This is a genomic window from Ensifer sp. LBL, from assembly GCF_050435225.1.
In the GTDB taxonomy this organism is placed as follows: domain Bacteria; phylum Pseudomonadota; class Alphaproteobacteria; order Rhizobiales; family Rhizobiaceae; genus Ensifer.
Window position 1 is genome coordinate 109,736 of sequence record NZ_JBNDJY010000003.1, and the last position, 112,056, is coordinate 221,791.

Annotated in this window: 110 protein-coding genes, 1 pseudogene and 1 riboswitch; of the genes and pseudogenes, 67 read left to right on the forward strand and 44 right to left on the reverse strand. The window is 63.2% G+C overall.

Annotated elements, in window-relative coordinates; genetic code table 11:
* Positions 1-122 precede the first annotated feature (122 nt).
* Positions 123-1,127: a GlxA family transcriptional regulator gene (locus OKW20_RS12195; RefSeq protein WP_034788530.1), complete on the reverse strand. Its 1,005-nt coding sequence runs from the start codon at positions 1,125-1,127 to the stop codon at positions 123-125.
* A gap of 464 nt (positions 1,128-1,591) precedes the next feature.
* Between OKW20_RS12195 and OKW20_RS12200 the strand changes: the two genes are divergently transcribed.
* On the forward strand, positions 1,592-1,801 hold the full coding sequence (locus OKW20_RS12200) for a hypothetical protein (RefSeq protein ID WP_429172493.1): 210 nt from the start codon (positions 1,592-1,594) through the stop codon (positions 1,799-1,801).
* 113 nt (positions 1,802-1,914) lie between these two features.
* Here the strand turns inward: OKW20_RS12200 and OKW20_RS12205 are convergent, their stop codons facing one another.
* The gene (locus OKW20_RS12205; protein WP_043619754.1) at positions 1,915-2,118 is read right to left on the reverse strand and encodes a hypothetical protein; all 204 of its coding nucleotides are present in this window, start codon (positions 2,116-2,118) and stop codon (positions 1,915-1,917) included.
* Positions 2,119-2,217: 99 nt separating this feature from the next.
* Positions 2,218-2,496, reverse strand: a complete 279-nt coding sequence (locus OKW20_RS12210) for a hypothetical protein (RefSeq protein ID WP_429172495.1) — start codon at positions 2,494-2,496, stop codon at positions 2,218-2,220.
* 112 nt (positions 2,497-2,608) lie between these two features.
* Between OKW20_RS12210 and OKW20_RS12215 the strand changes: the two genes are divergently transcribed.
* The 4 genes and pseudogenes from OKW20_RS12215 to OKW20_RS12230 form a co-directional block, all read left to right on the forward strand.
* The gene (locus tag OKW20_RS12215; RefSeq protein ID WP_043619755.1) at positions 2,609-3,499 is read left to right on the forward strand and encodes a LysR substrate-binding domain-containing protein; all 891 of its coding nucleotides are present in this window, start codon (positions 2,609-2,611) and stop codon (positions 3,497-3,499) included.
* Between the two features lie 83 nt (positions 3,500-3,582).
* Positions 3,583-4,227, forward strand: a complete 645-nt coding sequence (locus tag OKW20_RS12220; RefSeq protein WP_429172497.1) for a VIT1/CCC1 transporter family protein — start codon at positions 3,583-3,585, stop codon at positions 4,225-4,227.
* A 208-nt stretch (positions 4,228-4,435) separates the two neighbouring features.
* Positions 4,436-4,927: a hypothetical protein gene (locus OKW20_RS12225; RefSeq protein ID WP_429172500.1), complete on the forward strand. Its 492-nt coding sequence runs from the start codon at positions 4,436-4,438 to the stop codon at positions 4,925-4,927.
* Positions 4,928-4,952: 25 nt separating this feature from the next.
* Positions 4,953-5,150, forward strand: a pseudogene (locus OKW20_RS12230) (hypothetical protein); the annotation flags it as partial.
* A gap of 133 nt (positions 5,151-5,283) precedes the next feature.
* On the opposite strand, the gene OKW20_RS12235 reads toward OKW20_RS12230, so the two are convergent.
* Together OKW20_RS12235 and OKW20_RS12240 are read right to left on the reverse strand one after the other, a co-directional pair.
* The gene (locus OKW20_RS12235; RefSeq protein ID WP_429172503.1) at positions 5,284-6,615 is read right to left on the reverse strand and encodes a DUF6161 domain-containing protein; all 1,332 of its coding nucleotides are present in this window, start codon (positions 6,613-6,615) and stop codon (positions 5,284-5,286) included.
* 372 nt (positions 6,616-6,987) lie between these two features.
* The gene (locus OKW20_RS12240; protein WP_429172505.1) at positions 6,988-7,644 is read right to left on the reverse strand and encodes a GntR family transcriptional regulator; all 657 of its coding nucleotides are present in this window, start codon (positions 7,642-7,644) and stop codon (positions 6,988-6,990) included.
* 274 nt (positions 7,645-7,918) lie between these two features.
* On the opposite strand from OKW20_RS12240, the gene OKW20_RS12245 reads away from it, so the two are divergent.
* The 5 genes from OKW20_RS12245 to OKW20_RS12265 all read left to right on the forward strand — a co-directional run bounded on the left by OKW20_RS12245 (position 7,919) and on the right by OKW20_RS12265 (position 12,549).
* On the forward strand, positions 7,919-9,373 hold the full coding sequence (locus OKW20_RS12245; protein WP_429172508.1) for a M20 family metallopeptidase: 1,455 nt from the start codon (positions 7,919-7,921) through the stop codon (positions 9,371-9,373).
* Positions 9,374-9,406: 33 nt separating this feature from the next.
* On the forward strand, positions 9,407-10,126 hold the full coding sequence (locus tag OKW20_RS12250) for an ABC transporter permease (protein WP_429172510.1): 720 nt from the start codon (positions 9,407-9,409) through the stop codon (positions 10,124-10,126).
* On the forward strand, positions 10,126-10,848 hold the full coding sequence (locus tag OKW20_RS12255; RefSeq protein ID WP_429172513.1) for an ABC transporter permease: 723 nt from the start codon (positions 10,126-10,128) through the stop codon (positions 10,846-10,848). The genes OKW20_RS12250 and OKW20_RS12255 overlap by 1 nt, the downstream gene beginning before the upstream one ends.
* Before the next feature lie 2 nt (positions 10,849-10,850).
* Complete coding sequence (locus OKW20_RS12260; protein ID WP_429173429.1) at positions 10,851-11,627, forward strand: ABC transporter ATP-binding protein; 777 nt, start codon at positions 10,851-10,853, stop codon at positions 11,625-11,627.
* 64 nt (positions 11,628-11,691) lie between these two features.
* A complete protein-coding gene (locus OKW20_RS12265; RefSeq protein ID WP_429172515.1) occupies positions 11,692-12,549 on the forward strand; it encodes a transporter substrate-binding domain-containing protein in 858 nt (285 codons plus the stop codon).
* Positions 12,550-12,885: 336 nt separating this feature from the next.
* Here the strand turns inward: OKW20_RS12265 and acpP are convergent, their stop codons facing one another.
* Complete coding sequence (gene acpP, locus OKW20_RS12270) at positions 12,886-13,140, reverse strand: acyl carrier protein (RefSeq protein WP_043619769.1); 255 nt, start codon at positions 13,138-13,140, stop codon at positions 12,886-12,888.
* A 242-nt stretch (positions 13,141-13,382) separates the two neighbouring features.
* Here acpP and OKW20_RS12275 point away from each other — a divergent pair, with 242 nt between their 5' ends.
* Positions 13,383-13,823, forward strand: coding sequence for a thioesterase family protein (locus tag OKW20_RS12275; protein WP_043619773.1), 441 nt, complete (start codon positions 13,383-13,385; stop codon positions 13,821-13,823).
* Between the two features lie 71 nt (positions 13,824-13,894).
* On the opposite strand, the gene OKW20_RS12280 is transcribed toward OKW20_RS12275, so the two are convergent.
* Positions 13,895-14,212, reverse strand: coding sequence for a hypothetical protein (locus OKW20_RS12280; RefSeq protein WP_034788160.1), 318 nt, complete (start codon positions 14,210-14,212; stop codon positions 13,895-13,897).
* 378 nt (positions 14,213-14,590) lie between these two features.
* Here OKW20_RS12280 and OKW20_RS12285 point away from each other — a divergent pair, with 378 nt between their 5' ends.
* Positions 14,591-14,977 carry a hypothetical protein gene (locus tag OKW20_RS12285; protein WP_429172517.1) on the forward strand — a complete coding sequence of 129 codons (387 nt, stop codon included), beginning with the start codon at positions 14,591-14,593 and terminating at the stop codon, positions 14,975-14,977.
* A gap of 111 nt (positions 14,978-15,088) precedes the next feature.
* Here OKW20_RS12285 and OKW20_RS12290 read toward each other — a convergent pair whose 3' ends face one another.
* The 12 genes from OKW20_RS12290 to OKW20_RS12345 form a co-directional block, all read right to left on the reverse strand.
* Positions 15,089-17,161, reverse strand: coding sequence for an ASKHA domain-containing protein (locus OKW20_RS12290; RefSeq protein ID WP_429172520.1), 2,073 nt, complete (start codon positions 17,159-17,161; stop codon positions 15,089-15,091).
* 189 nt (positions 17,162-17,350) lie between these two features.
* Positions 17,351-17,689, reverse strand: coding sequence for a hypothetical protein (locus OKW20_RS12295; RefSeq protein WP_043619775.1), 339 nt, complete (start codon positions 17,687-17,689; stop codon positions 17,351-17,353).
* Positions 17,690-17,854: 165 nt separating this feature from the next.
* Positions 17,855-18,820 carry a methyltetrahydrofolate cobalamin methyltransferase gene (locus tag OKW20_RS12300; protein ID WP_192446417.1) on the reverse strand — a complete coding sequence of 322 codons (966 nt, stop codon included), beginning with the start codon at positions 18,818-18,820 and terminating at the stop codon, positions 17,855-17,857.
* Positions 18,821-18,915: 95 nt separating this feature from the next.
* Positions 18,916-20,007 (reverse strand): methylenetetrahydrofolate reductase, encoded by a 1,092-nt coding sequence (locus OKW20_RS12305; RefSeq protein ID WP_043623773.1) that lies wholly within the window; start codon positions 20,005-20,007, stop codon positions 18,916-18,918.
* Entirely contained in the window at positions 20,004-20,606 is a 603-nt protein-coding gene (locus OKW20_RS12310) for a methylenetetrahydrofolate reductase C-terminal domain-containing protein (protein WP_043623771.1), read from the reverse strand. The genes OKW20_RS12305 and OKW20_RS12310 overlap by 4 nt, the downstream gene beginning before the upstream one ends.
* Entirely contained in the window at positions 20,599-20,901 is a 303-nt protein-coding gene (locus OKW20_RS12315; RefSeq protein WP_113539304.1) for a virulence factor, read from the reverse strand. The genes OKW20_RS12310 and OKW20_RS12315 overlap by 8 nt, the downstream gene beginning before the upstream one ends.
* Positions 20,902-21,241: 340 nt before the next feature.
* Complete coding sequence (locus OKW20_RS12320) at positions 21,242-22,045, reverse strand: formyl transferase (protein WP_429172523.1); 804 nt, start codon at positions 22,043-22,045, stop codon at positions 21,242-21,244.
* A 45-nt stretch (positions 22,046-22,090) separates the two neighbouring features.
* Positions 22,091-22,270: a hypothetical protein gene (locus OKW20_RS12325; RefSeq protein WP_429172524.1), complete on the reverse strand. Its 180-nt coding sequence runs from the start codon at positions 22,268-22,270 to the stop codon at positions 22,091-22,093.
* Between the two features lie 376 nt (positions 22,271-22,646).
* Positions 22,647-23,420: a pyrroline-5-carboxylate reductase gene (locus OKW20_RS12330; RefSeq protein ID WP_429172526.1), complete on the reverse strand. Its 774-nt coding sequence runs from the start codon at positions 23,418-23,420 to the stop codon at positions 22,647-22,649.
* A gap of 48 nt (positions 23,421-23,468) precedes the next feature.
* Positions 23,469-23,744 (reverse strand): metal/formaldehyde-sensitive transcriptional repressor, encoded by a 276-nt coding sequence (locus OKW20_RS12335; RefSeq protein WP_043619696.1) that lies wholly within the window; start codon positions 23,742-23,744, stop codon positions 23,469-23,471.
* A 21-nt stretch (positions 23,745-23,765) separates the two neighbouring features.
* Positions 23,766-24,776 (reverse strand): CDF family Co(II)/Ni(II) efflux transporter DmeF, encoded by a 1,011-nt coding sequence (gene dmeF / locus OKW20_RS12340; protein WP_429172529.1) that lies wholly within the window; start codon positions 24,774-24,776, stop codon positions 23,766-23,768.
* 99 nt (positions 24,777-24,875) lie between these two features.
* Positions 24,876-25,496, reverse strand: a complete 621-nt coding sequence (locus OKW20_RS12345) for a DUF1638 domain-containing protein (RefSeq protein ID WP_429172531.1) — start codon at positions 25,494-25,496, stop codon at positions 24,876-24,878.
* A gap of 39 nt (positions 25,497-25,535) precedes the next feature.
* Between OKW20_RS12345 and OKW20_RS12350 the strand changes: the two genes are divergently transcribed.
* On the forward strand, positions 25,536-25,694 hold the full coding sequence (locus OKW20_RS12350) for a hypothetical protein (RefSeq protein WP_043619700.1): 159 nt from the start codon (positions 25,536-25,538) through the stop codon (positions 25,692-25,694).
* A 168-nt stretch (positions 25,695-25,862) separates the two neighbouring features.
* Here OKW20_RS12350 and OKW20_RS12355 read toward each other — a convergent pair whose 3' ends face one another.
* A complete protein-coding gene (locus tag OKW20_RS12355; protein WP_034788208.1) occupies positions 25,863-26,558 on the reverse strand; it encodes a corrinoid protein in 696 nt (231 codons plus the stop codon).
* 334 nt (positions 26,559-26,892) lie between these two features.
* On the opposite strand from OKW20_RS12355, the gene OKW20_RS12360 reads away from it, so the two are divergent.
* The 6 genes from OKW20_RS12360 (at position 26,893) to OKW20_RS12385 (ending at position 33,496) form a co-directional block, all read left to right on the forward strand.
* A complete protein-coding gene (locus OKW20_RS12360) occupies positions 26,893-28,467 on the forward strand; it encodes a trimethylamine methyltransferase family protein (protein WP_429172533.1) in 1,575 nt (524 codons plus the stop codon).
* Between the two features lie 107 nt (positions 28,468-28,574).
* Positions 28,575-29,279, forward strand: a complete 705-nt coding sequence (locus OKW20_RS12365; RefSeq protein WP_429172535.1) for a ferredoxin — start codon at positions 28,575-28,577, stop codon at positions 29,277-29,279.
* 153 nt (positions 29,280-29,432) lie between these two features.
* Positions 29,433-29,960: a hypothetical protein gene (locus tag OKW20_RS12370; RefSeq protein ID WP_429172537.1), complete on the forward strand. Its 528-nt coding sequence runs from the start codon at positions 29,433-29,435 to the stop codon at positions 29,958-29,960.
* 90 nt (positions 29,961-30,050) lie between these two features.
* Complete coding sequence (locus OKW20_RS12375) at positions 30,051-30,800, forward strand: phosphodiester glycosidase family protein (protein WP_429172540.1); 750 nt, start codon at positions 30,051-30,053, stop codon at positions 30,798-30,800.
* Between the two features lie 123 nt (positions 30,801-30,923).
* A complete protein-coding gene (locus OKW20_RS12380; RefSeq protein WP_429172542.1) occupies positions 30,924-31,451 on the forward strand; it encodes an RNA polymerase sigma factor in 528 nt (175 codons plus the stop codon).
* Positions 31,448-33,496, forward strand: a complete 2,049-nt coding sequence (locus OKW20_RS12385; RefSeq protein WP_429172545.1) for a vWA domain-containing protein — start codon at positions 31,448-31,450, stop codon at positions 33,494-33,496. The genes OKW20_RS12380 and OKW20_RS12385 overlap by 4 nt, the downstream gene beginning before the upstream one ends.
* A 357-nt stretch (positions 33,497-33,853) precedes the next feature.
* Here the strand turns inward: OKW20_RS12385 and OKW20_RS12390 are convergent, their stop codons facing one another.
* The gene (locus OKW20_RS12390; RefSeq protein ID WP_429172547.1) at positions 33,854-34,201 is read right to left on the reverse strand and encodes a hypothetical protein; all 348 of its coding nucleotides are present in this window, start codon (positions 34,199-34,201) and stop codon (positions 33,854-33,856) included.
* 229 nt (positions 34,202-34,430) lie between these two features.
* On the opposite strand from OKW20_RS12390, the gene OKW20_RS12395 reads away from it, so the two are divergent.
* From OKW20_RS12395 to OKW20_RS12405, 3 genes are all read left to right on the forward strand, one after another.
* On the forward strand, positions 34,431-35,066 hold the full coding sequence (locus OKW20_RS12395; protein WP_429172549.1) for a helix-turn-helix transcriptional regulator: 636 nt from the start codon (positions 34,431-34,433) through the stop codon (positions 35,064-35,066).
* Between the two features lie 105 nt (positions 35,067-35,171).
* Positions 35,172-36,302, forward strand: a complete 1,131-nt coding sequence (locus OKW20_RS12400; protein WP_429172552.1) for an aminotransferase class I/II-fold pyridoxal phosphate-dependent enzyme — start codon at positions 35,172-35,174, stop codon at positions 36,300-36,302.
* Between the two features lie 167 nt (positions 36,303-36,469).
* Positions 36,470-38,437, forward strand: coding sequence for an acyltransferase family protein (locus OKW20_RS12405; protein ID WP_429172554.1), 1,968 nt, complete (start codon positions 36,470-36,472; stop codon positions 38,435-38,437).
* A 90-nt stretch (positions 38,438-38,527) separates the two neighbouring features.
* Here the strand turns inward: OKW20_RS12405 and bmt are convergent, their stop codons facing one another.
* A complete protein-coding gene (gene bmt / locus OKW20_RS12410) occupies positions 38,528-39,544 on the reverse strand; it encodes a betaine--homocysteine S-methyltransferase (RefSeq protein WP_429172556.1) in 1,017 nt (338 codons plus the stop codon).
* A gap of 139 nt (positions 39,545-39,683) precedes the next feature.
* Positions 39,684-41,042, reverse strand: a complete 1,359-nt coding sequence (locus OKW20_RS12415; RefSeq protein WP_429172558.1) for an O-antigen ligase family protein — start codon at positions 41,040-41,042, stop codon at positions 39,684-39,686.
* A 363-nt stretch (positions 41,043-41,405) separates the two neighbouring features.
* Between OKW20_RS12415 and OKW20_RS12420 the strand changes: the two genes are divergently transcribed.
* Complete coding sequence (locus OKW20_RS12420; protein ID WP_429172561.1) at positions 41,406-42,275, forward strand: D-alanyl-D-alanine carboxypeptidase family protein; 870 nt, start codon at positions 41,406-41,408, stop codon at positions 42,273-42,275.
* A 293-nt stretch (positions 42,276-42,568) separates the two neighbouring features.
* Here OKW20_RS12420 and OKW20_RS12425 read toward each other — a convergent pair whose 3' ends face one another.
* From OKW20_RS12425 to OKW20_RS12440, 4 genes are all read right to left on the reverse strand, one after another.
* Positions 42,569-43,615, reverse strand: a complete 1,047-nt coding sequence (locus tag OKW20_RS12425) for a quaternary amine ABC transporter ATP-binding protein (protein WP_043612800.1) — start codon at positions 43,613-43,615, stop codon at positions 42,569-42,571.
* Positions 43,608-44,519 carry an ABC transporter permease gene (locus tag OKW20_RS12430; RefSeq protein WP_043612801.1) on the reverse strand — a complete coding sequence of 304 codons (912 nt, stop codon included), beginning with the start codon at positions 44,517-44,519 and terminating at the stop codon, positions 43,608-43,610. Before OKW20_RS12430 ends, OKW20_RS12425 begins: the two co-directional genes overlap by 8 nt.
* Before the next feature lie 292 nt (positions 44,520-44,811).
* The gene (locus OKW20_RS12435; protein WP_429172564.1) at positions 44,812-45,810 is read right to left on the reverse strand and encodes an ABC transporter substrate-binding protein; all 999 of its coding nucleotides are present in this window, start codon (positions 45,808-45,810) and stop codon (positions 44,812-44,814) included.
* Positions 45,811-46,595: 785 nt separating this feature from the next.
* Positions 46,596-46,739, reverse strand: a complete 144-nt coding sequence (locus OKW20_RS12440) for a hypothetical protein (RefSeq protein WP_089044242.1) — start codon at positions 46,737-46,739, stop codon at positions 46,596-46,598.
* A gap of 250 nt (positions 46,740-46,989) precedes the next feature.
* Between OKW20_RS12440 and OKW20_RS12445 the strand changes: the two genes are divergently transcribed.
* Both OKW20_RS12445 and OKW20_RS12450 read left to right on the forward strand, forming a co-directional pair.
* Positions 46,990-48,447, forward strand: a complete 1,458-nt coding sequence (locus OKW20_RS12445; protein WP_429172566.1) for a cobyric acid synthase — start codon at positions 46,990-46,992, stop codon at positions 48,445-48,447.
* Between the two features lie 109 nt (positions 48,448-48,556).
* Entirely contained in the window at positions 48,557-49,222 is a 666-nt protein-coding gene (locus OKW20_RS12450) for a class I SAM-dependent methyltransferase (protein ID WP_429172569.1), read from the forward strand.
* A 25-nt stretch (positions 49,223-49,247) separates the two neighbouring features.
* Here the strand turns inward: OKW20_RS12450 and OKW20_RS12455 are convergent, their stop codons facing one another.
* Positions 49,248-49,763 (reverse strand): CGNR zinc finger domain-containing protein, encoded by a 516-nt coding sequence (locus OKW20_RS12455; RefSeq protein ID WP_429172572.1) that lies wholly within the window; start codon positions 49,761-49,763, stop codon positions 49,248-49,250.
* A 116-nt stretch (positions 49,764-49,879) separates the two neighbouring features.
* On the opposite strand from OKW20_RS12455, the gene OKW20_RS12460 reads away from it, so the two are divergent.
* The 8 genes from OKW20_RS12460 (at position 49,880) to OKW20_RS12495 (ending at position 61,857) form a co-directional block, all read left to right on the forward strand.
* Entirely contained in the window at positions 49,880-51,052 is a 1,173-nt protein-coding gene (locus OKW20_RS12460) for an MFS transporter (RefSeq protein ID WP_429172574.1), read from the forward strand.
* Between the two features lie 292 nt (positions 51,053-51,344).
* A riboswitch (cobalamin riboswitch) is annotated at positions 51,345-51,567 on the forward strand.
* Between the two features lie 367 nt (positions 51,568-51,934).
* Entirely contained in the window at positions 51,935-52,459 is a 525-nt protein-coding gene (gene cobU / locus OKW20_RS12465) for a bifunctional adenosylcobinamide kinase/adenosylcobinamide-phosphate guanylyltransferase (RefSeq protein ID WP_429172577.1), read from the forward strand.
* A 3-nt stretch (positions 52,460-52,462) separates the two neighbouring features.
* Positions 52,463-53,527 carry a cobalamin biosynthesis protein CobW gene (cobW, locus tag OKW20_RS12470; protein ID WP_429172579.1) on the forward strand — a complete coding sequence of 355 codons (1,065 nt, stop codon included), beginning with the start codon at positions 52,463-52,465 and terminating at the stop codon, positions 53,525-53,527.
* 103 nt (positions 53,528-53,630) lie between these two features.
* Positions 53,631-57,479 carry a cobaltochelatase subunit CobN gene (gene cobN, locus OKW20_RS12475; RefSeq protein WP_429172582.1) on the forward strand — a complete coding sequence of 1,283 codons (3,849 nt, stop codon included), beginning with the start codon at positions 53,631-53,633 and terminating at the stop codon, positions 57,477-57,479.
* Positions 57,480-57,615: 136 nt separating this feature from the next.
* Positions 57,616-58,260, forward strand: coding sequence for a cob(I)yrinic acid a,c-diamide adenosyltransferase (gene cobO, locus OKW20_RS12480; protein WP_429172584.1), 645 nt, complete (start codon positions 57,616-57,618; stop codon positions 58,258-58,260).
* Positions 58,260-58,685, forward strand: coding sequence for an EamA family transporter (locus OKW20_RS12485; RefSeq protein ID WP_429172587.1), 426 nt, complete (start codon positions 58,260-58,262; stop codon positions 58,683-58,685). Before cobO ends, OKW20_RS12485 begins: the two co-directional genes overlap by 1 nt.
* Positions 58,686-58,785: 100 nt before the next feature.
* On the forward strand, positions 58,786-60,219 hold the full coding sequence (locus tag OKW20_RS12490) for a hypothetical protein (protein WP_429172589.1): 1,434 nt from the start codon (positions 58,786-58,788) through the stop codon (positions 60,217-60,219).
* A 162-nt stretch (positions 60,220-60,381) separates the two neighbouring features.
* Complete coding sequence (locus tag OKW20_RS12495) at positions 60,382-61,857, forward strand: hypothetical protein (protein ID WP_429172592.1); 1,476 nt, start codon at positions 60,382-60,384, stop codon at positions 61,855-61,857.
* An 18-nt stretch (positions 61,858-61,875) separates the two neighbouring features.
* Here OKW20_RS12495 and OKW20_RS12500 read toward each other — a convergent pair whose 3' ends face one another.
* The gene (locus OKW20_RS12500; protein ID WP_429172595.1) at positions 61,876-62,469 is read right to left on the reverse strand and encodes a methyltransferase family protein; all 594 of its coding nucleotides are present in this window, start codon (positions 62,467-62,469) and stop codon (positions 61,876-61,878) included.
* Positions 62,470-62,781: 312 nt separating this feature from the next.
* On the opposite strand from OKW20_RS12500, the gene OKW20_RS12505 reads away from it, so the two are divergent.
* Both OKW20_RS12505 and OKW20_RS12510 read left to right on the forward strand, forming a co-directional pair.
* Entirely contained in the window at positions 62,782-63,114 is a 333-nt protein-coding gene (locus OKW20_RS12505; protein WP_156134093.1) for a hypothetical protein, read from the forward strand.
* Positions 63,115-63,253: 139 nt separating this feature from the next.
* Positions 63,254-63,754 (forward strand): HD domain-containing protein, encoded by a 501-nt coding sequence (locus OKW20_RS12510; protein ID WP_429172598.1) that lies wholly within the window; start codon positions 63,254-63,256, stop codon positions 63,752-63,754.
* 180 nt (positions 63,755-63,934) lie between these two features.
* On the opposite strand, the gene OKW20_RS12515 is transcribed toward OKW20_RS12510, so the two are convergent.
* Positions 63,935-64,720 carry a TSUP family transporter gene (locus OKW20_RS12515; protein ID WP_043617370.1) on the reverse strand — a complete coding sequence of 262 codons (786 nt, stop codon included), beginning with the start codon at positions 64,718-64,720 and terminating at the stop codon, positions 63,935-63,937.
* Between the two features lie 48 nt (positions 64,721-64,768).
* Positions 64,769-65,095 carry a hypothetical protein gene (locus OKW20_RS12520; RefSeq protein WP_156134091.1) on the reverse strand — a complete coding sequence of 109 codons (327 nt, stop codon included), beginning with the start codon at positions 65,093-65,095 and terminating at the stop codon, positions 64,769-64,771.
* An 85-nt stretch (positions 65,096-65,180) separates the two neighbouring features.
* Between OKW20_RS12520 and OKW20_RS12525 the strand changes: the two genes are divergently transcribed.
* The 6 genes from OKW20_RS12525 (at position 65,181) to OKW20_RS12550 (ending at position 70,445) form a co-directional block, all read left to right on the forward strand.
* Positions 65,181-65,645: a cobalamin biosynthesis protein gene (locus tag OKW20_RS12525; RefSeq protein WP_043617367.1), complete on the forward strand. Its 465-nt coding sequence runs from the start codon at positions 65,181-65,183 to the stop codon at positions 65,643-65,645.
* A 130-nt stretch (positions 65,646-65,775) separates the two neighbouring features.
* Complete coding sequence (cobA, locus tag OKW20_RS12530) at positions 65,776-66,615, forward strand: uroporphyrinogen-III C-methyltransferase (RefSeq protein WP_429173431.1); 840 nt, start codon at positions 65,776-65,778, stop codon at positions 66,613-66,615.
* A complete protein-coding gene (locus OKW20_RS12535) occupies positions 66,612-67,916 on the forward strand; it encodes a cobyrinate a,c-diamide synthase (RefSeq protein ID WP_429172601.1) in 1,305 nt (434 codons plus the stop codon). The genes cobA and OKW20_RS12535 overlap by 4 nt, the downstream gene beginning before the upstream one ends.
* A complete protein-coding gene (gene cobD, locus OKW20_RS12540; protein WP_429172604.1) occupies positions 67,913-68,914 on the forward strand; it encodes a threonine-phosphate decarboxylase CobD in 1,002 nt (333 codons plus the stop codon). The genes OKW20_RS12535 and cobD overlap by 4 nt, the downstream gene beginning before the upstream one ends.
* Before the next feature lies 1 nt (position 68,915).
* Entirely contained in the window at positions 68,916-69,887 is a 972-nt protein-coding gene (cbiB, locus tag OKW20_RS12545) for an adenosylcobinamide-phosphate synthase CbiB (RefSeq protein ID WP_429172606.1), read from the forward strand.
* A 129-nt stretch (positions 69,888-70,016) separates the two neighbouring features.
* The gene (locus OKW20_RS12550; protein ID WP_043617351.1) at positions 70,017-70,445 is read left to right on the forward strand and encodes a L,D-transpeptidase; all 429 of its coding nucleotides are present in this window, start codon (positions 70,017-70,019) and stop codon (positions 70,443-70,445) included.
* A 277-nt stretch (positions 70,446-70,722) separates the two neighbouring features.
* Here OKW20_RS12550 and OKW20_RS12555 read toward each other — a convergent pair whose 3' ends face one another.
* Positions 70,723-71,460, reverse strand: a complete 738-nt coding sequence (locus OKW20_RS12555) for a Crp/Fnr family transcriptional regulator (protein ID WP_052201805.1) — start codon at positions 71,458-71,460, stop codon at positions 70,723-70,725.
* A 216-nt stretch (positions 71,461-71,676) separates the two neighbouring features.
* Between OKW20_RS12555 and hemN the strand changes: the two genes are divergently transcribed.
* From hemN to OKW20_RS12595, 8 genes are all read left to right on the forward strand, one after another.
* Entirely contained in the window at positions 71,677-73,026 is a 1,350-nt protein-coding gene (gene hemN, locus OKW20_RS12560) for an oxygen-independent coproporphyrinogen III oxidase (protein WP_429172609.1), read from the forward strand.
* A gap of 118 nt (positions 73,027-73,144) precedes the next feature.
* On the forward strand, positions 73,145-73,429 hold the full coding sequence (locus OKW20_RS12565) for an acyl carrier protein (protein WP_089044188.1): 285 nt from the start codon (positions 73,145-73,147) through the stop codon (positions 73,427-73,429).
* A gap of 115 nt (positions 73,430-73,544) precedes the next feature.
* Positions 73,545-74,030, forward strand: a complete 486-nt coding sequence (locus OKW20_RS12570; RefSeq protein WP_034788315.1) for a 3-hydroxyacyl-ACP dehydratase FabZ family protein — start codon at positions 73,545-73,547, stop codon at positions 74,028-74,030.
* Between the two features lies 1 nt (position 74,031).
* Complete coding sequence (locus tag OKW20_RS12575) at positions 74,032-75,234, forward strand: beta-ketoacyl-ACP synthase (protein ID WP_429172613.1); 1,203 nt, start codon at positions 74,032-74,034, stop codon at positions 75,232-75,234.
* Between the two features lie 12 nt (positions 75,235-75,246).
* On the forward strand, positions 75,247-76,530 hold the full coding sequence (locus OKW20_RS12580) for a beta-ketoacyl-ACP synthase (protein ID WP_402318000.1): 1,284 nt from the start codon (positions 75,247-75,249) through the stop codon (positions 76,528-76,530).
* Between the two features lie 278 nt (positions 76,531-76,808).
* A complete protein-coding gene (locus OKW20_RS12585) occupies positions 76,809-77,837 on the forward strand; it encodes a zinc-binding dehydrogenase (RefSeq protein ID WP_043617339.1) in 1,029 nt (342 codons plus the stop codon).
* 12 nt (positions 77,838-77,849) lie between these two features.
* Positions 77,850-78,779 (forward strand): lipid A biosynthesis lauroyl acyltransferase, encoded by a 930-nt coding sequence (locus OKW20_RS12590; RefSeq protein ID WP_429113972.1) that lies wholly within the window; start codon positions 77,850-77,852, stop codon positions 78,777-78,779.
* Between the two features lie 371 nt (positions 78,780-79,150).
* Positions 79,151-79,861, forward strand: a complete 711-nt coding sequence (locus tag OKW20_RS12595; RefSeq protein ID WP_429172616.1) for a PAS domain-containing protein — start codon at positions 79,151-79,153, stop codon at positions 79,859-79,861.
* Positions 79,862-79,967: 106 nt separating this feature from the next.
* On the opposite strand, the gene OKW20_RS12600 is transcribed toward OKW20_RS12595, so the two are convergent.
* Complete coding sequence (locus tag OKW20_RS12600; protein WP_371258871.1) at positions 79,968-80,402, reverse strand: hemerythrin domain-containing protein; 435 nt, start codon at positions 80,400-80,402, stop codon at positions 79,968-79,970.
* A gap of 253 nt (positions 80,403-80,655) precedes the next feature.
* Here OKW20_RS12600 and ccoN point away from each other — a divergent pair, with 253 nt between their 5' ends.
* From ccoN to ccoP, 4 genes are read left to right on the forward strand one after another with little or no spacing between them, the layout of a single operon-like run.
* Positions 80,656-82,284, forward strand: a complete 1,629-nt coding sequence (gene ccoN / locus OKW20_RS12605) for a cytochrome-c oxidase, cbb3-type subunit I (protein ID WP_043617330.1) — start codon at positions 80,656-80,658, stop codon at positions 82,282-82,284.
* Positions 82,285-82,297: 13 nt separating this feature from the next.
* Positions 82,298-83,029, forward strand: coding sequence for a cytochrome-c oxidase, cbb3-type subunit II (gene ccoO, locus OKW20_RS12610; RefSeq protein WP_104664286.1), 732 nt, complete (start codon positions 82,298-82,300; stop codon positions 83,027-83,029).
* Positions 83,030-83,042: 13 nt separating this feature from the next.
* Positions 83,043-83,195: a CcoQ/FixQ family Cbb3-type cytochrome c oxidase assembly chaperone gene (locus OKW20_RS12615; RefSeq protein ID WP_034788377.1), complete on the forward strand. Its 153-nt coding sequence runs from the start codon at positions 83,043-83,045 to the stop codon at positions 83,193-83,195.
* A gap of 4 nt (positions 83,196-83,199) precedes the next feature.
* Positions 83,200-84,063 (forward strand): cytochrome-c oxidase, cbb3-type subunit III, encoded by an 864-nt coding sequence (ccoP, locus tag OKW20_RS12620; RefSeq protein ID WP_402317983.1) that lies wholly within the window; start codon positions 83,200-83,202, stop codon positions 84,061-84,063.
* A gap of 370 nt (positions 84,064-84,433) precedes the next feature.
* On the opposite strand, the gene OKW20_RS12625 is transcribed toward ccoP, so the two are convergent.
* Entirely contained in the window at positions 84,434-85,996 is a 1,563-nt protein-coding gene (locus tag OKW20_RS12625) for an MFS transporter (RefSeq protein ID WP_429173434.1), read from the reverse strand.
* Positions 85,997-86,004: 8 nt separating this feature from the next.
* On the opposite strand from OKW20_RS12625, the gene OKW20_RS12630 reads away from it, so the two are divergent.
* Positions 86,005-86,919, forward strand: a complete 915-nt coding sequence (locus OKW20_RS12630; protein ID WP_429172620.1) for a helix-turn-helix transcriptional regulator — start codon at positions 86,005-86,007, stop codon at positions 86,917-86,919.
* Positions 86,920-86,946: 27 nt separating this feature from the next.
* Here OKW20_RS12630 and OKW20_RS12635 read toward each other — a convergent pair whose 3' ends face one another.
* The 5 genes from OKW20_RS12635 to OKW20_RS12655 form a co-directional block, all read right to left on the reverse strand.
* Positions 86,947-87,843 (reverse strand): hypothetical protein, encoded by an 897-nt coding sequence (locus tag OKW20_RS12635; protein WP_429172622.1) that lies wholly within the window; start codon positions 87,841-87,843, stop codon positions 86,947-86,949.
* A gap of 404 nt (positions 87,844-88,247) precedes the next feature.
* The gene (locus OKW20_RS12640; RefSeq protein WP_429113982.1) at positions 88,248-88,601 is read right to left on the reverse strand and encodes a VOC family protein; all 354 of its coding nucleotides are present in this window, start codon (positions 88,599-88,601) and stop codon (positions 88,248-88,250) included.
* Position 88,602: 1 nt separating this feature from the next.
* The gene (locus OKW20_RS12645) at positions 88,603-89,013 is read right to left on the reverse strand and encodes an SRPBCC family protein (protein ID WP_429172624.1); all 411 of its coding nucleotides are present in this window, start codon (positions 89,011-89,013) and stop codon (positions 88,603-88,605) included.
* Positions 89,014-89,077: 64 nt separating this feature from the next.
* Positions 89,078-89,908: a helix-turn-helix domain-containing protein gene (locus OKW20_RS12650; protein ID WP_429172627.1), complete on the reverse strand. Its 831-nt coding sequence runs from the start codon at positions 89,906-89,908 to the stop codon at positions 89,078-89,080.
* Positions 89,884-91,362, reverse strand: a complete 1,479-nt coding sequence (locus OKW20_RS12655) for an alanine/glycine:cation symporter family protein (RefSeq protein ID WP_052201723.1) — start codon at positions 91,360-91,362, stop codon at positions 89,884-89,886. Before OKW20_RS12655 ends, OKW20_RS12650 begins: the two co-directional genes overlap by 25 nt.
* A gap of 225 nt (positions 91,363-91,587) precedes the next feature.
* Between OKW20_RS12655 and ccoG the strand changes: the two genes are divergently transcribed.
* The 5 genes from ccoG to gndA all read left to right on the forward strand — a co-directional run bounded on the left by ccoG (position 91,588) and on the right by gndA (position 97,721).
* Positions 91,588-93,162 (forward strand): cytochrome c oxidase accessory protein CcoG, encoded by a 1,575-nt coding sequence (gene ccoG, locus OKW20_RS12660; protein WP_043615050.1) that lies wholly within the window; start codon positions 91,588-91,590, stop codon positions 93,160-93,162.
* A complete protein-coding gene (locus OKW20_RS12665; protein WP_429172631.1) occupies positions 93,159-93,671 on the forward strand; it encodes a FixH family protein in 513 nt (170 codons plus the stop codon). The genes ccoG and OKW20_RS12665 overlap by 4 nt, the downstream gene beginning before the upstream one ends.
* Positions 93,668-95,956 (forward strand): cation-translocating P-type ATPase, encoded by a 2,289-nt coding sequence (locus OKW20_RS12670; protein ID WP_429172633.1) that lies wholly within the window; start codon positions 93,668-93,670, stop codon positions 95,954-95,956. The genes OKW20_RS12665 and OKW20_RS12670 overlap by 4 nt, the downstream gene beginning before the upstream one ends.
* A complete protein-coding gene (ccoS, locus tag OKW20_RS12675; protein ID WP_043615060.1) occupies positions 95,953-96,111 on the forward strand; it encodes a cbb3-type cytochrome oxidase assembly protein CcoS in 159 nt (52 codons plus the stop codon). Before OKW20_RS12670 ends, ccoS begins: the two co-directional genes overlap by 4 nt.
* Positions 96,112-96,290: 179 nt before the next feature.
* Positions 96,291-97,721: an NADP-dependent phosphogluconate dehydrogenase gene (gndA, locus tag OKW20_RS12680; RefSeq protein WP_429172636.1), complete on the forward strand. Its 1,431-nt coding sequence runs from the start codon at positions 96,291-96,293 to the stop codon at positions 97,719-97,721.
* A gap of 83 nt (positions 97,722-97,804) precedes the next feature.
* On the opposite strand, the gene OKW20_RS12685 is transcribed toward gndA, so the two are convergent.
* From OKW20_RS12685 to OKW20_RS12705, 5 genes are all read right to left on the reverse strand, one after another.
* Complete coding sequence (locus OKW20_RS12685; RefSeq protein WP_429172639.1) at positions 97,805-98,002, reverse strand: hypothetical protein; 198 nt, start codon at positions 98,000-98,002, stop codon at positions 97,805-97,807.
* A gap of 169 nt (positions 98,003-98,171) precedes the next feature.
* The gene (locus OKW20_RS12690) at positions 98,172-98,534 is read right to left on the reverse strand and encodes a hypothetical protein (protein ID WP_429172641.1); all 363 of its coding nucleotides are present in this window, start codon (positions 98,532-98,534) and stop codon (positions 98,172-98,174) included.
* A 330-nt stretch (positions 98,535-98,864) separates the two neighbouring features.
* On the reverse strand, positions 98,865-100,487 hold the full coding sequence (locus tag OKW20_RS12695; RefSeq protein ID WP_429114000.1) for an ABC-F family ATP-binding cassette domain-containing protein: 1,623 nt from the start codon (positions 100,485-100,487) through the stop codon (positions 98,865-98,867).
* A gap of 319 nt (positions 100,488-100,806) precedes the next feature.
* Complete coding sequence (locus OKW20_RS12700) at positions 100,807-101,862, reverse strand: LacI family transcriptional regulator (RefSeq protein WP_429172644.1); 1,056 nt, start codon at positions 101,860-101,862, stop codon at positions 100,807-100,809.
* A 127-nt stretch (positions 101,863-101,989) separates the two neighbouring features.
* Positions 101,990-102,187 carry a hypothetical protein gene (locus tag OKW20_RS12705; protein ID WP_429172647.1) on the reverse strand — a complete coding sequence of 66 codons (198 nt, stop codon included), beginning with the start codon at positions 102,185-102,187 and terminating at the stop codon, positions 101,990-101,992.
* A gap of 188 nt (positions 102,188-102,375) precedes the next feature.
* Between OKW20_RS12705 and OKW20_RS12710 the strand changes: the two genes are divergently transcribed.
* The 8 genes from OKW20_RS12710 (at position 102,376) to OKW20_RS12745 (ending at position 112,042) form a co-directional block, all read left to right on the forward strand.
* Positions 102,376-103,611: an ABC transporter substrate-binding protein gene (locus OKW20_RS12710; RefSeq protein WP_043625122.1), complete on the forward strand. Its 1,236-nt coding sequence runs from the start codon at positions 102,376-102,378 to the stop codon at positions 103,609-103,611.
* A gap of 194 nt (positions 103,612-103,805) precedes the next feature.
* On the forward strand, positions 103,806-104,714 hold the full coding sequence (locus OKW20_RS12715) for a carbohydrate ABC transporter permease (RefSeq protein WP_429172650.1): 909 nt from the start codon (positions 103,806-103,808) through the stop codon (positions 104,712-104,714).
* Positions 104,707-105,657, forward strand: coding sequence for a carbohydrate ABC transporter permease (locus OKW20_RS12720; RefSeq protein ID WP_043625128.1), 951 nt, complete (start codon positions 104,707-104,709; stop codon positions 105,655-105,657). Before OKW20_RS12715 ends, OKW20_RS12720 begins: the two co-directional genes overlap by 8 nt.
* Positions 105,658-105,661: 4 nt before the next feature.
* Positions 105,662-106,756: an ABC transporter ATP-binding protein gene (locus tag OKW20_RS12725; RefSeq protein ID WP_429172654.1), complete on the forward strand. Its 1,095-nt coding sequence runs from the start codon at positions 105,662-105,664 to the stop codon at positions 106,754-106,756.
* An 89-nt stretch (positions 106,757-106,845) separates the two neighbouring features.
* Positions 106,846-109,320 carry a beta-mannosidase gene (locus OKW20_RS12730; RefSeq protein WP_429172656.1) on the forward strand — a complete coding sequence of 825 codons (2,475 nt, stop codon included), beginning with the start codon at positions 106,846-106,848 and terminating at the stop codon, positions 109,318-109,320.
* Positions 109,321-109,325: 5 nt separating this feature from the next.
* Positions 109,326-110,015 (forward strand): D-lyxose/D-mannose family sugar isomerase, encoded by a 690-nt coding sequence (locus tag OKW20_RS12735; protein WP_429172659.1) that lies wholly within the window; start codon positions 109,326-109,328, stop codon positions 110,013-110,015.
* Between the two features lie 71 nt (positions 110,016-110,086).
* Positions 110,087-110,848 (forward strand): sugar phosphate isomerase/epimerase family protein, encoded by a 762-nt coding sequence (locus OKW20_RS12740; RefSeq protein WP_429172662.1) that lies wholly within the window; start codon positions 110,087-110,089, stop codon positions 110,846-110,848.
* Between the two features lie 15 nt (positions 110,849-110,863).
* Positions 110,864-112,042, forward strand: a complete 1,179-nt coding sequence (locus tag OKW20_RS12745; protein ID WP_429172665.1) for a Gfo/Idh/MocA family protein — start codon at positions 110,864-110,866, stop codon at positions 112,040-112,042.
* Positions 112,043-112,056: the final 14 nt, after the last annotated feature.

The following is a 112,056-nucleotide window of genomic DNA, read 5'->3' on the forward strand; positions in this document are numbered from 1 at the left end:
ACGCTGACCATTCAATCCAAAACAACGGCGCGTGCAAGCGCCAGGACGGCACAAGCGGAGAGTGTCACCAACGAAAAAGGGCGGAGAAGCTCCGCCCTTGTCTGGTCCGTCTGATCTGCCGCTTATCGCGCCATCTGCAGCGTCAGCTTACGGTCGGCGCGCTCCTGCTGCGGCGACCGATTGTAGAGTTCGCGATAACACTTGGAGAAGTGCGAGGCGGAGACGAAGCCGCAGGCAACGGCCACTTCGACCACCGGCATCGACGACTGGATCAAGAGGTGCCTTGCGCGATCGAGGCGGATTTCGAGATAGTAGCGGGCAGGCGAGCGGCCCATCTCCTGCCGGAACAGCCGCTCGATCTGGCGGCGCGACAGATCGGCGCCCTCGGCGATTTCGAGCAGCGACAGCGGTTCGGCGAGGTTTGCCTCCATCAGTTCGATGATCGACAGCACCTTGGCGTTCTGCACGCCGAGACGGGCGCGCAGCGGCAGGCGCTGGCGGTCATGCGGCCCGCGCACGCGGTCGGTCAGCGCCTGTTCGCAGACGCGGTTGACGAGGCTTTCGCCGAAGTCCTGGTCGATCAGGTTCAGCATCATGTCGAGCGAGGCGGTACCGCCGGCGCAGGTGTAGATGTTGCTGTCGATCTCGTAGAGGTCGGCATAGACGTCGACCTGCGGGAAGCTTTCGGAAAAGCCCGGCAGGTTTTCCCAGTGGATGGCGCAGCGCTTGCCGGTCAGAAGACCGGCCGAAGCCAGCACATGGGCGCCGGTACAGAGGCTGCCGACGGCCACGCCGCGGTTATAAACCTCGCGAAGCCAGGCATTGACCGACTTGTTGTTGAAGTCCTCGACATAGATGCCGGAACAGACCAGCACCATCGAGGGGCGGTTTTCGCCGCCGAGAAACTTGCGCTCGTCGGCGAGCGACGAATTGACCTCGAGGGCGATGCCGCTCGACGACAGGACCTTCTCGCCGTCCGACGAAGCGAGGCGCCAGGAATAGGCCTCGTAGCCGAGCATGCGGTTGGCGATGCGGAGCGTTTCGATCGCCGCCGAAAAGGGCAGCATGGAAAAGTTCGGCACCAGGAAGAAGACGAGAGAACGCTTTTTGGTCAGTGGCTTGTTCATGAGGCTTCCCATGCTTGGCGATGCGGGTATATTCGTCGCTTGGAAGATACTCTTCGGCTTGTCTGTTTGCGACATTCGCATGGATAGCAGCGACCGCAAAGAGATTTCGCATTGCGACATCGCGCGGTGAAAGGCGGCTCGGCCCCGCTTTCAGGCTTTTGTAAGGAAAGCGACAGTTTTTACAGCGCTGTTGACGCTATCGGACAAGAACTGCCAGAGATACGCAACATCTGCAAAGCGCGCGCAATGGTTGTGTTTGCCGATTGCGACTCTTTTCGCGGATACTGCGGGTGTCGGTAAGAGACAAGTCGCACGGCGATGGCAGAAGATGGCGTGGAGCCGGCAGTGCCGCGATCGGTTGCAGGAAATCTCAGGAGCGGTCTTGCGGGCAGATCACGCCTTTGGGGGAGTGCATTTCTACACTACATGCAAGGTTGCGGGCACATCGGAGAGGGTAATTTTGCATGAGTGACGACAGGGCGACCGCCACCCGCCTATTATCGCTGGCCCAGATCCTGTGGACGGTTTTGATCACTTTGGCGACGATCGCCCTCGGCGCCTATATCGGCTGGCAGGGACACGGCATCGTCGGCGCGCTGGCGCTCGGATTTGTGGGACTGGTCGCCGGTTGGTTCCTCAGTTCGTCATCTCTTCTCTTGCAACTGCTGCCTTAAGCGGTCGTCCTTGTGCGCGAACGGCGGAGCCAAGCCCATAACGAAAAGGGCACCGCCATTCCCGGCGATGCCCCTCTAATCCGTGATGCTCAGAAAGAGAGCTCACACTGCGTTCATTGCTCGGTCTTATGCACCGCATCGTCCACCGACGGGAAGCCGATGTCCTTCAGCGTGTCATAGGACAGGTTTTCGAGAGCCCGTTCCTGGCGATGACGCTTCCACGCTGCCCAGGCACGAACCTGCAGATTGAAGAGACCCGGAAGGGACGAGTGGGAGGATGCCCGTTCCGAGGCCGATGAAAGATGAGTGTTCGACATTTCATGGCTCCTTCTGAGTGTCTCAGCAGGTCGCGACCATGATGATATTTATGGCCTAACCTGACTTATCATTCCAACGAATATGTTTGATGCCTTCCATCAAACATGGTGATTGATTAGCGGGTCCGCAAACATCACGTCGTCACGGACTCTCTGGGGCAGTTTGGCGAGTTCGCGCCGGGCTTCCACCCGATTCCGCGCGATCTGTTTTTCGCGTCGTTGCCGTGCAACACCGTCGAGGACGGCGATCATCTGGTTGAGGGCGTTGAGGACCATGTCGTTGCTCCTGCTACGCTCCTTTTTTACCACTGCCTGCGGCAGGCAGCTGTTACGGAGGGAACTCTTCGAAGCGGCGATAACATGGGCTGCGGTGGACATGCGTTTCTCCTTCCTGCGTCGTCCTTGAGCTTGACTATCGGTCATCGCTGATGTTCAATCAAACGAAATGAAGTGAAGCTTTCTTTCAGTTTTTTTGAATGAGGTTGACGCCATGAACATGCTGATGCGCCATGCGCTTCCGCTTCTCGAAATGGACGTGCTGAAGACTTTCATCGCGATTGCCGAGACCGGCAACTTCACCACTGCCGCCGAAACCGTCTACCGCACGCCGTCGGCTGTCTCGATGCAGATCAAGAAACTCGAGGAAATGCTCGGCTGCACGCTGTTCCTGCGCGACGCGCGCTCGGTCACCTTGACGCCCAAGGGCGAGCTGCTGCTCGGCTTTGCCCGCCGGCTCCTCTCGCTCAACAACGAAACGGTGTCGCGCTTCCTGCTGCCGGACATGAACGGCGTCGTGCGCGTCGGCGCGCCCGAGGACGTGGGTGAGCGCATCCTGCCCGAGGTGCTGAAGCGTTTCGCCGAATCCTACCCGAACGTCACGGTCGACGTGTCGATCGGCATGAGCAACGCCATGCGCAAGAAGGTCGACGAGCACCGGCTCGACATCGCCATCTTCAACAGCCTGACGGAGGGCGTGCCGAGGAACGGTGAAATCCTGATGCAGGAGAAGCTGGTCTGGGCCGGCGCCAAGTGCGGCAGCGCGCACCTGAAGGATCCGCTGCCGGTGTCGATGTGGGAGGACGGCTGCGTCTGGCGTGCCGATGCGGTGGAAAAGCTGGCGCGTGCCGGCCGCAAGTTCCGCATCGCCTTCCTCAGCGCCTATACCACCGGGCAGCGCGCCGCCGTGCTTGCCGGTCTCGCGATCGCGCCGCTGCCGCGTTACCTCGTCCAGGGGGAAATGGTGCAGCTTGGCGAGCGCGACGGCCTGCCGGATCTCGGCCACTACAATATCGGCCTGCAGGTGATCTCGGATGCACCGGCGCCGGTACTGGCGGTCGCCGACCATGTGCGCGACGCCTTCGCCGATCTGCAGGTCCAGTAAGGGGAGGTATCGCGGTTGCGCGCTTCCCGGTCGCTGCCCGCCGCCTCCTTGTCGTCCCGGTCACGTTCAGAGAGTGCCCGGGTATGAGCGAGCGGTCGCGCATTCTCGATCCGATCGATCGCCTGTCGGAGATCATCTTCGGGCTCCTGATGGCGCTGTCCTTCACGGGAACGATGAGTTCGGTTGCGGGCGGCGAGGGCGGGGTCAATGCCGTGCTTGTCGCCGCCCTCGGCTGCAACATCGCCTGGGGCATCGTCGATGGCGTCATGTATGTGCTGACGACGGTGGTGGAGCGCGTGCGACGGCGCGGTTTTCTCGATCGGCTCAGGCATGAGCGGCTCGATCGCGCCCGCGAACTGTTTCTCGAAAGCCTGCCCGACGATGTGCGCCGCGTCTCTTCGTCCAAGGAAACGGAAGCGCTGCTTGTCCGGGTGAGGGCGCTTTCACCCGATCCCAGGCACAGGGTCTTGACCGCGCGCGACCTGAAGGCTGCCGTCGCGATCTTCCTGCTCGTCGTCGCCTCGACCCTGCCGCCAAGCATTCCGTTCCTGCTGACGGACAATGTGGCGCTCGCCATGCGCGCCTCCAACGCCATCGCGCGCGCCATGCTCTTCGTCATCGGCGCGCGCCTTGGCCGTTACATGGGCCGCAGCCCCTGGCCGATGGCCCTCGCGATGGCGGCGATTGGCGCGGTGTTGGTGGCCGTGACGATCGCGCTTGGAGGGTAGCTTCAAGCGGTCCGCAGCCTCGGGCCCAAGAGACCTCGCCGGATCACAGTGGCTCCTTTGCTTTTCTGACCAGCCTGTAGGGTTCCTTCCCATCGGGACTGCCACATGAAGCTTGCTCACATCAACTTGGTCGCCCGTAACGCGGACGCGCTCGCTGCGTTCTACGTGACCGTTCTGAAATGCCAGCCTCTTCGCGATCGGGAGAAAAGTGGGGAAAGGCAACGGGCTTGCGAACTGCGAGATCTATTCGATCTGGCTCAAATTCCCCGCACTCGACCGCCCCTTCCTGGAGATACACCAGCACAAGGTCATGCATGATCGCGGCGAGCCAAGGGTGAACGAGCCCGGCTTTGGGCACCTGTCGTTCCATATGGACGACATTCGCGTGCTGTCGGAGATCATTCACGCCGGCGGAAGCCAGATTGGCGACATCACATACTTCGGGACACAGGATCAGCCGTACCTCATCGCCTACGCACGCAACCCTGAAGGTAATATTCTCGAGCTCGAGCAGGCCGGGGACGGGTTGCGCAGCTGGCTGTCCCAGAAAGAAGCGGCTATGCCGTCTCAGGTGAGTGCGGCCCATGCCCGGCCGCCTCCGACGCCGCATTTTGCAAAGCGGTCGCGACGCTCCTATCCATGCCACCCATTCATGAAGGCGTTTTTCCTCCCAATAGGGTCAGGCCGACGAATGTGGTAAGCGCCAGCCACGCAGCAACGGGAGTATGACCGTGAGCGAACCGACCGTAGCCGAGGCAACAAACCGCATTTATGAATCGCTCAACGCTGCCGACATCGACCTGCATATCGCCAGCCTCAAGGCAGCTCTGGCGCGGGCGAGTCTGAAAGAAGCGGTCTTCGATCGGGCCAAGCTCGTGCAGAACAACCGTTCCGGCCGGAAACTGATGCGGGCCTATTTTCGGCTGAGTAAAAGTCTTCGCATGACGCCAGCCGACGCTAACGTGACGGCTGACTTCATCACTCGCGCTGCTCCGCGTCCGCGAAAGGCTTCTCGACTACCTATCGGACGACGGGTGCCGCGTATCCGCGCTCCATTTACTTGCCAGCCTGTCCAACCGTTTGTCCGTAACGCATGATGTCCGGCAAACTAGGAGGGTCAATGGTCTCCGGTCCATGACCAGGCATACGGCGGAACATCGCTTCCAAAAGCGCGCCTCGGTCTTCCACTTTGGCGACTTCTTGCTTAACCAAAAAAAGATAAGTGTTCAGAATTGCTACTCGATGGTTTGCGTCGTCCATTACAAGCATAGAGCGCATATTGTAGCGAACCAGTAGCTTAACCGCCCAAATGAAGAATGCTATTGGTACAGTCAAAAGAAAAATTCGTCCAATGGCGGCTCCTACGGGAGCGACACCCGCCGAACCCTTCGTTGCAGCTTCGATGTTCGCTTCGATTTGTTGAATATAGGCCAGAAGGTCGGTCTTGAACAATGTGATCGCAAGGATTGGAAGAGCGGCCAGCAGTAATACGAGGCCGCCGAGCGACCAATAGTAGTGCTTGGCGGCCTTATGACCCTCGTTTCGCCATAGTTTATCGGTCTCTTTGAGACGCATCTGCTCCATCATGGCGTCGTGGGCGTTTTGGGCTTTTGCATCGTTTTCGATAATTGTCTGCTGCGTTTGTTCAATGCTGTTAGCAAAATGAGATTGCGCTGCCTCGATCTCATTCTGAATTCCCGTAAGCTTATCTACCATTTCGGCAATGCGGCCACTTACAGCGTTAACTTCCAACTTCTGCGTCGCGATTTCCGTCCTGATTCCTGTTAGGTATCTTTCGGCTGCTGAATACTCCGCTGCCTCTTGCGCGCGCGCTTCCTCCTGGGCTTTGAACAGTTCGCGTTTTGCGCGCATGGCGAAATAGACTTGGCCAAAGTAGCTCGCATCACTAATCTGAACAGGCGGGCCGCTCCAACTCGTTCGCTCTTGGTACTCTTGTATGTAGAATGCCACGCATTCCGCGTAAAAACGCGGCCGGACCCTGTTTACCGGAGTGTTGCCGATGAGCTTCCGAAGAACTTCTTCCACCTCCGAACGCATCAATACGGGAATGCCACTTTCAACGATGAAAGTCCGTTTGTTTTCCTGATCCTCATAACTGAACGGCTTGGCCTGTTCGGCGAGTGGACGGACGTACCCATCTCTGAACGCTATTAGAGTTCCGGACGTCCCAGTCTCGTCGTTGTCGAAGGCGCCGAGGGCGGAGATTTGCTGACACAGCTCTATGTGCAGGTCGAGTTGCTCGCTGGCAATATTTTTCGCGGCCGCTTCTGCATGTTCGCTGCTGAACACGAATTGGTTGAGCCTCAGAACGGACGAGATGGCACGCATCTGCTCCGTCGTGATCCGAGAAACCTCTTCCTGCGTCAATCTGGTCGCCTCCCTGTCTGTGCATACTCTGTTCGTATCGTAGGTTTGCCTCTCAATCGGATACCAATCCCTCGACGGTTGAATCAAGTAGCGCCGCAACTTGAATTTTGCGCCTTCGGATCGGTGTCGCTCGATTAAAGCAATCGTTAAGAGCAAGCCTCAATTCACCATGGCGACCGCCGTGCGCCCCACGCGACGATACCGAACCATGCCCTTGAAGATTTGCGGTTCACCATCGAGGCTTGGCGGCTACTCAGCCGCCTCCTTTCTAAGCTCGACAAATTCTCCGTCTCGAACGGGCTTTCAGTCCTGAGGGAGGCTCCGATTAGTCTTCGGGAACGTCTGGTCGGCGAAGTGCCGGAGGTCAATCGATCATGCCTTCACCGGCGCCTGGCGGATATGGATCTCGATCAGCCGTTTCAGTTCGGGCAGGTCCCGGGCTTCCAGCGCGTCGACCATCAAGTGGTGCTCGCGGGCCGATTGCTCGATGCGGGCGCGGGTGCGCCATTGCGACACCGGGGCCGATACGGTGCGCTGGCGGATTTCGGCGACGACGTCGACGAGTTCGGAATTGCCGGCGAGCGTGAGAAGCGCGCGGTGGAAGGCGAGGTTGGCGTCGTAGTGTTCCATGATGGAGCCGCGAAACGACATCTCGTCGAACTGCCGGGCGAGTTGCCGCAATTCGGCGATGGTGGCGGGCGTTGCATTGGCGACCATGCGGTCGGCGACCCCGGTTTCGAGAATCACGCGGATGTCGCTGATTTCCTGCGTGCGCTGGTCGTCGAGTTCGTAGACCTGGTAGCCGCGGTTGGGGTTGTGCTGCACCAGCCGGCGCTGCGACAGCCGGTCGAGCGCCCGGCGCACCTCCGGCCGCGTGCAGTCGTAGCGGCGCTCCAGGTCGATCTGCTTCAGCCAGGCGCCGGCCGGAAGGGTTCCTGTCAGAATGTCGTGCAGCAGGAGGTCGGTAACGTCCCTCTTGTCCTCGGGCTTCTCCTCGCGCGCCAGCATTTCCGTCAGATCGTCGCTCATACCTGCCTTACACTCTCTTTTCCGCCTGTCGCCGGCTTCCGGCGCATGGTTCTGGTGCATGTCCCAGGCTGCCTGCTGCGGCGGAATTGGCTCCATTTTTGGAGAAACTATGATGCCGTCCCGAACAATTCAATGCGCGAGAGCGGCGTTGCGGGCCTGGCTCTCGCCGTTGTGCACATTGCGCGAAATGTTTCAGGACCCTCTTGTGTATCCAAAAATGTTATCATAAATTGGCGCCAATTCTGGTTACTATTGTTGCGGAAGTCAAGAAACGATGAAAAATGCCTGTGACGTCTGGGACCTGCTCGAAGCCAAGCGCGACCGGTTTTTCGTGCTCAGCGACCGGGTCTGGGATACGCCGGAGACCAATTACGAGGAGTTTTCCTCGTCGGCCGAACACGCCGCGTTGCTGGAGGCCGAAGGTTTCCGCGTGTCGCGCGGCATCGCCGGCATGCCGACGGCTGTCATGGGCGAGGCGGGCGAGGGTGGACCTGTTATCGCCATCCTCGGCGAGTTCGATGCGCTGCCGGGACTCAGCCAGGAAGCAGGCATTGCCGAAGAGCGGCCTCTGGTCGACGGCGGTAACGGTCATGGCTGCGGCCACAACCTGCTTGGCGCCGGCGCGATGATGGCGGCGACCGCCGTCAAGGATTATCTCGCCGCCGAAGGCATCAAGGGGCGGGTGCGCTATTACGGCTGTCCGGCGGAAGAGGGCGGCTCGTCCAAGGGCTTCATGGTGCGCGCCGGCGTGTTCGACGATGTCGATATCGCGATCTCCTGGCATCCGGCACCCTTTGCCGGCGTCAACAATCCGATCTCGCTTGCCTGTAACGAGCTCGACTTCCGCTTCAGCGGCCGGGCGTCGCATGCATCGGCGGCCCCCCATCTTGGCCGCAGCGCGCTCGATGCGCTTGAACTGATGAATGTCGGCGTCAACTATCTGCGCGAACACATGCCATCGTCGGCGCGCATCCACTATGCGGTAACCGATACGGGCGGCAACGCGCCGAACGTGGTGCAGGCCCGCGCCAAGGCGCGCTATCTCGTGCGCGCCCGCAGCTTGCCGGAACTGCTCGATCTCGTGGAACGCGTCCGCAGCGTCGCCAAGGGCGCGGCGATGATGACCGGCACGACCGTCACGGACGAGATCGTCAGCGGCGACGCCAACCTCGTCGGCAACACGCCGCTCGAATCGCTGATGCATCGCCAGCTCGAGCATCTGGGACCGCCTCAGTTCGACGAGGATGACCGGCGGATGGCGGCCAAGTTCCAGGAGACCTTTACCGGCGAGGATATCGCCTCTGCCTTCGAGCGTTTCGGGCTCAAGCTGCGCCGGGGCGTTGCCCTTTGCGATACGATCTTTCCGCCGGAAAACGGCGCCGGCACGCTCGTCGGCTCCACCGATGTCGGAACCGTCAGCTGGGTGGTGCCGACCGTGCAGATGCGCGGCGCGACCTATGCCATCGGTACGCCGGGCCATTCCTGGCAGCTGGTTGCGCAAGGCAAATTGCCGGCGGCGCACAAGGGCATGGAACACGCGGCCAAGGTGATGGCGAGCACCGCGGTCGAACTGATCCTCGATCCCACGCTCATTGCCGCTGCCAAGGCCGACCATGCGGCACGGCTCGAGGGCACGCCCTTCGTCAATCCCATTCCTGACGATGTCGATCCGCCGATCCCCGGGGTCGGCGACGTGAAACTGCCGATCCCCGGGGTGAGCCATGGTTAAGTCATCGATCGATAAGCGAAGGGAGGCGCTGCGATGACTGAGCCCGGTTTCCTTGACATTATCAGCGTCGGGCCGGACGGCTGGGGGCCGGCGCTTGCCGCTGGCGCCTGGATGACGATCCTGATCGCCGTCGCCGGCTTTGCGATCGGCGGCTTCATCGGCACCTTCGGCGCCTGGGCGAAGATCTCCGGCGGGCCGGTCGTCCGTGGCTGCGCCGAGGCCTACACGACTGTCCTTCGCGGCATTCCCGACCTCCTGGTTATCTATCTCTTCTATTTCGGCGGCAGCGCCGTGGTGACGGCCGTCGGCCAATTGTTCGGTGCGGAGGGTTTCGTCAGCTTTCCCGGTTTCATCGCCGGTGCCCTTGCGGTCGGCATCACCTCAGGCGCCCAGCAGACCGAGGTCTATCGCGGCGCCTTCCGCGCCGTGCATCCGGGCGAGTTGGAGGCGGCAACCGCCTGCGGCATGGGCCGGCTCCTCAAGTTCCGCCGCATCACCGCGCCATTGACGCTGCGTTATGCGCTGCCGGGCCTCGGCAACGTCTGGCAGGTGGTGTTGAAGGAATCCGCACTGGTCTCGGTCACCGGCGTCGTCGAACTCTTGCGCCAGGCGCAGATCGGCGCCGGATCGACCAGCCGGCCCTTCGACTTCTTCTTCATCGCAGCGATGATCTATCTCGCGATTTCCACCGTCTCGGGCCTCATCCTTCAGGTCACCGAGCGTCGGTTCTCGCGCGGCGTCAGGAGGGGCTGATGGATATCAAATTTGCCCTCGAAACCTTCTGGAGCCTGGCGGCAGCCCTGCCTCTGACGCTGGAGCTGGCCGCAACGTCGATCGCGCTCGGTTCGGTGCTGGCACTCGGGCTGGCGCTCGCGCGTCTGTCGGGCATCCTCGCGCTCGATCTCTTTGCCCGCATTTATGTGTTCCTGTTCCGCGGCACACCGCTGCTCGTGCAGATCTTCCTGATCTATTACGGCCTCAGCCAGTTTCCGGCGGTGCGTCACAGCATCTTCTGGCCGCTTCTGCGCGAGCCCTACTGGTGTGCGGTGCTGGCACTGATGCTGAACACGGCCGCCTATGCCAGCGAAATCATCCGCGGCGGGCTGCTCTCGGTGCCGCATGGCCAGGTCGAGGCGGCAAGGGCCTGCGGCATGGGTCGACTGATGATCTTCCGCCGCATCGTCATGCCGCAGGCGCTGCGCCAGGCACTGCCGGGCTATGGCAACGAGATGATCTCCATGGTGAAGGCGACCTCGCTCGCCTCGATCATCACGCTGATGGAAATCACCGGCGTCGCCGCCAAGCTGATTTCGGAGAGCTACCGGGTGATCGAGGTCTTCGTCGTCGCCGGTCTCATCTATCTCGCCATCAACTTCGCGCTGACCCGGCTCGTTGCGTTGGCCGAACACCGGTTCAACCCGCAACTGCGCGCGCCGCTGCCGATCGCCGCCGAACTCAAGGGAGAAACCCATTGAACATGTCCGCCGCCGTTACCACGCCGGTCGCGATCCGCGTGCACGACCTTCACAAGAGTTTCGGCCCGGTCGAGGTGCTGAAGGGCGTGTCGCTCGACGCGCGCGAGGGTGAGGTGATCTCCATCCTCGGCTCCTCCGGCTCGGGCAAGTCGACGCTGCTTCGCTGCATCAACATGCTGGAGGTGCCGAATTCCGGCACGATCGAGGTCGCCGGCGAGGCGATCCGGCTGAAGACGTCGAGCGACGGGCGCAGCCGCCCGGCCGACCAGAAGCAGGTGGACCGCATCCGCTCGGAACTCGGCATGGTGTTCCAGAGCTTCAATCTCTGGTCCCACAAGACCGTGCTCGAAAACGTCATCGAAGCGCCGGTGCATGTGCTGAAGCGCCCGCGGGCGGAAGCGATTGAGGAGGCCGAAGCCCTGCTTGCCAAGGTCGGCATTGCCGACAAGCGCAACCACTATCCCTCGCATCTCTCCGGCGGCCAGCAGCAGCGCGCCGCAATCGCCCGCGCGCTGGCCATGCGCCCGAAGGCGATGCTCTTCGACGAGCCGACCTCGGCGCTCGACCCGGAGCTCGTCGGCGAAGTGCTGCGCGTCATGCGCGGCTTGGCGGAGGAGGGGCGCACCATGCTGGTCGTCACCCACGAGATGGGCTTTGCCCGCGACGTCTCCAGCCGCGTCGTTTTCGTGCACAAGGGCACGATCGAGGAGGAGGGGCCGCCGCACGAGGTCTTCACCCATTCGAAGTCGGAGCGCTTCCGCCAGTTCATCAAGAGTTGAAGCCGGCCGTGATCGGCGGGCCGAAAAACAAAGCAACCAACATCCACAAAAGGGGAATGCTGCAATGAAAAAGACCACCGCAATCATGGCATCGGCGCTTGCCGTTGCCGCGGGGCTGATGTCCATGCCGGCGCAGGCCGAAGACAAGAAGTGGACGAAGGTGACCATCGCCACCGAAGGCGCCTTTCCGCCCTATAACCTGACCAAGGCAGACGGCACGCTCGACGGCTACGAGATCGAGCTCAGCAAGATCCTCTGCGACCACATGAAGGTCGAGTGCACCGTCATCGCGCAATCCTTCGATGGCATGATCCCGGCGCTCAACGCCGGCAAGTTCGACGCGATCATGGCCGGCATGTCGGCCACCGAGAAGCGCAAGGAAGTCATCGACTTCTCGATTTCCTATGGCAGCACCGGCCAGGCCTTCGCGACGCTGAAGGGTGGCGACCTCGAAACCCTGCCGATGAAGGGTGAACTCTTCTCGCTCGCCTCCAACGAGGCGGGCGCGCGCAAGGCGGTGGACGAGCTGAAGCCGCTGATCGAAGGCAAGACCATTGGCGTCCAGACCGCCTCGATCGCGGCGCGCTTCATCGACGAATATCTGAAGGACGTCGTCGAGGTGCGCGAGTACAAGACGACCGAGCAGCACGATCTCGATCTCGTCGCCGGCCGCGTCGATTTCGTCATGGCGTCCATGGGCTACCTGAAGACGACTGTCGAAAAGCCCGCCAACAGCGACATGGTCATCACCGGCCCCCGCTTCCAGGGCGGATTCCTCGGCGCCGGCAGCTCCGTCGGCTTGCGCAAGACCGACCCGGAACTGAAGGCGCTGTTCGACGATGCCATTGCCGCCGCCAAGGCCGACGGCACCATCAAGCGGCTGTCGGAGAAGTGGTTCGGATTCGACCTGACGCCGCAATAAGCCGGGTCGGTTCGCCCCCTCAACCGAAGCGCCGCGTGTTCTGCAAACGCGCGGCGCTTTTGGTGTTTGGAGTGTCCGGTGGTCGTGTGCTTGCGAGGCGGCTTGGCTGGGCTGATTTATTTATAGCAACGCGCAGCGCGTGCGGTCATCTTTCGGACACAATCGTTGCGTACAAGCCCATCCGTCGACGTTTGCTTATGAGCGCTGAATGTGTTCGCCGCTCGCAACTGTCGCGTCGCTTTAGACTTTTGACCACGGATGTACTGGCACTGGTGTAAGAGCGATGATGAGGAAGGTCGGTGCGGTTTCGCCCCGGCCTTTTTTATTGCCGGATGATCACTTCAGCGTTTTCGACGCCAGCACGAAGTCGACCAGGTCGCCGACTGTGATGAGCTTTTCGGCCGAGTCGTCGGTCAGGTAGATCTCGAACTCCTCCTCCACCAACATTGCCAATTGAGACACTTCGAGCGAGTCGGCGCCCAGATCGTCTTCGATCTCGGCATCGTCGGTCACTTCGGACGCCTTGACGCCGAGCAACTCGACGAGGATCGCCTTCACGCGTTCGGAAATATCGGATCGTGTGGGTGCCATGGATCTACTCCCTCCCACAAAGCATAACACAAAGGACGGTGAACGACCGTCTAGGCCTATCGGATCATTCGCCGATTTCGCCATGATCCAAATGGGTTAGGCCACTTCGGTCGGGGAGCGTACAACGAGGCCGGGCGCGACGACATTCTCGACACCTTCGTTCGCGACCTCTCGGATATATGGGGCGATCCGACGAAGAAGCGCCCCGTGTCGTGGCCGATCAAGATGCGATTGGGGCGGATATGACTGAGCTCCACCAGCCTCCGGTGCTCACCACCGGTTTGCGGCGTGCCGAAACCCTGGTGGTGGCGCCGCTGCACACGGTGCCGGAAATCGATGACACATGGCCGGGCTTTCGCGACATGCCGCCGGTGTTTGCAACGGCCATGATGGTCGCCTTCATCGAGGAGACCTGCGTGCGGGCCTTGCGCCCCTATCTCGGCCCGCACCAGCGAACCGTCGGCACATCCGTCAATGTTTCGCACGTGGCAGCCACACCGGTCGGCATGGCAGTCACGGCCGAAATCGAGCTTGTCGAGATTTCAGGACGAGTGCTGTCGTTCAAGGCAACCTGCCGCGACGAAGCCGGCCTCATCGGTGAAGGCACCCACCAGCGTACCATCATCGACTATGGCCGGTTCATGGAACGGCTAATGGAAAAGTCTGCCTCGAGCGGGCGGTGAGGAAGGCGCTGCAACCGCAGCGCCAAGTCAAATACAGCGGCAAAGCCGCTCCGGTGCCTTGCGACGATGGCCTATTTCGTCGGAGCAGGCGTCGGCCGCACCAGCGAAACGACGCGGGGCTTCGACGGCGCGTCCAGCCATTCGATCCACTTGTCGCGTTCCTCCGTCGTGTCGAAGAACCGCCAGAGCTTGTAGTCTTCTTCGGTGGTCTGCAGCATCTCGCCGATCGAGACGAGTTCCATCGGCAGTTCCACCTCGTTGCCGTCGTAGCGGATGAAGTAGATGCCTTCGGCAGCAAGCCGGATGATCTGGCCGGTGCCATAGGTGCCATCGGGATCGTCGACGGTGAAGTACATGCCGGTGAGAGTGTCGAGAATCTTGTCGTTCATAGGTTTTGGATGCCAGTTCAAGGAATAGGTTTCATCAGACCGTCGCCCGCCGTCGGAATTAAGGCAAGCTCAAATATCGAGTGTCCACGTCTGGTGAGGGCAGGGTGGCGCTAGGCCGGCCAATTGCATGCGATCCAGCCACTGCTTGTGAATTTTCTGATCGGCGATCAGGTATCCTTTGTCGCGACGTTCCGTCTACGCAACGCGCGTTCGCGTCCGATAAATTTTCTCCGTGTTCCATTAGTAACGTCTAAATTCTTCTTGCGGGTATATGTTGTAACTCATGAACAGACCAAATCTGTTCATCCGCTTTGTAGTGGCGGTCGAGGATAAGTAAAAAAAGTTGCCAACACTATTTGCGATCTAGGGAGAAAAATCATGAACAAGATTATGGTCTCTATGGTAGCTGCGTGTTCTCTTCTTGGAAGCGAAGCTTCCGCTAACTGTTCACCAGGTTTTCTGGCTGACGTTCTGTGCCAGGCGGGCGTCATCAATCAGGACACTGCAAATGGCCTCGATCAGGTTCACCAGGGTCTTGGCAATCCATTGGAGAATGCCGTTCCGAGCGTGCAGGGCGGCTTCGCGCAGCCGGCCGGCGGAGGGCAGTTTCAACCGGCGCCGATGAACAATCGCTTCCCCCAGTTGGCATGGGGCAATTATTGTGTGACGCCGTGGGGTGCGGTCTACGGTCCGCCAAACCCTATAGGCACACCGTGCACCGCCAATTTCAACGGTGTTCCGGTTCAGGGCCTGGTCGCCCGCTAACGCCAAGAGCGCGCAGCGCAGCCCCATGCAGCAACCTGCACGGGGCTGTTTCAGTTTAAGGGGGGTGTGGATCGGGAACCTTTACTCGGTGCGTGTCCCGACCTCTCGAGCCTACTCCCGGCTTCTCCGCCGCCGCCTGCCACCGCCTTCGCCATCATCAGCGCTCACCTTGCGCTCCGGCAACGTCACCACCGTCGAGAGCTTGGGGAAGTTGTCGACCTTGTTGGGCATCGCCATGGCGTTGACGAAATGCTCTTGAAACTTTGATTCAAGCGCCGTCTCTATCTTCTCGATTTTGCTGACGGTTTGCTCGATTTCGCGGCGGTGGCCGCGGTTAAGCAGCGCCATCAGTGCGCCGGTGCCGGCGGCGTTGCCGACGGCTTTCACGTCGTCGAGGTCGCAGTCCGGGATGAGGCCCAGGACCATTGCGTATTTCGGGTCGATGAACGAGCCGAAGGCGCCGGCGAAGCGGATGGTGTCGACATGGTCGACGCCCTGCTTTTCCATCAAGAGCTTGATGCCCGCATAGAGCGCTGCCTTGGCAAGCTGGATGGCGCGGATGTCGTTCTGCGTCACGGTGATGCGCGGCTCGCCGTCATGCAGCAGGTAGGAGAAGGTGCGACCGTTCGGGATGATGCGCGGGCTTTTTGCCGCCATTGCGCCATCGACGACGCCATCCTCGGAGATGATGCCGGAGAGGTACATTTCGGCGACGATCTCGATGATCGCCGAGCCGCAGATGCCGGTGACGCCGACAGAGGCTGCAGCCTCGGCAAAGCCTTCCTCGTCCGACCACTTTTCGACGCCGATCACGCGGAAGCGTGGCTCCAGCGTTGCCGGGTCGATGCGCACGCGCTCGATCGCCCCCGGTGCCGCCCGCTGGCCAGACGAGATTTCCGCACCTTCGAAGGCAGGTCCCGTGGGCGAGGAGGCGGCGACGACGCGGTCTTTGTTGCCGAGCACGATTTCGGCATTGGTGCCGACATCGACGAGCAGCATCATCTTGTCCTGGCGATAGGGGCCTTCAGACAAGGTCGCGCCCGCGGCATCGGCGCCGACATGGCCGGCGATGCAGGGCAGCATGTAGAGACGCGCGCCGCGGTTGACGTCGATATCGATCTCATGCGCCCAGTATTGCAGCGCGCCGGACACGGCGAGCGCGAACGGCGCCTGGCCGAGTTCCGTCGGGTCGATGCCGAGGAACAGGTGGTGCATGATCGGGTTGGCGACAAAAACCATGTCGAGAATGTCGTGGCGGTCGACTTCGCCCTGGGCGCAGACCTTGCCGATCAGGCCGTTGATTGCCTCGCGAACCGCCTTGGTCATCGCCTCCCGCCCATCCGGGTTCATCATCACATAGGAGACGCGGCTCATCAGGTCTTCGCCGAAGCGGATCTGCGGGTTGGACGTGCCCGAGGAGGCGACGATGCGTCCCGACAGCAGCGACACCAGATGCATGGCGATCGTCGTCGAGCCGATGTCGCAGGCAACGCCGTAGGCCTCGTTCTTCAGGCCGGGCCACAGGCCGACGATGAAGGGGCGCGAGCTATCCATGTCGCGGTGGATGGCGGCGGTCACCGCCCAGTTGCCCTTGCGCAGGATGCCCTGCACCTGCGGGATCAGGTGCGGCGCGATCAAGAGATCCTTCCAGCCCCAGTCCTTCTCCAGCATGACCTTCAGGCGGTCGAGATCGCCGAGCGGCTTGTGCATGTCGGGCTCATCGACCTCGACATAGCAGAGCTGGACGGCGGCGTTGCGCTCGATCACCCGGTCGGTCGCGGCCTTGCGCACCACCTGGGCGTTGATGACCGTATCCTGCGGCACGTCGATGACGAGATCGCCAAGGATCTGGGCGGAACAGGACAGGCGCCGCCCATCCGGCAGGCCGCGGATCTTCTCGTAACGCTCTTCCTTGGCGCCTTTTTCCGAGATGTGCTCCAGCGAAGAGACGATCTTGTGCTTGGCGAAGTTGCCTTCCTGCACCTCGATCTGACAGCGCCCGCAGGTGGCGCGGCCGCCGCACACGCTCTCGACATAGACGCCGAGCTTGCGCGCCGCATCGAGAACCGGTGTGCCCACCGGGAAGCGGCCGCGCTTGCCCGAGGGCATGAACAGCACCAGAGGTTCCTTTTGCGCGGCTTCGCTCATGTTGGTCTCGATCTCGGAAGTGCCTTCGATGCGCATGCTCTCAAGTCTTTCATCAGGTCCGCTCTCTCTGGGGTGAAGCACCGCTTTGGTGTTTCAGCCCGCGAGCGAAGCACGGGTAAACGGTTTCAGACTGCACCGGAACCCGGCCCGATAGTTGTCCAATCCCGACATGGAGCGATCTCAAAGCATCATTTCGGGAGGCTGTTGCGATGACGGGGAAATTGCTTACGGCTTCTTGCGCTGCAGACGCCGAGCGTTGCTGCGCACCCGCTTGCCATAGGGCCTCAGGGCCGCCGAAGCAATCGCCGTTCCATGGCCCGATGCCGTGGCGCCGGTCATCATCCGTATCGTGTTGTCGAAGGCGGCTTTCCAGAGCGCGACATTGACGGCAACGACGCTTTCGGCGGTCGCCGCGATCTTCTCGGAGATCATGCGCTGAAGCTCGGTCACATCCTGTGACTTACCCGTCAGCGCCGCCATCTGCATTTCCTGCAGTCGGACGGCGATCACGAAGGGCGCTTCAAACCAGAGGCTGGCGGCATCGAGGCGAAGGCTGCGTGTCATGATGATCTCCACGTTTGCGTTGCCGGATGAATTCTCGAAATCTGTCGGTAGCGTTGCTGAAGGCTGGCTTATCAACGGCTAAAGGGAGAAGGACGGCAATGAGGCATCGCTGCCTTTCAACGTCGTTCTCCCTTCCTTGGTTCAGCTCGATGCTGAAAAAAGAACCTATTCGCTTGCGGCAGCGCCACCCGTGCGGGCCGCGCGACCGCCGCGGCGTCCACCGCCGCTGGCGGCCGCCGGCGCGGCAGCAACCACATGGCCGCCCTCGGCCGGCTTGTGGTCGCGGTAGGTCTTGATCCAGTGGGTGCAGTTCGGGTCGGTGCCGTTCAAGACGTTCGCCGCACGCACGGCTTCCATCTCCTGCGGGCGGCAGGGGTTCATGATCGCCGACGTCATGCCGGCGCCGATGACCATGGGGATGAAGCCGGCATTGATGCCGTGGCGGTGCGGCAGGCCGAAGGAAATGTTGGAGAGGCCGCAGGTGGTGTTGACCTTCAGCTCTTCGCGCAGACGCCTGAGCAGCGCGAAGACCTGCTGGCCGGCCGTGCCCATGGCGCCGATCGGCATGACCAGCGGGTCGACGACGATGTCGTGCGGCTTGATGCCGAAGTCGGCGGCGCGCTCGACGATCTTCTTGGCAACGGCAAAGCGCACGTCCGGATCCTCGGAAATGCCGGTTTCGTCGTTGGAGATGGCAACGACCGGCACGTCGTATTTCTTGCAGAGCGGCAGGATCGCTTCGAGCTTCTCTTCCTCGCCGGTGACGGAGTTGACGAGCGGGCGGCCCTTGGCGACGCGCAGCGCCGCCTCGATCGCGGCGGTCACCGAACTGTCGATCGACAGCGGCACGTCGACGAGGCCCTGGACGATTTCGAGCGTCTTGACGAGCAGCGGCGGCTCGGTCTCGTTCGGGTTGACGGCGGTGACCCCTGCGTTGACGTCGAGCATGGTCGCGCCCGCTGCAACCTGCTCCAGCGCGTCCTTGATAACGGTGTCGAAGTTGCCCTCGATCATCTCGGCGGCGAGCTTCTTGCGGCCGGTCGGGTTGATGCGTTCGCCGATGACGCAGAAGGGCTGGTCAAAGCCGATGATGATCTCGCGGGTGGCGGAGGCGACGATTGTGCGGGTCATTAAGGGTCCTTTGTCCTGGCGGTGGGCTATGTAATCACGCCCTGGAGATCGATGATAGGCGTCGGAGACCGGCGCCGGTTTTGTCTGCTGTCTCTTCAGTGCGGGTGGTGGGCTGCCGCCTCGGCCATCTGCTGCTGGTTTTCTTCCTTGCCTTCGCGGATCTGCTCCAGACGTTCGGCAACGAGCTGATCGGCCGGCAGCGTCTCGCGTTTCCAGGGCTGGCGGCCCTTCAGGACGCCCGATTCATGCACGATTTCTGCGACATATTCTTCCTGGCGGTAGGCCATCACGTGGATGCCGGAGACGCCTTCGATCTCCTTGACCTCGTTGATGATGTCGATGCAGAGCTGCTTGCCTTCCTTCTTCTGGTCCTGCGCGCCTTCGAGACGGGTAATCACGCTGTCGGGAATATGGATGCCCGGCACGTTGGAGCGGATCCAGCGGGCGGTCTTGGCCGACGCCATCGGCCCGACGCCGACGAGGATGTAGCATTTCTCGTGCAGGCCGAGATCGCGCACCTTCTTCATGTATTCGCGGAACATCGGCACGTCGAAGCAGTACTGGCTCTGCACGAATTGCGCGCCGGCCTCGATCTTCTTGGCGAGACGATAGGGGCGGAAATCATAAGGAGGCGCGAAGGGGTTGATGGCGGCGCCCAGAAACACCTGCGGCGGGGTCGTCAGCTTGCGGCCTGAGAGGAACTTCGAATTGTCGCGCATGATGCGCACGGTTTCGAGCAGCGACATGCAGTCGAGGTCGAAGACGGGCTTGGCGCCCGGTTGGTCGCCGGCCTGCACGCCGTCGCCCGTCAGGCACATGATGTTCTGCACGCCCATGGCAGAGGCGCCGAGCACGTCGCCCTGGATGGCGATGCGGTTCTTGTCGCGGCAGGCGATCTGCATGATCGGCGCATAACCCATGCGCGTTAGCAGCGCGCAGATGCCGACCGAGGACATGTGGCAGTTCGCGCCTGACGCGTCGACCGCGTTGATGCCGTCGACCCAGCCGTCGAAGATCGCGGCGCGCTCGTAGACGTCCTGAGGATTGGCGCTGTCGGGCGGGTTGAGCTCGGCGGTGACGGCGAACTCGCCGCGACGCAAGACCCGTTCAAGCCGGCCGCGGGAGGAATGACCGGGCAGCGGATCGAGCGGCGCGCCGGGATCGTGCGGGTTGTAGTCGGGGCTCATGCCTGGCCTTCCTTGGATGCCGCATCGCGGCGCGCTGCTGCTTCCGCCGTCACGCGCAGCCAGGACGAGGTTTCGCGCAGCGACTGGTTGACCGGCTTCTGCACGTTCATGATGGCGTTGCCCTTCTCCATGTTCTGCGAACCCTTCCAGGCTTGCACCCAGACGCAGGGCATGTCCGGCTCGACCTCGCAATTGCCGTTGGCGCGCACGCCGCCGCAGGGGCCGTTGCGCAGCTGCTTCGGACAGTTCATCGGGCACGACATGCCCGTCGACGACAGCGCGCACTGGCCGCACATGCGACAGTCGAAGAGGAAGCCTTTGACGTGGCGCTCGACGAAGGTGACCGGCCGCTCGACGCGGCCGTAGCCGATGGCGTTCCAGAGCGGATGAAGCAGCAGGAACAGGTCGGCGAAGCGGTGGTAGAACCATTCGAGAAAGCGAGAGTTGCGCACCGCCCAGAGGCGCACCGTGTATTTATGGCGCGAGCGGCGGCTCGGCGACACGCCCGACGGCGTAAACGCGCCGGTGGCGGCTTTTGCCGCAGGTGCGGCATTGCCCTTCATGATCTTCGGTCCGCCCTCGGGTTTGGCGTCAGCCATTGTCGCGGCCTCCGGCCTTGACGAGCGCCACCAGACGTTCGCGGTCATAGGCGGCTTCGAGCTCGGCGGCGGCGCTATCGGCTTCCGTTTCCAGATCGTCGGAGACCGGCACCGGATCGGCCTTGCGCCATTCGGCGAGGTAGTCGTCGGTTTCGGCCGCACCGGTGCGCATCGCGCACATGTCGATCGCCTCGGTGAAGCGCAGCGACAGTTCACGCTTCGCCGTCGTGCGGCCCTTCTTGATGATGACCTGGGCCGGAATGTCGCGCCAGTAGACGATAATGCGATCTGCCATCGGGTGTTGTTCTCCTCCCCCTGCATGTTTGCTTTGATCGGTGCCGATCAAAGGCCGAAAACATGCAGCACTCCTAAGCGCTAAAGCGACCTTTGTGCGTCTCATCAGACGCGCGGCGCTGTAGTGCGACAATGCGCATGTCCCGGCGTCCGGGCTCATCTCGCCACGACGTCGGATATGTCCAAAAACGACGCTCGCGCAGATGCCATATCAGACGTCTTGGCGGTGATGCGCAAGTCGCAGTTGAGCCGCTTGTTGTGGGCAGGAGCCGCGGTCGTGGATTGCCCGCAGTATCAGGCTTTTAGGCTGCAGCCGGCTGATGCAAGCGAAGGGATTTCGCCTACCAGATCCGACGCGTCAGGCCGTTCCATACCCAGGTCCAGATCGGCGGGTGATACCATTGCCGTGACGGACCTGCGACATTGACGGTCCGCAGTTTTCCATCGAGCGCATCGGCAACCGCGGCAATCGCGATCTCCGTCGAGGCGGCTGTCTGCAGCAGCGGATAGGTGTGCATCGTATCGTCAGGGGCGGGGTTTTGCCGCGACTGGTAGAGCACGTCGCCTGTGTCGACGCCCGCATCGACCAGATGCACGGTCGCCCCGAAGTTTTCGAGGTCGTTGTTGACCCGCGCCCAGTAGCCGCCCATCAGGCCGCGATAGGCGGGATTGATGCCGGCGTGGAAATTGAGGACCGGGCAGGGCATCGCCGCCAGTGTCGCTGCTTTCAGCATGCGGCAACTGATGAGGAAGACAACGTCGGGTTCGAGCGCGCGGATCTGCGTTATGGCGTCGGCGTCATTCACCGAGGCGACGGCCTTGATCGGGATTGAGGAGTCGGGTTTTCCCGAGACCTCGTAGGTCGCGAGAATCTCTTCGGCGCGTTTTCGGGTGAAGCGCTTGCCGAATCGCGAGGCGACCATGGTCGCAAGCTGCCCCAGCGCCGTCAGCCAGCCGAGCTTGCCGGCGCGGCGGCGCAAAAACAGGCCCTTCGATTCCGGTTGCTCCTCCACGACGGCCACCTCGGCGAAGCGGCTTGCGAGCGCGTTGATCATGATCCATGGGTTTTCGCCGCCCGCCGTCACCACGACGACGCGGCCCGGGCGCTTGCCTGCGGCTTGGTTCTGGCTGGCGATTTCGGTCATGGCGGCCCCGCGGATGAACAGGGCCGAGTTATGAAGGCTTGCCCGTTACCGCCGGCTTAACTGGTTCCAGTACCATTCGGCGACACCGCCGCCGAGCACGACGAGCGCCACGGATTCGACCATCTTCACGTCATCCGAAAGGCTGCAGACCGTGCCGACGACCAGCGAGAGCAGCAGCCCGGCGGCGCAGCCGATGGCGTAGGGCAGGTAGTCTAGCAATTTCACTGGCGCCTCCCGTCCCAGACGCAGCTGTTGCGCACCGGGATGTAACGTAGGGTAGCGCAGATATGGGGATTAGGAAGGGCTTATTTTTCGTTGCAGGAGCGAGCGCTCACGTAAGCCGCTGCGCTTCGCTCAGCATCGGTGGACGAGGTTCGCCGGAGTACTTGCAAACAGGATTGCCCCTCACCCTAACCCTCTCCCCGCAGGCGGGGAGAGGGGACGTGCCCCGACCTTGTTTCGCCAAGCATACCGCAGCCGGGCCGGAAATGGTGGCGCTTATCGTTGGTGGCGTCGGGCCTGCGAATCTCCTTCGCCCCGCTTGCGGGGAGAAGGTGGCCGGCAGGCCGGATGAGGGGCATTTTTCAGGCGATTCGGATCGTCACGACGCCGCGGTGATCCGCCGGTGTATGGCCCCGAGACTTTCCCTGAACTTTTCGAAGGTGCCGTGCTCCGTCAATTCCCGCAGCACCTGTTCGTTGATACCGCCGCGGGTGGCGTAGTCCTCGGCCAGATGGGCGAAGCTTGCGTCCGGCGTCGTTGCCGGTGCTTGGCCGAGTGCGCCAAACAGGCTGGCCACATAGTCGCGGCCCTTCGCGTCGTCGACGCCGTTGTCCTTTAGCCAGCTATGGATCGTTTCCAGGTATTTGAAGTAGCTGGCATAGGTGGCGGTCGCCACACTCAGCGCATCGAACTCGCTTTCGCTTGCAACCTCGATCGCCGTGCCGAGCCGGCCGAAGAAGGCTGCCATATCCGGATCCGGCGGGAAGATGATCGTCGGCCCCTGACGGATCGCGATCATCGGCATCGGCAAGGCTTTGGTCACCCGCTTTGCCGGGCCGACCATGGCGGCGATCTCGTCGCAGGAGAAGGTCGCGATCAGGCTGACGACGTGGTGATCCGGGCGGAAGCGCAGGGCGGGCAGGACATCACGGGCGATCTGCGGCCGGACGCCGAGCATGACCGTGTCGCATTGATCGAGCACCGCCTGGTTGTCATTGGCAATCCGCACATCGGCAAATCGGGCGGCAAGGCCGGAGGCGATCTCTTCGTTGCGGGGCGACAGCACGACCGAGGTAGTGTCGCCCTCAAGCGTCTTGAGGCCGGTGACGATCGCCGAGGAGAGGGCGCCGGTGCCGATGAAGCCGAGTTTCATGGGTAATCCTGTTGCCTGAAATTGCGTTGGTTCGACCAGTCTGTGCGTCTATTTCATATAGGCGCGCACCACGTCCACCAGTTCGGCTGCTGCTTCATCCCGGTCCTTCTGCGACAGGTCGGCTGCGGCCAGATGCATGTGGATATGGTCTTCGACCACTTCCGCCATCAGCCCGTTGACCGCGCCGCGAATGCCGGCAATCACCTGCATGACCTCGGCGCAACCCTTCTCCTCTTCCAGCATCCGCTCGACCGCCTCCATCTGGCCGCGCAGGCGGCGGACCCGGTTGATGAGTTTCTGCTTCTCGCGGATCGTATGGGTCATCGGATACTCCGGTTTCGGGCGCTATGCGGCCCTTGGTTCCACCTCGACGGTCACATGCGACAAATCGTGGATGGCGGCAAGCTTCTCGCGATAATAGGACGGCGCCTGCGGATTGTCGGCGACGATCGAGACGATCGCGCCGTGGTGGCCGGGCCCGAGTTGCCAGATGTGCAGATCGACGATTTCGGCATCTTCCCTGGCAACGATCTCGCCGATCTCGTCCGGCAGGTCTTCGCCTTCAGGAATGTAGTCAAGCAGGGTCGCGCCGGTGTCGCGGATGAGGCCGAAGGACCAGCGGGCAATGACGAGCGCGCCGACGATGCCCATGGCGGGATCGAGCCATAGCCAGCCGTAGATCGCGCCCAAAGCAAGAGCGACGATCGCAAGGACCGAGGTCAGCGCGTCGGCGAGAACGTGCAGATAGGCGGCGCGCAGGTTGCGATCCTGGCCGCCTTGATGCCCCTGGTGCCCATGATGATGCCCATGATGATGCCCATGGTGATCGTGGTGGTGATGGCCGTGGTCGTCCTTCAGCAGCCAGGCGCAGACGAGGTTGACGATGAGGCCGGCAACGGCAACGAGGATCGCCTCGTGGAAATCGATCGTGACTGGAGAACCGAGGCGGCGCAGGCTTTCCCAGCCGATCAGAAGCGCGATCAGCGCCAGCACGATAGCGCTGGAGAAGCCCGCGAGATCACCCAGTTTCCCGGTGCCGAAGGTGAAGCGGCGATTGTTCGCGTGCTTGCGCGCATAGAGATAGGCAAGCGCTGCAATCAGCATCGCGGCCGCGTGGGTGGACATGTGCCAGCCGTCGGCAACCAGCGCCATCGAGCCGAAGACCTGTCCGGCCGCGATCTCGACCACCATCATCGTCGCGGTCACGGCAATGACGATCCAGGTCCGCCGCTCGTTGCGCTCGTGATTGCCGCCAAGGAAGACATGATCATGGCTGGCCGCGAGCACGCGCGCCTCGTCATGCGAATGCCCGTGGTGAGCGTGGTGGTGATGATGGTCGTGCTCGTGATTGCCCATGTCGATGCCTCCAATATGATATAGGGGGGTACCCTATATGGAGGGCAGTGTAAAGTCTCTGTTTCGGGCCTGCGATTTCAAATTGATGATGTCGCTAATTCAAGCCTTCAGCAGCGACGTCGTCAGGTCGCCATAGCCGGTGAAGCGGTATTCGTATTCGAGGCCCAGTCGTTCGGCCGCCTTCTTGGCCTTCTCCTGCAAGCCCGCGTCTTCCTGCTGCGAGAGATAGACCAGCTTGCGGTAATGGCCGAAATACATGTCCCGGAGTTCCGGGTTCCGGTCGAGGCCGAGCGGTTCGATGACGAAGGCTTCGAACTGGCGGGCGAGGAAGTCGGTGAGGAAGAAGGCGGTGATGTCGTCGTCCCAGCGGCGGGCGAAATCGTCGTTGCCGGCAAAGAAGGAATAACAGTGCGGGCCGGGGATACGCTCGACCTGTTCTTCCTCCAGCAGCCGGTCCAGCTGGCCACCGGTGCCGCAGTCGGCATAGGCGACGAATATGCGCTCAAACCCTTGCGCCCGGGCCTTGGCGATGGCGTCACGAATGCCCGGCGTGATCTTGTCGGGGGTGTTGTGCCAGATGGCGGGCAGACAGTTGAGGTCGATATGGGCGAGCCCGTTCGCCTCGCAGATCGCCAGGATTTCGCGGGCGATGGCGCCGCAACCGATCACGTGAACTTTTTTAGGTTGTGCACGTTCTATTGGCGGCGATATTTTTTCCATCTTGATTCCACTTGGCTCTCAACGGGAAGGAACCTGACCATGACAGTAAAGACCCTTGCGATCGTCGGCGCCGTCCTCGTCGCCCTCTCTACGCTCACTGCCTGCGGCAACACCATTCGCGGCATCGGGCAGGATACCGCAAACACGGTGAACGCGACACAGGCGGCCGGCAAGAAGGTCGCACACTCCGTCAATTAACGCTGCCTCGAAGAGCGCCGCTTCCCAGCGCATGTCGGTTCCCGGTTTCGGCGAAACGATGAGCGGATAGGGTGCATTGCGCCCGGGCAGCGGGCCTGCCGGACATTAAAAAGCCGGCCGCGGATGTCACCTCTGCGGCCGGCTTTGTCATTTCGGGCCGTCCGAAGCTCAGCCGGCCAGGCGGTTGTGCTTGCGCTTCATGAAGTCCTTGGCGGTTTCGACGGCGATCGCCGCATCGCGGCAATAGGCGTCGGCGCCGACGGCCTTGCCGAATTCCTCGTTGAGCGGCGCACCGCCGACGAGAACGACGTAATCGTCGCGCAGGCCCTTTTCCTTCAGCGTGTCGATGACGACCTTCATGTAGGGCATGGTGGTGGTCAGAAGCGCCGACATGCCGAGAATGTCCGGCTGCTCGCGCTCGATGGCTTCGAGATAGTTTTCAACCGGGTTGTTGATGCCGAGGTCGACCACGTCGAAGCCCGCACCTTCCATCATCATGCCGACGAGGTTCTTGCCGATGTCGTGAATGTCGCCCTTGACGGTGCCGATCACCATCTTTCCGAGCTTCGGCGCGCCGGTTTCGGCGAGCAGCGGGCGCAGGATGGTCATGCCGGCCTTCATGGCGTTGGCCGACAGCAGCACTTCCGGCACGAACAGGATGCCGTCGCGGAAGTCGATGCCGACGATGCGCATGCCTTCGACCAGCGCCTGCGTCAGGACGTCATAGGGCGTCCAGCCGCGCTTGAGCAGGATGTTGGTCCCGTCCTCGATTTCCTCCTTCAGGCCGTCATAGAGGTCGTCGTGCATCTGCTGCACGAGTTCTTCGTCGGAAAGGTCCTCGAGAATGATTTCATCGTCTGCCATATTGGGGTTCCTCGGTTCCTGGCACGGTCGCGCGAAATTTTCGGACGCGTCCATCAATCCATAGCGGTCGATGTCTAAAAATCTGTTTTCGAAAGCGACGTCGCATATGACAAAAAGCGACGGGAGTGCGGCTTCTTTTGCCGCCTGTATATTCTTAACAAAAACAATATATTCGCGCCACGCGGTTTTTGCGCCCGCTTGTCGCCGCTCGGCAGTGTTCGAGTTGCGCCACGCCTTGGCGCATTGAGACCCGCAAGGCCCCTGATGCTTGGTAGCATTAGGGCAAATTGATGCTTGAAGGCGCAAAAAGTGATGCGCGGGAGAGGAAAAGCGAATGAGCGACGTGACAGATCAGGGCGCGGTTGAAGGCGGCGGTCGCCGCGCACGCGGCGAGGGACGGGGAGCAGCGGCGCGGCGCGCATCGCGCACCGGCGGCGGCCCGGGGCCGTCACTGCCCTATATCCAGCGCAAAATTCGCGAATACGAGGTCCTCGACGAGGAAGGCCTGCAGCTGATCGAGCGCAATGCCGACACCATCCTTGAGGAAATCGGCATCGAATTCCGTGACGACGCCGAGGCGCTCGAACTCTGGAAGCAGGCCGGCGCCGACGTGCGCGGCCAGCGCGTGCATTTTCCGAAAGGTCTTTGCCGCGAACTCCTGAAGACGGCACCTTCCGAATTCACCTGGCATGCCCGCAATCCCGAGCGCAGCGCGAAGGTCGGCGGCAAGGCGACGATCTTCGCGCCGGTCTACGGCCCGCCCTTCGTGCGTGACCTTGAAGGTGTGCGGCGCTATGCGACGATCGAGGACTTCCGCAATTTCGTGAAGCTCGCCTATATGGCGCCGTCGATGCATTCGTCCGGCGGCACGGTCTGCGAGCCGGTCGACATTCCGGTGAACAAGCGTCACCTCGATATGGTCTACAGCCATATCAAGTATTCCGACAAACCCTTCATGGGTTCGGTGACCGCGCCGGAGCGCGCGGAAGACACGATCGCCATGGCGAAGATCGTCTTCGGTGACGACTTCGTCGAAAACAACTGCGTCACGCTCAACCTGATCAACGCCAACTCGCCGATGGTCTTCGACGAGACCATGGTTGGTGCGCTGAAGGTCTATGCCCGCCATAACCAGGCCTGCGTTCTCTCGCCCTTCATCCTCTCCGGCGCCATGAGCCCGGTGACGGTCGCAGGCACCTTGACGCAGATTCTCGCTGAAGTTCTCGCTGGTGCCTCCTTCACCCAGCTCATCCGCAAGGGCGCGCCGGTTCTGTTCGGCACCTTTGCCGCCTCGATCTCGATGCAGTCGGGCGCGCCGACCTTCGGCACGCCGGAGCCGTCGCTGGTCTCCTATGGGGCGGCCCAGCTCGCCCGTCGCCTCAAGCTTCCCTTCCGTACCGGCGGTTCGCTCTGCGGCTCCAAGGTTCCGGACGCGCAGGCGGCGCACGAATCGGCCAACACGCTCAACATGACGCTTCTTGCCGGCACCAATTTCGTGCTGCATGCGGCAGGCTGGCTCGAAGGCGGTCTGATTTCCTCCTACGAGAAGTTCATGATCGACCAGGACCAGCTCGGCATGATGCAGAAGATGGCTGAAGGCGTGGACCTTTCGGAAAACGCCCAGGCGCTGGACGCGATCCGCGAAGTCGGCCCGGGCAGCCACTATCTCGGCTGCGCCCATACCCAGGCCAATTTCCAGACGGCCTTCTACCGTTCGCCGCTCGCCGACAACAACTCCTTCGAGCAGTGGGAAGTGGAAGGCGAAAAGCGCATCGAGCAGCGCGCCAATGCGCTGGCCCGCAGCTGGCTGGAACATTACGAGGCGCCTTACCTCGATCCGGAGATCGACGAAAAGCTCAAGGCCTTCATCGAGAGCCGCAAGAACTCGATGCCCGACGCTTTCACCTGAAAGGGTCCCGAGCGAGCCAGGGAGCAAGGCGGCGCGGCGCAGGTGGCTGACATGATCCAGAAGGAGGTCTGGCGCCCGCATTATGAACATCAGGGGCCGAAACCGAAATGACGGCGCCTTCCGCAAATGCGGACAAGACACTCGAAACGATCCGTGCGGCGCTCGCGCCGCACGGTCTTTTTTTGCGCGGAACCGTGAACTTCGCCTCCGGTGAGGCTGCGCCGCTGCTTTCCGATGGCCGTCCGGCGGCAAGCGTGGTGCTGATCGGCAATATCGGCGGCTCGCTGTGGCAGCCCTTCAGTGCCTGGCGGGATGGTCTCTCCGATCGCGGCGGTGCCGATCCTCTGGACACGTGGTCGAAGGCGGTGATCCAGCCGATCGCCGCAGCCTGCGGTGCGACCGCCTATTTCCCATCCGACCCGCCGTGGCAGCCGTTCCAGCAATGGGCGATGCGGGCCGAGGGTCTGAAGCCGTCGCCATTGGGCATCCTCATCCATACGCGATACGGCCTTTGGCACGGCTATCGCGGCGCGCTCGCCTTCCGTATGCCTCTTGCAGAAACAGGCGAGCGCGCGACAGAGCATCCCTGCGACAACTGCTTAGGAAAGCCCTGCATCTCAGCCTGTCCGGTGGGCGCGGTCGCCGATGAACGCTTCGATGTCGGGCTCTGTCGCAGCCATCTGCGCACGGATGCGGGCAGGGCCGGTTGCCTCACAAGCGGCTGCATCTCCCGGGCGGTCTGTCCCGTCGGCAGCCGGTATCGCTACCCGCCCGAGCAGTTGCGCTTCCATATGTCTGCGCTTGAAGTGTGAGCGCCGGTCTCCACTCTGGCGCGCAAAGATGGTGCAAATCTCCAAAATGACTAAAATTGGAGGTGTCGTGGAAAGGTAATATTATCGAATTTATAACGATCTGGACGGCGTGGCGTTGGAGTCCATCGTATGAGAGGTAGCCCAGTCGTATCCGTGAGCAACTATCCTCCGCACCTGTCGCGCGAGGACGTGCAAGCGCAGATATCTCGGCTTGACAGTATTCACGCTGCCAACAGCCAGGTTCTGGAGGACGCTTTCAAGCGCCTTCTGGCGATCGGCGCCGGCCATGCGGCCGTCATCACCGCCTGCATTGCCGGCTTCGATGCGCTGGTGGACCGATCGGTTCTTACCGGCGATCTTCTGCCCGATGCCATCGACATCCTCAGGAAATTTGCGCTTACCGTCAGCGCGCTCGGCCTGTTCCTCACCTTCCTTGCTATCGGCAACAATTACGGCGAAGTCCAGAAGGAAGCCAGGCGCCATGCGGTGAAGGTGGCAACGACGCTCAGAGAGAAGCGGCTGCTTTTGTCGCTGTCGCAGGATGTGCTGAACCGCGATCCCAAATCCTATCTGCTTGCAGGCGTCGGGGGCTTTGCCTGCCTTTGCGCGATCTTCGGCCTTGCAAGTCTCGCCGGCATCGCCGGTCTCGTCACCACCATGGCGGCGATCGTCGGCGGCTAGTCGCCAAGCGTATGATTTCGCCTGTGCCCGCGCCAGAATAAGCCGCAATCTCAGGCATGCTTGGCGGCTGATTCGATTGGACCTTTCGCCATGCCGCTTTTTCCAAAACCCTTTCTCGTCGGTGCCGTTCTGTCGGCCGGTCTTGCCGGGCCTGCGCTCGGTGCCTGCCGCGATGTCAGCCATCTTGGTCAGGACTATTTCGCCTGCAGCTTCGACCCGGCAACGAGCGATATCCGCCTCTACAACAAGGATCAGGCCGGCGTGCCCTTCCGCTCGTTCCGGGCGCTGTCGCTCGAACTGCGCCATCGCGAAGAATATATGAGCTTCGCCATGAACGGCGGCATGTATCACGACGATCTGTCGCCGGTCGGCCTGCATATCGAAGAGGGGCGCGAGCAGGCGCCGCTGAACACCAATTCCGGGTGGGGCAATTTCCACCTGCTGCCGAACGGGGTGTTTTATGTCGGTGACGGCAGGGCGGGGGTGATGGCGGCGGATGCCTATCGCGATGCCAAGCTGACGCCGCGGTTTGCCACGCAGTCAGGGCCGATGCTGGTCATCGACGGGAAGCTCCATCCGCGCTTCCTGCCCGACAGCACCAGTTACAAGACCCGCAACGGCGTCGGCGTGACGAGCGAAGGCGAGGTGGTTTTCGTCGTCTCGAAGCGGCCGGTGCGCTTCCACGATTTCGCGACGCTGTTTCGCGATACATTGGATTGCCCCAATGCGCTCTTCCTCGACGGCACGATTTCGAGCGTCTATGCGCCTGATATCAACCGCCACGATCGGCTGTTTCCCATGGGCCCGATCATCGCCGTCGTCGGAAAATTTCCACGCTGATCGCCGTTCAAGCGAATGGCGGAGCGGGATTTTTCGCTCGCTCGAAGATTTTTTTGTTTTTGGCCCAAGGAATGATCGACCTCCAACGTCTAAGGTTCAAATGAGGTGAGGGCGGGCACGGATTTGGACGCTGAACTCGTCGAAAAGGCGGTAGGTGGAGACCGGCAGGCTTTCGGCCAGCTGGTCGAGCGACACTATGATTTTGTCCATGCGGTCGCCTGGCGCTGGTCGGGCAATGTCTCGGACGCGGAGGACATCGCCCAGGATGTCTGCCTGCGACTGGGGGCGGCCATTCGCGGCTTTCGCGGTACCAGCCGGTTTCGCACCTGGCTTTATACGCTGACGCTGAACGCCGCGCGCGACCATCGGCGGCGGCAGGTGCGCGATAACAGCCGCATGCAGGCCTATGCCAGCGAGCAGGCGACGGCAGCACGCCTTGAGGATCCCGACGAGGAACAGCGCGAGGCGCTCTGGAACGCGGTCCGGGAGCTGCCGGAGAAGCAGTGCGATGCGGTGCTGCTCGTTTATGCCGAAGGCTTGAGCCATGCGGCAGCGGCCGACGTGCTCGGCTGTTCGGAGGCAACGATTTCCTGGCATGTGCACGAGGCGCGCAAGCGCCTGAAGACATTGCTCGGCAAGGAGGCAGTGTGACGATGAGCGACGATTTCGAAAAGCTTGGCCGGATCAATCCGCCGAAGGCTTCGCCGGAAGCGCGCGCCCGTGCGCTTGCCTTGGCCATGCAGGCCTTCGACGAAGCCGAAGAAAATTCGAATGCCACCCAAGGATCGGTTCGGCCGGTTCGTCAAAGCTCCATCTTCAACCGGATATGGAGCCCTATAATGAACCGGAAACTGCTTGCAGGATCGGCGCTGGCAACCCTTCTCGTCGTGCCCGCCGCCGCCTTCCTGACGCTGGAACTGACACGCGACGGTGCGCCCTTCGGCGAACGCGCGCAGGAAATCGCGCTGAAGGACGAGGCGAAGAAGGAAACGGAGCGCCAGAAGCCGGAGCCGCAGATGGCGGCCAAGAAGGCGGCTGCCGAAGAACGTGCGCGCCAGCAGGAAGCGAAAACCGTGGAGGCGCCCGCGACCGTAGAGGCCGAAAGCGAGGCTGCGGCCCCTGCTGCGCAGGCCGATGCGATGGCCAACAGTGTTGCACGCGACAGCGTCGCTCCGCTCTCGGCCGTCGGCGGTGCGCAGCCGCAGATGACATACCTGCCGGCCCCCGTGGTTCAGGAGGAGCTGATCGCCGCACCCCAGGAAAACCGCGAGCGCTTCGGCAAGGCCGACAGCAATCCGGTGAAAAGCGTCGCGACTGACCCGATCTCGACCTTCTCGGTCGACGTCGACACCGCATCCTACGCCTTCGTGCGCCGCTCGCTGATGGAAGGGCAGATGCCGGAGCGCGATGCCGTGCGCGTCGAGGAGATGGTCAACTACTTCCCCTATGACTGGCCGCGGCCTGCGAGCGCTGCCGAGCCCTTCAAGGCGACTGTGACTTTGACGCCGACGCCCTGGAATGGTGGCACGCGGCTGATGCATTTGGCGATCAAGGGTTACGACGTCGTGCCGGCGGAAGCGCCGAAGGCGAACCTCGTCTTCCTGATCGACGTGTCCGGCTCGATGGACGAGCCCGACAAGCTGCCGCTCCTGAAAGGCGCATTCCGGCTGCTGGTCGAGAAACTGAAGCCCGAGGATACGGTCTCGATCGTCACTTACGCGGGCAACGCCGGGACGGTGCTTGAGCCGACGGCAGTCAAGGACAAGGCGAAGATCCTTGCAGCCATCGATACCTTGCAGCCGGGCGGCTCGACCGCCGGCGCGGAAGGGATCGACGCGGCCTACGGGCTTGCCGAAAAAGCCTTCGTCAAGGGCGGGGTCAACCGCATCATGCTGGCGACGGATGGCGACTTCAATGTCGGCCCGTCGAGCGACGAGGACCTGAAACGGCTGATCGAGGACAAGCGCAAGAGCGGCATCTTCCTCTCGGTGCTTGGCTTCGGCCGTGGCAACTACAACGACGCGCTGATGCAGACGATCGCCCAGAACGGTAACGGCACGGCCGCCTATATCGACACGCTGGCCGAAGCGCAGAAGACGTTGGTGGAGGAGGCGGGGTCCTCGCTCTTCCCGATCGCCAGGGACGTCAAGCTGCAGGTGGAGTTCAATCCAGCGGCGATCGCCGAATACCGGCTGATCGGCTACGAGACACGCGCCTTGAAGCGCGAGGACTTCAACAACGACAAGGTGGACGCCGGCGACATCGGTTCCGGTCACAGCGTGACGGCGATCTACGAGGTGACGCCGAAGGGCAGCCCGGCGGTGCTGAACGACGACCTGCGCTATGCAGAGGCGGAAAAGTCGGCGGCTGAAGCGACAGGAAACAGCGGCGAGCTCGCCTTTCTGAAGATCCGCTACAAGAAGCCGGATGGCGACAAGAGCGAGCTGATCACCACGCCGGTAACCGAGACGAATGCGGTGCCGTCGCTCGCCGAGGCGTCCAATGATGTCCGCTTCTCGGTGGCCGTGGCCGCCTTCGGGCAGAAGCTTGCAGGGGTGACGGCGCTCGCCGACTATTCCTTTGACTCAGTCATCGATCTGGCCGCAGCCGCCAAGGGCGCCGATCCGTTCGGCTATCGCGCCGAGTTCGTCAATCTGGTGCGGCTGGCCAAGGGGCTCAGCGGTTCCGGGAAATGAGCTGAGGAAGCCCCCGCGGCGAGGGCGTGCCCCTCATCCGCCTGCCGGCACCTTCTCCCCGTCATGACGGGGAGAAGGGACAAGCGGCGACCGTTTCGCCCACGTGAAGGCTCAGATTGCTCCTGACGTTGAGGTCTGTCCGTGGAGCGTGCGCCCAGCGGCTCTCTCGCCGCTTGCGGGGAGAGATGTCCGGCAGGACAGTGAGGGGCATGCCTCAGGCGCGAGGGTCGATCGCAGCGAAGATGAATTAACACCTGCGATCTGGCACCCAAGGGGCGCCCAGCGGCTCTCTCCCCGCCTGCGGGGAGAGATGTCCGGCAGGACAGTGAGGAGTGCGCGCCTCGATCCGCTGTTGCCTCAGGCCTTCGGAAAGGCGCGATCCAGCCCACCGGCCTTCGACAGGCCCGCCTTGAACGCCTGGTAGGCTGCATGCTGGCTGGAGCGGCCGGCTTCCATCAGGCGTATCTGCAGGCGTGCCGGTGCATGGCTGCCGAGCCACTGGCCGAGCTTTTCGAGTTTCAGCGAATTCAGGAACTTCGCCTCCGAGGAAATGTCGAGGTGGCGGTAGAGGCCGTCCATCAGACGCTCGTCCTGCTCGGGATTTTCCATCAGCAAACGCAGGAAGGACTGGTCGGCTTCGCTGAAAGTCCCGAATTTTTCGGCGACGGTGTCCCGGTCGGGAAAGGAGGCTGGGCCGGCGTTCATGTCACTGTCTCCCGTCTGCGGCCGCGCGGTGCGTTCTGCGGGACGCAAAGGCGCGGTGTGGCACTTTGAACCGCTGCATGATCTCGTCCTGGGTGGCGAGGGCACAGCGAATCTCTCTTCCATCGGGGATAGGCCAGCGGCCACGGGGGCGCAAGCGGCGGGGAATATGCAGGTATTGAACATATAGTCCAATATTGACAAATGATCCAAGTGTGGGCATATGCGGCCCATGACCATTGCACCCGCCTTCGCCTCCATCCTTGCCACGCACGCGCCGACCGCGGCTGCAATCAGCGCGCTTCTTTACCCGCATGGGGAAGTGGTGCTGCACGACCTGAAGACCGGTACGATCGCGGGGATCTGGAACTGCTTTTCCGGCCGGGCGGTCGGCGAGGACTCGCTGATCGAAGAGGAGTTTTCAGCCCTCGGCAGCACCGACGCGGTGCTTGGTCCCTACGAGAAGACCGGCGGGGATGGCCGGCGCTTCAAGTCGATCTCGGCCGTTTTGCGCAACGGCGCGGGAGAGGCGATCGGTCTGCTCTGCATCAATCTCGACATGTCGATGATCGATCAGGCGGTGAAGCTGCTCTCGGCTTTCGCCGGCGCCGAGCAGCCCAGGCCGCAGGCACTGTTTTCGCGCGACTGGCGCGAGGAGATCAACGCGACGCTGCATGGCTGGCTGAAGGAGCGGGGGCTGGCGCTCTCGGCACTCAAGCGCGGCGATCGCGTGGCGCTGGTGGCAGCGCTCGACGAACGCGGGCTGTTTCAGACGCGCAATGCGGTCGATCACCTTGCCAGCCTCATCGGCGCCTCGCGCGCGTCGATCTACAATTATCTCGCTGCGGCCCGCGGCGAGGCGCCCTGATTGCAAGCCGCACTGTTTCCGCATGGAGAGCGGTTTGCAGCTCTCCGGACTTGCCTGACCCATAACCGTTCGCGTGCGCCTCAGCCGCGCGAGGAGGAACTATCGATGACGACCTTGCCCGATTTCCGGCTCGAAACCCATTTCTCCCGCTGGGAGTTCAGCGCCCGCCACCATATGACCGCGAGCGACAGCCAGACGACCAGCATGCGCGATCTTCTGGCGCTCGCCGACGATGACGACCGCGCCGCCTGGGACAACATCACGCTCGGCTATACCGAGACCTATGGCGCGCCGGCGCTGAGAGCAGCGATCGCTGCGACCTATGAGGGGCTGACGTCTGCCGATATCCTCTGCTTTGCCGGCGCGGAAGAGGGGCTCTACTGCGCCATGCTGGCGCTGCTCGGGCCGGACGACCACGCGATCGTGACGGTGCCGAACTACCAGTCGATGGAGACCCTGCCGGTGACGATCACCGGCGCGGTCACTGGCGTGCCGCTTCGCCCGGAAAACAACTGGCGGCTCGATATCGCCGACGTGCGCGCTGCGCTGAAGCCAAACACGAAGCTGATCTGTGTGAATTTCCCCAACAACCCGACCGGCGCGATTGCCGACCAGGAGACCTTTGCGGCGCTCGCAACGCTCTGCACCGAGCGCGGCATCCATCTCTTCAGCGACGAGGTCTATCGCGGTCTGGAGCGCGACGCCTCGTTGCGCCTGCCGCAGGCGGCGGAACTTTTCGAGCGCGGAATCTCGCTCAACGTCATGTCGAAGGCCTACGGGCTTCCGGGTCTCCGGATCGGCTGGATCGCCTGCCGCGACCGTGCCCTGCTCGAACGCATGGAGAAGATGAAGCACTATCTGTCGATCTGCAATTCGCGGCCGTCGGAAGTGCTGGCGACGATCGCGCTCAAGGGGCGTGCCGTTATCCTTGATCGCAACCGGGCGCTGGTCGCCGCCAATCTCGAAAAGCTCGGCGCCTTCTTTGCCGAGTTCCCCGACCTCTATGAATGGCGTGCGCCGGACGGCGGCTGCGTCGGCTTTGCCCGGTATCTGGGCGCCGACGGCGTCGAGAACCATTGCCGGGGGCTGGTGGAGGAGGCGGGCGTCTTGCTGTTGCCGTCGAGCCTCTTCGTTTCCGACCTGCTGCCGGTCGCGACCGATCGCTTCCGCGTCGGTTTCGGTCGCAAGGATATCGAGATCGGGCTCGAAGCCTGGCGCCGGCATATTCGCCGATAGCCCCAGTGTCGCCATCTTCGGCCTGCCTGTTACCGCAGGTCCCGCTCCGGGGCACATGCCCCGGAGTTTTAGAACGCACGCATGTGGATACGGACCGCGCGACAATGGTTCCATTGTCAAGATTGTGTTAACGAGCGGCCCCCGCCACCCGAGTGTTTCCTCTGCTGATGCGATACAGACCCGAAATCGATGGACTGCGCGCGCTTGCCGTCGTCCCGGTCCTGCTGTTCCATGCCGGCTTCGGCCTTGTCTCTGGCGGCTTTGCCGGCGTCGATGTCTTCTTCGTCATCAGCGGCTATCTCATCACCGCCATCATCCAGCGCGAAATCGGCGACGGAAACTTCAGCATCGCCCGTTTCTACGAGCGCCGCGCCCGCCGCCTGGCGCCGGCGCTGCTGCTGGTCTGCGCCGTCTCGATCCCCTTCGCGCTGATGTGGATGCTGCCGGGAGAGCTCAACAGCTTCGGCAAGAGCCTCTACGCGGTAAACCTGTTCGCCTCGAACTTCTTCTTCTGGGACCAGACCGGCTATTTTGCGCCGAGCACGGCGCTGCTGCCGCTGCTGCACACCTGGTCGCTTGCGGTTGAGGAGCAGTTCTATCTGGTCTTCCCGCTGCTTCTCTTGCTCCTTCACCGCTACTCGCAGGCAACGCTGCTGAAGGTGGTTGCGGCGCTCGTGCTGCTGAGTTTTGCGGCAACGCAGATCTTTGCGAACCTGGACCCGGCCGCGAATTTCTACCTGCTGCCAAGCCGCTTCTGGGAACTTGGCGTCGGCGCGCTGCTTGCGCTCGTCGGCGTCGAAAAGCTCAATCTTTCGAAAGGCAGCCGTGAGCTTCTCTCGGGCCTCGGCCTGCTGGCGATCGTCGCGAGCTACGTCTTCGTGGTGGAATCCGCCTTCTATCCCGGCTGGACGACCGTGCCGGTGGTGCTGGGCGCGGCGCTGGTTCTGGCCTTCGGCCGCAGTGATACCGTCGTCGGTCGATTGCTGTCGCTGAAGCCGCTGGTCGCAATCGGGCTCATCAGCTACAGCCTCTATCTCTGGCACCAGCCGGTCTTTGCCTTCGCGCGTTTGCGGTCGATCGAGGACATTCCGGCCGAAGGCTATGCATTGCTGGTCGCGCTCTGCTTCGTGCTTGCCTATCTCAGCTGGCGTCTCGTCGAGCAGCCTTTCCGCAAGCCGGGCCGTTTCAGCCGTCGCACGGTTTTCGGTGCGACGTTTGCCGCCGGATCGGTCGCGATCGCCTTCGGCTTCACGCTCGACGGTTCGGACGGTCTCGCCGCCCGGAACCGCGAACTTGCGCAGCTTTCGGAACCGAGCGTCGGGCTCGGCAAGAAATGCGATGCTGTCGCCGACCTGCGCTGCGCCTCTAACCCGAAACCCGAGGTCGCGGTCTGGGGCGATTCCTTCGCCCGACACCTCGTCGACGGCATCATCGCGTCGAAGCCGGACGTGCGGCTGGTGCAGCTTGCCAAGAACAATTGCGGGCCGTTTTTGAACCTGTCGCCGATCATGCCGCGGCTCGGCCGCGACTGGTCCGACGATTGCGCCCACTACAACGAAGAGGTCCGCCGCTTTCTGCTTGCGAACCGGTCGATCCGCTACGTCGTGCTGTCCTCGCAGCTCAGCCAGTACCTGAAGGAAGACAAGGTGCTGGTCGACGGCCGCAACGAAGTGACGACCGAGACAAAGCTTCTCATCGACGGCCTGCGGGCAACGTTCGCCTGGCTGCGTTCGAACGGCTTCGAACCCGTCTTCGTCGCGCCGACGCCGCATGACGGCCGCGATACCGGGCTCTGCGTCGCAAGAGCCCGTCTGCTCGGCCTGTCGGACCAGCAATGCGAGCCGGCACTGAAGACCGTTCGCGAATATGACCGCGATGTCCTGAACGTGGTGGCGGATATCGCCGACGAGTATCCCGTCGTTAGCTTCATGGACTACCTCTGCGACGACGACAGCTGCAAGATCGAGGACAAGGGCGTCGCGCTCTTCGAGGATTTTGGGCACTTTTCCAAGGAAGGCTCTCGCCAGATGGGGCGCGCCTTCGATTTCTACCGCGCCTTCATCGAGGCGGCGAAAGGCAGGCCCGTGGCCGCGCGGGCAACGGACGCCAAAGCCTTCGACAACGCCGCCCTTTAGGGACAGCCGCCACATCGACGCATGAACGAAAACGCCCCGGATCTTTCGATGCCGGGGCGTTTGCTTGTCAATCTGTCTTGCCTGGCTTGATCAGGCGCGGCGGCTGCGGCGCTCGCGGGCAGGCGCGGCCGCCGTTTCGTTGGCGGTCTTGTTGCGCAACGGGCCGATCTTTTCGATGATCAGGTCCAGCGTCGGGCGCTCGCGGCGCACATGTTCATCGAGCGCCACGCGCATGGCGGCAAGGTGGCCGCAGGTGGTGCCGCAGCAGCCGCCGATGATCTTGGCGCCGGCATCGGCCGCAAGGCGCACATATTCGGCCATCAGCGGCGGCGTGCCGGAATAGTGGATCTCGGAGCCGCGGAATTCCGGGATGCCGCAATTGCCCTTGACGATCACGGTCGCGCCGGGGGCGGCCTCGGTCATGTCGAGCAGCGAGGAAAGAATGTCGGAAGCACCGACGCCGCAATTGGCGCCGACGGCGACCGGGCCGTCACCGAAGTCGGTCGCAACGCCATGGATGTCCTTCGGATGCAGGCCCATCATCGTCTTGCCGGCGGTGTCGAAAGAGCCGGTATAGACGTAGGGAAGGCCGACCTTGGCGGCCGCTTCGGCGGCCGCACGGATTTCGTCGGGCGACGACATGGTCTCGATCCAGGCGACTTCGGCGCCGCCGGCCTTCAGGCCCTCGATCTGCTCGACAAAGGCTGAAACCGCATCGTCATAGGAGAGCGCACCCAGCGGGATCAGCAGTTCGCCGGTCGGGCCGACGGAGCCGGCGGTGATGACCTTGCGCGATGCCTTGTCGGCAACGGCACGGGCGATCTCGGCGGCGCGCTTGTTCAGCGCATGCACGCGGTCGTCGGCCTGGTGCAGTTTCAGGCGATGGCGGGTGCCGCCGAAGGTGTTGGTGAGGATAATGTCGGCGCCGGCGTCGACGAAATCCTGGTGCAGCTTGGTGATGTTCTCCGGCTTCGTCTCGTTCCAGAGTTCCGGCGCTTCGCCGGCCTCGAGGCCCATGGCAAAGAGCGACGTGCCGGTGGCACCATCGGCGAGAAGCACGCCTTTTTCGGCAAGCAGAGCGGAGAGGGCATTGGATGCTGCGGTCATCGGTTTTTCCCGGCTGGAACGTGATCGGTTCGAATAAGTCCAAGCGGAACGCGGGCGGAAAACCGCACACACTTTTCCTCGTCCCGCTCGGAATAGGTTGCAACAAGATATAAAGATATCTTTATGTCTTGGCAAGCGTTCAGCGATGGGAGGCTCCCAGTTCGGCGCGCATGCTCATGCGGCCGGCGAGCCCAAGGCCGAAGACGGCGAGCGCCGTCAGCAGCCACATCGGATCGGCGCGGTTCAAAAAGAAGCTTTCGAGCATGGCGTTGTAGGTCATGAAGATCACCACCATGACGCAGAAATCGGCAAAGATGCGGCCCTGCGGCCGGCGATAGGCCCGCGCATAGTCGAAGAGCGGTTTGATAAAGAGCAGGGCGGTCATGAGGATGCCGCCGGGCAGGCCGAACATCAGCACCGCGTCGAGATAGCTGTTGTGGCCGGTAACGATGCCGCGCACGTCCCAGCTCGCCTCGAAATTCGCCTCCAGACCCATGATCACCGGCGAGAGCCAGAAGCTCGCATAGCCCTGGCCGAGCCAGGGGCGCTCGGCGATGCTGGCGCTCGCAAATTTCCAGATGTCGTCGCGGCCGGTGAAGGTCGCATCGTCGAGCAGCAGCTTGGTGATTGAAAGCAGCGTGTCGGAATAGATGGTGCCGAGCGTCAGGCCGAATACCAGCACCGACATGGCGAGGTGTGCGAGGATCATCAGCCCCGGGCTGCGCACCGCACGACCGGCAAGGACGAGGCCGATCGCGATCGGCAGGAAACCGATCGTCGTCTTCGACCCCGTGTGCAGCACGAAATTGGCGGCAAGCAGCGTGATCGCCCAGCCGCGAAGCGGCGCGCCGGCGCGCAAGCAATAAATGCCGAACATGCAGAGGATGGAGAAGACCGGCGCCGACACGTTCTTGTGCAGCAGGTGGCCGCGCCAGAAACCGGCGTGCCAGGGCTCGTCGCCGAAGGCCGAATGGATGGCGCGGTCGGGTGCCACGAAGAGAGCGGCATAGTCGATCAGGATCAGAAGCAGGATCGCATTGGCGCCGGCATTGACGAAATCGCGCTCGCTCTTCGGCAGCACCAGCACGCCCGCCACCATGATCATGGCGACGAGGCTGAGCGTCAGGCCGCGGGCCGAAGCCGCCGGATCATAGGACTGCAGGCAGGAGAAATAGGCGATGGCGAAGATCGCGATCCAGGCCGGAGAGACGAGGCGGGCGAGCACCCGCCGATCGACGGTGAGGAGCATGGCGAAGAGATAGACGGCACCGAGCACCAGGTAGCCGACCTGGTTGATGATGTTGCCTTCGTTCGCCGCGTTCGGATCCGTCGTCACCGTGCCCTGAAACGGGATCAGGGTGAAGACGATGAGGAACAGGCCAAGGCCCGAAAGCAGCGCGGCAAGGCCGTTGACGAGTTCCGCCAGCCCGGCATCGAACGCCTCCGGCACGCGCTGGCGCGCGGTGGAGGTATCTGCCGTGGCGGTGTTCGGGTGCATGGCGGCTTTAAAACGAATGACTGGGACGCGGTTCGGCATCGTGGATCATGGCCCCGGGCCGTCCTGCCGTTCGGACAGGGCCGGCCTTGGGAGACCCGCACCTTGGCGCAATCAGGTTAAACCTCGGTGAAACGGCGGGCGGGCCGCCCGGCCGGGATGGGTCGTCGCGGCGTCGCTGGCCCTGTTATTTGCGCGCCGATTGCCGCAGGTGCTTGCCGCCCGGTCGCCGGGCCCTTAAAAGGCTAGGGTATATCGGCCGTGTGGAAAACGCGGCCTTGCCGTATTTCGCGGTCCGTCTTCCATAATTCGATCACGATTTTCGTCCCGAGGTCGTTCGATAGCGTCGAAACGAGAAAACACGATATGCAGTCCCTTATCCGTATGGTCGCGTCCGCCGCGGTCTCCGTGAGCCTGCTGCTTGGCAGCGCATCCTTTGCCGCCGCCGGGCAGGCCCATTTTGTCGTCAACGCCGACACCGGTTCGATCCTCGAGGCAGACAATGCCGACGAGCTGAACTTCCCGGCGTCGCTGACGAAGATGATGACGATCTATCTCGCGTTCGAAGCGCTGCGCAGCGGCACCCTGCAATGGGACCAGAAGCTTACGGTTTCGGAGCACGCAAACAGCCTGGAGCCCTTCAAGCTCGCTGTCGGCGCCGGACGCCAGATCACAGTGCGTGAAGCCGTCATGGGCATGGTCGTGCTTTCGGCCAACGACGCCGCCGTCGTCATCGGCGAACAACTGGCCGGAACGGAAGCGGCCTTCGGCCAGATGATGACGAGCAAGGCCCGGACGCTCGGCATGACCAGCACGGTGTTCAAGAATGCCAACGGCCTTCCGGATCCGGCGCAGGTGACCACGGCGCGCGACATGGCGACGCTCGGCCTTGCGCTCATGCGCGACTTCCCGCAGGAATTCCAGCTCTTCTCCAACAAGACGATCGAGTTTCGCGGCATGAAGCTGCGCGGCCACAACGGCGTGATGAAGCGCTACGAGGGCGTTGACGGCATCAAGACCGGCTACACCGATGCTTCCGGCTACAACCTCGTAACCTCTGCCAAGCGCGGCGACACCCGCCTCGTCGCCGTCGTCATGGGCGGCAAGACGGCGCAGTCGCGCGACGACGACATGATCGCGCTGCTCGACAAGTTCCTGCCGCCGAAGGAAGACGCAAGCGCTGCCAGCATCGCCGAGCCCGCGGCCGCGGCGGCAGCGACGACCACGACGAACTGATCGCACGAACTGTCTTGTCAGGCGGCTAGGCTCTTTTCTCGAGGCGCGGTCGTCTGCCCGTTCCGCTCGCCGATGAGCGTGAAGGTTTGCCCCTCACCCTAACCCTCTCCCCGCAGGCGGGGCGAGGGGACGAGCATTGTTGCGGGCCGCCAGAACCTGGCCTGGCGATTCATAAGATCTTGTTGGAAGGATTGCGGCGGTGCCACTTGTCCCTTCTCCCCGTCAAAACGGGGAGAAGGTGCCGGCAGGCGGATGAGGGGCAAGCGCCGGTCTCAGCTGAATTCGGCCAAGTCTCACGCCGCAGCGCGATCCTCGTGGCTGACCGGCGTGACCATGGCGGCGATGACCGTCGAAAGGTCGAGGGCGCCGATCGGGCGGCCGTTTTCATCGACCACATGGGCAACGCCAACGCGGGCGGCCGTCATGGTGCGGGCTGCCGATTCCAGCACCGTTCCGGTTACAAGCGGTACGCCTTCGGCATTGCCCGAGATCGGCCGCATGATCGTCTCGACATTGATCACCCGGCCGCGGTTCACTTCCTTGACGAAGGCGGTGATGTAGTCGTCGGCCGGCGACAGCACGATTTCCTGGCCGGTGCCCTGCTGCACCACGCGGCCATCGCGCAGGATCGCGATCTTGTCGCCGAGGCGCAGCGCCTCGTCGAGGTCGTGGGTGATGAAGACGACAGTTTTCTTGAGCTCCTTCTGCAGGTCGAGCAGCACCGTCTGCATGTCGACGCGGATCAGCGGATCGAGGGCCGAATAGGCCTCGTCCATCAACAGGATGTCGGCATCGTTGGTGAGTGCGCGGGCGAGGCCGACGCGCTGCTGCATGCCGCCCGACAGCTGGTTCGGGTAGTGGTTCTCGAAGCCCTTGAGACCGACGCGCTCGATCCAGCCGCGGGCGCGCTTCTCGCTCTCCTTGCGATCCACACCCTGGATTTCGAGGCCGTAGACCGTGTTGTCGAGCACGGTGCGGTGGGGCAGGAGTGCGAACTTCTGGAACACCATCGCCGTCTTGTGGCGACGGAATTCGCGCAGGTCGTTGTCGTTCATCTTGCAGACGTCGACGCCGTCATAGAGCACCTCGCCGGCGGTCGGGTCGATCAGCCGGTTGATGTGGCGGATCAGCGTCGACTTGCCGGAGCCCGAGAGACCCATGACCACCATGACGCTGCCGGCGGGCATGGAGATGTTGATGTCCTGCAAGCCGAGCACGTGGCCGTGCTGCTCGTTGAGCTCGGCCTTGCCCATGCCTTTCTTGACGGCATCGACGAAGTCGACGCCGCGGGGGCCGAAGATCTTGTAGAGGTTCTTCACCTCGATCGCGTGACTAGCCATGAATAACCTCCGAGTGCTTTTGCAGCCGCTTGCCGAAGGCCTGGCTGGTACGGTCGAAAATGATGGCGATACCGACAAGGGCAAAGCCGTTGAGGAAGCCGACGGTGAAGAACTGGTTGGCGATCGCCTGCAGCACGTTCTTGCCAAGGCCGCCAACGCCGATCATCGATGCGACGACGACCATCGCCAGCGACATCATGATCGTCTGGTTGATGCCGGCCATGATGGTCGGCAGCGCCAGCGGCATCTGCACGTTCTTCAGTTTCTGCCAGGTCGAGGAGCCAAAGGCGTCGGCCGCTTCCAGCACTTCCTTGTCGACGAGGCGGATGCCGAGATTGGTGAGCCGGATCATCGGCGGCACCGCATAGATGACGACGGCGATCAGGCCCGGCACCTTGCCGATGCCGAAGATCATGACGACCGGGATCAGGTAGACGAAGCTGGGCATCGTCTGCATGACATCGAGGATCGGATTGACGAAGGCCTGGACCCGGTCCGAGCGCGCCATCAGGATGCCGATCGGAATGCCGATGAGGATGGAGATCAGCGTGCAGACGGTGACCATGGCGAGCGTGACCATGGTGTCGTTCCAAAGCCCGACGAGGCCGATGGCGATCATCGACAGCGCCGTGCCGATGGTGACGTTGATGTTGCGGCTGCCGAAATAGACGATCGCGATCATCACGGCCAGGATCACGATCCAGGGCGAACCGACGAACAGGCTTTCGAGGTAGTTCAGGAACCATTGAAGCGGCTGGACCACCGTGTCGATGGCGTTGCCATAGGATCGCACGAAGCCCTTGAAGCTGTCGTCGACAGCCTTGCGGGCGAGCCGGATCGTGCTTTCGTCAATGGCAGGGAACTTGCAAAGCAACGCTGGCAAGACACTGCAGATGGAGGCCATTTGTTTCCCCTTCTTGGCCGGAAGTTTTTTTAAAGCCGGCCGCGTCTCGTCATCGAACGGGTCGATGACGGCGCACACTTGGGTGACCTCTTTGGGTCCCGGCACTTAAACTGTGGCAGCGAAATGTGGCGTCCGCTTACCTGATAGCGACGCGAAGGCCCGTGGTTCGCCGCCTCTGGGACGATGAACGTTCAAACGAAACCCGCAAGGACGCCCCATCGTTCCCTGTCCCGGCATCAAAGCCGGAACGGGCAGGCGGCCGATTCGACGGTCCGCCTGCCGTCACTTTCGATCAGAGCGCTGCCTTGACCTTTTCGGCCACTTCCGGGCTCACCCACTGGGTCCACATGTCAGGGAACTCGGCGAGGAAGTGCTTGGCGCCGTCCTCGTTGGTGCCCTGGTTCTGGTCCATCCAGGCGAGAACCTTGTTGACCGTGCCGTTGTCCCACTTGCGCGCCTTGACGTAATCCATGGCGACGCCGGCCTTTTCGGAGAAGGACTTGGTCACAACGGTGTAAACGTCGGAAACCGGATAGGAGTTGACCTTCGGGTTCGGGCAATCCGGCACGGCGGTGCAGGCGTCCCAATCGGCCTTGTCGTGATCGACGCCGAAGGAGAGGCGGGTCATTTCGTATTTGCCGAGGATGGCGGTCGGTGCCCAATAGTAGCCGAGCCAGCCGGTCTTCTTTTCGAACGCATTGGCGATCGAGCCGTCGAGACCGGCGGCCGAGCCGGTGTCAACCAGCAGGAAGCCGTCCTTCTCCGCGTTCAGCGCGCGATAGAGATTGGCGGTCGAGACCTGGCAGTTCCAGCCCGACGGGCAATTGTGAACGGCGGCCTTCGACGAGTCCTCGGGCGCGGGGAAGAGTTCCGGATGCTTCAGCGCGTCCTGCACCGTCTTGATATCCGGGTGCGCGTCGGCGAGGAATTTGGGGATCCACCAGCCCTCGACGCCGCCTTCGCTCAGGATCTTGGCGGCTTCGATGAGGCGGCCTTCCTTGACCGCGGCGTCGAGCGGCGTGCGCACGGCGTTGACCCAGAGTTCCGGCGCCATGTCCGGCTGAGACTTTTCGTTCATCGAGGCGAAGGTCGGCATGGTGTCGCCGGTGACCAGCGTCACCGTGCAGCCGTAGCCGTTTTCCAGGATGAACTTGTCCACCTGGGCGGCAACGCCGGCGGAAGCCCAGTTCATTTCGGCAATGCTGACTTCACCGCATTCCGCGGCCTGCGCGGCGCCCGCCATGGCGTAAAGGCCAGCGGCGAGAATGGTGGAAGCGAGGAGTTTCTTCATGTTGCAAGACCTCCCAGTCTTATTTTGCAGCCAAGATCCAAACGGGAATCCACGGCGGACGCGACACATCCTCCGTCACCCGAAACAACGATGCAGCCGGGGGTTCGGCATCAATCAAGCCAAGGTTCACCCTTGCTGCGGACGGTGCGGGAGTTCGTTTTCAGCCCTGGCCGCGGAACCCTGTCGCCAGCCAATCTCCTCTTATACCGCAAGCCAAGCCTAAGGTTTCTCGCTGAGAAATCAACCTCTTCAATCGGTTGACCGGGAGGCGCCGGGTCTCGCGCGTTCTGTCTGCGACATCGCGGGAGCGCGCATTTTGTGCGTGAGGGACCCCGAATTTAAGCAATAGCGACAATTCTTGCCGCAAAAAATGGCGCTGGGCGCCACCGACCTCAAAACCCTGTCGAGATCCTGACGTTTCCTGTCGTGATTGCGTCATGCCAAATGGCGCGCATGTCGCGAAAAATTTACAAAAAAGTCCGGAATTCATCTTTGGTTAAATCCTCAATAACCATCCGGTAACGATGTCCAGCTAATTGTTCTTCTCGCGGCGGGGGACTGCCGCCGGTCCGGATCAGGTTTGTGCGTCCCGGACTTTGAGCGAACCTTCGGTGTGTTTTTCCGAAGTGACCAGGCGTATTTTGGCGGCCGCATCCCTCTTGAAGAGGTTGATGCGGCCTTCGCATTTCAGGGCTAATGCTAGGCATAAAAAAACCGCCCCGGAGGGGCGGTGGAGGAGGCTCCGGGAGGAGAGCTCGAAGGGGCATTCGCCCCGATCGCTGGCCTTAGCCGACGTTCGACGTGCGGATGACGCCGAGCGGACCGAAGGGCGCGTCGACGACGAGGTTGCGCACGCGCGACTGGCTGGACGGAACCTTGGAGTTCCAGGCGATCTGAACGAAATTGGGCTTGCTGAAAATATACAGCATGGACGTGAACCTTGAGAGGCCGGAGGCCTATCCTCCGGGGCGTGTTGCTATGCCGTTGATATAGGTGTGCGCTGCAAAAAATTGAATGCCAAACTCGCCACGCCATGTCGCATTCTGGCTACCAGGCGCGACATTTTCGACAAGCCTTGCGAAAGCGCGAAACAATGCGTGAAAGGGCTTTGTCAATTGCGGCGAAATCGTGTCGAAACAGACCTTTGCCGCTCATCGTTTCAGTGTTACCGATGGCCGCATGACACGCAGGATCATGTTGCAGGGAACCGGCTCGGATGTCGGAAAATCGGTATTGGTGGCGGGGCTCTGCCGGCTTGCCGCCAACCAGGGCCTGAAGGTCCGTCCGTTCAAGCCGCAGAACATGTCGAACAACGCCGCCGTTTCCGACGACGGCGGCGAGATCGGCCGGGCGCAATGGCTGCAGGCGCTGGCGGCACGCGTGCCTTCGTCCGTGCACATGAACCCGGTTCTGCTGAAGCCGCAATCGGATGTCGGCAGCCAGATCGTCGTCCAGGGCAAGGTGGCCGGCCAGGCCCGGGGGCGGGAGTATCAGGCGCTGAAACCCAAGCTGCTCGGCGCCGTGATGGACAGTTTCGAACAAATATCGGCCGGTGCCGATCTCGTGGTGGTCGAGGGCGCGGGCTCGCCGGCCGAAATCAACTTGCGTGCCGGCGACATCGCCAACATGGGCTTTGCCACCCGGGCCGACGTGCCGGTCGTGCTTGTCGGCGACATCGACCGTGGCGGGGTGATCGCCTCGCTGGTTGGCACGCATGCGATCCTGTCCGACGAAGACCGGCGCATGGTGACCGGCTATCTCATCAACAAGTTTCGCGGCGACGTGACGTTGTTCGACGACGGCATTGCCGCCGTCAACCGCTTCACCGGCTGGCCCTGCTTTGGCGTCGTGCCCTGGCTGAAGGCGGCGGCGAGGCTTCCGGCCGAAGATTCGGTCGTGCTGGAGAAGCTGGCGCGCGGCGAGGGGCGGGCCCTGAAGGTGGCCGTGCCTGTGCTGTCGCGCATCGCCAATTTCGACGATCTCGATCCGCTCGCGGCCGAGCCGGAGGTCGATCTCGTCTTCGTGCGGCCGGGCAGTCCCATTCCTTCGGATGCGGGCCTCGTCGTCATTCCCGGGTCGAAGTCCACCATCGGCGACCTCATCGATTTCCGCGCTCAAGGGTGGGACGTTGACCTTCAACGCCACGTGCGCCGCGGCGGCCGGGTCATCGGCATCTGCGGCGGCTACCAGATGCTCGGCCGGTGCGTCACCGATCCGCTCGGCATCGAAGGCGGCGAACGCGCGGTCGAGGGCCTCGGGCTGCTCGACGTTGAGACCGAGATGGCGCCGGAAAAGACCGTGCGCAACAGCCGCGCCTGGTCGCTGGAGCATGATGTGGCGCTTGAGGGCTACGAAATTCACCTGGGGAAGACGCAAGGTGCCGACTGTGATCGGCCGTCCGTGCGCATCGACAACCGCGCCGATGGCGCGCTTTCGGCCGATGGTCGGGTGATGGGTACCTACCTGCACGGGCTCTTCACCAGCGACGCCTATCGCGGCGCGCTTCTCACGAGTTTCGGCATCGAGGGCGGCGCCAGTAACTACCGCCAGTCGGTAGATAGCGCACTCGACGATGTCGCGAGCGAACTGGAGGCGGTACTTGACCGGCGCTGGCTGGACGGGCTGCTCGGTCGTTAGCCGAGAGAACGATCGATTGCGATCGGCGGGGGCTTGCCGGTGTCAGCAAAGGCCCTGACGGAAACCGCCCAACGTACCGGGTAATCCGCTGTAAAATGGATTGAGGAAGGTGGGAGCGCCCGTCACGGTCGTGCGTTCCCAGGCAGGCAACACGATGCAGGACGAAAACAGACCAGCCCATTGGGACAAGGCCTATCAGTCGAAGGGCGAGGCGGGCGTCAGCTGGTTTGAGGACACGCCTGCCGTCTCCCTCGATCTCATCCGCCGGCATGCGCCGATGGCTTCGACATCGCTGATCGATATCGGCGCCGGCGCTTCGCGGCTGGTCGATGCGCTCATCGCTGCAGGCATGAGCGATATCACTGTGCTCGATCTGTCGCCGGCCGCCCTGGATGCCGCCAGGGCAAGGCTCGGCACCCGCGCCGATGACGTGCACTGGATCGCGGCCGATGTCACCACGTGGAGGCCGGACCGCCGTTACGACCTCTGGCACGACCGCGCCGCCTTTCATTTTCTCGCCGATGCCAGCGACCGGGCTGCCTATATCGAGCGGCTGACCGGTGCCGTCGTGCCCGGCGGACACGCCATCATCGCCACCTTCGCCCCCGATGGTCCCGAGCGTTGCAGCGGCCTGTCGGTGGTGCGCTACGACCCGGCAGCCCTTGCCGAGGTGGTCGGGCCGTCCTTCCGCCTGGTCTCGCATATCGAGCACCAGCACCGGACGCCGGGGAATACGATCCAATCCTTCCAGTTCAGCGTGTTTGAGCAGGTATAGACCGCGTGGGCTGATCCTGCGCCGTTCAGCCTTTGCGCAAGCGTGAGCGATACTCGGCCATCTTCATACGTGCCGTGCACGCGTCGGAGCAGTACAGCTTCGACCCATTTCGCGTCACGTCGATGTAGGCGCGGTCACATCCGTTCGCATGGCACCGTCCAAAGCGCCGGCTGCCGAACCTGTCCATGAGCAGCGCCAGGGAAACCACGAACTCGGCTGCCAGCGCCTCGATGATCGTTTCGCCATCTCCATGGAAATGCAGATGGTACGGTTGCTCGACATCAGCCACGAGATAGGGACGAGGGGCGTAGCGCTTCATCAGGTGGTTCAGCGTCGCCGCAGCGGTCTCGTCCGTGTCGGCCCCAAACACCGGGCCGAGGTCCGTTGCGACTGACCGCAATCGCGCGCCGCCATCGATGACGGGCAGAACGCGCTTGCTCATCGATGGGTTGAGCTGTTCGGCAAACGCCTGCTTCAGCGCGTCTGCTGTCAAGCCAGCATAGGCGCGGCCGCCCGATTGACCGTCCAGTGCGAGGTTCACCAAAGTCGCGGCCAAGGCGGCCTGGCGTTGTGAGTTACTTGTAAGCTGCATTTGACAGGTAACGGTCCGGTTGTGTACTCGTTACTAACTATTCGGATTACGAAGGTAACGCAAGAATGGTCGGTGAGAGCTATGCTGCGGTGCTGCGCGGGGATGGTGTCGTCCGTCTCGTGATCGCGACATCGATAAGTCGAATGACCACGTCGATGCTGAGCCTATCCCTTCTGATCGCGGTGTCGAAAAGCACGGGCTCAGTCGTGGATGCGGGCGCCGTCCTGTTCGCGCACGCCGTTGCATTGGCTTTGGTCGCCCCCGCTGCCGGCCGCCTCGTCGATCGTTTCGGGTCGCGGCGAACTCTTTTTGTGTTCGTCGGGTTTCACACCCTGTCCTATGTGGCGGTGGTCTTCGCGCTCTTTCATCAGTTGCCGGCCGCCTATCTTCTCTTGGCTTCCGCGGCCCTGGGTGCCACGACGCCGCCATCGGGGTCCGTCGTCCGGGCCAGTTGGCCGCATCTCGTGCCCGAGAGCAATCTATCGAGTGCCTACGCGCTCGATACAGTCATCAACTCGAGCACCTTCATATTCGGGCCCATCCTGGTCGGTGCCTTGCTCTATGTGATGCCGCCAAACATGATCGTGGGGTCGTGCGCTGTCGCAAAGGTCATTGGCGACGTGCTGATCGCCAACAGTCCCGTGGCGAGGAATGCCACCGAGCGTCGTCCGCGAAGGCTGTTCTCCGTTCTGGCGAACGCTCCGCTGGCGCTGCTCTTGGCGATCGTCGCCCTCGACACCTTTACGATTGGTGCCATGCAGATTGGCGCGGTGGCGAGCGTCACGGCCGCCCTGGCAGGCGTTCTTCTCGGTGGATTTGCTGCCGGCGAGGTTTTCGGCGGCATTTTCTATGGCGCGCTGCGCGCGCAACCTTCGGTGAAGCGCGGCATGATTGCCTTTCACCTGGTGACCGCCTGCTTTTTCATCTTGATGAGCATGACCTCAAACCATTGGCTTCTGTTGCTGCTCTATCTCGGTGCCGGGGTTTTCAGCGGAGCCCGGGATGCGCTCGGCCAGCTCGCTGTCGGGCTGAGTGCCCGACCGGAGGATCGAACCGAGGCGTTTGGCTGGCTTACCAGCTTTATGTGGGCCGGCTACGGGCTCGGCACGCTTTTGTCCGGGAGCCTCGGTGAAGGCTGGGGGGCGAGCGCCATTTATCTGGCCGCAGCCGCAGTCTCGACCACAGCGGTGATCGCGACGTGCTGGCTGAAGATCGTCAACCCTCAACCGAAAGCGTAGCGCTCCCGTGGGGCCGATTAGCGCACGGTCCACAGAACCATGCGGTGAATTGATCATCATCCCGGCGAATTTGCCTCGGAACAGAGGTGCGCCAGAGCTTGAGGGCGCATTGGCGCATTCTGATAGCGATTTGGCACAAAATGAGAGTGAGCCACGGGTGGAAGGCAGGCGGATGCATTGCCGTTCTTGGCGGGCCGCGGCCGTCCGTTCACGGCTCGACAAATCGTCGCGTGGCGCAACTCGGCCGGGGAGGCGTCGCATGCGTCGATTGACTTTGCGCGGTCCGGTTCCTAATCATCGGCTGTTGGATGGTTCCTCCTTGTCGTGGCGACACGGGGGAATAATTGGGAATGTGACGGATGGACCCAAATCGGGCATCCTTATCGCAGCCGACCCCGCGACTGTAGAACGGTCAGGGTTCGCCATCGGGTTTGGTGCCGGGCTGTCGGCCGGTTGCATGGGCAGCCGGGGCAGGTCGGGGATCAAGCCGGAAAAGCCACTGGCGTGGCATCGTGATCAGCCGGGTTGGACGCCTCTTCTTCTACGAATCGTCCGCCTTTCACGAAGCCGCCCGCAGCGCCTGCGCGTCGGAGATGACGTGCAAAAGGTTCGCTGTCGGAAAAAAACGCCGGGAAGGTGAGGCGGGCCGCTCGGGTCTGACATCGGAACCTTGCCCGTTAAGGGCGAGGCGATGTTTGGCCCCGTGACGCCGTGAGCCAGGAGACCTGCCATCCGACATGGGCATTCCGCCCGAGGGGACGTTTGTCTCCAACGCCATCACGGAGGTTGTTTTGGCTCGCAGATGTTTTCAAGAACGCGCCCTTGGCGCGCCCGACGGCCGTTGCCGCCTTCCGCTGATCTCGGCGTGTTGAGGCGGCGACGATGAGCAGTCTCAGCGCCGGACCCGTGCTGGTCCTCGGCGGCGCCCGTTCCGGCAAATCGAGCTTCTCCGAGAGGCTCGTCGAAGCTTCCGGCCTTACCCGACATTATGTCGCCACTGGACGCGCCTGGGACGACGAAATGCGCGCGCGCATCGACCATCACCGGATAAGCCGCGGCGAAGGCTGGACGACGCATGAGGAGCCGGTCGATCTCGTCGGCGTGCTGAGAAGCATCGACGATCCTGCCAACGTGGTCCTGATCGACTGCCTGACGCTGTGGGTCACCAATCTCATACTCGAAGAGCGCGACATCGCGGCGGAGTTCGCCGCCCTTGCCGCGTATCTGCCTGAGGCGCAGGCGCGTCTCGTATTCGTTTCCAACGAGGTCGGCCTCGGCATCGTGCCCGAGAACCGCATGGCCCGCGAATTCCGCGACCATGCCGGCCGGCTTCACCAGATCGTTGCGGAGAAATCCGCTGAAGTTTACTTTGTCGCGGCCGGTTTGCCGCTGAAAATGAAGGGTTGAAAAATGACCACTGCGAGAGCCAACCAGGGCAAGATCCCGGCGACCGTCATCACCGGCTTCCTTGGCGCCGGCAAGACCACGATGATCCGCAACCTTTTGCAGAATGCCGACGGCAAGCGCATCGCGCTCATCATCAACGAGTTCGGCGATCTCGGCGTCGATGGCGACGTGCTCAAGGGCTGCGGTGCGGAGGCCTGCACCGAGGACGATATCATCGAGCTCACCAATGGCTGTATCTGCTGCACGGTTGCCGATGATTTCATCCCGACCATGACCAAGCTGCTCGAGCGCGAGAACCGTCCTGATCACATCATCATCGAAACCTCGGGCCTTGCCCTGCCGCAGCCGCTGATCGCCGCCTTCAACTGGCCGGATATCCGCAGCGAAGTGACCGTCGATGGCGTCGTCACCGTGGTCGACAGCGCTGCCGTTGCCGCCGGCCGCTTTGCCGACGACCACGACAAGGTCGATGCGCTGCGCGTCGAGGACGACAATCTCGACCACGAAAGCCCGATCGAGGAACTGTTCGAGGACCAGCTGACCGCTGCCGATCTCATCGTGCTGAACAAGACCGACCTAATCGATGCCTCCGGCCTCAAGGCCGTCCGCGACGAGGTGTCTTCGCGCACCAGCCGCAAGCCTGCGATGATCGAGGCGAAGAACGGCGAAGTTGCCGCCGCCATCCTGCTCGGCCTCGGTGTCGGCACGGAAAGCGATATCGCCAACCGCAAGTCGCATCACGAGATGGAGCATGAGGCTGGCGAAGAGCATGACCACGATGAATTCGACAGCTTCGTCGTCGAGCTTGGCGCGATCGCCGACCCGGCCGCCTTTATTGACCGCCTCAAGGGTGTGATTGCCGAGCATGACGTGCTGCGCCTCAAGGGTTTTGCTGATGTGCCCGGCAAGCCGATGCGCCTCCTGATCCAGGCGGTCGGCGCCCGCATCGACCAGTATTATGATCGTGCCTGGGCTGCCGGCGAAAAGCGCGGCACGCGCCTTGTCGTCATCGGTCTGCACGACATGGACGAGCAGGCGGTGCGCGCCGCGATCACCGCGCTCGTCTAGATCGTTCCTTGAGTGAAATGATCTAACACATTGAAATGATGCAGTTTCGGGCGGGGACCGCTTTCAGCGTTTCCGTCCGGGATTGCCCCAACGGACAAGACGAATGCATCTGCTTCTCGCCCAGAAAGGAACGATCGCCGACGGCAACGAGGCGATCGACCTTGGGCAAACGCCGGCCGATATCCTTTTCCTCTCGGCCGCCGACACCGAGCTCTCCTCGATCGCCGCGGCTCACGGCCGACGCGACGGAGGCTTGAGCCTGCGCATCGCCAGCCTGATGAGCCTGATGCACCCGATGTCGGTCGATACCTATGTCGAGCGCACGGCGCGTCACGCCAAGCTGATCGTCGTCCGGCCACTCGGTGGCGCCAGCTACTTCCGCTATCTGCTCGAAGCCCTGCATGCGGCCGCCGTCACCCACCGTTTCCAGATCGCGGTGCTGCCGGGCGACGACAAGCCGGATCCGGGGCTTGAGCCTTTCTCCACCGTCGCAGCCGACGACCGCCAGCGCCTCTGGGCCTATTTTACCGAAGGCGGCGCCGACAATGCCGGCCTCTTCCTCGACTATGCCGCGGCGCTGGTCACCGGTGCCGAGAAGCCGCAGCCAGCCAAGCCGCTGCTGAAGGCCGGAATCTGGTGGCCGGGTAAGGGCGTGATCGGCGTTTCGGAGTGGTTGGCGTATATTCAGCAAGGTTGCGGGCAAGTGGTAGCGGGGGAGGGATTCGAACCCCCGACAGTCGCAATTTGCTTTTACCGCGCCCTCGTCCAGAGCGGCGAGACACGGCCGGTCGAGGCGCTGATCGACGCGTTGGCGAAACAAGGTGTGCGCGCGCTGCCGGTCTTCGTCTCCAGCCTCAAGGATGCCGTTTCCGTCGGCACGCTGCAGGCGATCTTTGCTGAAGCTGCACCCGACGTGGTGATGAACGCCACCGGTTTTGCCGTCTCGTCGCCCGGTGCCGATCGTCAACCGACCGTGCTGGAATCGACCGGTGCGCCTGTCCTGCAGGTGATCTTCTCCGGCTCGTCGCGGGCACAGTGGGAAACGTCGCCGCAGGGGCTGATGGCGCGCGATCTGGCGATGAACGTCGCGCTGCCGGAAGTCGACGGCCGTATTCTTGCGCGCGCTGTCTCGTTCAAGGCGGCGTCGATCTACGACGCCAAGGTCGAGGCCAATATCGTCGGGCACGAGCCGCTCGAAGACCGGGTGCGCTTTGCCGCTGACCTTGCGGTCAACTGGGCGAAGCTGCGTCGGGCAGAGCCGCCTGAGCGCCGTATCGCCATCGTCATGGCCAACTATCCGAACCGCGACGGTCGCCTCGGCAATGGTGTCGGGCTCGATACCCCGGCCGGTACCGTCGAGGTGCTTGGCGCCATGGCGCGGGAAGGCTATGCGGTCGCCGAGGTTCCCGCCGACGGCGACGCGCTGATGCGGTACCTGATGGCCGGCCCGACCAATTCGGCAAGCCATGATCGCGAAATCCGCGAGTGCATTTCGCTGAACGATTACAAATCGTTCTTCGATTCGCTTCCGAAACAGATTCAGGATCAAGTCGCGGGGCGCTGGGGTGCGCCGGAGGCCGATCCCTTCTTCCTCGACGGTGCCTTCGCGCTGCCGCTCGCCCGCTTCGGCGAAGTGATCGTCGGCATCCAGCCGGCGCGCGGCTACAACATCGATCCGAAGGAAAGCTACCACTCGCCGGACCTCGTGCCGCCGCACGGCTACCTCGCCTTCTACGCCTTCCTGCGCCAGCAATTCGGCGCACAGGCGATCGTGCATATGGGCAAACACGGCAATCTTGAATGGCTGCCGGGCAAGGCCTTGGCGCTGTCGGAGACCTGTTATCCCGAGGCGATCTTCGGGCCACTGCCGCACATCTATCCCTTCATCGTCAACGATCCGGGCGAAGGCACGCAGGCCAAGCGCCGCACCAGCGCCGTCATCATCGATCACCTGACGCCGCCCTTGACGCGCGCCGAGTCCTACGGGCCGCTGAAGGACCTGGAAGCGCTGGTCGACGAATACTACGATGCCGCCGGCGGCGACCCGCGGCGCCTGCGTCTGCTCAGCCGCCAGATCCTCGACCTCGTGCGCGACATCGGGCTCGACAGTGATGCCGGCATCGACAAGGGCGACAGCGACGACAAGGCGCTGGAGAAGCTCGACGCCTATCTCTGCGACCTCAAGGAAATGCAGATCCGCGACGGCCTGCACGTCTTCGGCCTGGCGCCGGAAGGGCGCTTGCTGACAGACCTCACCGTGGCGCTGGCGCGCGTGCCGCGCGGGCTAGGCGAAGGCGGCGACCAGAGCCTGCAACGGGCGATCGCGGCGGATGCGGGGTTGCGTGACGGGGTGCCTTCCGGTCACGCGGCGTCTGAGGGGGGCAGCCCCGCACGCGACGCCCAATCCTTCGACCCGCTCGATTGCGTCATGTCCGACCCATGGACTGGCCCGAAGCCAGCGATCTTCGCCGACCTCTCCGATGCCCCCTGGCGCACCAATGGCGACACGGTCGAACGCATCGAGCTGCTGGCGGCGAAACTGGTGGCGAGCGAGCAGAATTGCCCTGATGGCTGGCTCCACACCCGCGCCGTGCTCTCCGAAATCGACACCCGCCTGAAACCCTCGATCTCAGGCTCGGGCGCCGCCGAAATGACCGGGTTCCTCACCGGCCTCGACGGCCGCTTCGTTGCCCCCGGACCCTCCGGTGCGCCGACGCGCGGGCGGCCGGACGTGCTGCCGACCGGACGCAATTTCTACTCCGTCGACAGTCGCTCGGTGCCGACGCCGGCGGCCTACGAGCTTGGCAAGAAATCGGCCGAGCTTCTGATCCGCCGCTATCTGCAGGATCACGGCGAGTGGCCATCCTCCTTCGGGCTGACGGCCTGGGGCACGGCGAACATGCGCACCGGCGGCGACGACATCGCCCAGGCGCTCGCGCTCATCGGCGCCAAGCCCACCTGGGACATGGTCTCGCGCCGGGTGATGGGCTACGAGATCCTGCCGCTCGCAGTCCTCGGCCGGCCGCGCGTCGATGTGACCTTGCGCATTTCCGGATTCTTCCGCGATGCCTTCCCGGATCAGATCGCGCTCTTCGACAAGGCGATCCGCGCCGTCGGCGCGCTGGAAGAGGACGATGCCGACAACATGATCGCGGCGCGCATGCGGGCGGAAAGCCGGCGGCTGGAGGCCGAAGGCGTCGAGGCGGCCGAGGCAGCACGTCGCGCCTCCTACCGCGTCTTCGGCGCCAAGCCCGGCGCCTATGGCGCCGGCCTGCAGGCATTGATCGACGAGAAGGGCTGGGAAACCAAGGCCGATCTCGCCGAGGCCTATCTCACCTGGGGCGCCTACGCCTATGGCGCCGGCGAAGAGGGCAAGGCCGAGCGCGACCTCTTCGAGGAACGCCTGCGCACGATCGAGGCGGTGGTGCAGAACCAGGACAACCGCGAACACGATCTGCTCGACAGCGACGACTACTACCAGTTCGAAGGCGGCATGAGTGCTGCTGCCGAACAGCTCGGCGGACACCGCCCGGCGATCTACCACAACGACCATTCCCGGCCGGAAAAGCCGGTGATCCGCTCGCTCGAAGAAGAGATCGGCCGGGTGGTCAGGGCGCGCGTCGTCAATCCGAAATGGATCGATGGCGTCATGCGCCACGGCTACAAGGGCGCCTTCGAGATCGCCGCCACGGTCGATTACATGTTCGCCTTTGCGGCGACCACGGGGGCCGTGCGCGACCATCATTTCGAGGCGGCCTATCAGGCCTTCGTCGTCGACGAGCGCGTGGCGGATTTCCTGCGCGACAAGAACCCGGCGGCCTTTGCCGAATTGGCCGAACGTTTCCTTGAGGCGATCGACCGCAATCTCTGGACCCCGCGCTCGAACTCGGCGCGATTTGAACTCGCCGGCATCGGCATGGCCGCAACGCGGCGTCGCGCCGGCAACGAATAGAGCGGTTCCGGGCTGGCGGTTTTCCGTCCGGAATTGCTTGGAAACAAAGACCTGGTTCCGTTTCGCTGTTCAGTGAAGGAGCCGAAGCGGGACGAGGGCAGCTGCCCATCCCGACTTGAGAACCGAGGGAGTGAACATGAGCGACGAGACGACAATGGGCGGCGAAGCCCCGGCCGAGAAGGATGATGCCCGCCACGCCATGAAGATGGCGAAGAAGAAGGCGGCACGCGAAAAGATCATGGCGACCAAGACCGACGAAAAGGGTCTGATCATCGTCAACACCGGCAAGGGCAAGGGCAAGTCGACCGCCGGCTTCGGCATGATCTTCCGCCATATCGCCCATGGCATGCCCTGCGCCGTCGTGCAGTTCATCAAAGGCGCGATGGCAACCGGCGAACGCGAGCTGATCGAGAAGCACTTTGGCGATGTCTGCCAGTTCTATACGCTCGGCGAAGGTTTTACCTGGGAAACGCAGGACCGCGCCCGCGACGTGGCGATGGCGGAAAAGGCCTGGGAGAAGGCGAAGGAACTGATCCGCGACGAGCGCAACTCGATGGTGCTGCTCGACGAGATCAACATCGCGCTGCGCTACGACTATATCGACGTCGCCGAGGTCGTGCGCTTCCTGAAAGAGGAAAAGCCGCATATGACCCACGTGGTGCTCACCGGCCGCAACGCCAAGGAAGACCTGATCGAGATCGCCGACCTCGTCACTGAGATGGAGCTGATCAAGCATCCGTTCCGCTCCGGCATCAAGGCGCAGCAGGGCGTCGAATTCTGATGAGCCAGAGCTGGCAGTTCTGGGCACTGCTTTCGGCGGCCTTTGCTGCGCTCACGGCCGTGTTTGCCAAGGTCGGGGTTGCGCAGATCAACTCCGACTTCGCAACGCTGATCCGCACCGTCGTCATCCTCTGCGTAATCGCCGCCATCGTGGCGGCGACCGGGCAATGGCAGAAGCCGTCCGAAATCCCCGGCCGCACCTGGCTGTTCCTGGCGCTGTCGGGCCTTGCCACCGGCGCCTCCTGGCTTGCCTATTTCCGGGCGCTGAAACTCGGCGACGCCGCCCGTGTCGCCCCCATCGACAAGCTCTCGATCGTGATGGTCGCGATCTTCGGCGTGCTGTTCCTCGGCGAAAAGCTCAACCTGATGAACTGGCTTGGCGTTGCCTTGATTGCGACAGGGGCACTGTTGATCGCAGTTTTCTGAATTTCTACGCGCCTGCCTCGCGCGAATTTGTTCCCTTAATGTTCGCCTCAATCAAGCCGCAATCCTGATACACGAAATGGTTGTGGATTGGGAGAGCTGCATGTGGGATGGTGACGATAGGCGCAAGCGCCTTGATACGGACTATCCTTCCTTTGCAGCGTCAGTGACGGCTGCGCTGGCGGTCACCTGGGCTGCCGTCCACCTTGTGGCATCGGCTTCGCTCTGCCCCTTTAAGCTTATTGTTCCCCTCCTCAGTATCTTTCCGGCAATGGTCGCGGCGCGGTTGACGGTCGCGTTCAGCCGACCGGTTCGCAATAGCTGGCAGTTGCTGGCGCTTTCCTGCATCTGTGGTTTCGGCACGGTTGCCGGGTTTGTCGGCGTCTACACTTTGACCATGTATTTTGCGAGTTGGGACCCCCGTAGATATGCGGTGCCTTATGCGGTGCTGGCGCGTTACGGACCGGCGTCCGATCTGCTGGTGTTCTCGGTCGCCGGTGCGCTCATGGCCGGGGCGACCTTGGGGCTGTGGCTGCTGCGAGACAGGCGGGTGCAACGCAATCGCGCTGATGGCGAACCGGGCGGGACGGCCGCTTCGATGCCTTCGGTGGTTGTCGCGCGCGAGCCGTACATTCGCAGCCGCCAATCGCGGGCAGACGAACGCTACTTCTGGCTATCGATTCTCATCGGCCCCTTGGTCGTTATCCTGCCGCTGATAATTCTGGAGATGATTTTCTGGCCGCAAAACGCGATCAGCGCAGACAAACTGCCGTGGGCGGCGCTGAGATACTATTTCGGTGGCACTTACGCCGTCGCAATCAGCGCGGTGCTGGTTCTTGCGTTCGTATCCAATCGCTCACGCCGCTCGGCCTGGCTTGCGGCCCTGTTTATCGGCTTGCACGTCGGAGCGGTCTTCACGCTTCTGTTTGATTGTGCAGACAATACTACCAGCAATCAGGCGTTTCTGTTGCTTTTCGGCGGCCTTCTCGGTGCTCTTTCGGCTGCCATCTGCGCCGCGATGTGGTTTCCCGATCGGCGTGGCCTTGGTGCGCAGACTGCGGAACAGACAGCCTCAGCGCGGGGTTTGATGCGCGCGCTGGTGATCGCCGGCTTTGCGGCACCCACTGTGGCTGCGCTTGTTTGCTGCCTTTTGGCCGTCGCCGCGCAAATGTTTGGCATCGCGCCGCAGGACCTGTTCAACGGTGGCAGGCAGGTTGGCGCGGCCGAGACGTGGGTCTTGAACTATCGGGTCTGGGCCGTTGTGGCCTTGATGACGATGATGCTCGACCAGTTTCTCAAAGACAGGGCCGCCCGGCCGGGCGTCGCCATCGTCATCCTCTCGCTTGCAGCCTTTCTCCTCGGCGGCGCAATGGCACATAGCCTGAGCGAGGACATTCTTCGGAAGATCGTGCCGATATCGGCGGCCACCTTCCTCGGGCTTGGTCTTACCAGCGTCGTCGCCGGCCTTTCAGCCGTCGTTCTGATCCGCCGCGGTCCTTTGCGCCGTCCGCTCCAAGTTGAGAATGCCGTCGCCTGAGGGTGGAACAGTGGCCGCCGGAAGGGCTACAACTGTTAACTAGCGGGGAGAGTAGAGCGGACAGATATGGCGTGTATACAGGCGCAATGTTCTTGAAATGTTCGTCTCAGTCAAATAGCAATCGTGCTGCACGAAAAAGTTGTGTCTGGTGGGGGTAACAGCATGCAGATAACGGATGATTGGCGCGAACGTCTGGCACGGTCGTACCTTCCTTTCGCGACATGGATTACCGTGGCATTGGTGGCGATTGTTACTGGCGCCCTCTTCCCCCTGACCGGGCAGACTGGCGCATATATGGTCTTGATCGCGTTTCTGTGCGCCTCGCCAGCGATGATCAGCGCCCGGTTGACAATCGCGCTCAGTCGCTTTGTTCGCACGAGCTGGCAGCTTCTTGTCCTGTCGGCGGGGTGTGGTTTCGTAACCGTGATCGGTTTCGTAGCCGCCTATCTCCTGTGTATCGTTGTCGGGAGCTGGAACCCCGCCGAAACGGCTCCCACCGATGTTGCGCAGTCAGCCAAGGCGGGCATTGTTTCCAGAGTCTTCCAGGGATCTCTTTTCTTTCTTATCTCGGCTGCCGCCGGTGGACTGGCGTCCAGCACCAGTGCAGGCCTGTGGTTGTATCGGGAATGGCGCCTGCGCCAGGGCCGTGGCGCGGCCAAAGTGGCGACGGGCAACGCGTTGCCAGCCACCGACGCTGGAATTGGCGACGGCCGTATGCACCGTGGCAGGCGGGCCGCTTCAGACATGCGCTTCTTCTGGTGTACGACCGCCTGTGGCCCCATGATCGTTGCGCTGATGTTGGGGTTATTCCTCAACTCCCTTTCTGGTCCGTCGATGCCTGTCGCGCCTGAGCAAGTGCTGTGGCTCGCGCTTAACGTCTATTACGGCGGTTCGTTTGCGGCGGCCGTGGCTGCGGCCTTGATGCTTACGCTCGTCTATGATCGCGGGCGCCGCTCGGCCTGGCTCGCAGCACTTTGTGTCGGCTTGCACGCCGGCGCCATGCTTCTGGTTCTGTTTGTTCCGGCGAGTACCGATGGCGAAGCCGGCGCCATTGTTTTTCCGATGCTTTTGGGTGGCCTCGTCGGCGCCTTGTCCGCTGCGATATGTACGGCATTCTGGTTTCCCGATCGCCGCGGGCTGGTGCCTTCGGATGTCACAGCCGAGGCGGGAATGAACGGATGGGCGTTGGTGCGGCCATTGATCGTCGCCGGTTTCATTGCCCCGCTTGCCGCCGCGCTTGCCTATGGTCTCTTCGTCGGCCTCGTTCCGTCAGCGGGCACGTCGCCGGACAGCACGTTCATCGGTCGGTTGCGCAGCTTCGATCCGTGGACTTGGGCCATTGCCTACAGGGTCTGGGCCGTCGTGGCGCTGCAAGCGCTGGTGCTGCGCCATTTGTTGCCGATGGCGCATGTCCCAACGTCGCTCGCCATGGGGATCACGGTCGTCCTTGCTTTCCTGTTTTCCGGTGGCGTGGGCCACAGCCTCGACGACTACGTCATGTCGGGGTCTACAGTGGTCTCGTTCTCTTCCTTCCTGGAATTTGCGTTGCCCGGTCTCGTGGCTGCGCTTGCGGCCCTCTATTTTATCGACCTTGAGCGACCACGCCGCGCAGTTGAGGCGGGCAATGCTGCCGCCTGAGGCGGCGGCATTCCGAGGTCACACCCACCGGCGGACACGCCTGCAATAGGCATCGTAGGCGTCGCCGAAGGCGCGGCCGAGGTGGGTTTCCTCCATGCGGATCTGGTAGGAGATCGAGATCCAGGCCGAGAGCGCCAGCGCCACCGAGACGACGTTAGGCACCGCCAGCACCGTGCCGATGAGCGCGGTCACCATCCCGACATAGATCGGGTTGCGCGAGAAGGCATAGAGGCCGGAGGTCACAAGCGGCGTATCCTGCTTTTCAGGGATGCCGATCTTCCAGGAGTGGCGCATCGCCCATTGTGACAGCATCGTCAGCCCGCCGCCGAGCGTCATCAGCGCCAGCCCGGCGGCGTGAAGGAGGGGCGTGTCGAGCGCCGGAATCCGTCCGAGGGCGGCATCGACGGATGCCGGGAGCATGGCGACCGCCAAAAGGTGGATCACCAGCGCCGCGACGATCAGGCGGAAAAGCTTGCCCGCAAACCCCTCGGCATCGTCGCCATAGGTCAGCACGACCGGCGACCGGCCGGATTGTACGCGGCGGAGGATCGCCAGCGCCAGCGTGGATAGTCCGACGACGAGCATCAGCATGGCGGGAAGGGTGGTGGACATGAAACCTCTGGAGCGAGCGGAGTGACAAGACAGGCGCGTTCGCCGGGTAGGCTCTCCCTGTGAGCGTCTGCCTGGCGAAGCATTCTGGATCATCTTGAAATCTCTAGTGACTAGAGGTGCAAGTGCCGGGCTTGTCCGACTTTCGTCATGGTTACCGGATCTTTTGCCGAGTCTGGAGGCTGTCCTCGTCGTCCGCCGTGTCGGAAGGGTGGCAAAATTCGAGCCTTGATGGCTGCTCCTTCCGCCGGGCGATTGTATAGGCAGGAGGCCGCACCCATGTTAGAGCGTCGACAGGCTAAATACGGGTGAACCTTGAAGAATACTCTCAAAGCTGCACTTGGTGTCGCATCGATCTTGCTGTTCTTGTCATCAGGCGTGGCGGGGCAGGCGCAAACCGTGAAGAGCGGTGCGTCACGGGCCCAGGAAACGTCGGCCAGCCAGAAGGCGAAACCGAAAACCAAAACGACGCGCAAGCAAAGGGCCGCGGATGAAGCCAAGGCCAAGGCGCTCGCCGAAGCGCGCCGCCCACGGCTCTGCAAGACCCGGGACAACGAATGCGGCTATGGCGCAGGTCCGGTCGGAGAACAGTGCTCGTGCTGGTCGAAATCTGGTGCGCCGGATCTTGGCATAACTGTCAGACGTTGATCGCCCGCGACATTCGCGCGGGCCGGCAAGCGCGCCGTTCTATGCAACCTGACGCGTTAGAACGCGCAGGTCGCCTGGTTCGTCTCTAAAGGCTTGGAATTGGGTTTGAGTGATGGAAGCCGGCGTTGAACGCAGAAAAATGACCGACCTCGAAAACAGTGCGCTTCAGTTCGCGACCCGAGCACATGGGGAGCAGAAGCGCAAATATGACGGTCGGCCCTATATCGTTCATCCGGTTGCGGTGGCGGAGATCGTTCGAAGCGTTCCCCATACGCCCGAAATGATCGCCGCAGCGCTGCTTCACGATACGGTCGAGGATACCGACGCGACCCTGTTGGAGATCAAGGAGGCGTTCGGCCCCAAGGTCGCAACGCTGGTTGCGTGGCTCACCGATATATCCACCCCGTTCCACGGCAACCGACAGGTGCGTAAGGAACTGGATCGCCAGCACCTTGCACTGGCGCCAGCGGCGGCGAAAACCATCAAGCTCGCCGACCTGATCGACAACGCGACAGCGATCAGAACCGGCGATCCGAATTTCTGGAAAGTGTTCGGCGCCGAGATGAAGCGCCTACTGGAAGTCTTGGGCGACGGCGACGAAACCCTTCTCGCAAAGGCCCGTGCCTTGGCGCCGGAATGAGAGTTCTGCCGTTTATCGGCAAGCCTCTCCGCGCCCTGTCGATCCGGCTCGCCGGTCATCGAGGATTGCAGAACCGACGTGCGCTTGCGGTCTCTGCCCGCCGGTGTGGCCCACGCGCCTCGTAGGCTCGACCCGCGCGCCCATTAGGACGGCGCAGAACTTGCCGACCGCGCCGGCGCCTCAAAGCCCCAGCCAGATCCTCAAGGGATGCATCGGATCGGCGAGCAGCCGGATCGCGAGTGCGATCGAGACGATGACGAGCAGCGGCTTGATGATCTTGGCGCCCTTGGCCATGGCATAGCGCGAGCCGACCTGGGCGCCGAGGAACTGGCCGAGGCCCATCAGTAGGCCGACCTTCCAGAGGACGGCGCCGAAAAAGAGGAAGACGCCGAAGGCGCCGACGTTGGAGCCGAAGTTGAGGAACTTCGTGTGCGCCGTCGCCTTCAACACGCCGAAGCCGGCAAGCGTGACGAAGCCGAGCATGAAGAAGGAGCCGGTGCCAGGGCCGAAGACGCCGTCGTAAAAGCCGATCAACGGCACCAGGGTCAGCGTGAAGACGAAGGGCGTGACGCGGCTGTGCTGGTCGACGTCGCCCATGTTCGGCTTCAGGCCGAAATAAAGCGCAATGGCGATCAACAGGAAGGGCAGGATCGCCTTCAGCACATCGCCGGGAACGATGGTCGCAAGCAGGGCGCCGAGCACGGCGCCGGCCGCCGACATCAGCGCCATCGGCAGTTGCTCTTTCAGGTTCACATGGCCGCGCCGGGCATAGGACAGCGTGGCCGAGCCTGAGCCGAACAATCCCTGCAGCTTGTTGGTGCCGAGCGTCTGCAAGGGCGGGATGCCGGCAATCAACATGGCCGGAATGGTGATCATGCCGCCGCCGCCAGCGATCGAATCGATGAAGCCGGCAATGAAGGCGGCGACGAACAGGAAGGCGAGCAGGTGGAAGGCGAGATCTTGCACGGCGGGGACTCAAAGGGGGAGATGTCAGGCGGGATTTTCCGCCTTGTGTCAGAGCCCGGCGCGATTTGCAAAGCCTTCTGTTGCGGTGTCGCTGTTCACGCAGGCTTCGGAACTGCGAAACCGGCAGAGATTCAAAGCCTTGTCCTGAGTCGCTGGTTTTCTGGATGGAGGCGCTCTTGCGCGCACGGGCGCCCAAGATGGGCTGTCATTGCGATAGGGCGAGCGGATGACGATGTTCCTCAAACGCGACATGGCGATGGCGCAATCCGGTTTGACCGGCCTTTCGCGCTCCGGTAAAAATGAAGGATATGCGACGGCGTCCGCTTCGGCGGACTGAAAGAGCGTCCGGTGCGGCCGACCCAGCCAGGGGGCCATCAGCCGGTGCTGTCCAGATCGGCCGGGACCATTCGTCCCAGCCGGCGCTTCGTTAAGGAGAACCGACGAAGGGAGCCGGCCGCCGATGCCATCGGGCCAACACGCTGCACAGACGACAAAGGCAGGAACCGGGCTGGTGCTCGGGCTCGGCTGCGAGCGTCGCACGCCGGCCGATGAGGTGATCGCCCTTGCCGAGCGCGCGCTTGCCGATGCCGGTGCCGCGTCCAGTGATCTGCGTCTGGTCGCCTCGCTCGATGCCCGCGCCGAGGAGCCGGCGATCCTGGCAGTCGCAAAACATTTCGCGGTTCCGGCCGCGTTCTACGATGCCGCCACGCTCGAAGCCGAAGCTTCGCGACTCGCCAATCCCTCGGAGATCGTCTTTGCCTACACCGGCTGCCATGGTGTCGCCGAAGGGGCAGCGCTCGTCGGCGCCGGCAGCGAAGCCGTTCTGATCGTGCCGAAGATCGTCTCCGCCCATGCGACGGCGGCCCTCGCAGGGCCGGCGACCTTGCGCGCTGAAAAGCGCATTCCGGCGGCGGAGGCTGTCTGATGCGCGCCTATGTTGTTGAATTGAATCAATCTTTTGTCCGGGTTTGCTCAGGAATGGAATCCGGTTCTTTAGAGATCGCGTCAGGCGCGCCGTTGGGCGGCGCCGAAATACAGGTGGGACAGCACGCATGATCGACAACCTCTTTGCCGGATTGCCGGCGCTCGAAAAAGGTTCGGTCTGGCTGGTTGGCGCCGGCCCGGGCGATCCCGGCCTGTTGACGCTGCATGCGGCCAATGCGCTGCGCCAGGCGGATGTGATCGTGCACGATGCGCTGGTCAACGAGGATTGCCTGAAGCTCGCGCGGCCGGGCGCCGTGCTGGAGTTTGCGGGCAAGCGCGGCGGCAAGCCATCGCCGAAGCAGCGCGACATCTCGCTTCGCCTCGTCGAGCTCGCGCGCGCCGGCAACCGGGTGCTGCGCCTCAAAGGCGGCGATCCCTTCGTCTTCGGCCGTGGCGGCGAGGAGGCGCTGACGCTGGTCGAGCATCAGGTGCCGTTTCGCATCGTGCCCGGCATCACCGCCGGCATCGGTGGCCTTGCCTATGCCGGCATTCCGGTGACCCACCGCGAGGTCAACCACGCCGTCACGTTCCTGACTGGCCATGATTCCTCCGGCCTGGTGCCGGACCGCATCAACTGGCAGGGTATCGCCAGCGGATCGCCTGTCATCGTCATGTACATGGCGATGAAACATATAGGCGCGATCGCCGCCAACCTCATTGCCGGCGGCCGCTCGCCGGACGAGCCTGTTGCCTTCGTCTGCAACGCAGCGACGCCGGAGCAGGCGGTGCTGGAAACGACGCTTGCGCGTGCGGAGGCCGATGTCGCGGCGGCAGGGCTGGAGCCGCCGGCGATCGTCGTCGTCGGCGAGGTGGTGCGACTGCGCGCAGCACTCGACTGGATCGGCGCGCTCGACGGGCGCAAGCTCGCCGCCGACCCCTTCGCCAATCGCATTCTCAGGAACCCGGCATGAGCGGATTGCTGATTGCCGCCCCATCGTCCGGCTCCGGCAAGACGACGGTGACGCTCGGGCTGATGCGCGCGCTGAAGAAGCGCGGCGTGGCGATCGCGCCCGGCAAGGCGGGGCCGGACTATATCGATCCCGCCTTCCATGCGGCGGCGACCGGTGAGCCCTGCTTCAACTACGACCCCTGGGCCATGCGCCCGGAACTGCTGCTTGCGAATGCGTCGCATGCGGCTGCCGGCGGGCGCACCTTGATCGTCGAGGCGATGATGGGGCTGCACGACGGGGCTGCCGACGGTTCGGGAACGCCGGCTGATCTCGCCGCGACGCTGAACCTCGCTGTCATTCTGGTGGTCGATTGCGCCCGCATGTCCCAGTCGGTTGCCGCACTGGTGCGCGGTTATGCGGATCACCGCGACGATATCCGGGTGGTCGGCGTCATCCTCAACAAGGTCGGCAGCGACCGGCATGAAATGATGCTGCGCGATGCGCTCGCCAAGGTGCGCATGCCTGTGTTCGGCGTGCTCCGGCAGGACAGCGCGCTGCAACTGCCGGAGCGCCATCTCGGCCTGGTGCAGGCGGGCGAACATTCGGCGCTCGAAGGCTTCATCGAGGCCGCGGCAGCGCGCGTCGAGGCGGCCTGCGATCTCGACGCCATCCGCCTGATCGCGACGATTTTTCCGCCGGTGCCGGCAGCCGCCGATACCAGGCGGTTGCGGCCGTTCGGCCAGCGCATCGCGGTCGCGCGCGATATCGCCTTTGCCTTTTGTTACGAGCACCTGCTTTACGGCTGGCGGCAAGGCGGCGCGGAGATTTCCTTCTTCTCGCCGCTCGCCGACGAGGCGCCGGATGCAGAAGCCGATGCCGTCTATCTGCCCGGCGGCTATCCGGAGCTTCATGCGGGGCGCTTAAGCGCCGCCGCCCGCTTCCGCTCGGGCATGCATTCGGCGGCCGAACGCGACGCCCGGATTTTTGGCGAATGCGGCGGCTACATGGTGCTTGGCGAAGGGCTTGTCGCTGCCGATGGCGCACGCTACGACATGCTCGGCCTGCTGCCACTCGTCACCAGTTTTGCCGAGCGCAGGCGGCACCTCGGCTATCGCCGCGTCGTGCCTGTCGACAACGCCTTCTTCGATGGACCCATGACGGCGCACGAATTCCACTATGCGACCATCGTCGCCGAAGGGGCGGCCGATCGGCTGTTTGCCGTCAGCGACGCCGCCGGCGAGGATCTCGGCCAGGCAGGCCTCCGGCGTGGCCCTGTCGCCGGTTCCTTCATGCATCTGATCGACGTCGCGGGTGCGGCATGAGCGCGCCGATCGTTCATGGTGGCGGCATCACCGAGGCCGCAGCGCGCTATGGCGGCCGGCTCGAAGACTGGCTGGATCTCTCGACCGGCATCAACCCATGCCCCGTCGCCTTGCCTGAAGTGCCCGAGCGCGCCTGGCACCGGCTGCCGGATCGGCAGACGGTGGATGACGCGCGGCGCGCGGCCGCCGACTACTACCGCACCAACGGCGTGCTCCCGTTGCCTGTGCCGGGCACGCAATCGGTGATCCAGCTGCTGCCGCGTCTTGCTCCGGCAGGCAGGCGCGTCGCGATCTTCGGGCCGACCTATGGCGAATATGCCCGCGTGCTCGAGGCGGCCGGCTTTGCCGTCGATCGCGTCGCGGATGCCGACGCGCTGACGGCCGAACATGGCCTTGTCATCGTCGTCAACCCCAACAACCCGACCGGCCGCGCCTTGACGCCGACGGAGCTTTTGGCGATCGCCGCAAGGCAAAAAGCGAGCGGCGGGCTGCTGCTCGTCGACGAAGCATTCGGCGATCTCGAGCCGGAGCTGAGCGTCGCCGGCCATGTGCCGGGGCAGGGCAATCTCATCGTCTTCCGCTCCTTCGGCAAGTTCTTCGGCCTTGCGGGCCTGCGCCTGGGTTTCGTCGTTGCGACCGAGCCGGTGCTTGCGTCCTTTGCCGACTGGCTCGGCCCCTGGGCCGTCTCCGGTCCGGCGCTGACGATCTCGAAAGCGCTGATGCAGGGCGACACGAAGGCGATCGCAGCGGGGATCATCGAGCGTCGCGCCGGCCTCGACGCGGCTCTCGATGGGGCAGGGCTCGCCCGCGTCGGCGGCACAGGGCTTTTCGTGTTGGTCGAGCATCCGCGGGCGGCGCTGCTGCAGGAGCGGCTCTGCAAGGCCCATATCCTCACGCGCAAGTTCGACTATGCGCCGAGCTGGCTCAGGATCGGGTTGGCACCTGACGCGGCGGGCGACCGGCGGCTTGCGGACGCGCTTGCCGGCATGGAGCTCTGAGGTGTCGGAGACCATCCTTTTCATCCTCGCGCTGGCGCTGGTGATCGATCGCGTCGTCGGCGATCCGGACTGGCTCTGGGCGCGCGTGCCGCATCCGGTCGTGTTCTTCGGCAAGGCCATCGGCTTTTTCGACGCCCGGCTGAACCGCGAGGATCTGGAGGATGGCGCCCGCAAATTTCGTGGCGTCGTCGCGATCCTGCTGTTGCTTGGCCTCAGCGCCTGGTTCGGCCATCTGCTGCATCGCCTGTTCGCCGTCTTCGGGCCGCTCGGCTTCCTGCTGGAGGCGGTTCTGGTCGCGGTCTTCTTGGCGCAGAAGAGCCTTGCCGATCACGTGCGTCGCGTGGCCGAGGGCCTGCGACAGGGTGGGCTCGAAGGCGGACGTGCCGCCGTGTCGATGATCGTCGGCCGCGATCCGAAAACGCTCGACGAACCGGCGGTCTGCCGCGCGGCGATCGAGAGCTTGGCCGAGAACTTTTCCGATGGCGTCGTGGCACCGGCCTTCTGGTATGCCGTTGCCGGCCTGCCGGGGCTTCTTGCCTACAAGATGCTGAACACGGCCGATTCGATGATTGGCCACAAGTCGCCGAAATATCTGCACTTCGGCTGGGCTTCGGCCCGGCTCGACGACGTCGCCAACCTGCCGGCTGCCAGGCTCTCGATCCTGTTGATCTCGGCCGGGGGGCTGATCCATCGTGGTGCCAGCGCTGCGAAGGATGCTCTGACCGTGAGCCTTCGCGACCACGGCCTGCACCGCTCGCCGAATTCCGGCTGGCCGGAAGCGGCCATGGCGGGCGCGCTTGACCTGCAGCTTGCGGGCCCGCGCATCTATGGCGGCGTCAAGGTCAGCGAGCCGATGATCAACGGGCCGGGCCGGGCGGTTGCGAAAAGCGAAGACATCGACGCTGGTATTGCTGTCTTTTACGGCGCCTGCACGGTCATGACCGGGCTTGTTCTTGCAATCGCAATGATTTGATCGCGGAAGTTGACCTTCGCATTAAGACTCTGCTTTCCATATGTATTAAGATCGTATCATATTCGATCAGTTATTCTCCTGGAACGTTTGGTTCCACCGGTACGTGTTCGTCTTCCCGGAGAGAGAAGCATGCGCAAAAGCCTTCTGACTGCGCTGATTGCCGCCCTGCTGCAGTTTACCGTTCAACCCGCGAACGCCGCCAATCTGATTGCCGATATCAGCCTGTCGTCGCAGACGATGACCGTCAGCCAGAACGGCATCGTGATGTATCGCTGGAAGGTCTCGACGGCGCGCAAGGGCTATGTGACGCCACGCGGCAGCTGGAGTGCGAAGTGGCTCTCGCGCAACCACCGTTCGCGCAAGTACGACGATGCGCCGATGCCTTACGCCGTGTTCTTCAACGGCGGCTACGCCATCCACGCCACCTACGACATCAAGCGGCTCGGCCGCCCGGCCTCGCACGGATGCGTGCGATTGCATCCGAACAATGCGGCAGAGTTTTTCGCCCTCACGAAGGAGCACGGGCTGGCGAACACGCGGATCGTGATTACGCGGTGACGGCATAGGGCTGCCGGCTCTCGTCAAGACTTGCGCCCCTCATCCGCCTGCCGGCACCTTCTCCCCGTTTTCTACGGGGAGAAGGGATGTTGCAGCACCCGCTCGTTCTCCACAGGCCCGTTTGATTTTCAGCTACGGCGGCGCCGCGGAAGGCGGCGCTGCGGCCGTCCTCGTTCCCTCTCCCCGCTTGCGGGGAGAGGGTTAGGGTGAGGGGCAATCTTGTGCAGATGTTTTGTGCGACGTCGAGCCAGGGCGCCTGAGAGCCGCCGAGCGCCGCTCAGTCGATGCCCGCCACATGCATCAGCCGGTCGAGGCTCGGCACGGTGACGTGGCGGCTGTTTTCGATGCGGATGACGTTCTCCTTGCGGAGCTTGGTGATCTGGCGGCTGACGGTCTCGATGGTGAGGCCGAGATAGTCGGCGATGTCGGCGCGCGACAGCGGCAGGTCGAACTCGTTCGAGGTGCCGTTTTCCGGGTCGATATGGGTGGCGATGATGTAGAGGAAACTCGCGACCTTTTCCTGCGCGGTCTTGCGGCCGAGCGTCAGCATCCAGTCACGCGCCTCGTCGAGCTCCTTCAGCGCCTGCTCGTGCAGCCGGTGCTCGAGGTTGGGCGCTTCGGAGACCAGGCGATCGATGACGGTGCGCGGGAAACAACAGATGTCGGTATCGACGGCTGCTTCCGCCGTCAGGGCGCTTTCGCGGGTAAAGGGCCGGCCCATGAAATCAGGGGCAAACTGCAGGCCGACGATCTGCTGCCGGCCGTCGGCCAGAACCTTGCTGAGCTTGACGACACCGTTGATGATGTTGGCATAGCTCTCGGTCGCTTCGCCCTGGCCGATGACCTCGCGGCCGGGCTCGATGCTGCGGCGAGTCGAATGGCGGCTGAGGTCGAGCAGCTGATCCGGGGTGAGCGTGCCGCAAACGCCGCCATGGCGCGCCTCGCAGGCGGCGCAGACGGCTGGAACCTCCGAATTATGGATATCCTTGCGACGATGTTCGTTCACGATCTGCAATTCTTTCTACCTGCATTCGATTGCTCCCTGGATGACCAAAGAGGATGCGGGTCGTTAAATCAAGAGTTGACAGGTGCTAATTCCGAAAGCGCGAAACAATGTCTCATGCCAGCTTGAGCATTGTCAATTTTAACGTGTTAATTCGGCGACTTGATCAAAATCAAAGGCCGCGTTGCCGATCCGTCCTAAGCCGTCTTCATGACAGCGGAGAGACTTATGGACGACGCGCTCATCCTCAAGCATGCGAGCCCTGTGCCGCGCTACACCAGCTACCCGACCGCACCGCATTTTTCCGAGGCGGTGGGGCCGGTTGACTATCAAGGCTGGCTCGGTGCGATCCGTGCGGGCGAGGCGATCTCGCTCTATGCGCACGTGCCCTATTGCGACAGGCTCTGTTGGTTCTGTGCCTGCCATACGAAGCAGACGCTGCGCTATGATCCGGTGGCAACCTATCTAGCCGGCCTGCATCGCGAGGTTGCAGAAATCGGCAGCCGGGTGAACCGCGAGGCCAGGGTGACGGCGCTGCATTTCGGTGGCGGCTCGCCGATGCTCGTCAGGCCCGACGACATGGTCGCGCTGAAGCGTGCTTTTGCCGAACACTTCACCTTTGCGCCCGATTGCGAGATCAGCGTCGAGATGGACCCGAACGATCTCGACGAAGCGCGCCATGACGCGCTGGCGGAGATCGGCATGACGCGGGCGAGCTTCGGCATCCAGGATTTCGATCCTGTCGTGCAGAAGGCGATCAACCGCATCCAGACCTTCGAGCAGACGCGCGACGCGATCGAGGCGTCCCGGGCACGGGGCGTGCACTCGGTCAATTGCGACGTACTCTATGGTTTGCCCTACCAAAGCCTTCAGTCGCTGGAGCGGACGATGGAGGCGGTGCTTTCGCTCGCGCCTGATCGCGTCGCACTCTTCGGCTACGCCCATGTGCCATGGATGAAGACGCACCAGAAGATGATTCCGGACGAAAGCCTGCCCGTCATCGTCGAGCGTTTCGCGCAGATGAGCCGCGCGGCCGAGATGCTGGTTACTGCCGGCTACGAGGCAATCGGTATCGACCATTTCGCAAAGCCCGACGACAGCCTGGCGCGGGCCAACCGGGAAGGGCGTCTGCGCCGCAATTTCCAGGGCTATACCGACGACGCGGCCGAAACGCTCATTGGTCTCGGCGCCTCGGCGATCGGTCAGTTTCGTCAAGGTTATGTTCAGAACATGCCGGCCACCGGCGAATATCTGCGCCATGTGGAAAACACCGGGCTGGCAGCCGTGCGTGGTTACCGCTTCACACCGGACGACATCTTGAGAGCAAAAGTGATTGCCGACGTCATGTGCCGCTTTGCCTTCTCTTTCGACGAGATCGAGCGGGACTTCCCGGCGCTTGCCGGCGCGGTGATCGAGGAGGCGCGGCTCTTCCGGGCACGCGATGTGGACGGGCTGACGACGATCGAAAGCGGGATTTTCCGCCTGACCGAACGCGGCAGGCCCTTTGCCCGCTCGGTTGCGGCCACCTTCGACGCCTATCTCGGCAATGGCCGCGGCCGGCATTCGGTGGCGGTCTGAGCCATGCTCCGTCGCAACACCGTTTTCCAATTTGAAAGCCTTTGGCATCAAGGCCATTGGCTTTTGCGGCGCATTTACCTATAGGATCGCCGAGACTCGACTTTAAAATATTAGAGGTATGCGCGTGACAGCTACATTCGACAAGGTTGCCGACATCATCGCGGAAACGAGCGAGATCGATCGCGAGACGATCACGCCGGAAAGCCACACGATCGACGATCTCGGCATCGACAGCCTGGACTTCCTCGACATCGTGTTTGCGATCGACAAGGAATTCGGCATCAAGATTCCGCTCGAGCAGTGGACGCAGGAAGTCAACGAAGGCAAGGTTTCGACCGAAGAATACTTCGTTCTGAAGAACCTCTGCGCCAAGATCGACGAACTGCGGGCTGCCAAGGGCTGATCGGGCTTTCGCCCGAGCCTTGCCACTCGATTTCCAATGCCGCCCGTCGCGCCCCGCGCTTGACAGGCGGCATTGGCGTTTTTACTTGAGCCCGAAACCAACGGGGTGAGCCTCAATGCTCCTTGAATACTTCCAGATGATCGATCGTGTCGAAACGGTCGATCTTTCGGCTGGCCGGCTGACGGCGCGGTCCGTCGTGCCGGAGAAGAGCCCGGTGTTCGAAGGCCATTTCCCGGGCTACCCGCTGGTGCCCGGCGTGCTTCTGATCGAGACCATGGCGCAGGCCTCCGGTTTCCTGGTGCTCGCCGCTACCAATTTTGCCGCCATGCCCTTCCTGATGTCGGTCGACGGCGCCAAGATGCGGACCTTCGTCGAGCCCTCGGCCGAACTCGAGATCGAAGCCTTCCTCGAGCATGAAGGTTCGGGCTTTGCCGTCACCAAGGCGAAGATCACCTCTGGCGGCAAGAAAGTCTGCGATGCCCAGCTGAAGCTGCGGACCATGCCGTTCGATCAGGTTCCGCTCGGCGATATCGTGCGCAAGCGGGCTGGAGAAGTGGGTCTGATGGCGGCGCTTTCAGCGGCAGCCGGTTCGGAGAAGTAAGATGAGCAAATCTGCAAACGACGTGGTCATTACCGGCATCGGTATCGTCACCAGCCAGGGCGTCGGCGTCGAGCCGCATCTGGCGATGCTTACCGCCGGCACGTCGCCGGCCGCGCGCGTCGAGACCGAGAAGTTCAGCCCCTATCCGGTGCATCCGCTGCCGGAAATCGACTGGTCGCAGCAGATCGCCAAGCGTGGCGACCAGCGCCAGATGGAAAACTGGCAGCGTCTCGGCGTCTTTTCCGCGGGCCTGGCGCTGGATGACGCCGGTCTCAAGGACAATCTCGAAGCCTGCGGCAGCATGGACATGATCGTCGCTGCCGGCGGCGGCGAGCGTGACATCAACGTCGATTCGCTGATCGTCGACGAGGCGCTGAAGCGCAACGACCGCGAACAGCTCCTCAACGAAAAGCTGACGACCGAACTGCGCCCGACGCTGTTTCTCGCCCAGCTTTCCAACCTGCTCGCCGGCAACATCTCGATCGTGCACAAGGTCACCGGTTCGTCGCGCACCTTCATGGGCGAAGAAGCGGCCGGTATCTCGGCGATCGAAACCGCCTTTGCCCGGATCAAGGCCGGCCAGTCGACGCATACGCTCGTCGGCGGCGCGTTTTCGGCCGAGCGCCTGGACATCATGCTGATGATCGAGGCGATCCAGGGCCAGGCAACCGGTGACTGGCACCCGATCTGGTCGCGCAGCCGTGACAACGGTGGCGGCATGATTCCCGGGTCGGTCGGCGCCTTCCTGGTGCTGGAATCACGCGAGTACGCCGAAGCCCGTGGCGCCCGCATTTATGCGACGATCGACGCGATCGGCAGCGACCGCGGCAGCCGCACGGACGGCAAGCTCGAAGCACGCCTTGCGGACCTTGCGAAACCGGCCGAGAAACTCGACCCAGCAGGCACGGTGGTCTTTTCCGGCACGTCCGGTTTTCATGACCTCGTCGCCAGCGAAAAGGCGTTCCTGCAGGCCAATCTGGCCGGCGCGCCGGTGCGTGCCTATGGCGGCATCGTCGGGCACAGCATCGAGGCGCAGTTTCCGGCGGGCCTAGCGCTTGCAGCGCTTACGCTCGGCCACGGCGCCAAGGTTCCGGCCTTCGACGCCAGCTTCGAAAAGCCGATGGGGGCTGCTGCCCGGTCGGCGGTCGTGACCACCGTCGGTCATTCACGCGGCGAAGGCGTCGCGGTCCTTTCGGCCGAATAAGAGGAACGATTGATGAGCAACGCTTACAAGGATCACCTCGGCCGCCCGATCGTCGCCGTTACCGGCATGGGCGTCATCACCTCGCTCGGCCAGGGCCTGGAAGACAACTGGTCGGCGCTGACCGGCGGCGTCTCCGGCATCCGCAAGATCACCCGTTTCCCGACGGAAGGCCTCAACACCCGCATCTCCGGCATGGTCGATTTCATCGAGGTGCCGGCGGCCAACTCCGTCGAGCGTTCCTATGCCATGGCGCGCGAGACGACGCTGGAAGCGCTGGCGCAGGCCGGGCTTTCCGGCGACTTCAACGGCCCGCTGTTTCTGGCCGCCCCGCCGATCGAGCCGGAATGGAGCGCACGCTTCGAGCTTGCCGATCGTTCGCCGCCTTCCGAACAGCCAGGCGATGCCTATAACCGTTTCCTCGCTGCGATGCGCCAGAAGGCCGATCCGGCGTTCCATGAGGCCGTGCTCTTCGGCTCGATCTCCGAGCGCCTTGCCGATCGCTTCGGCACGCGTGGCCTGCCGGTGACGCTGTCGACCGCCTGCGCTTCCGGCGCAACGGCGATCCAGCTCGGCGTCGAGGCGATCCGCCAGGGCCGCACCGATCGTGCGCTGACGGTTGCGACCGACGGTTCGGTCAGTGCCGAAGCGCTGATCCGCTTTGCGCTGCTTTCCGCGCTCTCCACCCAGAACGACCCGCCGGAGAAGGCCTCCAAACCCTTCACCAAGGACCGTGACGGCTTCGTCATCGCCGAAGGCGCTGCAACGCTGGTGCTGGAATCGCTGGAAGCCGCCGTTGCCCGCGGCGCCCGCGTCTACGGTATCCTCAAGGGTTGCGGCGAGAAAGCCGATCTCTTCCATCGCACGCGCTCCTCGCCGGACGGTGGCCCGGCCATCGCGACGATCCGCGCGGCGCTTGCCGACGCCGGCATCGATGAAACCGGCATCGGCTACATCAACGCGCACGGCACCTCGACGCCCGAGAACGACAAGATGGAATATCTGTCGATGTCGGCCGTCTTCGGCGATCGCCTGCCGTCGATCCCGGTCTCGTCCAACAAGTCGATGATCGGCCACACGCTGACAGCCGCCGGTGCGGTCGAGGCGGTGTTCTCGATCCAGACGATGCTGACCGGCACGCTGCCGCCGACGATCAACTACCAGAACCCCGATCCGGCAATCGTGCTCGACGTCGTGCCGAACGTGAAGCGCAGCCAGCAGGTTTCTGCGGTGCTGTCGAACTCCTTCGGCTTCGGCGGCCAGAACGCCAGCCTGGTGATGACGGCCGAGCCGGCCTGAGCCAACTCGAGGGCAATACGATTTGGCGCTGCCCCCTGTGCCCTGCCGGGCATCTCCCGCACGAGGGGAGATCGGGTGTAGCGCTGTCCTGCTCATCAGGGGTGTCCCGACGCGGAGCCCTCCGTTGAAGCGATAAGCTTGCCGTGGGTCGATCTCCCCTTTTGGGGGAGGTGGCCGGCAGGCTAGAGGGGGGTGCTGCGCCACTCTCCCAAAGTGTATATATGCCAGTCAGCACGGCCCAGCCGCTCGACTATGTAAAGAGATCTAAAGGAAGAACCATGCGCGCCCTGCAACTGCTCGATGACCGCAAGCTCGAAATCACCGACATTCCGGAACCGGAAGCACCCGGCCCGGGCGAGGTGACGCTGCGCGTCAAGGCGGTTGCGCTCAACCACATCGACGTCTGGGGCTGGCGCGGCATGGCGTTCGCCAAGCGCAAGATGCCGCTCGTCATCGGTGCGGAAGCCTCCGGCGTCGTCGATCAGATCGGCCCGGGCGTTTCGAGCGTGCTTCCGGGCCAGCTCGTCTCGGTCTACGGCGCGCGTACCTGCGGCCTCTGCCGTCCGTGCAAGGAAGGCCGCGACAACCTCTGCGAACATGTGGGCGGCGTTCACGGCTTCCACCTCGACGGCTTTGCGCAGGAAAAGATCAACCTGCCGGCGCGCCTGCTGGTACCGGCCCCTCCGGGCGTCGATGCGGTTGCCGCCGCCCTTGCTCCGGTGACCTTCGGTACCGTCGAGCACATGCTCTTCGACAACGCCAAGCTCGAGCCCGGTGAAACCATCCTCGTGCACGCCGGCGGCTCCGGCATCGGCTCGGCGGCGATCCAGCTTGCCAAGAAGATCGGCTGCACCGTGATCACCACCGTCGGCTCGGACGACAAGATCGAGAAGGCCAAGGCGCTCGGCGCCGATCACGTCATCAACTACCGCACCGACCGTTTCGAAGGCGTCGTGCGCAAGCTCACCAAGAAGAAGGGTGTCGACGTCGTGTTCGAACACGTCGGCAAGGACACCTGGGCCGGCTCCATGCTCTGCATGAAGCGCGGCGGACGTCTCGTTACCTGCGGTTCCACCTCGGGCGTCTCCACCGACATGAACCTGATGATGCTCTTCCAGCAACAGCTCAAGCTGCTCGGCTCGTTCGGCTGCCGCATGGAGAACATGGCGAACGCCATGCAGAAGATGGCGCGCGGTCTCGTGCATCCGGTCATCGACACTGAAATCACCCTCGACCAGATCGACCGGGCACTGGAGCGCATGGAGTCGCGCCAGATCTTCGGCAAGATCATCCTGAAGATGGATTGATCGACTGTGCGCATGGTGATCACACGGCTGGTGCTGGCGGCGGATCGTTTCCGCCAATGGCTGATTGCGCAGTTCGTGTTTCTGCTTCTGACGATCCTGAAGATGTTTCCCGCCGACGGCGCGATCAGCTTTATGGATCGCGCCCTGCGGTTCATCGGCCCGAAGACCAGCCGTCAGAAGCTGACGCTGACCAACCTGCGCAACGCATTCCCGGAAAAGAGCGACGCGGAGATCAACGAGATCGCGCTCGAAAGCTGGGGCAACATGGGGCGCATGGCGGCCGAATACGTGTTCCTCGACCGGCTCTTCGATTTCGATCCGGAGCGCACGACGCCGGGCCGGGTCGAGGTCTCGGGCATTCCCTTGTTCCTCGAGCTTCGCGACAATCCGCGCCCTTTCATCGTTTTTACCGCGCACAGCGGCAATTTCGAGATGCTGCCGGTCGCCGGATCCGCCTTCGGGCTCGACGTGACGGTGCTCTTCCGTCCGCCGAACAATCCTTACGTGGCCGAGAAGGTCTTCAACTTCCGCGCCGAACGCATGGGTAAGCTCGTGCCGTCGCATGCGGGCTCGTCCTTTGCGCTCGCCCGCCAGCTGGAGCGCGGCCAGGGCGTCGGCGTCCTCGTCGACCAGAAGTTCCGCAAGGGGCTGAAGACGAAGTTCTTCGGCCAGGACGTGCAGACCAACCCGCTGCTCGCCAAGCTCGTGCGGCAGTTCAACTGCGAGGTCTATCCGGCCCGCTGCATCCGCTTGCCGGGTGGCCGTTTCCGCCTGGAAATCGAACCGGCGATCGCCATTCCCCGCAAGGCCGACGGCAGCGTCGACGTCACCGCCACGGCGCAGGTGCTGAACGACAAGGTGGAGAGCTGGGTCCGGGAATATCCGGGCCAATGGCTCTGGTATCACGACCGCTGGCACATCAAGCGTTACCTGAAAGACTGATTCTCTTTCGCATCTGAACAGCGCCTGATTGCGCCTAGCGCAAGCAGGCTTGACGTTCCTGCAAGCCCGGCACCCCTGGTGTCGGGCTTTGCGTTTTGCCAGCTACGCGGGGACATCGGCGCCGATTCTCCCTCGAAAACGTGCGTAAGCGTTAAGTTTTTCTTTCTGCTGTTGAACGCTATCGCAATGAGTGTAAACTTATGCCTGTCGCGTGAGAAAATGCCTGCAAGCGCTTTGGATGACCCGAGCGGCGCGGTTTTACGCGAAAGGGGTGGGGGAAACGTCAAGAACCAGATCAGTGTCCTGAGCATCTACGCCTGTTTTGTAAGTGCATCGAAGCGGCTTTGCCGTGGGGGAATTGGGGTTTCGAATTGAACGCACTGATTGAGCTGTTCTGGTTCAAGTATTCGCAGCTGCAGTATGCCGTACGTACGGCAGACGAGCATTTGATCGGGATTCTGGATCGCGAATTGGATCCTATTCTGAGGTCCGTCTACGACGAGAAGGCGGTGAGCGTCGAAGACGCCCGGCTTCAGTTCCAGTTCCTGATCGACATTCTGCGCGTCGAAGCCGACGACATTTCCTGCGTGCTGCGTCATTCGCAGTTGCTGCAATCGCTGATCAACCGCTACTTCGCAGCGACCGGCGCGGAGAACCTTGACGACCTGCAGCTGGAGCGCCTGCCGGCGCAACCGAACAAGGGCAGGGCGGACGAAGGATTGCTCAACGAGGCGATCCTCGACAGCTTCCCGGACCGGTTGGCGGTGATCACGCCCGACTACCGCTATCTCTACACTAATCCGCGCAATGCCGAGCATCTGGAAAGCCGCCCGATGGACCTGATCGGCCGGCATATCGTCGAGTTCATCGGCATCCAGCGGTTCGAGCTGCGGGTGAAATCCTATCTCGACCGGTGTTTCGCCGGCGAGGTGGTGGACTACACCTTCGCCAAGACGGTCGATGCGCGCACGGTCGTCGTGCGCTGCCGGCTGACGCCGTGCATGTCGAGCACGGGCAAGCTGATCGGCGCCATCCTGGTGATCCAGGAACATGCCGACCGCCGCCGCGCGATCGCGGCCTGAAGCGCCGGTTCCGGCGGCATCAATCGAAAATGCAGAAGGGAATGCGCGGCCAGGTAACGGCCGCGAGACTTGTCGGCATTTGCGGCGCGCTGCGCGGACGGCCGGTCTATCCGACCGGCGCGGTAATGCTGCGCAGACATTCCTGCTCGAAGCCGACGTGCCGCCTGAGGCTGGTGAAGAAGCCGCGCAGCATGTAGCCGGCGGTCTCGGCATTGACCGTCTCGTCGGCGGCGCCGAGGCGCTCCAGCATTTCGGTCAGTTCCTCGGCGAAGCACTCGTCCTCGCAATGCTCGTATTTCAGCCGCTCCAGCGTCGCGCCAAGCGTCGGGTCCGAGCGGTAGGTGCGCTCGATCCAGGGGAAGACCAGGTTTTCTTCGCCCGAATGCATCTCGCGGATCAGCGGCTCCAGTACCTTGGCGGCATAGACGCATTTCTGTCGGTCGATGTCGGCCGGCAGGCTGTCGGCGATTTCCTCCAGGCAATTGCAGAGCGCCAGCTGCTCCTCGTGGGCGCGGGCAAGCCAGGCAAACGGCTCGGCCACGGGTTCCCGCCGGGGGGCTGGGTCCAGTCGGCTGCGGATTCGTCCGTCTTCAAAAGTCTTTTTCATCGGCTCCAGACGCCAACTCCCACGGCGCTCCCTATTGTTTGCCGAGGATGATCCAAACGAGGTGGCAAAGCCTTGATCTGAATCAAGGCCGGCTTGCCCCGATTCTGACACTTTCCGGCAAGCTGCGGTGACACCCCTCGTTTCGGGGTGTCGTTGCGTGCGTTCGGACCAAGTTGGGGACCCAACCATGAAATACACATTCGAGATGATCCTGCTCGGGGTCGGTGCATTCCTGGCGCTCGTCGGCGCCGGGCTTGCCCAGGACCGGCACTTCGAAGCCCATATGTGGGTGCTGTTCTTCACGCTTCTTGCCGGCACCATCCTTTTGATGCGCCGCATCGAGTTCAGCCCGGCTTCCGCGGGCAGGGCGTCACCGCCGCCACCCCAGTCGGAGTATTTTGACGAGGTGGTCAAATACGGCGTGATCGCCACCGTCTTTTGGGGCGTCGTCGGATTTCTCGTCGGCGTCGTGGTTGCGCTCCAGCTTGCCTTCCCGGACCTCAACATCGAGCCCTGGTTCAATTTCGGCCGCATGCGGCCGCTGCACACCTCGGCGGTCATCTTCGCCTTCGGCGGCAACGCGCTGATCGCAACGTCGTTCTACATCGTCCAACGCACCAGCCGCGCCCGCCTCTTCGGCGGCAATCTCGGCTGGTTCGTGTTCTGGGGCTACCAGCTCTTCATCATCATGGCCGCCACCGGCTATCTGCTGGGCATCACCCAGTCGAAGGAATATGCAGAGCCGGAATGGTATGTGGACCTGTGGCTGACGATCGTCTGGGTCGCCTATCTCGCCGTCTTCCTCGGCACGCTTCTGACCCGCAAGGAGCCGCATATCTATGTGGCCAACTGGTTCTACCTCGCCTTCATCGTCACGATCGCGATGCTGCACATCGTCAACAACCTGGCGGTTCCGGTCTCCTTCCTCGGCTCCAAGAGCTACTCGGCCTTTGCCGGGGTGCAGGACGCGCTGACGCAATGGTGGTACGGGCATAATGCCGTGGGCTTCTTCCTGACGGCCGGCTTCCTCGGCATGATGTATTACTTCATCCCGAAGCAGGCGAACCGCCCCGTTTATTCCTACCGCCTGTCGATCATCCACTTCTGGTCGCTGATCTTCATGTACATCTGGGCAGGCCCGCACCACCTGCACTACACCGCGCTGCCCGACTGGGCGCAGACGCTCGGCATGGTGTTCTCGGTCATGCTCTGGATGCCTTCCTGGGGCGGCATGATCAACGGCCTGATGACGCTGTCTGGCGCCTGGGACAAGATCCGTACCGATCCGATCATCCGCATGATGGTCATGGCCGTTGCCTTCTACGGCATGGCGACCTTCGAAGGTCCGATGATGTCGATCAAGACGGTCAACTCGCTCAGCCACTACACCGACTGGACCATCGGCCACGTGCATTCCGGCGCGCTCGGCTGGAACGGCCTCATCACCTTCGGCGCGATCTACTATCTCGTTCCGAAGCTGTGGAACCGCGAGCGCCTCTACAGCGTGCGCATGGTCAACTGGCACTTCTGGCTCGCCACGCTCGGCATCGTCGTCTACGCGGCGGTCATGTGGGTTGCCGGCATCCAGCAAGGCCTGATGTGGCGCGAGTACGACGACCAGGGCTTCCTCGTCTATTCCTTCGCGGAATCGGTCGCGGCCATGGTTCCCTACTACGTGCTGCGTGCCCTCGGCGGCGCACTCTTCCTCGCCGGAGCTCTGCTCATGGCCTTCAACGTAACCATGACCATCCTCGGCCGCGTGCGCGATGAAGCTCCGATTTTCGGTGCGACGCCCGCGCTCAAGGCTGCGGAATAGGAGGGCATCACCCATGTCCATTCTCGACAAACACGCGACGCTCGAACGCAACGCGACCCTGCTGCTCGTCGGCTCGCTGCTCGTCGTCTCCGTCGGCGGCATCGTGGAAATCGCGCCACTCTTCTATCTCGAAAACACGATCGAGAAGGTGGAGGGCATGCGTCCCTATTCGCCGCTGGAGCTTGCCGGCCGCGACATCTATGTGCGTGAAGGCTGCTATGTCTGTCACAGCCAGATGATCCGCCCGTTCCGCGACGAAGTGGAGCGCTACGGTCACTACTCGCTGGCGGCGGAGTCCATGTACGACCATCCGTTCCAGTGGGGCTCCAAGCGCACTGGGCCGGATCTCGCCCGTGTCGGCGACCGCTACTCCAACGAGTGGCACGTGCAGCACATGATCGAGCCGCGCTCGGTGGTGCCGGAATCGGTCATGCCGAGCTACGCCTTCCTCAAGGCGACGCCGCTCGACGTGAACAACATCGCCGCCAACCTCAAGGCCAACAAGGCGGTCGGCGTACCCTACACGGACGAAATGATCGACAACGCGCTTGCCGACATCAAGGCGCAGGCAGATCCGAACGCCGACACGTCCGGCGTCGAGGGCCGCTATCCGAAGGCCAAGCTTGGCGACTTCGACGGCGATCCGCAGAAGCTGACAGAGATGGACGCGCTCGTCGCCTATCTGCAGATGCTCGGCACGCTGGTCGACTTCTCCACCTACGACGACACCACCGGCTATCGTTAAGGAGACCGCACCCATGGAAACCTACACGGCCATGCGCCAGTTCGCCGATAGCTGGGCGCTCCTTGCCATGACGCTCTTTTTCCTCGGCGTCGTTGCCTTCATCTTCCGGCCCGGCGCCAAGAAGGCCGCCGATGATGCCGCAGCCATCCCCCTGAAGGAGGATTAATAGAATGGCGGACAAACACGTCGACGAAATCAGCGGCGTCGAGACCACCGGCCACGAATGGGACGGTATCCGCGAGCTCAACAACCCGATGCCGCGCTGGTGGGTCTATACCTTCTACGCGACCATCGTCTGGGCTGTCGGCTACATGATCGTCTATCCAGCCGTGCCGCTCCTGACCGACGCCACCAAGGGCGTGCTCGGCTATTCGAGCCGCGCCGAAGTGAGTGCGGAGCTTGCGAGCGCCAAGGCGGCGCAGGCCGGCAACCTCGAGAAGATCGCCTCGAGCTCGCTTGCCGACATCATGGCCGATCCGCAGCTGCAGCACTTTGCCGTGTCCGGCGGTGCCTCGGCCTTCAAGGTCAACTGTGCCCAGTGCCACGGCTCGGGTGCGGCCGGTTCTGCCGGTTTCCCGAACCTCAACGACGACGACTGGCTCTGGGGCGGCAAGCCCGAAGAGATCTACCAGACGATCGCCCACGGCATCCGCTACAACGGCGACGACGAGACCCGCGTCTCGGAGATGCCGTCCTTCGCGGAAATCCTCAAGCCGGACGAGATCAAGCAGACGGCGGCCTATGTCGTCAGCCTCACCGGCACGCCGTCGGATGCATCCATGGTGGAGCCGGGCAAGGCGCTGTTCGAGACCAACTGCGCCTCCTGCCACGGTGCCGACGCCAAGGGCAACCGCGAGTTCGGCGCGCCCAACCTTGCCGACGCGCTGTGGCTGAACGGCTCGAGCGAGCAGGCGATCGTCGCCCAGATGAAGGCGCCCAAGCACGGTGTCATGCCCGCCTGGTTGCCGCGCCTCGGCGACACCACGGTCAAGCAGCTCGCCATCTTCGTGCATTCGCTGGGTGGCGGCGAGTAGTCCGGGTATTCAACAGGCGGCTGCCCCTCATCCGCGCGGTGAGGGGTTTGCCCCTCATCCGGCTGCCGCCACCTTCTCCCCGTCATGACGGGGAGAAGGGACAAGCCGCACCGGCCTTGCGTATCTCGACGTTTCGCCATGCTTTGACATGGCGGCAGGTTGGAACCTCTGGTTTGGGACCAGAGGGTGCGCCCAGCGTCTCTCTCCCCGCCTGGCGGGGAGAGATGTCCGGCAGGGCAGTGAGGGGCAACTGATCCAGACAATCAAGAAGGCCGCGTCGCAGGATGCGGCCTTAGTCGTTGGCGGATCGCGCGCCGCCGGCCAGCGACCCTAAAGCGGGGAGTTCCGTCGAGGGACCGCCGGCGCTCCATCACGATTTCGCAGCCTTGCTGGCGGCAGGCTTCCGCAATGTCACGGCTGCCAGCGTCGCCATGAGAGCGATGGCGAGGGCGCAAATGGCGGCGGCTGCGTTGAAGCCGGTCATGAAGGCGGCCTCGGCTTGCTCCAGCGTGCCCGCCGGCAGCTGGGCTGCGACGGATGCTGCGCCGGCGAGGCTGTCCGACAGCCTGTGGCCGATGTCGCCGGCAAACTCTGTGTGGCCGGCCATTTCGGCGCGGTAGACCGCCGTCGTCAGGCTGCCGAGCGTGGCGATTCCGACGGCAAGGCCGAGTTCCTGCACCACTTCGGAGAGGGCGGAGGCGGAGCCCGCCTTTTCCGTGGGGGCAGCGCTGACGACGAGATCGGTGCCAAGGGCGGCAATGGTGCCGAGGCCGAGATAGACGAGCGCGAATGCGGCCGTCACCAGCCCGACACCGCCTGGGGAGGAATCGAGTAGGGCGAGCAGGAGGTAGCCGACCACGGAGAGCGCCAGCGCCGTTGCGATCACGGGGCCGGGGCCGAAGCGCCGGGCGATGAGCGGTGCGGTGATGCCGGCCAAAAGCATGGCGAGCGCCGAGGGTCCCATTCTCAGGCCTGCCGACAGGGGAGAAAGCCCGACGACGAGCTGCAGATACTGGGTGACGAGCAGCATCGTGCCGCCGACGGCCGTCAGGCCGACCAGTAGGATCAGCAGCGCGGTGCGGAAAGCGCGGTCGGAGAAGAGCTCGAGGTCGATCAGCGGGCTTCGCAACCGGCGTTGCCGCCGGATGAAGAGCAGTGTGGCGACGAGGCCGACGGTCAGACCGAGCATGGCAGCGAGTCCGAAGCCATCCTTGGCGATCTGCTTGATACCGTAGACGATGGGAAGCAGCCCCGCCAGCGACAGCGCCACGCTCGTCATGTCCAGCCGCTCCGCTTGCGGCGCACGGTATTCCGGCAGCAGGAACGGCGCGACGATGAGGAGCAGCCCGACGATCGGCAGTGCCACGAGGAAGGCAGCACCCCACCAGTAGCGTTCGAGCAGGATGCCGCCGACGATCGGCCCCGCCGCCATGCCGAGCGCGAACATGGTCGCCCATACCCCGATCGCAAGCGCCCTCTGGTGCGGGTTTAAAAACATGTTGCTGATCAGCGCCAGCGTCGGCGGCATCAGCGTTGCGCCGGCAACGCCGAGGGCCGCGCGTGCGGCGATCAGCATGGTGGCGCTGGTGGAATAGGCCGAAAGGATCGAGGCGACGCCGAAGGCGGCGGCACCGAGCATCAGCAGCTTGCGCCGACCGATGCGATCGCCGAGCGTTCCCATGGTGATCAGGAAGCCGGCGATCATAAAGCCGTAGGCATCGACGATCCAGAGCGCCTGCGTGCTGGTGGGCTTGAGATCCGCCGCCAGCGCCGGCAAGGCCAGATGCAGCAGCGTCAGGTCGAGCCCGAGCAGGATGGTGGGGAGCGCGAGCAGGGCAAGGCCGGCCCATTCCCGCAGGCCCGCGCGCGGTTCTGCGGGGGCCGCATGGATGGGATGTCCCTCGGTGAGGTGGGATGGTCGGTCGCTGAGCATGGTCAAAAGTGATCTCCGTCTTCGCTTGGGCTGGTTGCGGAAACCACATCTTCAAGGCACACTGGTCCTGTTACAATTTAAGTATTTATCCTATTACTAAGAGCAATAGCGTGAACGAACGAAGCCTTGAGCGAAGCAAGAACGAGCTGTCGGAGTTTCTGACGCGGCACCGGGCGAAGCTGACGCCGGCCGATGCTGGGCTCGCGTTCAACGGGCGGCGGCGCACCCCCGGCCTCAGGCGCGAGGAGGTGGCAGCGCTCGCCGGCGTCGGGCTCACCTGGTACACCTGGTTCGAGCAGGGGCGCGACATCAAGGTGTCGGAGGCGTTCCTGTTGAATGTGGCGCGAGCGCTGAAGCTCGATGACGCCGAATGCAGCCATCTGTTCCTGCTGGCCCACAAGCGGCCGCCGCCGCCGGAGGCGCATCATCGCGTCACAGTTTCGCCTTTGGTCCAGCAGTTGCTGGATGAGTTGACGGCGCGGCCGGCCTATGTGGTCAACCTGCGCTGGGATGTCGTTGCCTGGAATGCGGCGGCGGACGCGCTGTTCGGCTTCAGTGCGCGGAGGCCGGAGCTTGGCAATATTTTGCAGATGGTGTTTGCCGATCCCGAGATGCGGCGGCGTATGCCAGCCTGGCGCGAAGACGCGCCGAAGCTGCTCGCCCAGTTCCGATACGATTTCGCCGTGGCCCCGGATGATCCGTCGATGCTGGCCCTGGTCGAAAGCCTCAAGGACCTTTCGGCCGATTTTAGGCGCTGGTGGGCAGCGCCCGGCGGCGACGAGGCCCGGCGCGGGATCGGATCCCTGATCGATGCTGCAGCCGTGAGCCTGCGTTTCCGCCACGAGACGCTGGTGGCGGACGAACACCGGCATCTGCGCATGGTGGTCTATTTCGCCGAACCGGCGCTCGCCCGGGAGCGATAACCGAAGCTGCCGGCGCTTTGGCTCGTCCTATTCGAGAGCCGCGGCGATGGTGGCGCCGACGACAACGCTTGACAGCGCCGTGCCGAGAAGCAGCGACGTGTTGACCGGCCGCTTCACGACCGTGCCGAAGTTGAAGAGGTTCATCGGCAGGAGGTGAAAACCGCCGCTTTCCGGCTTGCTTGACGGCGCTTCCATGAAACACTCGTCGTCGAACCAGACCCAATCGTCGCGCCAGGTCCAGCAGCCGTGCTTGCGATAGATGTTGGCGACCTGTTCGGCAAAGCCCTTGTCGGCGGGCAGGCGAACGTATTCCTGCGGCTTGCGGCTGAAATACTGCATGGCGAGCGGCATGGAGCGCTCGGTGCAATAGTTGGACATCCAGAGCTTGAAGCCGATCTCGTCGCGCAGGCGGTCGAGGACCCGGAAGACCTGCACGTGATCCTCGTGGCCATACTCGCCCCAGGGATTGTGGGTGAAGACGTTCATGTCGGGCTTCAGCAGCGGCAGCAGCGTGCGGTAGAGCGTCTCGTAATTGTCGCGATAAGCCTGGGCGATCGGCCGGGTCGAGTGGCGGAAGCTGCCGGGCATGATCTGCGACAGCGACTTCTTGACGATGCGCTTGGCTTCGCGGCGCGTGCCTTCGGTGCCGAACTCCATGCCGAAGGGGCCGGGCTTCGGGTTCGTCCAGTCGGCGCAGTCAAACGAGCCGGTTTCCTCCATTTCGAGGAAGCGCACGTTGCCGCGCGGATAGGCCTTGATCGCAGCGGTGCGCGCGTCGCCCATCTGCGGCTCAGACCAGATGTCGCGATAAAGGATGATCACCTCATCGACCTTGTTGAGGATCGAGGTGAACCACAGCAACTCGTCATCGGGATGGGCGCCGATGATGACGGAGTTCTTCAGAAAATCATGCGTATCGGCCATGCTCTTGCGCGCCCTCGTGTTCGTCGCGCGCAATTCTGACGTGTAGAGATTAAACCGGCGTAAAGCGGGAGTGTGCGTCCACAGGTTATGGTGGCGGCGCAGTCCCGGACGTATCGGTCGACTGCCGGTCACCCGACGAGACACGTAGCGCGAATGGCACGCGCGCTGCCGTCTCTTCAACTTCCCTCATTTCTGTGCTTGTCACAGAAATCCAGCCGCGCCGCGTCGGCGGCGCGAGAAAAGCGGCCGGCATGTTTTGGCTTAGCGCCTCTTGCCGTGCGGACGCACGGCCGCTGGATCTCTGTGATAAGCACAGAAATGAGCGTGGAGAGGAGGCGGCCACTGCGCCCGTGTGGCGACACTGCTGCCATCGTCCCCGCTCTACCTCCCTGAGTGTCTCAGCCTTACTGTGCCGACCAGACCGCCAGTTCGTAGCCATCCGGGTCGGCGAAATGGAAGCGTCTTCCGCCGGGGAAGGAAAAGATCGGCTTGACGATCCTGCCGCCGGCCTTTTCGACGCGGGCGAGCATGTCCTCCAGCGTGTCGGCATAGAGGATGATCAGCGGTCCGCCGCTGCCGACGGGGCCGGTGGTGGTGAAGCCGCCGGTCAGTCGGCCGTCCTGGAATTCGCAGTATTCCGGACCGTAATCGGTGAAGGTCCAGCCGAAGGCGCTGCCGTAGAAGGCCTTGGTGGCGGCGATGTCGGAGACGTTGAACTCGACATAGTCGATGCGGCTGTCGTTGCCCTTGTTACCCATTTTATCTGTCTTCTCCGGATTCCATGATTGATTTCAAGGTGGCGAGGTCCTTCGCCACCCAGCCGGCGTCGCCGGCAAACTGTTCCGCGTTCATGCCCGGCTGGCGCAGCAGCGTGAACATCACCTCCGCGCCGTCGCCATTCGGGACCACGCGCAGCGCATTGTGGACCTCCGTGCCGTCTTCCAGCGTGACGAGATGATCAGTGACGCCGAAGGCGTTGTCCGGCGCAAAGCGGACGCGGGCATTGCCGAGAGGGCCCGGCGCCAGCCAATGATCGCCGTCGCGGATTAGGCCCGACGAGAGACCGGACGCCCAGCGCGGCATGTTCTCGGGCTTAGCCATGAAGGCATAGACCGCGCGCCAGTCGCGGTCGATGGTGGTGTGAACGATCTTTGCTTCCAGTGTTGCCATGCTTTGTTCTCCTGAGCGAAGCAGTAGCATGGGTGGTCTCACCGGTCTTGAACGAAACGGCCAGTCAGGCCGCTTGCCGGTCAGCTGCGAGCTGGCGGCGGATTTCGGTGGGTGGGAGCGAGGTGAGTTCCCGGGCCTCGCGCGACAGGTGCGCCTGGTCGGCATAGCCGGCATCGAGCGCGAGCAGGCCGAGTGCCGCTGACGGTTCCCTTTGGCATGCCCCGAGGAAGCGCTGCAGGCGCAGGATACGGTCGAGCGTCTTGGCGCCGTAGCCGAAATGCTCGTGGCAGCGGCGCCTCAGCGTCCTTTCGCTCGTGCCGGTGGCGGCAGCGAGGGCGCGGATCGGGTTGTCGGACGAGCCATGGCTCTGCCGCAGTTGGGCAAGGGTGGCGGCGACATCGCCCGCTGGCGACGAGACGGCCGGCAGGCGTTCAAGCACCGCTTCCGCCAGCATCGCGGCGCGGCTGGCCGCATCAGGTGCATCCTCAATCCTGGTTTCGAGTTCGCGTGCGGCACGGCCCCAGAAGGCGTCGAGCGGGACGACCTCGCCGACGATCTGCGAAAGCGATGTGCGCAGCAAGGACGCTGCGATGCCCGGGCGGAAGCGCAGGCCGATGATGTCGGTGCCGGGCGCAAAGACCGGGAAGGCGGCTACCCGATCGGGCCCGGCAACCGCCAGGCCGTGCCGGGACCAGAGGATATCGACGCAGCCGTCGGGCACGACCGCGATGGGGGCGGCCGTCCCTTCCAGCAACTGGTGGCGCCAGAGGCATTCGACATGGCGGCCAAGTTCGCCGGGCGCGGCATGCTCTTGATAGATGCCGCGCCGCTTGGCCAGCGTCGGTTCTGGCGCAAGCAGCTTCGTCTGTGTCAGCGGCCCGAGGGCGCCGTCCATGCCTTTTCCTCCAAGCTTCGCCCGGTGCCGATCGCCTCTTCGCGCGACCAGATCTCGCCGTCGATCTGGCCCTGCAGTTCCGGATAGTCGGCTGCATGGAAGACCGGATCGAGACCCTGCCGGCGCTGGGCGAAATAGTCCTTCGTCAGTTTGGCAATGGTACCGGAGAGGAGCACGATGGCAATGAGGTTGATCGTCGCCATCAGGCCCATGGAGGCGTCTGCCGCGTCGAACACCGTTGTGATGCTTTCGGACGCGCCCCAGACGACCATGACGAGCACGGCGCAGCGCATGACGAGAACGCCGGCGCGATTGGCGCCGCCGAGATAGGTGAGCGCGTTCTCCGCATAGGAATAGTTGCCGATGATCGAGGTGAAGGCGAAGAAGAAGATCGCGACCGCGATGAAGTAGCTACCGGCCCAGCCGATATGCACGTTCATCGCCGCCTGCGTCAGCTGCGTGCCGGTGACGCCGGAGCCGGGTTCCAAGGTGCCCGACAGCAGGATCATGACCGAGGTCGCGGTGCAGATCAGGATGGTATCGATGAAGACGCCGAGCGACTGCACGAAGCCCTGCGATGCCGGGTGATGCGGCACGGGCGTGGCGACGGCCGCGATGTTCGGGGCCGAGCCCATGCCGGCCTCGTTGGAGAAGAGGCCGCGCTTGACGCCGTTCATCATCGCCGCCGTGACCCCGCCGGCAACGCCGCCTGCCGCCTCCTGCAGGCCGAAGGCGCTGGAGATGATCGTCCACAGCACGCTTGGCACGATCGACGCGTTGACGACGAGCACGTAGATCGCGGTCAAGAGATAGGCGATTGCCATGAAAGGCACGACGATTTCGGCGACGCGGGCAATCTGGCGGATGCCGCCGAAGATGACGATGCCGGAGATGGCCGCAACCGCGATGCCGACGGCGATCTTCGGCACGCCGAAGGCGCCCTGGACGGCATCAGCGATGGAATTGGCCTGAACGGCGTTGAAGACGAGGCCGAAGGAGAGAATCAGGCAGACAGAGAAGATCGTCGCCGCCCAGGGGGCGTTGAGGCCGCGGGCGATATAGAACGCGGGGCCGCCGCGATACTGGCCGTTTTCGTTGCGCACCTTGTAGAGCTGCGCCAGCGCGCTCTCCGCATAGGCCGTTGCCATGCCGACGAGCGCCACCATCCACATCCAGAAGGTCGCACCCGGACCACCGAGATAAAGCGCCACGGCAACGCCGGCGAGGTTGCCGGTGCCGACGCGCGAGGCGAGGCTGACGGTCAGCGCCTGGAACGGGCTGATGCCGGCCGCATCCTTCGAGCCGCCGCTGCTCAAGACCCGGAACATCTCACCGAAATGCACGATCTGCGGAAAGCCGAGGCGCAGCGTAAAATAGATGCCGACGGCGAGCAGGCCGTAGATCAGCACGTAGCCCCAAAAGATCGTGTTCAGAAAGCCGATGATCGCGTCCATGCGGTTCCTCTTTGGTATTGCAAGGTTTGGTGACGTGGCGAACCGCAATGCGGATCGGATGGGAAAGGCCGTTCACTTCGCTTGAGCCAGGCATCTTGCGAATGCCCGGACCTTTCGCCGCATGCTGGCGCTTTAGCCCGCAAACTTGACACAGATCAACGTTTTCGGCGGCCAAATCAGGCAAAACGTGGTGCAATACATGACATATCCGGGGATTTCCCACAAATGAGCCCACAATCCGCCGCAAATCCTGCCTCTGTCGAACGTCACGAGGCCGAACCGGTCAATGCGGCGCATGTGCGCAAGCCGCTCTACGAAAAGCGCAAGAAGATCTTCCCCAAGCGCGCCGAAGGCAGTTTCCGCCGCTTCAAGTGGCTGGTGATGCTGGTCACGCTCGGCATCTATTATCTGACGCCCTGGATCCGTTGGGATCGCGGTGAGCATGCACCGGATCAGGCGGTGCTCGTCGATATCGCCGCGCGGCGCTTCTACTTCTTCTTCATCGAGATCTGGCCGCAGGAGTTCTTCTTCGTCGCGGGCCTGCTCGTCATGGCCGGCTTCGGCCTGTTCCTGGTGACTTCTGCCGTCGGCCGCGCCTGGTGCGGCTATACCTGTCCGCAGACGGTATGGGTCGATCTCTTCCTGGTGGTCGAACGCTACATCGAAGGCGACCGCAATGCTCGCATGAAGCTCGATGCCGGTCCCTGGACGTTCGACAAGATCGTCAAGCGGGTGTCGAAGCATTCGATCTGGATCATGATCGGCATCGCCACGGGCGGCGCCTGGATCTTCTATTTCGCCGATGCGCCGACGCTTTTGAAAAGCTTCGTTTCGCTGGAAGCACCCATGGTCGCCTACATGACCGTCGCTATCCTCACGGCGACGACCTATGTCTTCGGCGGGCTGATGCGCGAGCAGGTCTGCACCTATATGTGCCCGTGGCCGCGCATCCAGGCGGCGATGCTCGACGAGAACTCGCTTGTCGTGACCTACAACGACTGGCGCGGCGAACCGCGTTCGCGTCACCAGAAGAAGGCCGTGGCCGCCGGCGAGGCCGTCGGCGATTGCGTCGATTGCAACGCCTGCGTCGTCGTCTGTCCGATGGGCATCGACATTCGCGACGGCCAGCAACTCGAATGCATCACCTGCGCGCTCTGCATCGATGCCTGTGACGGCGTCATGGACAAGCTCGGCCGCGAACGCGGCCTGATCTCCTATGCGACGCTCAACGATTATGCCGCCAACATGGCGCTTGCCACCAATGGCGGTACGGCGGCGATCGATCCGGGCCGGGTGCGCAACGCCGACGGCGCATTTTCCGACAAGGTGCGCCACTTCAACTGGAAGATCGTCTTCCGCCCGCGCGTGCTCGTCTATCTCGGTGTCTGGACGCTGGTCGGTATCGGTCTGCTCTATGCGCTTCTGTCGCGCGACCGCCTGGAGCTCAACGTGCTGCACGACCGCAATCCGCAATTCGTCGTCGAATCCGACGGTTCGGTACGCAACGGCTACATGGTCAAGCTCTTGAACATGATCCCGGAACAACGCACGATTACGCTCGCCATCGACGGCATGCCCTCGGCGACCATGCGCATCGCCGGCCAGGCGCCGGGCGACGGCCGCACCTTTGCCCTCGGTGTCGATCCGGACAAGGTGACGGCGGTCAAGGTGTTCGTGACACTGCCGAAGGACAAGCTGACCGAAGCGGCTGACGGTTTCAGCCTCATCGTCGAGGATCCGTCGAGCCACGAGCGCGACGTCTACAAGGCCAACTTCAACAGCCCGGGAGCCGCAAAATGACAACAAACCAGGCAGGGGCGAAGCCGGCAAAAGCACCGCGGCCTTTCACCGGCTGGCACATGCTGGGCGTCATGGTGCTGTTCTTCGGCACCATCATCACCGTCAACCTGATCATGGCCTGGAACGCCAGCAACAGCTGGAGCGGGCTGGTGGTGCAGAACACCTACGTCGCGAGCCAGCAGTTCAACGGCAAGGTGAAAGAGGCCAAGGCCTTTGTTGCCGACGGTCTCGATGGCAAGCTCAGCGTCGAAAACGAGGCGCTGCGCTACACGCTGACGCGCCGGGGCAACCCCGAGATGACCGCCGACAAGGTGGTGGCGGTGCTGAAGCGCCCGGTCGAGGAGCATGAGGATGTCACGGTCGAGATGGCGCATCAGGGCGAGGGCGTCTTCGTTGCCGCAACCGCGCTGAAGCGCGGCCAGTGGATCGCCGACATCACCGCGACATCGGGCGACACCGTCGTCTATCGCCAGGCGATCCGCTTCATGGTGCCGGGAGCTGCGAAATGAGCTGCTGCGCCCCCGGAACCGAAATGGCTCTGGAGACAGACAGGGCCGGGCAGGGACTGCCGACAACGGAGGAGCTGTGGCTGACAAGCCGTTCGCTCGGCGGCGGCCTGCGCCAGACGGATCTGAGCGTTCCCGGCGTGCATTGCGGCGCCTGCATCACCACGCTTGAAGGCGCGTTGAAGACACGGCCGGAGGTCGACCGGGCGCGCGTGAACCTTTCGTCGCGGCGCGTGTCGATCGTCTGGAAGGAAGAGGTCAATGGCTCGCGTACCGATCCGCGGGAGCTGGCACGGGCCATCCGTTCGCGCGGCTACGAAACCCATCTTTTCGCGCCGGGCGAGGAAGACGGCGACCAGACGCTGAAGAAGCTGGTGCGTGCTGTTGCCGTCTCGGGCTTTGCCTCGGCCAACATCATGCTGCTTTCGGTCTCCGTCTGGTCGGGGGCGGAGGCGGCAACCCGCGATCTCTTTCATTGGATCTCGGCGCTGATTGCCGCGCCGACGCTGATCTATGCCGGACGCTTCTTCTACGCGTCCGCCTGGAACGCGTTGAAGCACGGCCGCACCAACATGGACGTGCCGATCGCGCTCGCGATCACGCTCTCCTATTCGATCTCTCTCTACGAGACGATCACCCACGGCACCCATGCCTGGTTCGACGGCACGGTGATGCTGCTCTTCTTCCTGCTGATCGGCCGCACGCTCGACCACATGATGCGCGGGCGCGCCCGCTCGGCCATCAGCGGCCTGGCGCGGCTCTCGCCGCGCGGCGCCATGGTTGTGGATGCTGAGGGCGGACGTGAGTATCGCCCCGTCGACGAGATCAAGCCCGGCGAAAAGCTGGCGATCGCTGCCGGCGAGCGCATCCCCGTCGACGGCCGCATTCTCCTCGGCGCCAGCGATCTCGATCGCTCGATCGTCAACGGCGAGAGCGCACCGGCGCCGGTCAAGGTTGGCGACACCGTGGAAGCGGGAACGCTGAACCTTACCGGACCGCTGACGATCGAGGCGACGGCGGCGGCACGCGATTCGCTGCTTGCCGAGATCATGGGGCTGATGGAAGCCGCCGAAGGGGGCAGGGCGCGCTATCGCCGCATCGCCGATCGCGCGGCGCAATATTACTCGCCGGCGGTGCATCTGCTGGCGTTCCTGAGCTTCATCGGCTGGATGTTCGTCAATGGCGATTTCCACCATGCGATGCTGGTCGCCGTCGCGGTGCTCATCATCACCTGCCCCTGCGCACTGGGGCTTGCGGTGCCGGTCGTGCAGGTGATTGCCGCCGGACGGCTCTTCCAGAACGGCGTCATGGTCAAGGACGGCTCGGCGATGGAGCGATTGGCCGAGATCGATACGGTGCTGCTCGACAAGACGGGCACGCTCACGGTTGGCGAGCCGCGCCTCGTCAACGGCCAGGACATTCAGCCTTCGATCCTCGCGACGGCGGCGGGGCTCGCCGTGCATTCGCGCCATCCACTGGCGATGGCCATTCATGATGCGGCGGCGATAGCACCCGTCGTCAATGGCGACATCCGCGAGATTCCCGGTGCCGGCATCGAGGCGCAGACCGACGCCGGTGTCTATCGGCTCGGCAGCCGCGCCTTTGCCTGTGGCGATGCCGGCGAGGCGACGGGGCAGTCGGAAGTGATCCTGTCGCTCGACGGCCGCGAACTCGCCTGCTTCCGCTTCGAAGACAGGCTGAGGCCCTTCGCCCGCGAAAGCATCGAGGAACTCGGAAGCCTCGGCCTGTCGACCGGCATTCTCTCCGGCGACCGCGAGCCTGTCGTCGCGGCGCTCGCCCGTCGGATCGGCATCGAACGCTACAAGGCGGAACTGACGCCGCGCGGCAAGGTCGACGAATGTGCGGCGGCTGCCGAGGGCGGTCACCGGGTGCTGATGGTCGGCGACGGCATCAACGACGCGCCGGCACTCAGGGCGGCTCACGTCTCGATGGCGCCGGCAACGGCGGCCGATGTCGGGCGTCAGGCTGCGGACTTCGTCTTCCTGCACCAGGGGCTCAACGCCGTGCCGATGGCGATCGATACGTCGCGCCGGGCCGGGCGGCTGATCCGCCAGAACTTTGCGCTCGCGATCGGCTACAACGTCATCGCCGTGCCGATCGCGATCCTCGGCTATGCCACGCCGCTGATCGCGGCGGTTGCCATGTCGACCTCGTCGGTGATCGTCGTTGCCAATGCCTTGCGCCTGCGCGCGGCGACCGGCAATGTCGTGGAGGCAGCCGAAAAGAAGGCAGCCGTCACGCTGCGGCCGGTCGGGAGCGCCTCATGAACACGCTGATCTATCTCATTCCCATCGCGCTGTTTCTCGGTGGGATCGGCCTCGTCGCCTTCCTCTGGGCGTTGAAGAGCGGCCAGTACGAAGACCTCGAAGGGGCCTCCTGGCGGGTGCTCGACGATGGCGACGGAAAGCCCGAAAAGAAGTGATTTCGTCAGTAATCACTTGTCCTTAATCGATTTGAATGCCAAAACAACCTCCGCCGTCGCTTCTTGCGCCCGGGCCTTCGACAGAGCCCCGCGCGAGGGGGCGAAGTTCAATTCGAAGAGCCGGCTCTGACGCGCTTATCCCGATCGCGCCCGGCACTTCTGTCCAAGGAGACAATCACGTGTCACAGGCGGAAATCGGCCTAATCGGTCTCGGCGTCATGGGTTCGAACCTGGCGCTCAACATCGCTGAAAAAGGCAACAAGATCGCGGTGTTCAACCGCACCGTCGAGGCCACGCACAAATTCTACGCGGAAGCCGGCGAACTCCAGGGCCAGATCGTGCCCTGCGACACCATTGAAGAATTCGTCGCCGCCATCCGCCCGCCGCGCCCGATCATCATCATGATCAAGGCCGGTGAGCCGGTCGACCAGCAGATGGAAATCCTGAAGCCGTATCTGGCCAAGGGCGACATCATGATCGATGCCGGTAACGCCAACTTCCGCGACACGATGCGTCGCTTCGAGGCGCTGAAGGACTCGGGCCTGACCTTCATCGGCATGGGCGTTTCCGGCGGCGAGGAAGGTGCGCGTCACGGTCCGTCGATCATGGTCGGCGGCAAGGAAGAATCGTGGAAGCGCGTCGAGACCGTGCTGACCTCGATCGCCGCGAAGTACGAAAACGACCCGTGCGTCGCCTGGCTCGGCGAAAACGGCGCCGGCCACTTCGTCAAGACCATCCACAACGGCATCGAATATGCCGACATGCAGATGATCGCCGAAATCTACGGCATTCTGCGCGACGGGCTGAAGATGTCGGCGACCGAGATCGGCGAAGTTTTCGGCGCCTGGAACAAGGGTCGCCTCAATTCCTACCTGATCGAAATCACCGAGAAGGTGCTGAAGGCCGCTGATCCGCTGACGGGCAAGCCGATCGTCGATATGATCCTCGACAAGGCCGGCCAGAAGGGCACCGGAAAGTGGTCGGTGATCGAGGCGCAGAACATGGGCGTTCCGGCAACCGCGATCGAAGCGGCTGTTGCCGCGCGCAGCATTTCCTCGATGAAGGACGAGCGCGAAGCGGCCGAGAAGATCCTCGGACTTCCCGCCGTCGGCGAGTTCAAGGTGGCCGACAAGGCAGCCTTCATCAAGGATCTCGAAAGTGCGCTGCTTGCCGCCAAGATCGGCGCCTATGCGCAAGGCTTCGCCGTGATGTCGGCCGCGTCCAAGGAGTTCGACTGGAACCTGCCGATGCCGACGATCGCCAAGATCTGGCGCGCCGGCTGCATCATCCGTTCGCAGTTCCTGGACGAAATCACCACCGCTTTCACCAAGGCGCCTGACGCGGCCAACCTGATCGTCACGCCGGCCTTTGCCGCCATGGTCAAGGACACCGACGGGGCACTGCGCCGCGTCGTCTCGGCGGCCGTTCTCGGCGGCCTGCCGGTGCCGGCGCTTGCCTCGGCACTCGGCTATTTCGACAGCTACCGCCGCGGCCGCGGCACGGCCAACGTCATCCAGGCGCAGCGCGACTTCTTCGGCGCGCACGGCTTCGACCGCGTCGACGGCGCCGACAGCCACCACGGACCGTGGGGCAGCGGCCTCAACGCCTAAGTACCGGATATCGGTCATGCAGTACGGGGCGGCCTTTCAGGTCGCCCCGTTTGCGTTTGGGCGATGCCTGGCTCGATCGGGTGTTAGACAGTCGTTGAGACGGAGGCCGGTCCTTCGGCTGCTTCACCACCACCCGTCGCGCTGGGATTGGAGCAGGACTTGATCGGCAGGATGACGAACAGGGAGGCGATCATCAACACAACGATGATCAACACCAGCCTGTCGGTGAAGGCGGCGCGAAAAATCTGAAAGACATAGTGTTTAGTCTTCATCGTGCCCACGCGCTTTCTTCGCCATCCATGCCGGGATGGCCTTCGTGCACCGTGGACGTCATGCGTCCGTTCCTGTGAATGTACGGCAGACGGGAAACGGCCGAAAGTGCCGATTGTTGCCGGCCTGGCTTGTGCACCGCGTGACGCCAGTTGTCCCAAAGACCCCTGGCGGGCGCATCTAGCGCCGAGAAGCGCGGCGATCGTCGCGGGTTCGGCTGCGTTCGCCCGGGTGCTGCGAACCGCGCATCGTTTCGCGCTCATCCGTTCGACGCGGAAATGGCGTAACCGTGTTTGGCCGTGGCGTGCGGCGGCGTCGGTCCCGCAGCTTGCTCAGCCTCTTCGGTGGGTCGACGAAGATCACCAAAAGGAACCCGATGGCCATGAGCAGGTTGGCCGGAATACCGCTCGTCGCGCTGCCGACGAAAGCGCAAAGCATGGCGAGCGACAGATAGATGCCGGTGGTGAGGGGATTGGACAGGAAGTCCCACGCGCTATCGGTCAACCGGTCTTTCCATGCAATTTTCGATGTCATGCCGAACATCACCTATCTCAAGTGATTGGCAGCGTGTGCTTGCTGCGATGGTGCCCCAGCCGTTGCAATATGTGACCGGTGCATGGCGCGGCAATGACACTCAGACCTTTGGCTGCGAGAGTCGGACCAAAGTCCCATCGATTTCGCGCGGCGATCCGTTAGGATCGGTGGGCTGCCACGGCAGCGCTTCACAAGAACCTAGTTTTTTCAGTTCCGATTTAGAGCGGGGTCGCGTTTTGCGTCTGGGCTCTGCTTGCAGGTCCTCGGTCCCCGCCGAGGAAGGCGGTGACTGCGAAATGCTGGGCGCCGGCGCGCGACGCCCAGCTCGCTTTAAATCTGTCAGCCCCGGAGACCCGGCGCTTCCTGGCCGGTGCGCTCGACATATTCCGTATAGCCGCCGCCATACTGATGGATGCCCTCGGGCGTCAGCTCCAGCACGCGGTTGGAAAGGGCCGCGAGGAAGTGGCGGTCGTGCGAGACGAAGAGCATGGTGCCTTCGTAGTCCGCCAGCGCCTTGATCAGCATTTCCTTGGTGTCGAGGTCCAGGTGGTTGGTCGGCTCGTCGAGCACCAGCAGGTTCGGCGGATCGAAGAGCATGATTGCCATGACGAGACGCGCCTTTTCGCCGCCCGAAAGCACCCGGCACTTCTTCTCGACATCGTCGCCGGAAAAGCCGAAGCAGCCGGCAAGGGCGCGCAGAGGCGCCTGGCCTGCCTGCGGGAAGGTGTCTTCGAGCTGCTGCAGCACCGTGCGGTCGCCGTCGAGCACGTCCATGGCATGCTGGGCGAAGTAACCCATCTTGACGCTGGCGCCGAGCGCGACATTGCCTTCGTCCGGCTCGGTCGAACCGGCGACGAGCTTCAGCAGTGTCGACTTGCCGGCGCCGTTGATGCCCATGATGCACCAGCGCTCGCGGCGGCGGACCATGAAGTCCAGCCCTTCATAAATGCTGCGGCTGCCGTATTTCTTGTGCACGCCCTTGATGTTGATGACGTCTTCGCCCGAGCGCGGCGCCGGGCGGAATTCGAAGTTGACCGTCTGGCGGCGCTTCGGCGGCTCGACCCGGTCGATCTTCTCGAGCTTCTTCACCCGGCTCTGTACCTGGGAGGCGTGAGAGGCGCGCGCCTTGAAGCGCTCGATGAATTTGATCTCCTTGGCGAGCATCGCCTGCTGGCGCTCGAACTGCGCCTGCTGCTGCTTCTCGTTCTGGGCGCGTTGCTGCTCGTAGAAGCCGTAGTCGCCGGAATAGGCGTTGAGCTGGCCGGCGTCGATCTCGATGATCTTGGTGATGATGCGGTTCATGAATTCGCGGTCGTGCGAGGTCATCATCAGCGCGCCGTCATAGTTCTTGAGGAAATCCTCAAGCCAGATCAGGCTTTCCAGATCCAGGTGGTTGCTCGGTTCGTCGAGCAGCATCACGTCGGGCCGCATGAGCAGAATGCGGGCGAGCGCCACACGCATCTTCCAGCCGCCCGAGAGCTTGCCGACGTCGCCGTCCATCATCTCCTGGGAGAAGCTCAGGCCTGCCAGCACTTCGCGGGCACGGCCCTCGAGCGCGTAGCCGTCGAGCTCCTCGTAGCGCGCCTGCACCTCGCCGTAGCGCTCGATGATCGCGTCCATTTCATCAAGGCGATCCGGGTCGACCATGGCGGCTTCGAGCTCGCGCAGTTCGGCGGCGACCTCGCTCACCGGACCGGCGCCGTTCATCACTTCGGAAACCGCGCTGTTGCCGGACATCTCGCCGACGTCCTGGTTGAAGTAGCCGATGGTGACGCCCTTATCGACGGCGACCTGGCCCTCGTCCGGTATTTCCTCGCCGGTGATCATGCGAAAGAGAGAGGACTTGCCCGCGCCGTTCGGGCCGACGAGGCCGACCTTTTCGCCACGGTTGAGGGCGGCGGAGGCCTCGATGAAAAGGATGCGATGGCTGAGCTGCTTGCTGATGTTTTCGATGCGGATCATGTCTGCGGTAGCCTGAAGGGAGGAGCGGGGCGCACTTGCGCCCAATTGTTGCCCCGGCCTGTCGCAGGTTTCTGCGTCACAAGCAAGACTTGAGGGCGTTTCCGTGTCGTTTCATGAGGGCTGGATAGGCGTGTGCTGGGAGATGGCTGAAGGGCAGGTTATCTATTTAGTCCTCATTCCTGTGCTCGTCACAGGAATCCAGCCAGGCCCAAGTTCTTGGGCCTGAAGGACTCTTCCGCGCCGCGGACGCGGCGCTGCTGGATCCCTGTGACGGGGCACAGGGATGAGGGCGGAGATGTTTTCGCCAAACCCCACAAACTCAGGCCCTGAGACCACGCGAGATCGGCGGTTGGAACTCCGGGTGGCTGAGGCTCTGCAGCGTTTCCGGCGGCTGGCCGTCGATGTGGCCGATGACGGCTTTCGCGAGTTCACGGCCGGCCACACGGATGTCCTCGTACATGGTCATCACTTCCGGGCGCAGCCAGCGCAGGAAGTCGCTCGGGGACTTCGAGACCATGTCGCAGTCTTCGACAAGCTTCTTCTTGGCCATCTCCAGGCCGGCGATCAGCGCGATGGCACCGGAACCGCTGCCCGAGACGATGCCGTCGGGTGCGTCTTCGGAGCGCATCAGCACCTCGAAGGCGTCGCGGATCTCGACCAGCGAATGGTCGATATTGGTCTGGTGGAAGCCGACCGCATCGGCCTGGAAGTCGCGCAAGCCCCGCTCGAAGCCGGCGCGCATGTGCGAATAGAAGGTGAGGTGCGGCGGCGGCTCCAGGAGCACCAGCTTCCGCCTTCCGCGCGCCACCAGCTTGCGCACGGCCTCATAGGCGAAGCGCTCGTTGTCGAAGTCGTGATAGGGATGCACGATGCCCATTTCGGTGCGACCGTGGGTGACGAAGGGTAGGCCGCGTTCGGTCAGCAACGCCACGCGCGGATCATGCGGCTCCGTTCGCGAGATGATCACGCCGTCGGCTGCACCCGTGTCGAGGATATAGCGGATCGGCGCCATCGCGTCCTTGACGGCGCTATAGGGTGTGACGACCAGGTGATAGGGCGTGCCGGCGAGGATCTCGGTGATGCCGACGACCATCGGGCTGGTGATGCCCATGATCTCTTCTTCGAGCGTCAGGACGAGGCTGATGACATTGGTCTTGCCGGTGCGCAAACGCACGCCGGCGCGGTTCGGCTGATAGCCGATCTGCTTGGCGACGAGGCGGACGCGCTCCTTGGTTTCGGCGCCGATATCGGGCGCGTCCTTCAATGCGCGCGAAACCGTGGTGATGCCGAGCCCGGTCATGAAGGCGATCGTCTTCAGCGTCGGCCGGGCCCCATCCGGCAGTGACTGCGGCCTGTTTTTCGTCTTGTTGTCCATTGCCGTCACCCGCCCACTCTCTCGTCCGCACGTCGCCGGTTTGCCCACCCGGCAGCGAAACGCGTCGGTTCAGTCCCGTCCGCCGCGCCGTCACTTCCTCGCCTTATATACGAAAAGTCATTGGCGGCTATGCTGCTTTGGACGGATCAAATTGCTTCAAATCTGTAACGATACAGTTGCGATGTCGAGCGTTTTCGTTGCTGCACTGCGAAAGATGGAGCGGGCAGGTTGAATCAGAGCCTTCGACGCGTGATTTTTGCACGTGCGAACTGGCGATCCCGGCGATGGAGTGCTTTTCTTGCCGAAAATACATGAATTTCAGCATGCTATAGGGATTTCCCGTTGGCCGGCAATGTGCTGGCAGGGGGTGCAAAGCGCTTTGGAATGCCTCCGCCATCTACACGCAATAGGTGTTTTTTAAGATTCTGTTTAAATCGATTGTGGTGGGTGTTGCGTCCTGTAATCGATTGCACTAAGTTTTTTACGGTAACGTTACAGTGAGGGAGGAGACTCATGAATTTACGTTCTTTCGCCGCGGTGCTTTCAGCCGCCGTGGCCCTGCCGCTCGGTGCGGCGAGTGCCGCCGATCTTGAGGTGACCCATTGGTGGACGTCCGGCGGTGAGGCGGCGGCAGTCGCCGAACTCGCCAAGGCGTTCGATGCAACGGGCAATCACTGGGTCGATGGCGCGATCGCCGGTTCCGGTGGCACGGCCCGTCCGATCATGATCAGTCGCATCACCGGTGGCGACCCGATGGGCGCCACGCAGTTCAACCACGGTCGCCAGGCGGAAGAGCTGGTCCAGGCCGGGCTGATGCGCGACCTGACCGATGTCGCAACCCGCGAGAAGTGGAAGGACATCATCAAGCCGGCGAGCCTGCTCGATTCCTGCACGATCGACGGCAAGATCTATTGCGCCCCGGTCAACATCCACTCCTGGCAGTGGCTGTGGCTGTCGAACGCCGCCTTCAAGACGGCCGGCGTCGAGGTTCCGAAGAACTGGGATGAATTCGTTGCCGCCGCACCGGCGCTCGAAAAGGCGGGCATCGTGCCGCTCGCCGTCGGCGGTCAGCCGTGGCAGGCAGCCGGCGCCTTCGACGTCTTGATGGTGGCGATCGCCGGCAAGGATACCTTCCAGAAGGTCTTCGGCGACAAGGACGAGGAAGTGGCCGCGGGCCCCGAGATCGCCAAGGTCTTTAAGGCTGCCGACGACGCCCGCCGCATGTCGAAGGGCACCAATGTCCAGGACTGGAACCAGGCGACCAACATGGTGATCACCGGCAAGGCCGGCGGCCAGATCATGGGCGACTGGGCGCAAGGCGAATTCGCGCTTGCCGGCCAGAAGGCCGGAACCGACTACACCTGCTTGCCCGGTCTCGGCGTCAACGAGATCATCTCGACCGGCGGCGATGCCTTCTACTTCCCGCTCCTGAAGGACGAGGAGAAGTCGAAGGCGCAGGAGGCGCTCGCTTCGACGCTGCTCGATCCGAAGACGCAGGTGGCCTTCAACCTCAAGAAGGGCTCGCTGCCGGTGCGCGGCGACGTCGATCTTGCTGCTGCCAACGACTGCATGAAGAAGGGCCTGGACATTCTTGCCAAGGGCAACGTGATCCAGGGCACAGACCAGCTGCTTTCGGCCGACAGCCAGAAGCAGAAGGAGGACCTGTTCTCCGAATTCTTCGCCAACCCGTCGATCACGCCGGAAGACGCGCAGAAGCGCTTCGCCGACATCATCGCCGCGGCGGAGTAACCGCAACTGCCTTGACCGGCCTCGCTTTCAAAAGAGGCCGGTCAAAACCTCCCATCCGGCATGGCGTGACCGTGCCGGCAGTCCGCGCGTGATCGCGTTCGCGGGCCCTTGGGAGTGGTTGTCGCCCTGATGAGGCAAGGCGCAATTGGCGCTGCCCATCGTCCGAAACCCATTGCAGTTCCGGAGGAACAAACATGGCAGGCTACACTCAGGGTTCGGGCCGACCGAACCAGTGGCTGCGGAACCTGAACGCGAAGATTGCCTCCGTCCCGATGATCCTGACGGCCGTGGTCATTTTCCTCGGCGGTACGATCTGGACGGTCGTCTATTCCTTCACCAATTCCAAGCTGTTGCCGCGGCTCTCGTTCGTCGGTCTCGACCAGTACGAACGCCTGTGGGCGGCACCACGCTGGCTGGTTTCGGTGCAGAATCTCGCGATCTACGGCATCTTCTCGCTGATCTTCAGCCTCGTCATCGGCTTCGTGCTGGCGGCGCTGATGGACCAGAAGATCCGCTTCGAAAACACCTTCCGCACCATCATGCTCTATCCCTTCGCCCTGTCCTTCATCGTGACGGGCCTGGTGTGGCAATGGCTGCTCAATCCGGAATTCGGCATCCAGTCGGTGGTGCGTTCGCTCGGCTGGGAAAGCTTCACCTTCGATCCGCTCTATAACGCCAATATCGTCATCTACGGCATCCTGATCGCTGCCCTATGGCAGAGTACGGGGCTCGTCATGTGCCTGATGCTGGCCGGCTTGCGCGGCATTGACGAGGATATCTGGAAGGCCGCGCGCGTCGACGGCATTCCGATGTGGAAGACCTACATCTTCGTCGTCATCCCGATGATGCGCGGCGTCTTCATCACCACGCTGGTGATCATCGCGAGCGGCATCGTCAAGGTCTACGATCTGGTGGTGGCGCAGACGAGCGGCGGCCCGGGCATCGCGTCGGAAGTGCCGGCAAAGTACGTCTACGACTACATGTTCCAGGCACAGAACCTCGGACAGGGCTTCGCCGCCTCGACCATGATGCTCATCACCGTCGCCATCATCATCGTGCCTTGGGCCTATCTGGAATTCGGGGGAGGGCGCAAGCGTGTCTGATATCGTTGCTTTCAATTCTGTGGCGGAAGAAGCCGCACCCAAGGCCCAGGCCGGGCGTGTCCTCGCCGGTCCCCGCGGCGCCAAGCCCCGCCGGGCGCTTTCGGGCCGCAACATCATGATCTACGGCACGTTGATCGTCGTCGCGCTCTACTACCTGCTGCCGCTCTATGTGATGGTCATGACCTCGCTCAAGGGCATGCCGGAAATCCGGCTCGGCAACATCTTCGCGCCGCCGGTCGAAATCACCTTCGAGCCCTGGGTCAAGGCCTGGGCGAGCGCCTGCACGGGGCTCAACTGCGACGGGCTTTCGCGTGGCTTCTGGAACTCGGTGCGCATCACGGTTCCCTCGACGATCGTCTCGATCGCGATCGCGTCGGTCAACGGCTATGCGCTTGCCAACTGGCGCTTCAAGGGTGCGGAACTGTTCTTCACCATCCTGATCGTCGGCGCATTCATTCCCTATCAGGTGATGATCTATCCGATCGTCATCGTGCTCAGGGAAATGGGCATTTACGGCACGCTGACCGGCCTCATCATCGTGCACACCATCTTCGGCATGCCGATCCTGACGCTGCTCTTCCGCAACTATTTCGCCGGCCTGCCGGAGGAACTGTTCAAGGCCGCGCGCGTCGATGGCGCCGGCTTCTGGACGATCTACTTCAAGATCATGCTGCCGATGTCGCTGCCGATCTTTGTCGTGGCAATGATCCTGCAGGTCACCGGCATCTGGAACGATTTCCTGTTCGGCGTCGTGTTCACCCGGCCGGAATATTACCCGATGACGGTTCAGCTCAACAACATCGTCAATTCGGTCCAGGGCGTGAAGGAATACAACGTCAACATGGCGGCGACGATCCTGACCGGGGCGGTTCCGCTCTTCGTCTACTTCGTCTCCGGACGGCTTTTTGTCCGCGGTATCGCCGCCGGCGCAGTGAAAGGGTAACAACATGCAAAACGTCAGCGTATCGGTCAAAGACCTGTCGTTGAGCTTCGGTGCCGTCACTGTGCTCGACACGCTCAATCTCGACATCAAGGACGGTGAGTTCCTGGTGCTGCTCGGCTCGTCCGGCTGCGGCAAGTCGACCCTGCTCAACTGCATCGCCGGCCTTCTCGATGTCAGCGACGGGCAGATCTTCATCAAGAACAAGAACGTCACCTGGGAAGAGCCGAAGGATCGCGGCATCGGCATGGTGTTCCAGTCCTATGCGCTCTATCCGCAGATGTCGGTGGAGAAGAACCTCTCTTTCGGCCTGCAGGTCGCGAAGGTTCCGAAGGAGGAGATCGACAAACGCGTCAGCCGCGCCGCCGAGATCCTGCAGATCCAGCCGCTTCTGAAGCGCAAGCCCTCGGAACTGTCGGGCGGCCAGCGCCAGCGCGTGGCGATCGGCCGGGCACTGGTGCGCGATGTCGACGTGTTTCTGTTCGACGAGCCGCTCTCCAACCTCGACGCCAAGCTGCGTTCGGAACTGCGCGTCGAGATCAAGCGGCTGCACCAGTCGCTGAAGAACACGATGATCTACGTCACCCACGACCAGATCGAGGCGTTGACGCTCGCCGACCGCATCGCCGTCATGAAGAGCGGCGTGATCCAGCAGCTTGCCGATCCGATGACGATCTACAACGCCCCGGAAAACCTGTTCGTCGCCGGCTTCATCGGTTCGCCGTCGATGAACTTCTTCCGTGGCGAGCTGCAACTTCGCGACCAGCGCGCCTATGTGCACGTCAACGGCGTCGATTTCGATGTGTCGGCCTATCCGTCGCGGGCGCCGTTCGTCCATGGCCAGAAGGTCGTGCTGGGCTTGAGGCCGGAACATGTGCGCGTCGATGAGGCGGCGAGCGGTGCTGAGGCCTCGCACCGGGCGGTGGTCGATATCGAGGAACCGATGGGCGCCGACAATCTGCTTTGGCTGAAGCTTGCGGGACAATCGATGTCGGTGCGCATCGCCGGCCAGCGGCGCTATGCCCCGGGCACGGCGGTCACGCTTTCCTTCGACATGGGCGTTGCCTCGATCTTCGATGCAACGAGCGAGAATCGCCTTTAAACAATGAGATGGCGCCGGGCGGAATGCCGCCCGGCCCATCCCGACAATGACTGTGCCGGCGCAGCCGGTCGACCCCATGGAATACGACAATGCTCTCTGAGGACTACACCCGCACAGCCATCCGCCTCGATCTCTCGGGGGATTGGCAGCTCTCCTCCGTCGACAACAGCCACACGCTGGCGATCGCGCTGCCGGGCGACGTGCATTCGGCATTGCAGAAGGCCGGCGTGATCGACGATCCCTATGTCGGCCGCAACGAGAACGACGTGCAGTGGGTGGCGCACAAGGACTGGGTGATCGAGCGCACGGTGTCGGTCGCGGCTGCGGACCTCGCTGGCCATTGGTATCTCGACCTCGAATGCCTCGACACGGTCGCGTCCGTCTACGTCAACGACAAGCCGGTGCTCGAAGCGGAGAATTGCTTTCGCCGCTATCGGCCGGATGTTTCGAAGGCGCTCGTCGCCGGTGAAAACCGCATTCGCATCGTGCTGCATTCCTCGATCGCGGAGGGCGTGCGCCGTCAGGCGGAGCAGCCCTTCTACGTGCCCTATCATCCCGGCAATTCGCCGATCGCCAACGGCAATATGCTGCGCAAGCCCCAGTGCCATTTCGGCTGGGACTGGAACCTCGCAATCGCGCCCCTTGGCGTCTATGGCGAGATCGCGCTTTGCCGGCTGGAGATCGCCCGCATCGAGCATGTGACGACGAAACAGGTCTGGCTGGAGGATGGCAGCGTCGATCTGGTGGTGACGCTGACGCTCTTTGCGGATGGGCCGGGCATCGTGCCGGTGCATTTCTCGCTCGACGAGGATCGCGAACGACTGGACTGCGCCGTCGGCAAGGGCGAGACGCGCATCACCCATGTCTTCAGCGTCGCAAAGCCGAAGCGCTGGTGGCCGGCCGGCAGCGGCGAGCAGCATCTCTCAAAGCTGACTGTCGAGGTGCCGCAGGAGCAGGTTACCCGTCAGATTGGTTTGCGCACCATCGAGCTTCTGACCGACAAGGACGAGGCCGGCAGCCGATTTGCTTTCCGCGTCAACGGCCGGGAGATCTTCTGCAAGGGCGCCAACTGGATCCCCGCCGATGCGCTGGCCTCGAGGGTAACGCCTGATGGCGTCGAGGATCTTCTGACGTCGGCGGTCGATGCCAACATGAACATGATCCGCGTCTGGGGCGGTGGCTTCTACGAGCCGGACTGGTTCTACGATCTCTGCGATCGCCTCGGCCTTCTGGTCTGGCAAGACTTCATGTTCGCCTGCAATCTCTATCCCTCGACGCCGGATTTCCTCGAGAATGTCGCCGCCGAAGTGGACTATCAGGCCAAGCGCCTGTCGACCCATCCGTCGATCGCCGTCTGGTGTGGCGACAACGAACTTGTCGGCGCGCTCACCTGGTTCGACGAGCCGCGCAAGGATCGCGACCGCTATCTCGTCTCCTACGACCGGCTGAACCGCACCATCGAGGTGGCGCTGAAGGCAGCGCTGCCCGAGGCGATCTGGTGGCCGTCTAGCCCGGCGTCCGGCTATCTCGACTTCGGCGATGCCTGGCATGCCGACGGTTCCGGCGACATGCATTACTGGTCGGTCTGGCACGAGAACAAGTCGTTCGACAATTACCGCACCGTGCGCCCGCGCTTCTGCTCGGAGTTCGGTTTCCAGTCCTATACGTCGATGCCGGTCATTCGGCAGTTCGCGGCCGAGAAGGATCTCAACATCGCGTCGCCCGTGATCGAGAGCCACCAGAAGAATGTCGGCGGCAATGAGCGCATCGCCGGCACGATGTTCCGCTACTTCCGCTTCCCCAAGGATTTTCCGAGCTTCGTCTATCTGAGCCAGGTGCAGCAGGGACTGGCGATCAAAACCGCCGTCGACTACTGGCGCTCGCTGAAGCCCCATTGCATGGGCACGCTCTACTGGCAGCTCAACGACACCTGGCCGGTCGCCTCCTGGTCGAGCCTTGACTATGGCGGCAGCTGGAAGGCGATGCATTACATGGTGCGGCGCTTCTTCCAGCCGGTTTCGGTCGCAGCGATCCCGTCGACAGACGGCAAGGAGATCGCCTTCTCGATGGTCAACGACACCGCCGAGCCGGTGACCGTCGAGCTGCAGACCTTCCTCGTTTCGCTCGACGGACAGCGCACGCCGCTCGCGGCGGTCGCCGGTACCTGCAGCCCGGACCGGGCGGCAACGCTGGCGACGATCGCAGCTTTCGACATTCCGGAAGGCGACCTGCTGTTCTGGTCCTTCGAGGCGTCGAACGGCATGCGCGGCGAGGGGCACCATGTCAACGGCACCTACAAGGCGCTGGACCTCAAGCCCTCCGGCCTGACGCTCGACGTGGCGCCGGCGGGTGAGGGCGCTTTTGATGTCACGGTCAAGGCGAGCGGCCTGGCGCTGCATGTGATGATCGAGGCGGATGTCGCCGGGCGCTATTCCGACAATGCGTTCGACCTCCTGGCCGGCGAGACCAAGGTCATCCGCTTCACCCCGAAAGTGCCGCCTGGCGCGGGGGAACTGCCGCGCTTTGCCGCCTTCGATCTCGAATCCTGCCAGGGAAAGGGCTGACCGCCATGAAACGCAGCCACGTCAACGACATCATCGCCGAAAGCGATGCCTTCATGAAGAGCTTCGGCTTCACCCTGCCGCCCTTTGCCTACTGGTCGCCAGAGCAGCTTAAGGTGCGTGTCCGGTCCGACAGCCCGGCGATCTTCGACGCCCGGCTCGGCTGGGACATCACCGACTATGGCAAGGGCCGCTTCGACCAGTTGGGTCTCGTACTCTTCACCCTGCGCAACGGCAATGCCGCCAATCTGAAAACCGGCCACGGCATGGTCTATGCGGAGAAGCTGATGATCACCGCCAAGGACCAGGTCAATCCGCTGCACCGTCATGCGGTCAAGACCGAGGATATCATCAATCGCGGCGGCGGGTCGCTGGTGCTGCAGATGTATAACTCCAAGCCCGACGGCAGCGTTGACGAAGAGAGCGACGTGGTTGTCGCCACCGATGCGCGCCTGCGCACGTTCAAAGCCGGCGATCTCTTGAAGCTGAAGGCTGGCGAAAGCGTCACGCTGCTGCCTGGTAACTGGCACGCCTTCTGGGCGGAAGGCGCCGACGTGCTGATGGGCGAAGTCTCGACCGTCAACGACGATCTCACCGACAACTACTTCCGCGAGCCTGTTGGTCGCTTCTCGGCGATCGAAGAGGACGCAAGCCCCACCCATCTGCTGGTGTCGGACTACGACACCTGGCTCAAGTGATCCCAAGGCCCCGACAATCCCAAGCCGCCTTTAGCCCCCCAAGGACCCAAGACGAAATCGAGGAGGATTTCATGAAGGACGTCAGTTTCCAGCTCTATAGCGCCCGCAATTTCCCGCCTTTCGCCAATGTGCTGAAGGCGCTCGGCGATGCCGGCTACAGCCAGGTCGAAGGCTATGGCGCGCTCTATGCAGCACTCAGCGATGCCGAGATCGCGAGCTTCAAGGAAGGTCTCGACGAGAACGGCCTTGCCATGCCGACCGCCCATTTCGGTCTGGACATGCTCGAAAGCGATCCGGCCCGTGTGCTCGAAATCGCCAAGGCGCTCGGCATCAAGGCGATCTATTGCCCTTACCTGATGCCGGGCCAGCGCCCGACCGATGCCGCCGGCTGGCGTGCCTTCGGCGAGCGGCTGCAAAAGGCCGGCAAGCCCTATCGCGACGCCGGGCTGATCTTCGGCTGGCACAACCACGACTTCGAATTCTTTGCCCTGCCTGATGGCAGCATCCCGCAGGATCTGATCTTCGAGGGCGGACCGGATCTCTCCTGGGAAGCCGACATCGCCTGGATCATCCGCGGCGGTGCCGACCCGATCGCCTGGATCAAGAAGTACGGCAACCGCATCACCGCCGTGCACGTGAAGGACATCGCGCCTTCGGGGGAGAAGAAGGACGAGGACGGCTGGGCCGATGTCGGCGAGGGCACCGTCGACTGGAAGGGCCTGTTTGCAGCACTTTCCGGCACCAAGGCGCGCTACTTCATCGCCGAGCACGACAATCCGAGCGATTTCAAACGCTTCGCCAAGCGCTCGCTCGCCTCCATCCAATCCTATTGAGAAGCAGGTTCACCCATGACCAAGGAACTTGGCGTCGGCATCATCGGATGCGGCAATATCTCCACCACCTACTTCAAGCTTGCGCCGCTCTTCAAGGGCATCAAGGTCGTCGCCTGCGCTGACCTCAACCCGGCGGCAGCCGAAGCGCGGGCGGCCGAATACGGCGTAAAAGCCCAGAGCATCGAGGCGCTGCTTGCCAACCCGGCTGTCGATATCGTCGTCAACCTGACGATCCCGGACGCGCACTATCCGGTGTCGAAGGCGATCCTCGAAGCGGGCAAGCACGTCTACTCGGAAAAGCCGCTGGTGCTCTCGCTGGAGCAGGGCGAAGAGCTCCGGGCGATCGCCAAGGCCAAGGGTCTTTCGGTCGGTTGCGCGCCCGATACCTTCCTCGGCGGGGCGCATCAGCTTGCCCGCAGCGCCGTCGATGCCGGCAAGATCGGCCGGGTGACCTCGGGCACCTGCCACGTCATGAGCCCGGGCATGGAGATGTGGCATCCGAACCCGGACTTCTTCTTCCTGCCCGGCGGCGGACCGATCCTCGATCTCGGCCCCTATTACATCGCCAACCTGATCAACCTGATCGGACCGGTGAAGCGCGTGGCGGCACTGACGACGATGGCCAATCCGACCCGCACCATCACCAGCGAGCCGCGCAAGGGCGAGGTGATCCCGGTCAAGACCCCCACCAACATCCACGCCTTGCTCGAGTTCGAGAACGGCGCGACGATCACGCTGTCGGCCAGCTGGGATGTCTGGTCGCACCGCCACGCCAACATGGAACTCTACGGCACCGAGGGCTCGCTCTATGTGCCCGATCCGAACTTCTTCGGCGGCACGGTGGAAATCAGCGGACAGGACAAGAACGTCCAGCCGCTGGAACCCTGGGACCATCCCTTCGGCATCGCCAACCAGGAGCACCCGCAGGGCCCGATGGCGAACTACCGCACCGCCGGCCTTGCCGACATGGCGCTCGCCATCCTTGAAGGTCGGGACGCCCGCTGCTCGCTCGACCGCGCGCTGCACGGCGTCGATGTCATGGTATCGATCCTGAAATCCGGCGAGGAAGGGCGGTTCATCGAGCTTTCCACCACCTGCACCCAGCCGGCAGCCCTCGGCATCGAGGAGGCGAGGGCGCTCTTGCGCGCCGTGGAAGAGGACGCATCGAGCGAAAGGCGTGCCGCCGCCTCGTAAGTCTACGACCTTGC

Bases quoted from the DNA above. Each gene is read 5' to 3' on its own strand.
- OKW20_RS12195 (WP_034788530.1), bottom strand. From the start codon at position 1,127: ATGAACAAGCCACTGACCAAAAAGCGTTCTCTCGTCTTCTTCCTGGTG.
- OKW20_RS12200 (WP_429172493.1), top strand. From the start codon at position 1,592: ATGAGTGACGACAGGGCGACCGCCACCCGCCTATTATCGCTGGCCCAG.
- OKW20_RS12205 (WP_043619754.1), bottom strand. From the start codon at position 2,118: ATGTCGAACACTCATCTTTCATCGGCCTCGGAACGGGCATCCTCCCAC.
- OKW20_RS12210 (WP_429172495.1), bottom strand. From the start codon at position 2,496: ATGTCCACCGCAGCCCATGTTATCGCCGCTTCGAAGAGTTCCCTCCGT.
- OKW20_RS12215 (WP_043619755.1), top strand. From the start codon at position 2,609: ATGAACATGCTGATGCGCCATGCGCTTCCGCTTCTCGAAATGGACGTG.
- OKW20_RS12220 (WP_429172497.1), top strand. From the start codon at position 3,583: ATGAGCGAGCGGTCGCGCATTCTCGATCCGATCGATCGCCTGTCGGAG.
- OKW20_RS12240 (WP_429172505.1), bottom strand. From the start codon at position 7,644: ATGAGCGACGATCTGACGGAAATGCTGGCGCGCGAGGAGAAGCCCGAG.
- OKW20_RS12245 (WP_429172508.1), top strand. From the start codon at position 7,919: ATGAAAAATGCCTGTGACGTCTGGGACCTGCTCGAAGCCAAGCGCGAC.
- OKW20_RS12250 (WP_429172510.1), top strand. From the start codon at position 9,407: ATGACTGAGCCCGGTTTCCTTGACATTATCAGCGTCGGGCCGGACGGC.
- OKW20_RS12255 (WP_429172513.1), top strand. From the start codon at position 10,126: ATGGATATCAAATTTGCCCTCGAAACCTTCTGGAGCCTGGCGGCAGCC.
- OKW20_RS12260 (WP_429173429.1), top strand. From the start codon at position 10,851: ATGTCCGCCGCCGTTACCACGCCGGTCGCGATCCGCGTGCACGACCTT.
- OKW20_RS12265 (WP_429172515.1), top strand. From the start codon at position 11,692: ATGAAAAAGACCACCGCAATCATGGCATCGGCGCTTGCCGTTGCCGCG.
- acpP (WP_043619769.1), bottom strand. From the start codon at position 13,140: ATGGCACCCACACGATCCGATATTTCCGAACGCGTGAAGGCGATCCTC.
- OKW20_RS12275 (WP_043619773.1), top strand. From the start codon at position 13,383: ATGACTGAGCTCCACCAGCCTCCGGTGCTCACCACCGGTTTGCGGCGT.
- OKW20_RS12280 (WP_034788160.1), bottom strand. From the start codon at position 14,212: ATGAACGACAAGATTCTCGACACTCTCACCGGCATGTACTTCACCGTC.
- OKW20_RS12285 (WP_429172517.1), top strand. From the start codon at position 14,591: ATGAACAAGATTATGGTCTCTATGGTAGCTGCGTGTTCTCTTCTTGGA.
- OKW20_RS12290 (WP_429172520.1), bottom strand. From the start codon at position 17,161: ATGCGCATCGAAGGCACTTCCGAGATCGAGACCAACATGAGCGAAGCC.
- OKW20_RS12295 (WP_043619775.1), bottom strand. From the start codon at position 17,689: ATGACACGCAGCCTTCGCCTCGATGCCGCCAGCCTCTGGTTTGAAGCG.
- OKW20_RS12300 (WP_192446417.1), bottom strand. From the start codon at position 18,820: ATGACCCGCACAATCGTCGCCTCCGCCACCCGCGAGATCATCATCGGC.
- OKW20_RS12305 (WP_043623773.1), bottom strand. From the start codon at position 20,007: ATGAGCCCCGACTACAACCCGCACGATCCCGGCGCGCCGCTCGATCCG.
- OKW20_RS12310 (WP_043623771.1), bottom strand. From the start codon at position 20,606: ATGGCTGACGCCAAACCCGAGGGCGGACCGAAGATCATGAAGGGCAAT.
- OKW20_RS12315 (WP_113539304.1), bottom strand. From the start codon at position 20,901: ATGGCAGATCGCATTATCGTCTACTGGCGCGACATTCCGGCCCAGGTC.
- OKW20_RS12320 (WP_429172523.1), bottom strand. From the start codon at position 22,045: ATGACCGAAATCGCCAGCCAGAACCAAGCCGCAGGCAAGCGCCCGGGC.
- OKW20_RS12330 (WP_429172526.1), bottom strand. From the start codon at position 23,420: ATGAAACTCGGCTTCATCGGCACCGGCGCCCTCTCCTCGGCGATCGTC.
- OKW20_RS12335 (WP_043619696.1), bottom strand. From the start codon at position 23,744: ATGACCCATACGATCCGCGAGAAGCAGAAACTCATCAACCGGGTCCGC.
- dmeF (WP_429172529.1), bottom strand. From the start codon at position 24,776: ATGGGCAATCACGAGCACGACCATCATCACCACCACGCTCACCACGGG.
- OKW20_RS12345 (WP_429172531.1), bottom strand. From the start codon at position 25,496: ATGGAAAAAATATCGCCGCCAATAGAACGTGCACAACCTAAAAAAGTT.
- OKW20_RS12350 (WP_043619700.1), top strand. From the start codon at position 25,536: ATGACAGTAAAGACCCTTGCGATCGTCGGCGCCGTCCTCGTCGCCCTC.
- OKW20_RS12355 (WP_034788208.1), bottom strand. From the start codon at position 26,558: ATGGCAGACGATGAAATCATTCTCGAGGACCTTTCCGACGAAGAACTC.
- OKW20_RS12360 (WP_429172533.1), top strand. From the start codon at position 26,893: ATGAGCGACGTGACAGATCAGGGCGCGGTTGAAGGCGGCGGTCGCCGC.
- OKW20_RS12365 (WP_429172535.1), top strand. From the start codon at position 28,575: ATGACGGCGCCTTCCGCAAATGCGGACAAGACACTCGAAACGATCCGT.
- OKW20_RS12375 (WP_429172540.1), top strand. From the start codon at position 30,051: ATGCCGCTTTTTCCAAAACCCTTTCTCGTCGGTGCCGTTCTGTCGGCC.
- OKW20_RS12390 (WP_429172547.1), bottom strand. From the start codon at position 34,201: ATGAACGCCGGCCCAGCCTCCTTTCCCGACCGGGACACCGTCGCCGAA.
- OKW20_RS12395 (WP_429172549.1), top strand. From the start codon at position 34,431: ATGACCATTGCACCCGCCTTCGCCTCCATCCTTGCCACGCACGCGCCG.
- OKW20_RS12400 (WP_429172552.1), top strand. From the start codon at position 35,172: ATGACGACCTTGCCCGATTTCCGGCTCGAAACCCATTTCTCCCGCTGG.
- OKW20_RS12405 (WP_429172554.1), top strand. From the start codon at position 36,470: ATGCGATACAGACCCGAAATCGATGGACTGCGCGCGCTTGCCGTCGTC.
- bmt (WP_429172556.1), bottom strand. From the start codon at position 39,544: ATGACCGCAGCATCCAATGCCCTCTCCGCTCTGCTTGCCGAAAAAGGC.
- OKW20_RS12415 (WP_429172558.1), bottom strand. From the start codon at position 41,042: ATGCACCCGAACACCGCCACGGCAGATACCTCCACCGCGCGCCAGCGC.
- OKW20_RS12420 (WP_429172561.1), top strand. From the start codon at position 41,406: ATGCAGTCCCTTATCCGTATGGTCGCGTCCGCCGCGGTCTCCGTGAGC.
- OKW20_RS12425 (WP_043612800.1), bottom strand. From the start codon at position 43,615: ATGGCTAGTCACGCGATCGAGGTGAAGAACCTCTACAAGATCTTCGGC.
- OKW20_RS12430 (WP_043612801.1), bottom strand. From the start codon at position 44,519: ATGGCCTCCATCTGCAGTGTCTTGCCAGCGTTGCTTTGCAAGTTCCCT.
- OKW20_RS12435 (WP_429172564.1), bottom strand. From the start codon at position 45,810: ATGAAGAAACTCCTCGCTTCCACCATTCTCGCCGCTGGCCTTTACGCC.
- OKW20_RS12440 (WP_089044242.1), bottom strand. From the start codon at position 46,739: ATGCTGTATATTTTCAGCAAGCCCAATTTCGTTCAGATCGCCTGGAAC.
- OKW20_RS12445 (WP_429172566.1), top strand. From the start codon at position 46,990: ATGACACGCAGGATCATGTTGCAGGGAACCGGCTCGGATGTCGGAAAA.
- OKW20_RS12460 (WP_429172574.1), top strand. From the start codon at position 49,880: ATGGTCGGTGAGAGCTATGCTGCGGTGCTGCGCGGGGATGGTGTCGTC.
- cobU (WP_429172577.1), top strand. From the start codon at position 51,935: ATGAGCAGTCTCAGCGCCGGACCCGTGCTGGTCCTCGGCGGCGCCCGT.
- cobW (WP_429172579.1), top strand. From the start codon at position 52,463: ATGACCACTGCGAGAGCCAACCAGGGCAAGATCCCGGCGACCGTCATC.
- cobN (WP_429172582.1), top strand. From the start codon at position 53,631: ATGCATCTGCTTCTCGCCCAGAAAGGAACGATCGCCGACGGCAACGAG.
- cobO (WP_429172584.1), top strand. From the start codon at position 57,616: ATGAGCGACGAGACGACAATGGGCGGCGAAGCCCCGGCCGAGAAGGAT.
- OKW20_RS12485 (WP_429172587.1), top strand. From the start codon at position 58,260: ATGAGCCAGAGCTGGCAGTTCTGGGCACTGCTTTCGGCGGCCTTTGCT.
- OKW20_RS12490 (WP_429172589.1), top strand. From the start codon at position 58,786: ATGTGGGATGGTGACGATAGGCGCAAGCGCCTTGATACGGACTATCCT.
- OKW20_RS12495 (WP_429172592.1), top strand. From the start codon at position 60,382: ATGCAGATAACGGATGATTGGCGCGAACGTCTGGCACGGTCGTACCTT.
- OKW20_RS12500 (WP_429172595.1), bottom strand. From the start codon at position 62,469: ATGTCCACCACCCTTCCCGCCATGCTGATGCTCGTCGTCGGACTATCC.
- OKW20_RS12510 (WP_429172598.1), top strand. From the start codon at position 63,254: ATGACCGACCTCGAAAACAGTGCGCTTCAGTTCGCGACCCGAGCACAT.
- OKW20_RS12520 (WP_156134091.1), bottom strand. From the start codon at position 65,095: ATGGCCCCCTGGCTGGGTCGGCCGCACCGGACGCTCTTTCAGTCCGCC.
- OKW20_RS12525 (WP_043617367.1), top strand. From the start codon at position 65,181: ATGCCATCGGGCCAACACGCTGCACAGACGACAAAGGCAGGAACCGGG.
- OKW20_RS12535 (WP_429172601.1), top strand. From the start codon at position 66,612: ATGAGCGGATTGCTGATTGCCGCCCCATCGTCCGGCTCCGGCAAGACG.
- cobD (WP_429172604.1), top strand. From the start codon at position 67,913: ATGAGCGCGCCGATCGTTCATGGTGGCGGCATCACCGAGGCCGCAGCG.
- OKW20_RS12550 (WP_043617351.1), top strand. From the start codon at position 70,017: ATGCGCAAAAGCCTTCTGACTGCGCTGATTGCCGCCCTGCTGCAGTTT.
- hemN (WP_429172609.1), top strand. From the start codon at position 71,677: ATGGACGACGCGCTCATCCTCAAGCATGCGAGCCCTGTGCCGCGCTAC.
- OKW20_RS12565 (WP_089044188.1), top strand. From the start codon at position 73,145: ATGCGCGTGACAGCTACATTCGACAAGGTTGCCGACATCATCGCGGAA.
- OKW20_RS12570 (WP_034788315.1), top strand. From the start codon at position 73,545: ATGCTCCTTGAATACTTCCAGATGATCGATCGTGTCGAAACGGTCGAT.
- OKW20_RS12575 (WP_429172613.1), top strand. From the start codon at position 74,032: ATGAGCAAATCTGCAAACGACGTGGTCATTACCGGCATCGGTATCGTC.
- OKW20_RS12580 (WP_402318000.1), top strand. From the start codon at position 75,247: ATGAGCAACGCTTACAAGGATCACCTCGGCCGCCCGATCGTCGCCGTT.
- OKW20_RS12585 (WP_043617339.1), top strand. From the start codon at position 76,809: ATGCGCGCCCTGCAACTGCTCGATGACCGCAAGCTCGAAATCACCGAC.
- OKW20_RS12590 (WP_429113972.1), top strand. From the start codon at position 77,850: ATGGTGATCACACGGCTGGTGCTGGCGGCGGATCGTTTCCGCCAATGG.
- ccoN (WP_043617330.1), top strand. From the start codon at position 80,656: ATGAAATACACATTCGAGATGATCCTGCTCGGGGTCGGTGCATTCCTG.
- ccoO (WP_104664286.1), top strand. From the start codon at position 82,298: ATGTCCATTCTCGACAAACACGCGACGCTCGAACGCAACGCGACCCTG.
- OKW20_RS12615 (WP_034788377.1), top strand. From the start codon at position 83,043: ATGGAAACCTACACGGCCATGCGCCAGTTCGCCGATAGCTGGGCGCTC.
- ccoP (WP_402317983.1), top strand. From the start codon at position 83,200: ATGGCGGACAAACACGTCGACGAAATCAGCGGCGTCGAGACCACCGGC.
- OKW20_RS12625 (WP_429173434.1), bottom strand. From the start codon at position 85,996: ATGCTCAGCGACCGACCATCCCACCTCACCGAGGGACATCCCATCCAT.
- OKW20_RS12635 (WP_429172622.1), bottom strand. From the start codon at position 87,843: ATGGCCGATACGCATGATTTTCTGAAGAACTCCGTCATCATCGGCGCC.
- OKW20_RS12640 (WP_429113982.1), bottom strand. From the start codon at position 88,601: ATGGGTAACAAGGGCAACGACAGCCGCATCGACTATGTCGAGTTCAAC.
- OKW20_RS12645 (WP_429172624.1), bottom strand. From the start codon at position 89,013: ATGGCAACACTGGAAGCAAAGATCGTTCACACCACCATCGACCGCGAC.
- OKW20_RS12650 (WP_429172627.1), bottom strand. From the start codon at position 89,908: ATGGACGGCGCCCTCGGGCCGCTGACACAGACGAAGCTGCTTGCGCCA.
- OKW20_RS12655 (WP_052201723.1), bottom strand. From the start codon at position 91,362: ATGGACGCGATCATCGGCTTTCTGAACACGATCTTTTGGGGCTACGTG.
- ccoG (WP_043615050.1), top strand. From the start codon at position 91,588: ATGAGCCCACAATCCGCCGCAAATCCTGCCTCTGTCGAACGTCACGAG.
- OKW20_RS12665 (WP_429172631.1), top strand. From the start codon at position 93,159: ATGACAACAAACCAGGCAGGGGCGAAGCCGGCAAAAGCACCGCGGCCT.
- OKW20_RS12670 (WP_429172633.1), top strand. From the start codon at position 93,668: ATGAGCTGCTGCGCCCCCGGAACCGAAATGGCTCTGGAGACAGACAGG.
- ccoS (WP_043615060.1), top strand. From the start codon at position 95,953: ATGAACACGCTGATCTATCTCATTCCCATCGCGCTGTTTCTCGGTGGG.
- OKW20_RS12690 (WP_429172641.1), bottom strand. From the start codon at position 98,534: ATGTTCGGCATGACATCGAAAATTGCATGGAAAGACCGGTTGACCGAT.
- OKW20_RS12695 (WP_429114000.1), bottom strand. From the start codon at position 100,487: ATGATCCGCATCGAAAACATCAGCAAGCAGCTCAGCCATCGCATCCTT.
- OKW20_RS12700 (WP_429172644.1), bottom strand. From the start codon at position 101,862: ATGGACAACAAGACGAAAAACAGGCCGCAGTCACTGCCGGATGGGGCC.
- OKW20_RS12705 (WP_429172647.1), bottom strand. From the start codon at position 102,187: ATGCTGAAATTCATGTATTTTCGGCAAGAAAAGCACTCCATCGCCGGG.
- OKW20_RS12710 (WP_043625122.1), top strand. From the start codon at position 102,376: ATGAATTTACGTTCTTTCGCCGCGGTGCTTTCAGCCGCCGTGGCCCTG.
- OKW20_RS12715 (WP_429172650.1), top strand. From the start codon at position 103,806: ATGGCAGGCTACACTCAGGGTTCGGGCCGACCGAACCAGTGGCTGCGG.
- OKW20_RS12725 (WP_429172654.1), top strand. From the start codon at position 105,662: ATGCAAAACGTCAGCGTATCGGTCAAAGACCTGTCGTTGAGCTTCGGT.
- OKW20_RS12730 (WP_429172656.1), top strand. From the start codon at position 106,846: ATGCTCTCTGAGGACTACACCCGCACAGCCATCCGCCTCGATCTCTCG.
- OKW20_RS12735 (WP_429172659.1), top strand. From the start codon at position 109,326: ATGAAACGCAGCCACGTCAACGACATCATCGCCGAAAGCGATGCCTTC.
- OKW20_RS12740 (WP_429172662.1), top strand. From the start codon at position 110,087: ATGAAGGACGTCAGTTTCCAGCTCTATAGCGCCCGCAATTTCCCGCCT.
- OKW20_RS12745 (WP_429172665.1), top strand. From the start codon at position 110,864: ATGACCAAGGAACTTGGCGTCGGCATCATCGGATGCGGCAATATCTCC.